117 protein-coding genes, 2 tRNA genes and 2 pseudogenes (2 of these 121 running past the window's edge) are annotated in these 109,269 nt (G+C 67.5%); 60 read left to right on the top strand and 61 right to left on the bottom strand.

What is annotated here, in order from left to right; translation table 11 throughout:
* Window positions 1–981, bottom strand: partial view of a class II 3-deoxy-7-phosphoheptulonate synthase gene (locus tag E5A74_RS00875; RefSeq protein ID WP_206365765.1) — the 5' portion only. 384 nt of this gene lie to the left of the window's left edge; only the first 981 of its 1,365 coding nucleotides appear in the window; its start codon is at window positions 979–981; its stop codon lies off the left edge, out of view.
* 335 nt (window positions 982–1,316) lie between these two features.
* Here E5A74_RS00875 and E5A74_RS00870 point away from each other — a divergent pair, with 335 nt between their 5' ends.
* A complete protein-coding gene (locus E5A74_RS00870) occupies window positions 1,317–1,646 on the top strand; it encodes a hypothetical protein (protein ID WP_135981904.1) in 330 nt (109 codons plus the stop codon).
* 88 nt (window positions 1,647–1,734) lie between these two features.
* Here E5A74_RS00870 and E5A74_RS00865 read toward each other — a convergent pair whose 3' ends face one another.
* The 6 genes from E5A74_RS00865 to E5A74_RS00840 form a co-directional block, all read right to left on the bottom strand.
* Window positions 1,735–2,670: an NAD(P)-dependent oxidoreductase gene (locus E5A74_RS00865; protein WP_135981902.1), complete on the bottom strand. Its 936-nt coding sequence runs from the start codon at window positions 2,668–2,670 to the stop codon at window positions 1,735–1,737.
* Entirely contained in the window at window positions 2,667–3,122 is a 456-nt protein-coding gene (locus tag E5A74_RS00860) for a TM2 domain-containing protein (RefSeq protein ID WP_135981900.1), read from the bottom strand. Before E5A74_RS00860 ends, E5A74_RS00865 begins: the two co-directional genes overlap by 4 nt.
* Window positions 3,123–3,227: 105 nt before the next feature.
* Window positions 3,228–4,358 (bottom strand): hypothetical protein, encoded by a 1,131-nt coding sequence (locus E5A74_RS00855; RefSeq protein ID WP_135981898.1) that lies wholly within the window; start codon window positions 4,356–4,358, stop codon window positions 3,228–3,230.
* A gap of 101 nt (window positions 4,359–4,459) precedes the next feature.
* Window positions 4,460–5,926 carry a cysteine--tRNA ligase gene (gene cysS, locus E5A74_RS00850; protein WP_135981895.1) on the bottom strand — a complete coding sequence of 489 codons (1,467 nt, stop codon included), beginning with the start codon at window positions 5,924–5,926 and terminating at the stop codon, window positions 4,460–4,462.
* A 219-nt stretch (window positions 5,927–6,145) separates the two neighbouring features.
* The gene (locus E5A74_RS00845) at window positions 6,146–6,421 is read right to left on the bottom strand and encodes a hypothetical protein (RefSeq protein ID WP_135981893.1); all 276 of its coding nucleotides are present in this window, start codon (window positions 6,419–6,421) and stop codon (window positions 6,146–6,148) included.
* Between the two features lie 73 nt (window positions 6,422–6,494).
* Entirely contained in the window at window positions 6,495–6,713 is a 219-nt protein-coding gene (locus E5A74_RS00840; RefSeq protein WP_135981891.1) for a hypothetical protein, read from the bottom strand.
* Between the two features lie 237 nt (window positions 6,714–6,950).
* Here E5A74_RS00840 and E5A74_RS00835 point away from each other — a divergent pair, with 237 nt between their 5' ends.
* On the top strand, window positions 6,951–7,337 hold the full coding sequence (locus E5A74_RS00835; protein WP_135981889.1) for a glycine zipper 2TM domain-containing protein: 387 nt from the start codon (window positions 6,951–6,953) through the stop codon (window positions 7,335–7,337).
* Between the two features lie 64 nt (window positions 7,338–7,401).
* Here the strand turns inward: E5A74_RS00835 and E5A74_RS00830 are convergent.
* Window positions 7,402–7,475 (bottom strand) — tRNA-Cys (locus tag E5A74_RS00830).
* 162 nt (window positions 7,476–7,637) lie between these two features.
* On the opposite strand from E5A74_RS00830, the gene E5A74_RS00825 reads away from it, so the two are divergent.
* The 12 genes from E5A74_RS00825 to E5A74_RS00770 all read left to right on the top strand — a co-directional run bounded on the left by E5A74_RS00825 (window position 7,638) and on the right by E5A74_RS00770 (window position 22,333).
* The gene (locus E5A74_RS00825; protein ID WP_135981887.1) at window positions 7,638–8,321 is read left to right on the top strand and encodes a protein-L-isoaspartate O-methyltransferase family protein; all 684 of its coding nucleotides are present in this window, start codon (window positions 7,638–7,640) and stop codon (window positions 8,319–8,321) included.
* A 17-nt stretch (window positions 8,322–8,338) separates the two neighbouring features.
* The gene (locus tag E5A74_RS00820) at window positions 8,339–9,925 is read left to right on the top strand and encodes a TolC family outer membrane protein (RefSeq protein ID WP_135981885.1); all 1,587 of its coding nucleotides are present in this window, start codon (window positions 8,339–8,341) and stop codon (window positions 9,923–9,925) included.
* A 35-nt stretch (window positions 9,926–9,960) separates the two neighbouring features.
* Window positions 9,961–10,434: a DUF2497 domain-containing protein gene (locus E5A74_RS00815; protein WP_166745555.1), complete on the top strand. Its 474-nt coding sequence runs from the start codon at window positions 9,961–9,963 to the stop codon at window positions 10,432–10,434.
* A 166-nt stretch (window positions 10,435–10,600) separates the two neighbouring features.
* A complete protein-coding gene (locus tag E5A74_RS00810) occupies window positions 10,601–12,649 on the top strand; it encodes an alpha/beta hydrolase family protein (RefSeq protein WP_135981883.1) in 2,049 nt (682 codons plus the stop codon).
* Window positions 12,650–12,698: 49 nt separating this feature from the next.
* Window positions 12,699–12,902 carry a hypothetical protein gene (locus tag E5A74_RS00805; RefSeq protein WP_135981881.1) on the top strand — a complete coding sequence of 68 codons (204 nt, stop codon included), beginning with the start codon at window positions 12,699–12,701 and terminating at the stop codon, window positions 12,900–12,902.
* Window positions 12,880–13,524 carry an ATPase gene (locus E5A74_RS00800; protein ID WP_135981879.1) on the top strand — a complete coding sequence of 215 codons (645 nt, stop codon included), beginning with the start codon at window positions 12,880–12,882 and terminating at the stop codon, window positions 13,522–13,524. Before E5A74_RS00805 ends, E5A74_RS00800 begins: the two co-directional genes overlap by 23 nt.
* A gap of 42 nt (window positions 13,525–13,566) precedes the next feature.
* Window positions 13,567–16,392 carry a valine--tRNA ligase gene (locus E5A74_RS00795; protein WP_135981877.1) on the top strand — a complete coding sequence of 942 codons (2,826 nt, stop codon included), beginning with the start codon at window positions 13,567–13,569 and terminating at the stop codon, window positions 16,390–16,392.
* Between the two features lie 153 nt (window positions 16,393–16,545).
* Window positions 16,546–17,985: an MATE family efflux transporter gene (locus E5A74_RS00790; protein ID WP_135981875.1), complete on the top strand. Its 1,440-nt coding sequence runs from the start codon at window positions 16,546–16,548 to the stop codon at window positions 17,983–17,985.
* Between the two features lie 18 nt (window positions 17,986–18,003).
* Window positions 18,004–18,990, top strand: a complete 987-nt coding sequence (hemB, locus tag E5A74_RS00785; protein ID WP_135981873.1) for a porphobilinogen synthase — start codon at window positions 18,004–18,006, stop codon at window positions 18,988–18,990.
* A complete protein-coding gene (locus tag E5A74_RS00780; RefSeq protein WP_135981871.1) occupies window positions 18,987–19,517 on the top strand; it encodes a GNAT family N-acetyltransferase in 531 nt (176 codons plus the stop codon). Before hemB ends, E5A74_RS00780 begins: the two co-directional genes overlap by 4 nt.
* Complete coding sequence (locus tag E5A74_RS00775) at window positions 19,514–20,053, top strand: GNAT family N-acetyltransferase (RefSeq protein ID WP_135981869.1); 540 nt, start codon at window positions 19,514–19,516, stop codon at window positions 20,051–20,053. The genes E5A74_RS00780 and E5A74_RS00775 overlap by 4 nt, the downstream gene beginning before the upstream one ends.
* A gap of 39 nt (window positions 20,054–20,092) precedes the next feature.
* The gene (locus E5A74_RS00770; protein ID WP_135981867.1) at window positions 20,093–22,333 is read left to right on the top strand and encodes a fused MFS transporter/spermidine synthase family protein; all 2,241 of its coding nucleotides are present in this window, start codon (window positions 20,093–20,095) and stop codon (window positions 22,331–22,333) included.
* Between the two features lie 69 nt (window positions 22,334–22,402).
* Here the strand turns inward: E5A74_RS00770 and E5A74_RS00765 are convergent, their stop codons facing one another.
* On the bottom strand, window positions 22,403–22,918 hold the full coding sequence (locus E5A74_RS00765; protein ID WP_135981865.1) for a hypothetical protein: 516 nt from the start codon (window positions 22,916–22,918) through the stop codon (window positions 22,403–22,405).
* An 84-nt stretch (window positions 22,919–23,002) separates the two neighbouring features.
* On the opposite strand from E5A74_RS00765, the gene E5A74_RS00760 reads away from it, so the two are divergent.
* Both E5A74_RS00760 and E5A74_RS00755 read left to right on the top strand, forming a co-directional pair.
* A tRNA-Arg gene (locus E5A74_RS00760) sits at window positions 23,003–23,079 on the top strand.
* A 112-nt stretch (window positions 23,080–23,191) separates the two neighbouring features.
* Entirely contained in the window at window positions 23,192–23,893 is a 702-nt protein-coding gene (locus E5A74_RS00755; protein ID WP_135981863.1) for a hypothetical protein, read from the top strand.
* A 10-nt stretch (window positions 23,894–23,903) separates the two neighbouring features.
* Here the strand turns inward: E5A74_RS00755 and E5A74_RS00750 are convergent, their stop codons facing one another.
* From E5A74_RS00750 to E5A74_RS00740, 4 genes are all read right to left on the bottom strand, one after another.
* Window positions 23,904–25,493: a pectate lyase gene (locus tag E5A74_RS00750; RefSeq protein ID WP_135981861.1), complete on the bottom strand. Its 1,590-nt coding sequence runs from the start codon at window positions 25,491–25,493 to the stop codon at window positions 23,904–23,906.
* An 84-nt stretch (window positions 25,494–25,577) separates the two neighbouring features.
* Entirely contained in the window at window positions 25,578–25,790 is a 213-nt protein-coding gene (locus E5A74_RS00745; protein WP_135981859.1) for a hypothetical protein, read from the bottom strand.
* 321 nt (window positions 25,791–26,111) lie between these two features.
* A complete protein-coding gene (locus E5A74_RS20740; protein WP_166745554.1) occupies window positions 26,112–26,282 on the bottom strand; it encodes a hypothetical protein in 171 nt (56 codons plus the stop codon).
* Window positions 26,279–27,085, bottom strand: coding sequence for a phosphoadenosine phosphosulfate reductase family protein (locus tag E5A74_RS00740; protein WP_166745553.1), 807 nt, complete (start codon window positions 27,083–27,085; stop codon window positions 26,279–26,281). The genes E5A74_RS20740 and E5A74_RS00740 overlap by 4 nt, the downstream gene beginning before the upstream one ends.
* A 121-nt stretch (window positions 27,086–27,206) precedes the next feature.
* On the opposite strand from E5A74_RS00740, the gene E5A74_RS20735 reads away from it, so the two are divergent.
* Complete coding sequence (locus E5A74_RS20735) at window positions 27,207–27,368, top strand: hypothetical protein (protein WP_166745552.1); 162 nt, start codon at window positions 27,207–27,209, stop codon at window positions 27,366–27,368.
* Entirely contained in the window at window positions 27,365–28,726 is a 1,362-nt protein-coding gene (locus E5A74_RS00735) for an ISL3 family transposase (RefSeq protein WP_135981854.1), read from the top strand. Before E5A74_RS20735 ends, E5A74_RS00735 begins: the two co-directional genes overlap by 4 nt.
* 129 nt (window positions 28,727–28,855) lie before the next feature.
* Here E5A74_RS00735 and E5A74_RS00730 read toward each other — a convergent pair whose 3' ends face one another.
* The 3 genes from E5A74_RS00730 to E5A74_RS00720 are packed head-to-tail and all read right to left on the bottom strand — an operon-like array spanning window position 28,856 to window position 29,999.
* The gene (locus tag E5A74_RS00730; protein WP_135981852.1) at window positions 28,856–29,125 is read right to left on the bottom strand and encodes a hypothetical protein; all 270 of its coding nucleotides are present in this window, start codon (window positions 29,123–29,125) and stop codon (window positions 28,856–28,858) included.
* The gene (locus E5A74_RS00725) at window positions 29,122–29,595 is read right to left on the bottom strand and encodes a lysozyme (protein ID WP_135981850.1); all 474 of its coding nucleotides are present in this window, start codon (window positions 29,593–29,595) and stop codon (window positions 29,122–29,124) included. Before E5A74_RS00725 ends, E5A74_RS00730 begins: the two co-directional genes overlap by 4 nt.
* On the bottom strand, window positions 29,592–29,999 hold the full coding sequence (locus E5A74_RS00720) for a hypothetical protein (protein ID WP_135981848.1): 408 nt from the start codon (window positions 29,997–29,999) through the stop codon (window positions 29,592–29,594). The genes E5A74_RS00725 and E5A74_RS00720 overlap by 4 nt, the downstream gene beginning before the upstream one ends.
* A 41-nt stretch (window positions 30,000–30,040) precedes the next feature.
* Between E5A74_RS00720 and E5A74_RS21395 the strand changes: the two are divergent.
* A pseudogene (locus E5A74_RS21395) lies at window positions 30,041–31,756 on the top strand (glycosyltransferase); the annotation flags it as partial.
* A gap of 96 nt (window positions 31,757–31,852) precedes the next feature.
* Here E5A74_RS21395 and E5A74_RS21170 read toward each other — a convergent pair.
* The 17 genes and pseudogenes from E5A74_RS21170 to E5A74_RS00635 all read right to left on the bottom strand — a co-directional run bounded on the left by E5A74_RS21170 (window position 31,853) and on the right by E5A74_RS00635 (window position 46,153).
* Window positions 31,853–33,694, bottom strand: a complete 1,842-nt coding sequence (locus E5A74_RS21170) for a right-handed parallel beta-helix repeat-containing protein (RefSeq protein ID WP_240699585.1) — start codon at window positions 33,692–33,694, stop codon at window positions 31,853–31,855.
* Window positions 33,695–33,797: 103 nt separating this feature from the next.
* Window positions 33,798–34,784, bottom strand: coding sequence for a ubiquitin-activating E1 FCCH domain-containing protein (locus E5A74_RS00705; RefSeq protein WP_166745551.1), 987 nt, complete (start codon window positions 34,782–34,784; stop codon window positions 33,798–33,800).
* Window positions 34,784–35,392 carry a phage connector family protein gene (locus tag E5A74_RS20725; protein WP_166745550.1) on the bottom strand — a complete coding sequence of 203 codons (609 nt, stop codon included), beginning with the start codon at window positions 35,390–35,392 and terminating at the stop codon, window positions 34,784–34,786. Before E5A74_RS20725 ends, E5A74_RS00705 begins: the two co-directional genes overlap by 1 nt.
* A gap of 81 nt (window positions 35,393–35,473) precedes the next feature.
* On the bottom strand, window positions 35,474–36,664 hold the full coding sequence (locus E5A74_RS00700; RefSeq protein ID WP_135981840.1) for a hypothetical protein: 1,191 nt from the start codon (window positions 36,662–36,664) through the stop codon (window positions 35,474–35,476).
* A 108-nt stretch (window positions 36,665–36,772) separates the two neighbouring features.
* Window positions 36,773–37,360 (bottom strand): hypothetical protein, encoded by a 588-nt coding sequence (locus tag E5A74_RS00695; protein ID WP_135981839.1) that lies wholly within the window; start codon window positions 37,358–37,360, stop codon window positions 36,773–36,775.
* A 12-nt stretch (window positions 37,361–37,372) separates the two neighbouring features.
* A complete protein-coding gene (locus tag E5A74_RS00690) occupies window positions 37,373–37,825 on the bottom strand; it encodes a Bbp16 family capsid cement protein (RefSeq protein WP_135981837.1) in 453 nt (150 codons plus the stop codon).
* Between the two features lie 14 nt (window positions 37,826–37,839).
* Window positions 37,840–38,874: a major capsid protein gene (locus E5A74_RS00685; protein WP_135981835.1), complete on the bottom strand. Its 1,035-nt coding sequence runs from the start codon at window positions 38,872–38,874 to the stop codon at window positions 37,840–37,842.
* Between the two features lie 15 nt (window positions 38,875–38,889).
* Window positions 38,890–39,681 (bottom strand): hypothetical protein, encoded by a 792-nt coding sequence (locus E5A74_RS00680; protein WP_135981833.1) that lies wholly within the window; start codon window positions 39,679–39,681, stop codon window positions 38,890–38,892.
* Complete coding sequence (locus E5A74_RS00675) at window positions 39,647–39,946, bottom strand: Bbp19 family protein (protein ID WP_135981831.1); 300 nt, start codon at window positions 39,944–39,946, stop codon at window positions 39,647–39,649. Before E5A74_RS00675 ends, E5A74_RS00680 begins: the two co-directional genes overlap by 35 nt.
* Window positions 39,943–41,555 (bottom strand): annotated as a pseudogene (locus tag E5A74_RS00665) (portal protein). Before E5A74_RS00665 ends, E5A74_RS00675 begins: the two are co-directional and overlap by 4 nt.
* A gap of 135 nt (window positions 41,556–41,690) precedes the next feature.
* Window positions 41,691–41,855, bottom strand: a complete 165-nt coding sequence (locus E5A74_RS20720) for a hypothetical protein (protein WP_166745549.1) — start codon at window positions 41,853–41,855, stop codon at window positions 41,691–41,693.
* Between the two features lie 92 nt (window positions 41,856–41,947).
* Entirely contained in the window at window positions 41,948–42,175 is a 228-nt protein-coding gene (locus E5A74_RS00660; RefSeq protein WP_135981827.1) for a hypothetical protein, read from the bottom strand.
* Window positions 42,175–43,692, bottom strand: a complete 1,518-nt coding sequence (locus E5A74_RS00655) for a terminase (RefSeq protein ID WP_135981825.1) — start codon at window positions 43,690–43,692, stop codon at window positions 42,175–42,177. The genes E5A74_RS00660 and E5A74_RS00655 overlap by 1 nt, the downstream gene beginning before the upstream one ends.
* A 1-nt stretch (window position 43,693) precedes the next feature.
* Entirely contained in the window at window positions 43,694–44,191 is a 498-nt protein-coding gene (locus tag E5A74_RS00650) for a terminase small subunit (protein WP_135981823.1), read from the bottom strand.
* Window positions 44,188–44,619 carry a helix-turn-helix domain-containing protein gene (locus E5A74_RS20715; RefSeq protein WP_166745548.1) on the bottom strand — a complete coding sequence of 144 codons (432 nt, stop codon included), beginning with the start codon at window positions 44,617–44,619 and terminating at the stop codon, window positions 44,188–44,190. Before E5A74_RS20715 ends, E5A74_RS00650 begins: the two co-directional genes overlap by 4 nt.
* Window positions 44,620–44,624: 5 nt before the next feature.
* A complete protein-coding gene (locus E5A74_RS00640; protein WP_135981819.1) occupies window positions 44,625–45,368 on the bottom strand; it encodes a DUF1376 domain-containing protein in 744 nt (247 codons plus the stop codon).
* Entirely contained in the window at window positions 45,368–46,153 is a 786-nt protein-coding gene (locus E5A74_RS00635) for a replicative DNA helicase (RefSeq protein WP_240699653.1), read from the bottom strand. Before E5A74_RS00635 ends, E5A74_RS00640 begins: the two co-directional genes overlap by 1 nt.
* Between E5A74_RS00635 and E5A74_RS21165 the strand changes: the two genes are divergently transcribed.
* The 14 genes from E5A74_RS21165 to E5A74_RS00575 all read left to right on the top strand — a co-directional run bounded on the left by E5A74_RS21165 (window position 46,130) and on the right by E5A74_RS00575 (window position 53,352).
* Entirely contained in the window at window positions 46,130–46,522 is a 393-nt protein-coding gene (locus tag E5A74_RS21165) for a hypothetical protein (RefSeq protein WP_240699666.1), read from the top strand. The two genes, E5A74_RS00635 and E5A74_RS21165, sit on opposite strands and share 24 nt — an antisense overlap.
* Window positions 46,523–46,532: 10 nt before the next feature.
* Window positions 46,533–46,934, top strand: coding sequence for a hypothetical protein (locus E5A74_RS00630; RefSeq protein ID WP_135981815.1), 402 nt, complete (start codon window positions 46,533–46,535; stop codon window positions 46,932–46,934).
* Window positions 46,934–47,728, top strand: coding sequence for a hypothetical protein (locus tag E5A74_RS00625; RefSeq protein ID WP_135981812.1), 795 nt, complete (start codon window positions 46,934–46,936; stop codon window positions 47,726–47,728). Before E5A74_RS00630 ends, E5A74_RS00625 begins: the two co-directional genes overlap by 1 nt.
* A complete protein-coding gene (locus E5A74_RS00620; protein ID WP_135981810.1) occupies window positions 47,728–47,940 on the top strand; it encodes a hypothetical protein in 213 nt (70 codons plus the stop codon). The genes E5A74_RS00625 and E5A74_RS00620 overlap by 1 nt, the downstream gene beginning before the upstream one ends.
* Before the next feature lie 11 nt (window positions 47,941–47,951).
* Window positions 47,952–48,254: a hypothetical protein gene (locus E5A74_RS00615; RefSeq protein ID WP_135981808.1), complete on the top strand. Its 303-nt coding sequence runs from the start codon at window positions 47,952–47,954 to the stop codon at window positions 48,252–48,254.
* 12 nt (window positions 48,255–48,266) lie between these two features.
* Window positions 48,267–49,442, top strand: a complete 1,176-nt coding sequence (locus E5A74_RS00610) for a recombinase RecT (RefSeq protein WP_135981806.1) — start codon at window positions 48,267–48,269, stop codon at window positions 49,440–49,442.
* Between the two features lie 71 nt (window positions 49,443–49,513).
* Window positions 49,514–49,771 carry a hypothetical protein gene (locus E5A74_RS20705; protein ID WP_166745545.1) on the top strand — a complete coding sequence of 86 codons (258 nt, stop codon included), beginning with the start codon at window positions 49,514–49,516 and terminating at the stop codon, window positions 49,769–49,771.
* Window positions 49,768–50,274: a DUF5131 family protein gene (locus tag E5A74_RS00605; RefSeq protein ID WP_166745544.1), complete on the top strand. Its 507-nt coding sequence runs from the start codon at window positions 49,768–49,770 to the stop codon at window positions 50,272–50,274. Before E5A74_RS20705 ends, E5A74_RS00605 begins: the two co-directional genes overlap by 4 nt.
* Window positions 50,271–50,477 carry a hypothetical protein gene (locus tag E5A74_RS00600; RefSeq protein ID WP_135981802.1) on the top strand — a complete coding sequence of 69 codons (207 nt, stop codon included), beginning with the start codon at window positions 50,271–50,273 and terminating at the stop codon, window positions 50,475–50,477. The genes E5A74_RS00605 and E5A74_RS00600 overlap by 4 nt, the downstream gene beginning before the upstream one ends.
* Window positions 50,474–51,079, top strand: a complete 606-nt coding sequence (locus E5A74_RS00595; RefSeq protein WP_135981800.1) for a hypothetical protein — start codon at window positions 50,474–50,476, stop codon at window positions 51,077–51,079. Before E5A74_RS00600 ends, E5A74_RS00595 begins: the two co-directional genes overlap by 4 nt.
* Complete coding sequence (locus E5A74_RS00590) at window positions 51,079–51,504, top strand: hypothetical protein (protein ID WP_135981798.1); 426 nt, start codon at window positions 51,079–51,081, stop codon at window positions 51,502–51,504. The genes E5A74_RS00595 and E5A74_RS00590 overlap by 1 nt, the downstream gene beginning before the upstream one ends.
* Complete coding sequence (locus tag E5A74_RS00585; RefSeq protein WP_135981796.1) at window positions 51,501–52,019, top strand: hypothetical protein; 519 nt, start codon at window positions 51,501–51,503, stop codon at window positions 52,017–52,019. Before E5A74_RS00590 ends, E5A74_RS00585 begins: the two co-directional genes overlap by 4 nt.
* A 141-nt stretch (window positions 52,020–52,160) precedes the next feature.
* The gene (locus E5A74_RS00580) at window positions 52,161–52,367 is read left to right on the top strand and encodes a hypothetical protein (RefSeq protein ID WP_135981794.1); all 207 of its coding nucleotides are present in this window, start codon (window positions 52,161–52,163) and stop codon (window positions 52,365–52,367) included.
* Entirely contained in the window at window positions 52,354–53,352 is a 999-nt protein-coding gene (locus tag E5A74_RS00575; protein ID WP_135981792.1) for a tyrosine-type recombinase/integrase, read from the top strand. The genes E5A74_RS00580 and E5A74_RS00575 overlap by 14 nt, the downstream gene beginning before the upstream one ends.
* Before the next feature lie 68 nt (window positions 53,353–53,420).
* Here the strand turns inward: E5A74_RS00575 and E5A74_RS00570 are convergent, their stop codons facing one another.
* From E5A74_RS00570 to E5A74_RS00550, 5 genes are all read right to left on the bottom strand, one after another.
* Window positions 53,421–54,674: an N-succinylarginine dihydrolase gene (locus E5A74_RS00570; RefSeq protein ID WP_135981790.1), complete on the bottom strand. Its 1,254-nt coding sequence runs from the start codon at window positions 54,672–54,674 to the stop codon at window positions 53,421–53,423.
* A gap of 117 nt (window positions 54,675–54,791) precedes the next feature.
* Entirely contained in the window at window positions 54,792–55,802 is a 1,011-nt protein-coding gene (locus tag E5A74_RS00565) for an arginine N-succinyltransferase (protein WP_135981788.1), read from the bottom strand.
* Entirely contained in the window at window positions 55,799–57,007 is a 1,209-nt protein-coding gene (locus tag E5A74_RS00560) for a hydrolase (RefSeq protein WP_135981786.1), read from the bottom strand. Before E5A74_RS00560 ends, E5A74_RS00565 begins: the two co-directional genes overlap by 4 nt.
* Before the next feature lie 180 nt (window positions 57,008–57,187).
* Window positions 57,188–58,081 carry a DUF481 domain-containing protein gene (locus E5A74_RS00555; protein ID WP_135981784.1) on the bottom strand — a complete coding sequence of 298 codons (894 nt, stop codon included), beginning with the start codon at window positions 58,079–58,081 and terminating at the stop codon, window positions 57,188–57,190.
* A 59-nt stretch (window positions 58,082–58,140) separates the two neighbouring features.
* Window positions 58,141–58,635 carry an RNA pyrophosphohydrolase gene (locus tag E5A74_RS00550; RefSeq protein ID WP_135981782.1) on the bottom strand — a complete coding sequence of 165 codons (495 nt, stop codon included), beginning with the start codon at window positions 58,633–58,635 and terminating at the stop codon, window positions 58,141–58,143.
* Between the two features lie 240 nt (window positions 58,636–58,875).
* Between E5A74_RS00550 and E5A74_RS00545 the strand changes: the two genes are divergently transcribed.
* The 5 genes from E5A74_RS00545 to E5A74_RS00525 all read left to right on the top strand — a co-directional run bounded on the left by E5A74_RS00545 (window position 58,876) and on the right by E5A74_RS00525 (window position 65,054).
* Window positions 58,876–60,828, top strand: a complete 1,953-nt coding sequence (locus E5A74_RS00545; protein WP_135981780.1) for a 2-oxoacid:acceptor oxidoreductase subunit alpha — start codon at window positions 58,876–58,878, stop codon at window positions 60,826–60,828.
* A complete protein-coding gene (locus E5A74_RS00540; RefSeq protein ID WP_135981778.1) occupies window positions 60,825–61,373 on the top strand; it encodes a hypothetical protein in 549 nt (182 codons plus the stop codon). Before E5A74_RS00545 ends, E5A74_RS00540 begins: the two co-directional genes overlap by 4 nt.
* A 10-nt stretch (window positions 61,374–61,383) precedes the next feature.
* Complete coding sequence (locus E5A74_RS00535; protein ID WP_135981776.1) at window positions 61,384–62,418, top strand: 2-oxoacid:ferredoxin oxidoreductase subunit beta; 1,035 nt, start codon at window positions 61,384–61,386, stop codon at window positions 62,416–62,418.
* Between the two features lie 234 nt (window positions 62,419–62,652).
* Window positions 62,653–63,891 (top strand): SAM-dependent methyltransferase, encoded by a 1,239-nt coding sequence (locus E5A74_RS00530; RefSeq protein WP_135981774.1) that lies wholly within the window; start codon window positions 62,653–62,655, stop codon window positions 63,889–63,891.
* Complete coding sequence (locus E5A74_RS00525; protein ID WP_135981772.1) at window positions 63,891–65,054, top strand: serine hydrolase domain-containing protein; 1,164 nt, start codon at window positions 63,891–63,893, stop codon at window positions 65,052–65,054. Before E5A74_RS00530 ends, E5A74_RS00525 begins: the two co-directional genes overlap by 1 nt.
* A gap of 46 nt (window positions 65,055–65,100) precedes the next feature.
* On the opposite strand, the gene E5A74_RS00520 is transcribed toward E5A74_RS00525, so the two are convergent.
* On the bottom strand, window positions 65,101–65,811 hold the full coding sequence (locus E5A74_RS00520; RefSeq protein ID WP_135981770.1) for an SDR family NAD(P)-dependent oxidoreductase: 711 nt from the start codon (window positions 65,809–65,811) through the stop codon (window positions 65,101–65,103).
* 21 nt (window positions 65,812–65,832) lie between these two features.
* Entirely contained in the window at window positions 65,833–67,293 is a 1,461-nt protein-coding gene (gene purF / locus E5A74_RS00515) for an amidophosphoribosyltransferase (protein ID WP_135981768.1), read from the bottom strand.
* Window positions 67,294–67,422: 129 nt separating this feature from the next.
* Here purF and E5A74_RS00510 point away from each other — a divergent pair, with 129 nt between their 5' ends.
* The 7 genes from E5A74_RS00510 (at window position 67,423) to E5A74_RS00480 (ending at window position 72,796) form a co-directional block, all read left to right on the top strand.
* A complete protein-coding gene (locus E5A74_RS00510; protein ID WP_135981766.1) occupies window positions 67,423–67,671 on the top strand; it encodes a Rho termination factor N-terminal domain-containing protein in 249 nt (82 codons plus the stop codon).
* A 152-nt stretch (window positions 67,672–67,823) separates the two neighbouring features.
* A complete protein-coding gene (hisI, locus tag E5A74_RS00505; protein WP_135981764.1) occupies window positions 67,824–68,186 on the top strand; it encodes a phosphoribosyl-AMP cyclohydrolase in 363 nt (120 codons plus the stop codon).
* The gene (locus tag E5A74_RS00500) at window positions 68,183–68,680 is read left to right on the top strand and encodes a hypothetical protein (RefSeq protein ID WP_135981762.1); all 498 of its coding nucleotides are present in this window, start codon (window positions 68,183–68,185) and stop codon (window positions 68,678–68,680) included. The genes hisI and E5A74_RS00500 overlap by 4 nt, the downstream gene beginning before the upstream one ends.
* 248 nt (window positions 68,681–68,928) lie before the next feature.
* Window positions 68,929–70,434, top strand: a complete 1,506-nt coding sequence (gene metG, locus E5A74_RS00495) for a methionine--tRNA ligase (RefSeq protein WP_135981760.1) — start codon at window positions 68,929–68,931, stop codon at window positions 70,432–70,434.
* On the top strand, window positions 70,431–71,210 hold the full coding sequence (locus E5A74_RS00490) for a TatD family hydrolase (RefSeq protein WP_135981758.1): 780 nt from the start codon (window positions 70,431–70,433) through the stop codon (window positions 71,208–71,210). The genes metG and E5A74_RS00490 overlap by 4 nt, the downstream gene beginning before the upstream one ends.
* A 138-nt stretch (window positions 71,211–71,348) precedes the next feature.
* Window positions 71,349–72,116, top strand: a complete 768-nt coding sequence (locus E5A74_RS00485; protein ID WP_135981756.1) for an MBL fold metallo-hydrolase — start codon at window positions 71,349–71,351, stop codon at window positions 72,114–72,116.
* A complete protein-coding gene (locus E5A74_RS00480) occupies window positions 72,113–72,796 on the top strand; it encodes a retropepsin-like aspartic protease family protein (RefSeq protein WP_240699584.1) in 684 nt (227 codons plus the stop codon). The genes E5A74_RS00485 and E5A74_RS00480 overlap by 4 nt, the downstream gene beginning before the upstream one ends.
* 5 nt (window positions 72,797–72,801) lie before the next feature.
* On the opposite strand, the gene pncB is transcribed toward E5A74_RS00480, so the two are convergent.
* Together pncB and E5A74_RS00470 are read right to left on the bottom strand one after the other, a co-directional pair.
* Window positions 72,802–74,106 carry a nicotinate phosphoribosyltransferase gene (gene pncB, locus E5A74_RS00475; protein WP_135981754.1) on the bottom strand — a complete coding sequence of 435 codons (1,305 nt, stop codon included), beginning with the start codon at window positions 74,104–74,106 and terminating at the stop codon, window positions 72,802–72,804.
* Window positions 74,107–74,136: 30 nt separating this feature from the next.
* A complete protein-coding gene (locus E5A74_RS00470) occupies window positions 74,137–74,838 on the bottom strand; it encodes an NUDIX hydrolase (protein ID WP_135981752.1) in 702 nt (233 codons plus the stop codon).
* A gap of 76 nt (window positions 74,839–74,914) precedes the next feature.
* On the opposite strand from E5A74_RS00470, the gene E5A74_RS00465 reads away from it, so the two are divergent.
* The 5 genes from E5A74_RS00465 (at window position 74,915) to E5A74_RS00445 (ending at window position 80,478) form a co-directional block, all read left to right on the top strand.
* Window positions 74,915–75,508: an isochorismatase family protein gene (locus E5A74_RS00465; RefSeq protein ID WP_135981750.1), complete on the top strand. Its 594-nt coding sequence runs from the start codon at window positions 74,915–74,917 to the stop codon at window positions 75,506–75,508.
* The gene (locus E5A74_RS00460) at window positions 75,505–76,479 is read left to right on the top strand and encodes a radical SAM protein (protein WP_135981748.1); all 975 of its coding nucleotides are present in this window, start codon (window positions 75,505–75,507) and stop codon (window positions 76,477–76,479) included. The genes E5A74_RS00465 and E5A74_RS00460 overlap by 4 nt, the downstream gene beginning before the upstream one ends.
* A 296-nt stretch (window positions 76,480–76,775) precedes the next feature.
* Window positions 76,776–77,330 carry an RNA polymerase sigma factor gene (locus E5A74_RS00455; RefSeq protein WP_240699583.1) on the top strand — a complete coding sequence of 185 codons (555 nt, stop codon included), beginning with the start codon at window positions 76,776–76,778 and terminating at the stop codon, window positions 77,328–77,330.
* Between the two features lie 105 nt (window positions 77,331–77,435).
* Window positions 77,436–79,190, top strand: a complete 1,755-nt coding sequence (locus E5A74_RS00450; protein WP_135981744.1) for a vWA domain-containing protein — start codon at window positions 77,436–77,438, stop codon at window positions 79,188–79,190.
* 160 nt (window positions 79,191–79,350) lie between these two features.
* Window positions 79,351–80,478 (top strand): tetratricopeptide repeat protein, encoded by a 1,128-nt coding sequence (locus E5A74_RS00445; protein WP_166745543.1) that lies wholly within the window; start codon window positions 79,351–79,353, stop codon window positions 80,476–80,478.
* A gap of 14 nt (window positions 80,479–80,492) precedes the next feature.
* Here the strand turns inward: E5A74_RS00445 and E5A74_RS00440 are convergent, their stop codons facing one another.
* Window positions 80,493–81,320 carry an outer membrane beta-barrel protein gene (locus tag E5A74_RS00440; protein ID WP_240699582.1) on the bottom strand — a complete coding sequence of 276 codons (828 nt, stop codon included), beginning with the start codon at window positions 81,318–81,320 and terminating at the stop codon, window positions 80,493–80,495.
* 148 nt (window positions 81,321–81,468) lie between these two features.
* On the opposite strand from E5A74_RS00440, the gene mazG reads away from it, so the two are divergent.
* Window positions 81,469–82,221 (top strand): nucleoside triphosphate pyrophosphohydrolase, encoded by a 753-nt coding sequence (gene mazG / locus E5A74_RS00435; RefSeq protein WP_135981738.1) that lies wholly within the window; start codon window positions 81,469–81,471, stop codon window positions 82,219–82,221.
* A gap of 66 nt (window positions 82,222–82,287) precedes the next feature.
* The gene (locus tag E5A74_RS00430) at window positions 82,288–83,271 is read left to right on the top strand and encodes a serine hydrolase domain-containing protein (RefSeq protein ID WP_206365731.1); all 984 of its coding nucleotides are present in this window, start codon (window positions 82,288–82,290) and stop codon (window positions 83,269–83,271) included.
* A 4-nt stretch (window positions 83,272–83,275) separates the two neighbouring features.
* On the opposite strand, the gene E5A74_RS00425 is transcribed toward E5A74_RS00430, so the two are convergent.
* From E5A74_RS00425 to E5A74_RS00385, 9 genes are all read right to left on the bottom strand, one after another.
* Window positions 83,276–83,986 carry a hypothetical protein gene (locus tag E5A74_RS00425; protein ID WP_135981736.1) on the bottom strand — a complete coding sequence of 237 codons (711 nt, stop codon included), beginning with the start codon at window positions 83,984–83,986 and terminating at the stop codon, window positions 83,276–83,278.
* A 121-nt stretch (window positions 83,987–84,107) separates the two neighbouring features.
* Complete coding sequence (hflX, locus tag E5A74_RS00420) at window positions 84,108–85,397, bottom strand: GTPase HflX (RefSeq protein WP_135981734.1); 1,290 nt, start codon at window positions 85,395–85,397, stop codon at window positions 84,108–84,110.
* Window positions 85,398–85,403: 6 nt separating this feature from the next.
* Complete coding sequence (gene hfq, locus E5A74_RS00415; protein ID WP_135981732.1) at window positions 85,404–85,895, bottom strand: RNA chaperone Hfq; 492 nt, start codon at window positions 85,893–85,895, stop codon at window positions 85,404–85,406.
* 231 nt (window positions 85,896–86,126) lie between these two features.
* The gene (ntrX, locus tag E5A74_RS00410; RefSeq protein ID WP_135981730.1) at window positions 86,127–87,506 is read right to left on the bottom strand and encodes a nitrogen assimilation response regulator NtrX; all 1,380 of its coding nucleotides are present in this window, start codon (window positions 87,504–87,506) and stop codon (window positions 86,127–86,129) included.
* The gene (locus E5A74_RS00405) at window positions 87,506–89,761 is read right to left on the bottom strand and encodes a sensor histidine kinase NtrY-like (protein WP_135981728.1); all 2,256 of its coding nucleotides are present in this window, start codon (window positions 89,759–89,761) and stop codon (window positions 87,506–87,508) included. The genes ntrX and E5A74_RS00405 overlap by 1 nt, the downstream gene beginning before the upstream one ends.
* A gap of 70 nt (window positions 89,762–89,831) precedes the next feature.
* Window positions 89,832–91,274, bottom strand: coding sequence for a nitrogen regulation protein NR(I) (ntrC, locus tag E5A74_RS00400; protein WP_135981726.1), 1,443 nt, complete (start codon window positions 91,272–91,274; stop codon window positions 89,832–89,834).
* Window positions 91,271–92,371 carry a two-component system sensor histidine kinase NtrB gene (locus E5A74_RS00395; RefSeq protein WP_135981724.1) on the bottom strand — a complete coding sequence of 367 codons (1,101 nt, stop codon included), beginning with the start codon at window positions 92,369–92,371 and terminating at the stop codon, window positions 91,271–91,273. Before E5A74_RS00395 ends, ntrC begins: the two co-directional genes overlap by 4 nt.
* Window positions 92,347–93,345, bottom strand: coding sequence for a tRNA dihydrouridine synthase DusB (gene dusB, locus E5A74_RS00390; RefSeq protein ID WP_135981722.1), 999 nt, complete (start codon window positions 93,343–93,345; stop codon window positions 92,347–92,349). The genes E5A74_RS00395 and dusB overlap by 25 nt, the downstream gene beginning before the upstream one ends.
* Before the next feature lie 64 nt (window positions 93,346–93,409).
* On the bottom strand, window positions 93,410–93,736 hold the full coding sequence (locus E5A74_RS00385; protein WP_168355587.1) for an energy transducer TonB: 327 nt from the start codon (window positions 93,734–93,736) through the stop codon (window positions 93,410–93,412).
* On the opposite strand from E5A74_RS00385, the gene E5A74_RS00380 reads away from it, so the two are divergent.
* The 4 genes from E5A74_RS00380 (at window position 93,735) to E5A74_RS00365 (ending at window position 96,692) form a co-directional block, all read left to right on the top strand.
* Window positions 93,735–94,241, top strand: a complete 507-nt coding sequence (locus E5A74_RS00380) for an energy transducer TonB (RefSeq protein WP_135981719.1) — start codon at window positions 93,735–93,737, stop codon at window positions 94,239–94,241. The genes E5A74_RS00385 and E5A74_RS00380 overlap by 2 nt on opposite strands.
* Before the next feature lie 66 nt (window positions 94,242–94,307).
* Window positions 94,308–95,447, top strand: a complete 1,140-nt coding sequence (locus E5A74_RS00375) for a bifunctional 2-C-methyl-D-erythritol 4-phosphate cytidylyltransferase/2-C-methyl-D-erythritol 2,4-cyclodiphosphate synthase (RefSeq protein ID WP_135981717.1) — start codon at window positions 94,308–94,310, stop codon at window positions 95,445–95,447.
* Window positions 95,448–95,485: 38 nt separating this feature from the next.
* Window positions 95,486–96,022 (top strand): CinA family protein, encoded by a 537-nt coding sequence (locus tag E5A74_RS00370; RefSeq protein ID WP_135981715.1) that lies wholly within the window; start codon window positions 95,486–95,488, stop codon window positions 96,020–96,022.
* An 82-nt stretch (window positions 96,023–96,104) separates the two neighbouring features.
* Complete coding sequence (locus tag E5A74_RS00365; RefSeq protein ID WP_135981713.1) at window positions 96,105–96,692, top strand: hypothetical protein; 588 nt, start codon at window positions 96,105–96,107, stop codon at window positions 96,690–96,692.
* Between the two features lie 46 nt (window positions 96,693–96,738).
* Here the strand turns inward: E5A74_RS00365 and E5A74_RS00360 are convergent, their stop codons facing one another.
* Both E5A74_RS00360 and lipA read right to left on the bottom strand, forming a co-directional pair.
* Window positions 96,739–97,194 carry a type II toxin-antitoxin system RatA family toxin gene (locus tag E5A74_RS00360; RefSeq protein ID WP_135981711.1) on the bottom strand — a complete coding sequence of 152 codons (456 nt, stop codon included), beginning with the start codon at window positions 97,192–97,194 and terminating at the stop codon, window positions 96,739–96,741.
* Window positions 97,194–98,126, bottom strand: a complete 933-nt coding sequence (lipA, locus tag E5A74_RS00355; RefSeq protein ID WP_135981709.1) for a lipoyl synthase — start codon at window positions 98,124–98,126, stop codon at window positions 97,194–97,196. The genes E5A74_RS00360 and lipA overlap by 1 nt, the downstream gene beginning before the upstream one ends.
* A gap of 116 nt (window positions 98,127–98,242) precedes the next feature.
* Between lipA and E5A74_RS00350 the strand changes: the two genes are divergently transcribed.
* Together E5A74_RS00350 and E5A74_RS00345 are read left to right on the top strand one after the other, a co-directional pair.
* A complete protein-coding gene (locus E5A74_RS00350; protein WP_135981706.1) occupies window positions 98,243–98,872 on the top strand; it encodes a carbonic anhydrase in 630 nt (209 codons plus the stop codon).
* Between the two features lie 27 nt (window positions 98,873–98,899).
* The gene (locus E5A74_RS00345; RefSeq protein WP_135981704.1) at window positions 98,900–99,643 is read left to right on the top strand and encodes a hypothetical protein; all 744 of its coding nucleotides are present in this window, start codon (window positions 98,900–98,902) and stop codon (window positions 99,641–99,643) included.
* Here E5A74_RS00345 and E5A74_RS00340 read toward each other — a convergent pair.
* From E5A74_RS00340 to aspS, 5 genes are all read right to left on the bottom strand, one after another.
* A complete protein-coding gene (locus tag E5A74_RS00340) occupies window positions 99,633–100,406 on the bottom strand; it encodes a polyphosphate kinase 2 family protein (RefSeq protein WP_135981701.1) in 774 nt (257 codons plus the stop codon). The two genes, E5A74_RS00345 and E5A74_RS00340, sit on opposite strands and share 11 nt — an antisense overlap.
* A 46-nt stretch (window positions 100,407–100,452) precedes the next feature.
* Window positions 100,453–101,046, bottom strand: coding sequence for a hypothetical protein (locus tag E5A74_RS00335; protein ID WP_135981699.1), 594 nt, complete (start codon window positions 101,044–101,046; stop codon window positions 100,453–100,455).
* 78 nt (window positions 101,047–101,124) lie between these two features.
* Window positions 101,125–102,495: a serine hydrolase domain-containing protein gene (locus E5A74_RS00330; protein WP_135981696.1), complete on the bottom strand. Its 1,371-nt coding sequence runs from the start codon at window positions 102,493–102,495 to the stop codon at window positions 101,125–101,127.
* 92 nt (window positions 102,496–102,587) lie between these two features.
* Complete coding sequence (locus tag E5A74_RS00325; protein WP_135981694.1) at window positions 102,588–103,604, bottom strand: 2-hydroxyacid dehydrogenase; 1,017 nt, start codon at window positions 103,602–103,604, stop codon at window positions 102,588–102,590.
* A 101-nt stretch (window positions 103,605–103,705) separates the two neighbouring features.
* Window positions 103,706–105,544, bottom strand: coding sequence for an aspartate--tRNA ligase (gene aspS, locus E5A74_RS00320; protein WP_135981692.1), 1,839 nt, complete (start codon window positions 105,542–105,544; stop codon window positions 103,706–103,708).
* Window positions 105,545–105,714: 170 nt separating this feature from the next.
* On the opposite strand from aspS, the gene rnd reads away from it, so the two are divergent.
* Window positions 105,715–106,890: a ribonuclease D gene (gene rnd / locus E5A74_RS00315; RefSeq protein WP_135981690.1), complete on the top strand. Its 1,176-nt coding sequence runs from the start codon at window positions 105,715–105,717 to the stop codon at window positions 106,888–106,890.
* Window positions 106,887–107,177: an I78 family peptidase inhibitor gene (locus E5A74_RS00310; RefSeq protein ID WP_135981688.1), complete on the top strand. Its 291-nt coding sequence runs from the start codon at window positions 106,887–106,889 to the stop codon at window positions 107,175–107,177. The genes rnd and E5A74_RS00310 overlap by 4 nt, the downstream gene beginning before the upstream one ends.
* A 51-nt stretch (window positions 107,178–107,228) precedes the next feature.
* Here E5A74_RS00310 and E5A74_RS00305 read toward each other — a convergent pair whose 3' ends face one another.
* Window positions 107,229–108,722, bottom strand: coding sequence for a Ppx/GppA phosphatase family protein (locus E5A74_RS00305; protein ID WP_135981686.1), 1,494 nt, complete (start codon window positions 108,720–108,722; stop codon window positions 107,229–107,231).
* Window positions 108,723–108,726: 4 nt separating this feature from the next.
* On the bottom strand, window positions 108,727–109,269 hold the 3' end of the coding sequence (locus E5A74_RS00300; RefSeq protein WP_240699581.1) for an RNA degradosome polyphosphate kinase. The gene runs 1,599 nt beyond the window's last position; the window shows 543 of its 2,142 coding nt (coding positions 1,600–2,142); its start codon lies off the right edge, out of view; its stop codon occupies window positions 108,727–108,729.

Genomic DNA, 109,269 nt, shown 5'->3' with positions numbered 1-109,269 from the left:
CTCGATCTTGTCGTGGCCGTAGCGGGTGATCAGCGTCATCCGGCCGGGGACGCGCGACGGGTTGAGCGTGTCGAGCAGGCGCAGCAGCGCGTCGGGCTCGAGGCTGGGGCCGCACTTCATCCCGATCGGATTGCCGATGCCGCGCAGGAACTCGACATGCGCGCTGCCCTCGAAGCGGGTGCGATCGCCGATCCACAGGAAATGCGCGCTGGTATCGTACCAGTCGCCGGTGAGGCTGTCCTGCCGGGTGAGCGCCTGCTCATAGGGGAGGAGCAGGGCCTCGTGGCTGGTGTAGAACTGGGTGCCCTTCAGCTGGGGGACGGTGTCGGGGTTGATCCCGCACGCCTCCATGAAATCGAGCGATTCGCCGATGCGGTCGGCGACGTCGGCGAACTTCTTCGACCAGGGGCTGCGGCCCATGAAGTCGAGCGTCCATTTGTGGACCTGATGGAGATTGGCATAGCCGCCCGTCGCGAAGGCGCGCAGCAGGTTGAGCGTCGCGGCGGACTGGCTGTAGCCCTGCACCATGCGCTGCGGATCGGGGATGCGCGCCTCGGGGGTGAAGGCGATGTCGTTGACATTGTCGCCGCGGTAGCTGGGCAGCTCGACGCCGTTGATCGTCTCGGTATCGGCCGAGCGCGGCTTGGCGAACTGGCCGGCCATGCGGCCGAGCTTCACCGTGGGCAGCTTCGACGCGAAGGTGAGGACGACTGCCATCTGGAGGATGACGCGGAAGGTGTCGCGGATGTTGTTGGGGTGGAACTCGGCGAAGCTCTCGGCGCAGTCGCCGCCCTGGAGCAGGAACGCCTCGCCGCGCGAGACCTTGCCGAGCTCGGTGGTGAGCTCGCGCGCCTCGCCGGCGAAGACGAGCGGGGGGAAGCTCGACAGCTGGGTGGTGGCGGCATCGAGCGCTTGGCTGTCGGGGTAAGTCGGGAGCTGGCGCGCCTCGGCATGGGTCCAGCTGTCAGGGGTCCAGCCCATATCCTGCTCCAGATTGCGGACATGGACGTACCAGTCCTGATGATGCGCGATGCCGTTGGCGGCGATCTGGTTGACCACGGCGGGGGAGGCGCGCTTGCCGTCCTCCTCCCAGCCCTGCACGGTCGAGCCGGGCGTGTCGAACCAGGCGCCGAAAGCGGCGCGGGAAAGGGCGCGTTCCTCGCGGAAGCGGCGGATCTTGGAACCTGCGAGCGTTGTCATGATGTGCGCGCCTTACCCTCGCGGGGTAAATCTTGGCAAGCGGTAAAATTACCCCGGACGGGTAAAGGAGCGAAATGCCGGGGCTTCGCGTTGGTGCGCCAAGCAAGGAGACGGCCATGGACGGCGTTCACGCCATCGTCGACGACGAGTTCGACCCCGATTATCTGACCGAGGAAGAGGCGGCGCTCGAGGAGGAGGAAGCGGGCGAATCCGACTATACTCCGGATCCGCGCGCGCTGTTCGGATCGGAGGCGGCACGGGCGATGCTGGTGGTGCTGACCCGGCGGCTCGGCCCCGACTTCGCGCGCGAGGTGAGCGACGAGATGGCGGCGCGGACCTTCTCCTACCAGGCCGGCTGCCCCGACGATCGCAGCGACGGCGCGACGATGGAATATCTGCTCAACGACGAGTTCTGGGACCGGCTGTTCGCGGTCGCGAAGCCCTGACCGTCACCCCGGCAGGCCGGGATCGCATGCCGCAGCGGTGCGCGCCGTCGCCCGAGGTCCCGGCGTTCGCCGGGACGACGCCAGCCCCTCAATAGCCCGCTTCGAGGTCGACTTCGTTCTCGAGCGGGTCGCCGGCGATGAAGGCGTGGAGGTTGCGCACGAACAATTCGGCGGCGCGGACGAACATGCGCGTCTGGCTTCGGCCCGAGAGATGCATCGAATGGAGGATGTTGGGGGTCGACCAGAGCGGGTGCTCGGGCGGCAGCGGCTCGGGCGTGACGGTGTCGAGGAACGCACCGGCGATGCGGCGTTTGGTGACTGCCTCGATCAGCGCGTCCTGATCGACCAGCTCGCCGCGGCCGACATTGATCAGCCATGCCGAGGGCTTCATCGCGCGGAGCTCGGCCTCGCCGATCATCGCGCGGCTCTCCCCGGTGGCGGGGGCGGAGAGGAAGACCCAGTCGAACGCGGCGAGGCGTGTCCGCCATGCGTCGGGGAGGATCGTGCCGGGCGCGCCGGTGCGGGTGACGCCGGTGACGGTGACTCCGAAGCCGGCGAGGCGCTCGCCGATCAGCCGGCCGATCGTGCCATAGCCGATGACGAGGGCGCTGGTCTCGAACAGCTCGAGCTTGCCGGGGGCGTCGAACGGCCATTCGTGGCGATCGGCGATGCGGACGACCTGATCATAGCGCTTGGCGGCGACCAGCGCGCCCATCACCGCATATTCGGCGACGGTATGCGCGTTGACCCCGCTGCCGTTGGTGACGCGGGTGCCGCGCGCGCGGAGCTGTTCGGTGTCGAGCCGGTCGAGCCCGGCATAGATGGTCGACAGCCATTGCAGCTTCTCGCCGGCGGCGACCGCGCGGGCCCATTCGGGCGGGCGGTTGATGTCGACCCAGCCGATATCGGCGTCGGCGACCATCGCCTCGGCCTCTTCGGCCGAGGTGAACCAGCGTACCTCGAGCCCCGCGGGCAGATGCGGCTCGACCAGCGGCCGCGCCAGCGCGGGGAGGACGGCCTTCATGCCGACCAGGTGCGCGCGTAGCGGTGGTCGAACTCGGCGTCGGACATGATCAGGTAGCGCACCGCGTCGATGAACGACCACAGCCCGGTGACGATCAGCCCGACCACCGTCGCCGAGATCACGATCATCAGCACCCCGCTGCCGTTGCGGCCGAGATAGAAGCGATGGATGCCGAGCGTGCCGAGGAAGAAGGCGAGGATCGCGGCGACATATTTGTTGCGATCATTGGCCGGGGGCTGGCGCCGCTCGGGCGTCGAAACGGCCTGCGCCTCGGGCAGCCGGAAGATGCGGATCGCGCGCGTGCCCTCGGTGGCGAAATCGACGCGCAGCCCGACCGCCGGCCCCTTCTCGTCGCTCCAGTCGCCCGGGCGGAAGGTATAGCGCTGCCCGTCCTCGCCCGAAATCTGCCCGTCGCCGCTGGTGCGATCGACGCCCAGTACCTGTCCCCGCATTGCAATCGTCCCCGTGTTGATGGGCTGCTTTTGGCGAAATCGGGGGTGGGGACGCAAGAGGGAGACGCAGTCGAAGCCCGACAAAATATGTCGGCGCAGCGCCGGCTATTCGCGGATCACATAGGTCGCGAAAATCGTGTCCAGCTCGCGTCTCTGGCGGTCGTTGGTGGTGCGGATCAGCTGCGCGCAGGCGCCGAGCGAGCTGCCGTTGCATTTGGCATCGAGCGCCTCCTGCTCGTCCTGGTGGCGGGCATAGGCGGCCTTGTAGGCCTGTTTGTAGCCGGGCTTCATGTCGCGGAACGGCTGGTACCAGTGCAGCAGCGGATCGATCTTGTTGCGGACCTGCTTTGCGGCGAATTCGGCGCGGGATAGCTCGGCTTCGGCCCTCAGATAGCGCTGTTTCGCTTCTTCAAATCTGCGTTCGATGGCGGTCGGAGCAAGCGGCGCGAGGAAATTACCCTCGCGTTCCAGACGGTCGTCCTTCGCCTGCTGCGCTTTCTTACGGGCGGTCGCAAGACGCCAACGCTGCTTTTCCCGTTCGAGTGCTCTGCACCGCGCGTCGAGTCGCCGGAACGCGTCCTCCAGCTTGGCGTGGAGAGCATCGACATCGTCATTGACGAGGACGTCGTCTTCCATCTGATCGATGATCACTACGACGTCCTCGACGGCCTTGTCCACCGCGGCCACTGCGGCGGGCTGCGGGTCCATGTTCTCGGCGACAGCGTGGACGGCGAGCCGGTAGGCCTTGAACGCCTCGCCATAGGCGGCGACGGCGCGAGCGTCCTCGACATCCTGCACCGCTGCGCGCTCGAGACGCTCGCGGCGCGATCCGGCGGCTTCGTCGCGCGCGGCCCGCTCGACCCTCGGCGCGGGGCCGGGGTTCGGACGGTCGCTCGCGCGGTTCGGCGCCGGTGCGGTGGGTCCCGCGGTGCCGCGGCCGCCGGCGCTGCCGGGGGTGCGATAGCGGCGCACGACCTCGTTCATCCGCCGAACGACGGCCATGCACGCGGCGGGATCGGAATCGGCGAGCGCGGAGGCCTCGTCGTAATCAGTCTGGAGCCGATCGGTCACTTCGGAGGGCGTCGCGCCGGGCAGGGCGGAGACTTCATCTGCTGTCTGCTGCAGAGCGGCGGTGCAATCGGCAGCGGCGGCCAGCGCACTGCCGATGTGGAGCGCCGCGGCATATGCGAACAGCTTGACGAGGCAGGCGAGGCGGGAGCGGGGCGTACGCGGCATGACGGGCCTTGCGGGGGAAATTCCCCGGCGCGTGCGATGCGATGCGACCGGCGGCAATCCCGGCGCGACGAAAGCCGCCGCCGCTGCTGCGCAGGTCGCGGCTAGAGCGCCGGCTTCCAGTCCCAGCCGAGCGGATCGCCGTCCATGACCTCGACCCCCGCGGCGGCGAGCTCGTCGCGGATGCTGTCGGAGCGCTGGAAGTCCTTGACCACGCGCGCCTGCTGACGCTCGACGAGGCGGTCGGCGATCGCCTCGGGGGTGAGCGTGGCGTTCGCCGGACGGACGCGCAGCTCCTCGCGGGTGAGCGCGAGCAGGTTGAGCCCGAGGACGTCGTCGAACGCGGCGAGCGCATCGCGCTTGTCCTCGGCGGAGAGGCGCTTGTCGGCGAGCAACTCGTCGAGGATCGGCAGCGCCTTCGGGGTATTGAGGTCGTCGGATACCGCTTCGTCGAGACGCTGGAGCCAGGGAGCAACCGCGTCCGCGCTGCGCGCCGCCCCTCCACCGGCTTCGCCGGTCCCCCTCCCCGAGGCGAGCTCGGGGAGGATTTTGCGCACCGTCATCACCAGCCGCTTGAGGCGGGTGAGCGCGGCGGCGAGGTTCTCTGCGCTGAACTCGAGCTCGCTGCGATACTGCGCCTGCAGGCAGAGCAGGCGATAGGCGAGCGGATGGACCCCCGCGTCGATCAGCGACTGGAGCGTGGTGAACCCGCCCTTCGACTTCGACATCTTGCCCTGGCGATCGACGAGGAAGTTGTTGTGCATCCAGAAATGCGCGCCGGTATCCGAGCAGCCGCAAAAGGCCTGGTTCTGGGCGATCTCGTTGGGGTGATGAATTTCGCGGTGATCGATCCCGCCGGTGTGGATGTCGAACGGCGCGCCGAGATATTTGAGGCTCATCACCGAGCATTCGAGATGCCAGCCGGGCGCGCCCTTGCCCCAGGGCGAGTCCCATTCCATCTGGCGCTGCTCGCCGGGGGGCGATTTGCGCCAGATCGCGAAATCCTGCGGATGGCGCTTGCCCTCGACCGCCTCGATCCGGGCTTCGCGCGTATCGTCCTGGCTGCCGGCGAGGCGGCCGTAATCGGCGACGGTGCTCGTATCGAAATAGAGGCCGCTATCGAGCTCGTAGCAATGTTCGGGCGCGATCTTCGCGGCGAAGTCGATCATCTCGGCGATGTGATCGGTGGCGACCGACCAGCGCGAGGGCTGGCGGATGTTAAGATCGGCGATGTTCGCCTTGAACGCGGCGGTATAGTGCGCGGCGATGTCCCAGATGCTCTTCGCCTGGGCGCGCGCGGCGGCCTCCATCTTGTCGTCGCCGGCATCGGCGTCCGAGGTCAGGTGGCCGACATCGGTGATGTTGATGACGTGGGTGAGCGCATAGCCCTTCCACGTCAGCACGCGGCTCAGCGTGTCGGTGAAGACATAGGCGCGCAGATTGCCGAGATGGGCATAGTTGTAGACCGTCGGCCCGCACGAATAGACGCGAACGCCCTTTTCCGGGTCGAGCGGCGCGAAGGGCGCGAGGCTGCGGGTGAGCGAATTGTAGAGCGTGAGGGGCGCGGACATGGCGAGGGGCCATAGCGGCTGAACGACCGGCCGTCATCCCGACCTTTGGTCATCCCGCGCCCTTTAACGTCATCCCCGCGAAAGCGGGGACCCATCTCGTACGGAGGCCGCGCGAACCGACAGCGGTGTGGTGCGGCGAGGGTGCAGGAGATGGGCCCCGCTTTCGCGGGGGTGACGAATTGGCAAGGCGTGCGCTCCCGCGCTCCGCTTGCGAGAGGGCTATACCGTCTCCTGCTGACCGATCGCGGCGCGGACCATGGCGTTCCAGATCTCGGCGGGGTCGCTGCCGGCGGCGCGGCCGGCCTCGACCATCTCGGGGGTGGCTTCGCGCAGGGTGCGCAGTACCGCCATCGCGCGGTTCACTTCATTGTTCCAGCCGATGTCGACGTCTTCTCCCGCGCTCGACTCGTCACCTTCGGCATTGATGCTGCGCGACGCGGCGGCGAGCACGCGGGCGATGCGCTCGACGGGCGAGGTCACGGAGATGTCGGTCATGCTGGCGGCTCCTGTCGCGGGGTTCGCGACATGCAACGCCGCGCGCGCCGGCGGCGTTCCGCTGGCGCGCCCCTCAGGCGGCGAGCGCGGGCAGGGTGCGCGGGCGCATCACCCCATTGCCCGAGGCGCCGCCAGCGATCAGCGGCAGCGCGGTGGCGCAAAAAGCGCATTCCGCGGTGAGCCGCCCGATCATCCAGTGCGTTCCGCCGCAACCGGGGCAGTGATTCGTTTCCTGCGGGCGATAGGCGATGCGATAGCCCGAAAGCGCCTGACGGAGGCCGAAATCGTACATGCGTCGTCTCCCAATGGACGCGGCTGAAACGTTAACGAATCGCGACTTGTTCCGCACCCGGCTCGATACGCTTGCGGTTAACCGTGTTTTCCCGGCGACAAGTTGCAGATCGGCAACAGCCCCTTCCGAGAGGGCGATGAACGGCGCCTAACGGCCGCGTTCAGGCTCGTTCCAGCCGCGGCGTGGCAAAAGGCTCGGCATGTTGGAGGCAATCAAGGCCCCCCGAAGGAGGACAAGATGATCAAATCAATGCTCACCGCCGCGCTTGCCGCCACCGTGACGATCGGCGGCATGGCCGCGACCCCCGCCGCCGCGCAGGATTATGGCCGCGGCTATTATCAGCGCGACTATCGCGACGGCTATCGGGGCGACCGCGGCTATCGCGGCGACCGTGGTTATCGCCGCGACTATCGCGGCTATCGCAACCGGGATTATCGCCGCTGCTCGAGCGGCACCACCGGCACGATCCTCGGCGCGGTCGCCGGCGGTCTGCTCGGCGGCGAGATCGGCCGCGGCAGCTCCTATCGGGGCCGCAGCACCACGGGCACCATCATCGGTGCGGGTGCCGGCGCGCTGCTCGGCCGCGAAGTCGATGGCGGCGATTGCCGCAGCCGTCGCCGCTAACCGGCGCTGAACGACAAAAGGGCGTCCGCTGCGAGGCGGGCGCCCTTTTCGTTCGTTTGGAGGCTGGAGGCCCGACCGGGAATCGAACCCGGGTGCAAGGATTTGCAGTCCTCTGCGTCACCACTCCGCCATCGGGCCCCGAAAGCGAGGCGGCGAGATGCGCGAGGGGTGGCGCCATGTCAACATAGTTTCAAAATGATCCCGGCCTCGCTTGGCGGCGACGCTGCAGCGCGATAGAGAGGCAGCAACGTCAACAAGTGTATTGCACACCTAACACGGTTGTGCGACAAAGCCGGAGTGATGATGACCCTTCAGGTCGATCCCGCGCCCGTCGAAGCGAACCGCTTCGAAGCGATGCGCCATGCGATGGTTGCGAGCCAGCTGCGGACCAACGCGGTCAACGACCCGCGCGTGGTCGAGGCGATGGCCCGGGTGCCGCGCGAGCGATTCCTTCCCGCCGGGCAGCGCGGGGTCGCCTATCGCGACACGCTGCTGCCGCTGGTCGGCGGCCGACGCCACAATTCGCCGCTCGCCACCGGGCGGCTGCTCACCGAGGCGCAGCTGCGCCCGACCGATCATGTGCTGCTGATCGGCGCCGCGGGCGGCTATGCCGCCGCGGTGCTGGCGCTGCTCGCCGGATCGGTGGTCGCGGTCGAGGAAGAAGCGAGCCTCGTCGATCTCGCCCGCACGGCGCTGGCCGGCGAGGACAAGGTCACGCTGGTCGAGGGCCCGCTCAACGCCGGCTCGGCGGCGGGCGCGCCCTATGATCTGCTGATCGTCGACGGCGCCGTCGAGGCGCTTCCCGAGGCGCTGGTCGCGCAGGTCAAGCCCGGCGGGCGCGTGCTCGCCGGGGTTATCGACCGCGGCGTGACCCGGCTCGCCGCCGGCCGGCGCACCGAGGGGGGCTTCGGCCTGATCGATTTTCAGGATATCGAATGCGCCGAATTGCCTGGTTTCCGACGCCTACGGACCTTCACATTCTGAAAAAAGAAGAGAACTGAATGCGACTGACTCCTCTGCTCCTGGGCGTGAGCCTGACCGCGCTCGCCGTGCCTGCCGCCGCGCAGACCACGACCACGCGCGCCGGCACCTCGACTCCGGTTACCGTCCAGACCGCGCCGCAAACCACCGCTCCGGCGCTGGCCCCGGCCGCGCAGCCGACCACGACGCTGCGCGACGCGCTGGTCCAGGCCTATAACACCAACCCCGATCTCGCCGGCGAGCGCGCCAACCAGCGTGCCAATGACGAGAATGTGCCGATCGCGAAATCGCAGGGGCGGTTTGGCGTGAGCTCGACCGGATCGGTCAGCCAGAGCATCCACAACAGCGACGCGACCTTCGACCCGACCCGGCGCGGCGCGCTCGGGCTCGACCTCACCGTCCCCGTGTTCAGCGGCGGCGCGGTGCGCAATTCGGTGCGCGCGGCCGAGACTCGCGTCGAGGCGGGACAGGCCAATCTGCGCGGCGCCGAATCGGATACCTTCACTCAGGCGGTGACCGCCTATGTCGACGTGCTGCGCGACGAGGCGATCGTGCGGCTCAACCAGCAGAACACCCGCGTGCTGCAGGTCAATCTGCAGGCGACGCGCGACCGGTTCGAAGTGGGCGACCTGACCCGCACCGACGTTGCCCAGTCCGAGGCGCGGCTCGCGCTGGCCGAGAGCCAGCTGCGCAGCGCCGAGGCGCGGCTGATCGGCAGCCGCGAGAACTACATCCGGGTGATCGGCGCCCCCCCGGGGGTGCTCGCCGCGCCGCCGGCGCTGCCCAATTTGCCCGACGACGTTGCCACCGCCGAGCAGACCGCGCTGGGCAACAACCCCTTCCTCGAGGCCGCCAAGCTGGCGCGCGACGCGACGCGCTACGACGTCAACGTCGCCAAGGCGGGGCGGCTGCCGCAAGTGAGCGTCGGCGTCGGCGGGGACTATTACAATTATCTCGGATCGCTCGGCACCCAGGCGCGCGCCGCGGGAGCGAACAGCGACGGCTTCTCGACCTCGATCGGCGCGCAGGTGTCGCTGCCGATCTTCCAGGGCGGCCGGCCGGCGGCGCAGGTCCGCCAGGCGCGGGCACGCGAATCGGCGGCGATCGAGCAGGTCACGCTCACCGAGCGCGGCGTGATCGCGCAGGCACGCTCGGCCTTCGCTTCCTATGACAGCGCGCTCAAGGTGATCGCCTCGTCGCGGGTCGCGGTCGAGGCCAACCGGCTCAGCCTCGAGGGCGTTCGCGCCGAGAACAGCGTCGGCACGCGCACGATCCTCGACATCCTCAACGCCGAGCAGGAACTGCTCAACGCGCAGGTCAACTATGTCACCGCCGAGCGCGACGCCTATGTCGCGGGCTTCACCCTGCTCGCGTCGATGGGCCGTGCCGAGGCGAAGGATCTCGGGCTCGACGGCGGTCCGCTCTACGATCCGGAGGTCAACTACAAGCACGTCCGCGGCCAGTGGAGCGACTGGGCCGACGGCCCGAAGGCTGCGGGCACGAGCACCTCGACCGCGGGCACGCCGGCGCAGGGCGCGGTGGTGACCACGACCCCGCTGGATCCTTTGTTGCAGCGATCGGTTGACACCACACCCGGAAATCCCTGATTTAACCACGTCAGCCACAGGAGACGTGTCGGCTTATGGGGGATATCAGTACCGAGCCGTCGATGGAGGAGATCCTCTCCTCGATCAAACGCATCATCGCCGAAGAAGGCGATGCGGCGACGGCAACGCGTACCCGCCGTGGCCGCTCGGGCTCCGCGACCACCGCGGCGGCGCGCGCCCCGCGAATCGACGAGGACGAGGATCCCGAGGACGAGGCGGTGCTCGAGCTGCGCGAGCCGGTGGACGAGGCGCGCGCGCCTGACGCCGCCGCGCCCGCCGCACGCGCCGAGCCGATTCTCTCCGAACGCGCGGTGGAGGCGACCCGCGGGCCGCTCGAGGCGCTGTCACGGATGGTGGTCAAGCCCGAGGTGGCCGGATCGGACACGCTCGAGGGACTGGTCCGCGAGATGCTCAAGCCGATGCTGCGCGACTGGCTCGACGCCAATCTGCCGCAGATCGTCGAGGCGATGGTCGCGCGCGAGATCACCCGGATCACCGGACGGAATTGAGTCCGTTCCCCTCCCTGCAAGGGAGGGGGCAGGAGTGGGTTAGAAAAGGTCGGGCTCGATGCCCGGCCTTTTCTTTTATTCGGCCGGCCCGAAGGGCTCGCTACGCTCGCACCCACCCCCGGCCCCTCCCTTGCAGGGAGGGGAGTTCAGTGCTGTAGATGCCTCCATGAAGCATCTCCTGCTCGCGGGCATCGCGCTCGCTTTCGCTGCCGTGCCGGCTCTGGCGCGGGACCTCACCATCCAGGATGTCGCGACGCTCTCGCGGGTCGGCGCACCGACAGTGTCGCCCGACGGCCGATGGCTCGTCTGGCAGCAGCGCGAGACCAGTATCGCTCTCAACAAGGGGCGCTACGACCTGTGGCGACTCGATTTGAGCAAGAAGGGCGCCGTGCCCGAGAAGCTGGTGGCGGATGGCAAAGCCAACGAGACCAGTCCGCAAATCTCCGGTGACGGCAAAACCGTGTGGTTCCAGTCCGATGCGGACGGCTCGGACCAGGTCTGGACCGTCGCGATCGACGGCGGCAAGCCGATCACACGCACTGTCATCCCCGGCGGGATCAGCGGCTTCAAGCTGTCGCCAGATGGTACTCGCCTGCTGATATGGACGGATCGCGACCCTGGCGCGCGGGACCTGCACGATCCTGCGCTGGTGCGCGTGCCGGGAGGCGAGAACGGCTCGGGTCGCGTCTATGACAAATTGTTCGTGCGGCACTGGGACAGCTGGTCGGACGGACGGCGATCGCAGCTTTTCGTGGTGCCGGTCGAAAAAGAGGGGAGACTGGCGCTCCAGGGCGTCGGAATCACCGGCGAGCTGGTCGGCGACACACCGTCCAGGCCGTTCGGCGGCGGCGAGGAACTGGCGTGGAGCCCCGACGGCAAGACGGTCTATTTCGCGCTGCGCGAGGCCGGGCGGATCGAGGCGACCTCGACCAATCTCGACATCTTCGCGGCACCGGCGGACGGTTCGGCCCCGCCGATCAATCTCACTGCCGACAATGACGGGATGGACAATCTCCCGACCGTCTCGCCCGACGGCAAATGGCTGGCATATTTCTCGATGAAGCGGCCGACCTACGAAGCGGACCGGCAGGTGTTGATGCTGCGCGATCTCGCCACCGGCCAGACCCGCGCGCTGACGCAGGACTGGGACCGTTCGGTCGCCTCGATCGCCTGGGCGCCCGACAGCAAGTCGCTCTACGTCACTGCGCAAGACACCCAGGAAGAGCCGATCTTCAGAGTCGATACGAAGAGCGGCAAGGTGACGCGGCTGACGCAGGAAGGCGTGGTCTCGGCGGTGGTGCCGACGAAGACGGGCGTGGTGTTCAGCATGAACAGCCTGACCGCGCCCGACGATTTCTACCGGCTGAGCGGCACGAAGACCGAGCGGCTGACCTCGGTCAACGCCGCGAAGCTGGCCGGCATCGACTTGCCGAAGGTCGAGCGGTTCAGCTTCGCCGGGGCGAACAACGACAAGGTCTGGGGCTATGCGGTGCGCCCGGCGAGCCTTGCCGAGGGCAAGAAGGCGCCGATCGCGTTCATCGTCCATGGCGGGCCGCAGGGTTCGAGCAACAACAGCTGGTCGTATCGCTGGAACCCCGCGGTGTTCGCCGGCGCGGGCTATGCCGTGGTCGCGGTCGATTTCCACGGCAGCACCGGCTACGGCCAGGCCTTTACCGACGCGATCCGCAACAATTGGGGCGGCTGGCCGCTCGAGGACCTGCAAAAGGGCCTCAAGGCGGCGACCGACAAGTTCGCGTATCTCGATGCCGACAATGCCTGCGCGCTCGGCGCGTCGTACGGCGGCTACATGATGAACTGGATCGAAGGCCAGTGGCCCGATCGCTTCAAGTGCATCGTCCAGCATGACGGCGTGTTCGATGCGCGCGCGATGGCGTACGAGACCGAGGAATTGTGGTTCGACGAATGGGAACATGGCGGCAAGGCCTATTTCGAGGACCCCGCGGCGTTCGAGAAATGGAACCCGGTCAACCATGTGACCAAGTGGAAGACGCCGCAGCTGGTGATCACCAGCGAGAAGGACTTCCGCATTCCCTATACGCAGGGGCTGGCGGCGTTCACCGCGCTCCAGCGGCGCGAGATCCCGTCGAAGCTGCTGGTGTTCCCCGACGAGAACCATTGGGTGCTCAAGCCGAAGAACTCGATGCAATGGTATGGCGAGGTGCTCGGCTGGCTGGGGAAATATACCGGCAAGTGAGGCTTTCACGGGCGCGTGAGCAGGCTTATATTCCGCTCTGGAGATATCGATGGCAACGCAGCTGAAGACCGTCCGCCCGAGCGACCTGCCGACGAAGCGCGTCCGTGCGCCCGACGGCACAGTCGTGCAGATGAAGGTGGTGCAGTCCGACAGCGAGACGTTGGCCGAGGATCTGCTCGCCGCCTTCCGTTCGAACGTACGCCGCATCAAGGCTGAACAGCGGAAGCGGCGTGCCGAGCAAGACGCCTCGTAAGCCCGAACGGCCCATCTTCTGGATCGTCGCCGGCCCGAACGGCTGCGGCAAAAGCACCTTTTACAACCGCACCGACATCGAAGGATGGGGCGGTTCGGTGTGGATCATCAATCCGGACCTGCTGACGGCGAAGATCGTCGAAAGCGAGCGATCCGATCTCGAAGCAGCGAATCTTGCCGCTGTGCAACGGATCGAGAAATGGCTCGATGCTTCCATCGACGCTTATCAGACGATCGGCGTGGAAACGGTGCTTTCGTCCAGTAAATACCGGCGTCTCGTCGAACGCGCGCAGGATCGCGGGTTCGAGGTTCGCATGATCTATGTCGTGCTCGCATCGCTCAAACTGCAGCTCGAACGCGTTCGTCGGCGTGTCGCGGAGGGCGGTCACGACGTACCCGCTGACAAGATTGCCGCGCGCCGCACGCGTTCGTTCGAACAACTCGCGTGGTTCGCCCGGCAGGTCGACCAATGCTGGCTGTTCGACAATTCGACGGGCGATCCCGAGGTGCTTGCCGCAAAGACTAGGCGGGATGGCTCGTTATGGCAATTCCACGCCCTGCCGTTCGATCTTGAGATGATTCTGCTGCAGTCCGGAACCCGTTTGACACCGGTAGGACGATAAGCTTTTGCCAATCGAGGGTTTGGCTCGCTAAAGCGCCGCACCATGAGCGAGCTCCCCAAGACCTTCGACCCCGCCGAAATCGAAACCCGCTGGTACGGCCATTGGGAGGAAAAGGGCCTGTTCGCGCCCGAGCGGCCCGGTGCCGATCCGTGGACTCTGGTCAATCCGCCGCCCAACGTCACCGGCAGCCTGCATATCGGCCATGCGCTCGACAACACGCTGCAGGACATTCTCGTCCGCCACGCCCGGCTGAAGGGCAAGGACGCGCGCTGGGTGGTCGGCACCGATCACGCCGGCATCGCGACGCAGATGGTGGTCGAGCGCCAGCTCAACGCGCAGCAGCAGAAGCGCACCGATTTCACCCGCGAGGAGTTCGTCGCCAAGGTCTGGCAGTGGAAGGAAGAGAGCGGGGGCGAGATCACCCGGCAGCTCCGCCGGCTCGGCTGCTCGATGGATTGGGCGAACGAGCGCTTCACGATGGACGAGGGCTTCTCCAGGGCAGTCCTCAAGGTGTTCGTCGAGCTGCACAAGCAGGGGCTGATCTATCGCGACAAAAGGCTGGTGAACTGGGATCCGGGCCTCGGCACCGCGATCTCGGACCTCGAGGTCGAGACGCGCGAGATCAAGGGCAATTTCTGGCATCTGCGCTACCCGCTCGAGGATGGCAGCGGCTTCATTCAGGTCGCGACGACGCGCCCCGAGACGATGCTCGCCGACATGGCGGTGGCGGTGCATCCAACCGACGAACGCTATGCGGCGCTGGTCGGCAAGAAGGTGCGGCTGCCGATCACCGGGCGGCTGATCCCGATCATCACCGACGAGCATGCCGATCCCGAGCTGGGCTCGGGTGCGGTCAAGATCACGCCGGGGCATGACTTCAACGACTTCGAGGTCGGCCGGCGCGCCGGGATCGAGGCGCGCGACATGCTCAATATGCTCGACGCCAGGGCGCAGATCACCCAGACCAGCGACGGGCTGATCCCGGCCGAGCTGCTCGGGCTCGACCGGTTCGAGGCGCGCAAGCTGGTGGTCGCGCGGCTGAAGGACGAGGGTTTCCTCGTCCCGCACCTCGACAAGGATGGCGAGGCGCATGATTCCGAGCCGCGCACGATCCAGACCCCCTATGGCGACCGCTCGGGCGTGGTGATCGAGCCGTGGCTGACCGACCAATGGTATGTCGATGCCGCGACGCTCGCCAAGCCGGCGATCGAGGCGGTGCGCTCGGGCGCGACCAGGATCGTCCCGAAGAGCTGGGAAAAGACCTATTTCAACTGGATGGAGAACATCCAGCCATGGTGCGTCTCGCGGCAATTGTGGTGGGGCCACCGGATCCCGGCGTGGTTTGGTCCGATTGCCACTAGCGATGCCGAAATCAGCCTACAGTTAGGCAAAAAGGCTGAGCACAAAGTCTTCGTCGCTGAGACGCTTGAAGAAGCGCTAACTCAGATGGAGGAATATTACGGCGCCGACCGATCGAGCCTGTATGAGGTGGAACCAACCTTTAGTGGCATCGCGGGTGCTGAGCTGGAGAAGGACGGTTATCTCCAGGTTCCATACTGGCGAGAAACTGACGTCCTCGACACCTGGTTCTCCTCGGCGCTGTGGCCGTTCGCGACGATGGGATGGCCCGATGCGGACGTGAAGGCGCTGGGCCGCTATCCCAATGACGTGCTGATCTCGGGCTTCGACATCCTGTTCTTCTGGGATGCCCGGATGATGATGCAGGGTTTACACTTCATGAAGGAAGTGCCGTTCAAGACCTTGTATCTACACGGTTTGGTGCGCGCCGCGGACGGGCAGAAAATGTCCAAGTCCAAGGGCAATGTGGTCAATCCGCTCGGGCTGATCGAGCAATATGGCGCCGACGCTTTGCGCTTCTTTATGGCGGCGATGGAAAGCCAGGGCCGCGACATCAAGATGGATGAGCGCCGGATCGAGGGCTATCGCAACTTCGCGACCAAGCTGTGGAACGCCGCGCGCTTCTGCCAGTCGAACGGGATCGGCGCGAGCGCGACGCTCGAGCCGCCGGTCGCGGAGCTGGCGGTCAATCGCTGGATCATCGCCGAGACTGTGGCGACGGTGCAGGCGCTCGACCTCGCGCTCGCCGATCTGCGCTTCGACGAGGCGGCGAACGCGATCTACCAGTTCAGCTGGAGCCGCTTCTGCGACTGGTATCTCGAGCTGATCAAGCCCGTGCTGCAGACCGAGGGCGCGCCCGCGACCGGCGCGGGCGCCGACGAGACGCGCGCAGTGGCGGGCTGGGTGCTCGACCAGATCCTCGTGCTGCTCCACCCGTTCATGCCCTTCATCACCGAGGAGCTATGGTCGAAGATGGGCGCGCGCGAGCACGAGATCATCGTGGCGCAGTGGCCGATGGCCGATGCGCGGGCGCTCGATCCCGAGGCGGCGAAGGAAGTCGACTGGCTGATCCGGCTGGTGGGCGAGATCCGCGCGGCGCGGACCGAGCTCAACGTGCCGCCGGGGGCGCGGCTGCCGTTGCATGTGCGCGACGCTTCGGGCGAGACCGCGGCACGGCTCGAGCGCCAGTCGGCGGCGCTGGCGCGGCTCGCGCGGGTCGATCAGGCCGGCGGCGAGGCACCCGAGGGCGGATCCCTGCAGATCGTCGTCGACGAGGCGACCTTCGTGCTGCCGATCGGCGGGGTGGTCGATCTCGACGCCGAGCGTACGCGCCTGACCAAGGCGATTGGCGCGGCCGAGAAGGAACGCGACGGGCTGGCGGGACGGCTGAACAATCCGAGCTTCGTCGAGCGGGCCAAGCCCGAGGCGGTCGAGAAGGCGCGTGCCGATCACGCCGAGAAGGCGGCCGAGGCCGAGCGGCTATCGGCGGCGCTGGCGCGGCTGGGGTAATTCACGCCCCCCTGCAAGGGAGGGGACGGGGGCGACCGGAGGGAGCTTTTGCCCACGCCCGGCATTGAGCGACGACAAGGGCATCGAGCCCCCGTCGCCGCAAACCCACCCCTGGCCCCCTCCCTTGCAGGGAGGGGAATATGAAGGGAAAAGATGCCCGCTCCCCGCCGCGATTTGACCCAAGGCAATATCAGCCGGGCTCTGCTGCTGTTCGCGTTGCCGACGCTCGGGTCGAACATCCTCCAGTCGTTGAACGGCTCGATCAACGCGGTGTGGGTGGGGCGCTTCCTCGGCGAGGACGCGCTCGCCGCCACCTCCAACGCCAACATCATCATGTTCCTGCTGTTCGGCATCGTGTTCGGCTTCGGCATGGCGGCGACGGTGCTGGTCGGGCAGGCGATGGGGCGGCGCGACCTCGACAGCGCCCGGCGTGCCTTCGGCTCGGCGATCGGGCTGGTCGCGATCGGCGCGGCGCTGGTCGCCGGCCTCGGCTGGGTGTTCGCGCCGCGCATCCTCGATCTGCTCGCCACCCCCGCCGGGGCGATGCCGCTGGCGCTCGCCTATATGCGGGTGATCTTCCTCGCCGCGCCCGCGGGCATGCTGATGACGCTGATTATGATGGGGCTGCGCGGCGTGGGCGACGCCATGACGCCGCTCTGGTTCATGGTGGTCAACGTCGTGCTCGACGCGGGGCTCAACCCGGTGTTCATCCTCGGGCTGGGTGGGGCGCCGCGGATGGGCATCGCCGGCTCGGCGATGGCGACGGTGATCGCCAACTACGCCACGGTGATCGGGCTGGTCGCGATCGTCTATCTGCGCGACCTGCCGGTGCGGCTGCGCGGGCGCGAGCTCGGCTATCTGATCCCGGCGCGCGCGCTGATGCGGACGATCGTCGCCAAGGGGCTGCCGATGGGCGCGCAGATGTTCGTCCTGTCCTTTGCCGGGCTGACCATGGTCGGGCTGGTCAACCGCCTCGGAGTCGAGACCGCCGCGGCCTATGGTGTGTCGCAGCAGCTATGGACCTATATCCAGATGCCCGCGATGGCAGTGGGTGCCGCGGTGAGCGCGATGGCGGCGCAGAATATCGGCGCCGGCGCGTGGGACCGGGTTGCCGGCATCACCCGCGCCGGCATCCTCTATACGCTGCTGCTCACCGGGACGATGGTTGCCGCGGTGCTGCTGTTCGACCGGCCGGTGATGGAGTTGTTCCTCGGCGGCGACAGCCCGGCGCTGCCGATCGCACGGCACATCCAGCTGATCTCGAGCTGGAACTTCATGCTGTTCGGGCTGACGATGGTGCTGTTCGCCACGGTGCGCGCCAATGGCGCGGTGCTGATGCCGCTCGCGATCCTCGGGTTCGCGCTCTATCCGGTCCGGATCGGCTTCGCGCTGGCGCTGCAGCCGGCGCTCGGCGCCGACGCCCTGTGGTGGAGCTTCCCGGTGAGCTCGGCGGTCGCCTTGCTGCTCGCCGCGGCCTATTACCGCAGCGGCCACTGGAAGAAGGCCGCGATGGCACCGATCGCGCCCGAGCAGGCCGAGGAGGAAGCGCTGGCCGGCGGCGAGCCCGCCGGACGCTTGCAACCGACCGGCTGAACGCGCATCAGCGCGGGGATGAGTCAGTATCCCGCGCTCCGCCTTCGTCGCACGCGTGCCGCCGGCTGGAGCCGGCGGATGCACGCCGAGACCGTGCTCACCCCCGCCGACCTGATCTGGCCGCTGTTCGTCACAGAAGGCAGCGCGGAGGAGCCAATCGCCGCGCTCCCCGGCGTGTCGCGCTGGTCGATCAAGGGTGTGGCCGAGCGCGCGAAGGAAGCAGCGGCGCTGGGCATTCCGTGCGTCGCGCTGTTTCCCAACACGCCGGCGGGGCTGCGCAGCGACGATGGGCGCGAGGCGCTCAATCCCGACAATCTGATGTGCAGGGCGATTCGGGCGATCAAGGATGCAGTGCCCGATATCGGGGTGCTGACCGACGTCGCGCTCGATCCCTATACCAGCCACGGCCATGACGGGATCGTCGATGCGCGCGGCTATGTGCTCAACGACGCGACATCGGCGGTGCTCACCGACCAGGCTTTGGTTCAGGCCGAGGCGGGGGCGGACATCGTCGCGCCGTCGGACATGATGGACGGGCGCGTCGGGCTGATCCGCGCCGCGCTCGAGGCCCATGGCCATATCAACGTCCAGATCATGGCCTATGCCGCCAAGTATGCGAGCGGCTTTTATGGCCCGTTCCGCGACGCGGTCGGCTCGCGCGGGCTGCTCAAGGGCGACAAGAAGACCTATCAGATGGACCCGGCCAATGCCGAGGAGGCGCTGCGCGAAGTCGCGCTCGACATCGCCGAGGGCGCCGACAGCGTGATGGTCAAGCCGGGTCTGCCCTATCTCGACATCATAGTCCGTGTGAAGAATGCCTTCGAAGTACCGGTGTTCGCATATCAGGTGTCCGGCGAATATGCGATGATCGAGGCGGCGGCGGCGGCCGGGGCGGGCGACCGCGAGGCGCTGGTGATGGAGACGCTGATGGCGTTCAAGCGCGCCGGCTGCACCGGGATGCTGACCTATCACGCGCCGCTGGCCGCGCGGCTGCTGGGCGCGTGATCGAGACCGAGAGGCTGATCCTGCGCCTGCCCGCGCCGCGCGACCGCGATGCGCTGGTTGGGATGTTCACCAACCAGCAGGTGATGGCGCAGCTGTTTCCCGGGATGGACGCGGCGGCGGCCGACGCGGTGATCGCCAAGCATGACCGGCTGCGCGGCGAGGGGCTGGGCTTCCACGTCGTCGCGCGGCGCGCCGATGGCGCGGTGGTCGGCTTTTGCGGGCTCAAGCGCGGCGAGCCGCATATGCCGATCGCCGGTGCGATCGAGGCGGGCTGGATCATCGACCTGCCGTGGTGGCGGCAAGGCTATGCCCGCGAGGCGATGGCGGCGATCCTCGATCGGGCATGGCGCGCCATCGCCGAGGACCGGATCTACGCGGTCACCTCGGCAGTGAACGCGAAGAGCCAGGCGCTGATGGCGCGGCTCGGCATGACGCGGCTCGCCGATGGCGACTATCTCAGCGCGAGCTTTCCCGAAGGCCATGCCCTGCGCCCGAGCGTTACCTTCGCCATTGACCGGCCGGCATGATCGAGACCGACCGCCTGATCCTGCGCGGCTGGCACGACGGCGATCGCGCGCCGTTCCATGCGATGGGCCAGGACGCACGGGTGATGGCGACGCTCGGCCCCTTGCTGTGGCGCGACGAGAGCGATGCGCTGATCGACCGGCTACAGGCCATATTCGACACGCACGGCTTCACCTTCTGGGCGATCGAGCGGAGGGCCGATGGCGCGTTTCTGGGCTTTTGCGGGCTCAAGCCCGGCGCCGAGGACACTCCGATCGAAGGCGAGATCGAGATCGGCTGGCGGCTGGCGCACGAACATTGGGGGCAGGGCTATGCGCGCGAGGCGGCGCAGGCGAGCCTCGACTGGGGCTGGGCGAATCTCGACGCGCCCGCGATCGCGGCGATCACCAGCACCGACAATGCCCGCAGCTGGGGGTTGATGGAGCGGCTCGGCATGGCGCGCGCGCCCGAGGACGATTTCGATCACCCCAACGCGATCGATCGGCTGCGGCGCCACATCACCTATCGCATCGCCCGCGGCGGGGTTAATCCCGCCTAAACCGGACGCGGCGCAAGGCGGCCCGCAGGGGAGACGAGCATGGCGGACGGTGTGGAACAGGCGACGGGGCAGCGGACGCGATTCCGCTGGCTGTTCGTCCTCGCCATCCTGACCGGCTCCTTCCTGCTGTTCCTCGTCCAGCCGATGGTCGCGCGGATGGCGCTGCCGCGGCTCGGCGGCGCGCCGGCGGTGTGGAACAGCGCGATGCTGGTCTACCAGGCGCTGCTGCTCGGCGGCTATGCCTATGCCCATTGGCTCGGACGCGTGCCCGTCCGCGCGCAGGCGGGAATCCACCTCGCGGTGCTCGCCGTCGCCGCGATCTGGCTGCCGATCGGGCTCACCGCGATGGAATTGCCGGCCGATGCCGAGCCGGCCTTGTGGGTGCCGTGGCTGTTCGGCGCCTCGATCGGGCCGCTGTTCTTCGCGATCTCGGCGCAGGCGCCGCTGCTCCAGCGCTGGTACAGCGTCGCGAGCGGCGGGCGCGATCCCTATGCGCTCTACGCTGCGTCGAACATCGGCAGCTTCGGCGGGCTGATCGCCTATCCGCTGATCGTCGAGCCGGCGCTGGCGCTCAGGGCGCAGAGCTGGCTGTGGACGATCGGCTATGGCCTCGTCTTCGTGCTCGTCGCGGCCTGCGCGACCTTGCTGCCGCGCAAGGCGCCCGAGGAGCCGCACGTCGCGCATCACAGCCCGGCGCCGGACGCGCGGCGCGTGCTCCACTGGATCGTCCTCGCCTTCGTCCCCTCGGGGCTGATGCTCGCGACCACGACCTTCCTCACCACCGACATCGTCGCGATGCCGATGCTCTGGGTGTTGCCGCTCGGCCTTTATCTGCTGAGCTTCTCGGTCGCGTTCCGCGAAGGCGAGACGATCCCCGCCCTGCTCGCCAAATTCACGCCGATCATCGTGTTGCTGTTCGGCGCGACGCTGATCGCCGGGCACCAGAAGCTCGCCTATTTCAACGCGCTGATCGGGCTGGTCCTGCTCTTCGTCGTCGCGGTGTCGCTGCATTCGTGCATGTACCGGCTGCGGCCGGCACCCGACCGGCTGACCGGCTTCTACCTCGCCATGTCGGTGGGCGGCGCGCTGGGCGGCGTCTTTTCCGGCCTGATCGCGCCGGTGCTGTGCGACTGGACCTATGAATATCCGCTGCTGATCCTCGCCGCGGGCGCGCTGGCGCCGCAGACCTTCCTGTTCCCCGCGCTGGCGCGGCTGTGGCAGGGGGAGGGGCAGATCCTGCGCATCAAGATCCTGCTCGCCACCTTGCTCGTGGCGATCTTCGTCTGGCTCGGCCTCGCCAATCCCGGCGGCGTGCTCGGCGGGATGCACGAGCAGATCGCCTTCCTCGCGGTCGCCGCGATCGGCTTGCTCGCGACCGGCCTGCGCGTGCCGTGGCTGGTCGCGCTGGCGGGCGCGCTGTTCCTGTTCGGGGGCTATCGCGCGATCGACATCTCGTTGAGCGGCGACCGCACGCGCAGCTATTTCGGCGTCTACACGGTGAGCGACCTGCCCGACGAGCGCCGGCTGGCGCATGGCACGACGCTCCACGGCATCCAGCTCAAGGGAGCGCGCGCGCGCATCCCGACGACCTATTATGTCCCCGGCTCGGGCGTCGGCCGCGCGATGCTCGCCGCGCCCGCGCTCTACGGTCCGGCGGCGCGGATCGCGGTGGTCGGGCTCGGGACGGGCACGCTCGCCTGCTATGCCCGGCCGGGCCAGCAATGGCGTTTCTACGAGATCGATCCGGCGGTGATCGGGCTGTCGAGCGGGGCGGGCAAGTTCAGTTTCGTGCGGCAATGCGCGCCGCAGGCGGCGATGGTGGTCGGCGATGCGCGGCTGCGGCTCGCCGAGGCGCCGCCGGCCAGCATCGACCTGCTCGCGCTCGACGCCTTCTCGTCGGACGCGGTGCCGATGCACCTGATGACCACCGAGGCGTTCGACTCCTATGCCCACGCGCTCGCCCCCAATGGCTTGCTGCTCGTCCATATCTCGAACCGCTTCCTCGCGCTCTCGCCCGTGGTTGCCGGCGCTGCGGCGCAGGGCGGCTGGCACGCGGCGCGGCGCGTCTATCAGCCGAACGCGTCCGAGCTGCTCGACGAGGCGGCGGTGTCCGACTGGATCGCACTCTCCCGCGATCCCGCGACGCTGGCACGGCTGACCGATGGCGATCCGCGCTGGGAGACGCTCCGGCCGCGGCCGGGGTTCGTGCCGTGGACCGACGACTATGCCTCGGTGGTGCCGGTGATGCGCGCCTTCCATCCGTCGCTGGCCGACGAATAACCCAAACTCCCCCTTTTCAGTGTGGGGGCAAGGGGTGGATTCTCCTGGAAGGGACGGGCGACAGGGAAGCTATTCGCCGCCGAGCGCCGCCTTGAGCGCGGCGATCCGCATGTCCTGGGCTTTGGCCATGCCGTCGGCCTCGGCGATCACCGCGTCGAGCGCGGGATAGGGCGGCTCGCCGGCCTTGCCGCGTTCGATCGCGATCTCCTCGAGCTGGGCGAGGGCGTTGAGCGTCGGCGCGCGCAGCGATTCGATCGTGCTCAGCGCCGTCTGGGCATCGAGCCACGCGTCCGAGCCCTCGGCAACGCCGCGCGCCACGGCGATTTTGGCTTCGGCATCCTGCGCGGCGGCGGCGAATTTCTGGCTGTTGGCCGCGAGCGGGGTGCTGAGCGCGGCGATTCGGGAATCGAGCGCGGGATCGGGCACCGGCACCGCGGCGACGCGCTCGGGCTCGGCGAGGCTCTGCTTCTCGATCGGCCGCGGCAGCAGCGACGGATAGGCGTCGGGACTCTGCGTGCAGCCCGCCAGCGCGATCAGGACGAGGGGCGCGAGGGCGGGAAGGGCGGCGAAAAGCGAGCTGCGCATGGGCGGCTGCTTAAGCCTGTGGAAAACTGCACGCAACGGGGTTGCGCGATTGGAAAACCGCTTCTAAAGGCACCCCTCCACTGCGCGCCCGTAGCTCAGCTGGATAGAGCATCAGACTACGAATCTGAGGGTCGGACGTTCGAATCGTTCCGGGCGCGCCATTAAAAGCCCCGGCAAGCCATGCGCTTGCCGGGGCTTTTATGTTTCCGGGCGCCGGGTATCGGCGATAGGATCACCACAGGGCGGCATCGGCCTGGCGGCGATCGGAGCGACATGCGACATCCCCTGTTCCCGCGCGGATTGCGTGACGGTCTCGGCCGGATCGTGGCGCTCGCTTGCTTCGCGCTACCGGCGCAGGCACAGGAGGTGCCGCGCGCGCCCGCCGCGCCCGCGCTCGCGTCGCCGGCCGGCGAATACAGGCTTTCGGAGATGGAGCTGGTGGCGGGCATCCGCCTGAACGCCGACGGCAGCTTCCAGTACGGGCTGACCGTGGGGGCGCTCGACGAGAGCGCGCAAGGGCGGTGGGAGGCCGCAGGCAACCGGATCAGGCTGACCAGCGTGCCGCGCCCGGTGGCGCCGACGATCGCGCCCGCGAGGATCGAGACCGCGGCGCCGGGCACTCCGTTCGCGATCCGCCTGGTCTGGCCCAACGGCCGCGACGTGCCGGGCGTCGACCTCAGGATCGCGTTCGACAGCGGCGAGCCGCTCGATTCCTATCTGGCGGGCGGGCCGTGGTCGCTTCCCGAGGGCGAACGGCGGGTCCCGCGCTTCGTGACGTTCAGCTTGGCGCCGTACCGCCTGCAATCGGCGCGCCTGCCGCTCGACGCGGCGACGGGGCGCGTGGCGATGTTCACGCTCACCCCGAACGATTTCGGCGTGATCGATCTGAGCGACGTTCCGGCCGAGATCGTTGGCGACACGCTGGTGCTGCATCGGCCCGAGGGCACGATGCGGTTCAAACGGGTAGCGCGTTGAGCGCGCGGAGCTAGCGCCCCAGCGCGCCGATCAGCACCTTCATGTTCTCGATATAGGTGCCGGTGGAGATGCCGGTGACCGGATGGTCGGTCTCGTAGGGCGAGGTGTCGGTCTTGTCGCCGACCTTGGTGCGGCTGAAGTCGCCCGGGGCGGGCGTGGTGCCGCCGTCGCCGGCATAGGGGTTGCTCGTCGCCCTGAGCTCGGTCGGCCACCAGCCCGCGGCGTTGAGCGACTTGATCAGCGCCTCGGGCGAGCGGCTGCCACTCGAGGTGTTGAGGTCCGAAGTCTCGGTCTCGCTGACGAGGAAGTAGCGCGGCAGCGGCTGGGCGGTGCGCAGCGGCGAATCCTTCGTCACCTCGGCAGGATCCGAGGCGATCAACTCGTCATATTCGCGGCGCAGCGCCGGCAAATTGACCGCGCGGGTCGCGCTGTAATGGGTGATCGTGTTGGCGGGGTCGTAATCGACATAATATTCGCCGCTGACCACGTTCGAGCCGCGGCGGTGGACGTAGAGCGGGCGATTGCTGCCGATCTCGACAAAGGTCGGGAAGCCGCGGCCGTTCTTGACCTGATCGGCGGGCAGGCGGACCGATTCGAGCCAGTCGAGCGCATCGGGGACGCGCGCGAGGAACTTCTTGTCGCCGGTCAGCCGATAGAAGCGGAACAGCTGGCGGACATTCGCGGCAGTGGTGTGGGTGACGAGCGCGTCGGGCTCATAGGTGCGTGCGCCGACCGGCTTGAGATCGAGTGTGTATTGCAGCCCCCAGCCGGCCTGCGGCTTCGCCTGCTGGGTGACCAGATAGACGTTCATCGCGCGGATGATGGCGTCATGGATGCGCGCATCGGCGCCGAGCGTCTGATACGCATAGAGCAGGAACTGGATGTTCTCGCCCGCGACATCGTCGTTGAAGGTGATGAAGCTGGTGTAATCGGGCTTGCCGTGGTGGCTGAACTCGCTCTTGAGCGGATAGCGCTGCGGCCAGCCGCCGATCGGATATTGGCTGTCGAGGACGAAGCCCAGCGCCTTCTTGAGCGCGGGGAGATATTTCGGATCGTGCTTCTCGGCATAGAGGCGCAGCAGGAACTGCATCGATTCCGAGGTGCCGGCATCGTCGAAGGTGGCGTTGCCCCAATAATGCTGGAATTCCTCGAGCCGCCACGCGTTCTTGCCGATCGTGTCGTACCAGCGCCGGGTCGAGGCCTCGCCGCCGAAATCGCCGAAATAATGCCAGCCGCCGCTCTCGTGCTGGACCGCGATCAGCGCGTTGGCGACCTTCTCGGCGGCTTCGTAATAATAGGCGTCGCCGGTGGCGTGAAAGGCGTCGAGATAGACATGCCCCATCGTCGCGGTGCCGGGCGGCTGGATCCAGATCATCGTCGGCGCGGCTTCCATCTCGCCCCAGCGGCGCGACATGTCGGGGAGATAGGACCAGACATAGCCGCCATTGGTGGCGACCTTCTCGACCATGAAGCGGGTGGCGCGCTTCATCGTCGCCTCGACCTTCGCCCGATCCGGCGCGGCCGCGGCCGGCAGCGACAGGCTCGCCGCCGCGATTCCCGCAAATGCCCATCCCACTGCCTTTGACAGCAACGCCCGCATCCACCCGCTCCTCGACTCTATCGTTGCGCCCGGCTTAGCAAAGCGCGGATGACACCGGTAGCATTTATCGCGCGCGGGGACGGATCATTGCGGGATGTCGAACGTGTCGAGGATCTTGGCACCCGCCATGAACACCGCGACCGGGCAGAGCAGGAACAGCATCTTGCCGCCGAGCCCGGGGAAGCGATCGAGATAGTGCATGCCGCGCTCGACCGCGCCGGTGCCGAGCCCGTAGATGACGAGATAGGCCTCGAACTTGGTCTTGATCGTGAAGAGGCGGCGGACACGGTCGAACATGCCGAAAGTTAAGCAAGGCCCGGGCCAGCCGCGGAAATCCGCGCTTTGCGGATTAACGAAGATGGTTACCTGTCAATTATCCCGACACCACGGGTTTCCGCCGTTTTCGGGCTGGCGGGCTGGAAAACTTGCGTGATTTTGCCCTCAGGGGCGGAGGAAAGTGGAAAACCGGTGAGCGCGGATTCGCGCGGGCGGGGGCGGCGTGATTGCCGCTCTCTTCGTCGAAACCAACGGCTGCTATTTCGGTTCTCTGGAAAATATGGTTGCTGCGGACATCGCACGCTGACCTCCTGAAGTCGGAAAATGTGGTTGCCGGGTTGCTCACGGGGTCACCTGCGGCAGACGATAATGGTAGTAGTCATCGAACCAGGACGACCCCCAGTATTGGCGCTCGACATGCTCCAACCAGACCCGCTGGCCGTCGATCGTCGTGACCGGCCACCAGGCGAACACGCGGTGCCACTCCGTCTGATCGCGCAGCTGGCGCCTCATGCCGCTTCCTCCATGAGGCCGTTGCGCTGATTGCAGGACGAGCAGAGCATGCCGCCCTTTGTGGCCTTGCCGCGCTTTCCGGGAGGGCGCGTGCCCCATTTGGCGTGAACGCCGGCAGCTGCCGCCTCCTCCTGCAAGGCGAGAATGACCGCAGCGGTCTCCGGGAATGCCTCGCCCAGTTCGAACAGCTCTTCCTTCTTGGCGAAGGCGCCACACAGGCACTCGCCGGACATGCAGATCGTATCGACGACGGAGTTCCGCTTCAGGCCCTCGCGCGCGATGTATTCGAGCTTGTCGTCGTCATCCCAGTGCAGGATCGGCGCCACCCAAAGCTGACAGCCGTCGCGCTTGACGGGCTCAACGTGTCCCATCCTGCGCACGCTCTCCGAGAGGCGGACGCCCGTAATGAGCGCGATGCGATCATTCCACTTCGTCTTGTGCTCCCGCACCAGCCGATCAACGCAACGCTCTTTCAGGCGGGTGTACATGAACCGATGGCCGCCAGGTCCTGGGAAGCCGTGCTCCAGTACGATGTCGCGGTAGCTGACCGGCGGCGTGTATTCGAGAAGCCGCCATTGGCGATCACGCGATGTGTCGCGGACGAACTGGCGGGTCTGCTCAATGCCGATGGTAGTATTGATGTGGACCGCCCGGGTGAAGGCCGGGTGCTTCGACGCGAGATGTGTCGCCACGAGGCTGTCATGGCCGCCGCTGAATAGCCCGAAAAGGTGACTGGGCCGGTGCTCCGCGATCGCGCCATTCAGGATCTCCATCGACTGCGCGATCTTGTCGTCTAACGCCATCATTGCCTCCGTATCTGATATGAGATATCCGGAGTATCTCATATGACTTACGGGAGCAATATCTGATATGCGAAATCTTGGAGCTTGCGACTCAAAAGTCATATCAGCTAACCCCGCCCGCGTGGGACGGAAGAAGCGCTGGGCGGAAGACATGGTCGCGCGATTCGCGGAGGGCACCTTCGCGCGCATCAACGGCGTGTTAACCGAGGGCGAGGATAGGACCGACCTTGTGCGCGAGGCGGTGGACCGCGAGCTGCGCCGCAGGGAGCGTCTGGGTAAGTGAACCGTGAGGGCCTGGTCGCCGACGACCTGAATATCGACAACATCGAGACGCTGCGGCACGTCTTCAGCAACGGCCAGCACACCTTCGAATCGAAGACAGTTGCGCCCCGAGGCGACCCGTGTTGCGCGCATTGGGCGAAGCGCTGGCCGAACGGGTTTCGGAGCCAGCAGTTCATTGACGAGCCGCGCGGCACGTTCCCTGCCATCATCCACCACAAGCGCCGCCGCTGGGGCTGCGACCACTGCGGCGGCACGACGTACGAGGAGTTGCCTTGGGCGTTCGCCGGCCGCGGCATGACGTGGCGTCTGTCCGACTGGATCTTGAAGGAGGGCGCCGGAACGTCCTTCACCCGTGTCGCGGATCGCTGCGGCCTCGACGCGCGCACCGTCGCCGATGTGTTTCAGGAGCGCGCCATCCCGGTCGTCAAGGAGATCAAGGCGCACATGCCGCGCGTCCTCGGGCTGGACGAGAAGCACATCTTCCAGGGCTTCCGCGCGGTCATGGGTAACGTCGAGCAGCGGACCATGTTCTGGATGCTGCCGTCGCGTAGCAACGAGGCGCTGTCCGAGTTCTTCGCGAAGCGTGACGACCTCGATCGCGTCGAGGTGGTGACCGTCGATATGTACGCCGGCTACCGCAAGCTGCTGAAGGACTGGTTCCCGCGCGCAACCGTCGTGATCGACAAATTCCACATCACCCGATACGCGACCATGGCCATGGACCGCGCACGAGCTGCGCTTCGGCCGGGTCAGACCCAGCGCGAGCGGGTCAAGATGCTCCACCAGCGCTGGTGCCTGCTGAAGCACCGCCAGGACTGGGAGCCCAAGCACGTCGCGGCGTTCCACCGCATGACGGAGATGCACCCCGAGCTCGCCGAGATCTACGAGTGGAAGGAGCGCGCCTGCGCTATCTGGGACCTGTCCGATCGCCGGGAAGCCGAGCAGGCCTATATCGCCTGGCGCCGCGACCTGCCCACCAAGTACGCCCGGTTCTTCAAGCGCTTCACCAGCGCCATGACGAACTGGGGCGACTGGATCTTCAACTACTTCGAGCACCGGTACACGAACGCCTATGTCGAGCGCCTCAACGGCATGATCGACGACGCGAACCGGATCGGTCGCGGCTACAGCTATCGCGTCCTGTTCCTGAAGACGATGCTCCAGCATGGCGTGCCCAAGCCGCGGAAGAAGAAGGTCAACCGCAGCCGCGACATTCTCGACGGCGTGGTCTACGACTTCATGACCGCCGACGTGGACATCTTCGGCGCCTTCGGCGACATCTTCGAGGAGGAGCCGGTCAATCACGGCATCCCCCTGGCAACCTTGAGCGAGGCTTTTCGCGACAGGTCGCGCTGGTAGGCTGGCAACCGAATATTCCGGAGAACCCAGAATATCGGGTGAGTCGCTAGGCCCTTCGCCGATTGATCCACCACCAGCCAAGCAGGATCAGGATCGCGCCCAACCCGCAGAGCAGGCGCGCGAAGCGGGTCATTCCTCAGCCTTCGCGGTCTCGCCGGGCTTGAGCACGACGTCGGGCGGCGGCGGAGCCGAATTGGCCGCGGCGATGTCCAGCGCCTTGCCGACCTGCTCGCGGACCGTGTTGCTGCTCGAGCTCGACCCGAGATAATATCCCCACGCGCCCGCGAAGGCTGCGATAAGCGCGCCCTTCATCGTGTCGTCGGGGCTGTGCACATAAGCTGCTGCGAACCCGAGGATCACCGTATAGGCGATGACGAAGCGGGGATCGCGGAACGTCATGCCGGCAGCTCGTACAGCGCGCGCTCGGCCGCCCGGCGCTTCGTCAGCCCCGGCAGCACGCGACCCGCGGCCTTGTTCCATCTTGCGAACTGCGCCGCGGCCCCCTCGAAGTTCCCGGCCCGGTGCAGCCGCAGCAACGTCGAGCTCGCGAAGTTGCCGAGCCCGATATTGTAGGCGAGGCTGACCATCGCGTCGAACTGGCCCGGTTTCGTCGGATCGTCACCGAGCAGTGCGTCGACCTTCGCCGCGAACCGGTGCACGTCAGCCTCGAATCGCTCGTCGGCCTGCGCCTGCGTCCAGACAGTGCCGCGCCTGATGTCCGGGCCGGTGCTGCCCCAACCGATCGTCCAGGGATCGCCACCGGTGCCGGGATCGGGATAGGCGTCGAGCCGGCCGTCGGCGCGCCGCTTCGCGCATCCCTCGAATTGCTGGATCAGGGCGCGGCCCTTGGGTCCGATGCGGCGGGTCATACGCGCCTCTCGAGTTCGTCACGTGCCAACGCAATCTCGGCGCGGTCCGTCATCAGCCGAAGGTCGAGAGGGAACGCGGCCGAGAGCATCTGCTCGGCTTGCGCCAGCGCAGGGTTCGTCGGGTCGACCTTGATCAGCGCCGCGGCGACGTGGTGGAAGGCGAAGCGCAACGCCTCGTTCTGAAGCTCGACCTTGTCCAGTCGAGCCTCAACCTTCTCGCGAATTTTTTGCCATTCGCGATCTACCCGCTCGTCTTGCGCGTCGAGCAGCGCCTGCCGCTTGTCCAGCCGGCCGGTCAGCCATTGGACCAACCACCGCAGCGCGAAGAAGCCGCCCCCGACGCCTGAGCCGGTGGCGGCTGCGGTGACCGCTTCGTCGAGGATGCCGGGGTCGCTCACCGGCATTTTCTCTTGGTCGCGAGTCCGGGGGATGATAGCTTGCGCGAGTGAACGCCCATTCGCCCCAGCAGCGAATACTTGCCGGCTCGCAGCTGGCAGCCTTTTCGCACCGTGCCTTCGTAAGTGAGCAGGTGGCCGACTTCCTCGCCATCTGTCCCGTTTCGGGCGGCGTTGTTGTCGATCTCGGTGGCGGCTGCGGGCATTTCGGCTCGGCACTTGCCGGCCAGCGCCCCGATATTACTCCGCGCGTGGTTGATCTCGATCAGGATGCTATCGCGTGTTGCGCCGCTGCTGGGGTCGAGGCCGAGCATGCGGATGCCATCACTTACCGGCCGCGAGGAGACGAGACGGCGGCTTGCTTCAACCTCGTCCTGCACCACCTTGTGGGAGCGGATGAGGCCGCGACCCGTCAGCTTCAGCTGTCTGCGCTGCGAAACTGGGCGCCGACACATACCCCGGTGTTCGTCAACGAGTACGCCTACGATTCGTGGTTCGGAGACACCTCTGCGCGGCTGATCTACGCCATTACCAGCAGCCCGAAACTGTCCAGCCTGTGCGCCTTCATCGGCAAGTTCTGCCCGTCGCTTCGCGCGAATACGCTCGGCGTCGGCGTGCGCTTCCGATCGCGCAAGGGGTGGGAGGAGCTTTTCCGCGAGGCCGGGTTCCGCGTTCAGTCGGTTCGCAAGGGATACCGCGAGGAAGTGAGCCTCCTGCGCCGGCTGCTGCTGATCCGATCGGTGCGCCGGGTGAGTTTTACCTTGGTGGGTAAGAAGCAGCGGCTGCTGCTGGTCAACGAGAGCCTCGGAGGCGGCGGCGCGGAGCGGCAACTGTGCCACCTTGCCAACGAACTGACGGAGCGCGGTCATGCCGTGGCGGTCGCCACATGGGCGTCCCCGGAAGTCGCTGACTGTTACGAATTGCTTCCGGGTATCGCCCGCTTCCATCTGCGCCGGCACGAACTGCACGGGGGCAAGATCCGTCGGGCGCTGACCATGGGTCGATCCTGGCTCCGGCTCCTGTCGTTGATCCGTCGCGAGAAACCCGAGACGATCATCAGCTTTTCGGATGTATCCAACATCATGTGCGTGGCGGCGGCCAAGCTTATGGGCTTGCCGGCGATCGTCTCGATCCGAAACAACCCTGACGCGTGGATGAAGCCGCATTGGCACTCTCCGGCGATTTGGGCTTACCGTCGAGCGGCTGTCGTGGTGCAGACAGGGGCGGTCGCCGATTGGTGCCGGGCGCGGGACATCAACGTCGTGTCCGTCATTCCGAACATGATCCACCGCGTTCCCGAGTTGACCAAGCCACGCGAGCGCCTGATCGTGGCTGTCGGCTCGCTCCAGCACCGCAAGGGGCATGATCTGCTCATCCGTGCCTTTGCCAAGGCTGATGCACTCAACCCCGGTTGGCGCCTTGCCCTCCTCGGGCAGGGCCCAGAACTCGACCCCCTTCGGCAACTCGCGAACGAGCTTGGCGTCGGCGATCGCGTCGAGTTCCGCGGCTTCGTGGTCAACGTGCATGAGGCGATGGCTCGCGCCTCCATCTTCGCACTTCCGTCCCGCTTCGAGGGACTCCCGAATGCGTTGCTCGAGGCGATGGCGCTCGGCCTGCCGTGTGTTGCTGCCGATTGTGACTATGGCCCCCGCAGCGTGATCACTGACGGCCATGACGGCATGCTTGTCCCGGTGGGAGATATTGGAGCGCTCGGCGACGCTTTGGCGCAGCTGATGGGCGATCCTGCCAAGCGCGCGCATCTCGCCGGCAATGCGCCCAACGTGCGTTGCCGCTTTCATGCAAACCGCATCACAGCGAGGTGGCGGGAGGCTATCGCGGGTCAACGGGGCGGCCTGACGCACTCAAGCGATCCTCTGCATGATCACGGAGCCGTTGCGGTACTTGCTACCAATGGTGACGCCGGCGGCCGCCGCCGCCGCGTCGTCAACGGCGTTGGTGAGCGCAATGCCGGAGTTCTCGCCAACCACTAGATTCGTTGCGCTCGTCGTGACCAATTTGGACGTGAATGTCGCATTCAGCTTGTTTTTCTCCACCGTCGCCTTGTCGGTGCTGGTGAGATTGATGCCCGCGGCGATGGTCGGGGAGGTCGTCAGGTTCTCGATCGTGTTGCCAACGACCTGAATGTTGGTCGAGCCTGTCAGGTCGAACCCGTATTTGGTTTCGTGAACCTCGTTGTCCTTGATGCAGAGCCCTACGACGTAATTCGCAAAGATCGGGTTGTTCAGGAAAACGGTAGATGACCCGTCTCCGGCAATCACGTTGTTCTTGATCGTGACCCTGCCGGTATAGCTGCTGCCGCCGGAGAAACCGAAGACCTCGATCCCGAAGCCGATCGGGTTACGGATGCGGTTGGACTGAATTACCAGATCAGTGACGTTGTTCGCATTGAAGCGCCGGGCAAAGATTGCGGCGCCACCGTTGCCGCCATAGGTGTACGCGGTGTCGCATTCGATCGAGTTGCCAGTGACCACAGCGCCCGTCGAGCCAAAGAGATAGGCAAGCAGGATCGTGCTGTAGAGCGGGCTCGATCCCTCACCGCAATTCTTGATCCGATTGGCGTTGATCGTGGGAGTAGCGGCGCCGTCAGCATAGACGCCCCCGCCGCGGAAATTCTCGACAAGATTGCCTTCGACAAGGATGCCGGTCGTCCCCGGGACCGAAATACCGACATCGCTCGTGAGGGCGCCGGTGGTGCGCCCTTTGCACACGCAACCGATGATCGCCGAGCTCTCGTTGAGCAGATTGATCGTCACCCCGCCTTGGGCAACGGCATCGCCCTGGGTCTGCTCGACAGTGCAGCCGATAATCAAATTGTGGTGATAGGTGCCGGTATAGTACCCACCCTCGAAATCGAAGGCGAAGCCGGCCGTGCGATAATTGGTGTTCCGCGCCGTGCAGCCGGTGATGATGTTCAGGGAAATATCCGAAGTTTCATCAGCCATCGGGGAGAAGGCTGCGGCCGTGTCGCCCATGTCCTCGAAGGTGCAATTGCTGACGATGCAGTGCCGCACCGGGGCGAGGTTCTGGAACAGGGCGCCGCTGAGCCCGATACGGTAGAAATCGCAGCCCGAGACAACCCACCGCGACCCGCCGCGCATCTGGATTCCATAGCCCTTGATGTTCTTGAAGCGCGACTGCACGACGCGCACGCCGTCTGCAGTCCGTGCGAAGACGCCGAAGGTAGACGAGCCGGCAGGCCATGCGCCGGTCATGGATCCCGGGAACTCGTCTCCATCCACGTTAACCTGCAGCGTGTTGTTGCCGTCGCAGGTGAAAAAGATGACGTCGTTCGCGGCCGGCGCTCGCTTCGCCCAAGCTCCCCCTTCCATGAAGATGTTCACACCGTCAGGCAGAGGCCGGAGCGAGGTGTCCCCGTGGCTGGAGACGATGATCTCGGAGTTGTCGACGAGATAGATCCCCGGCGGGAAATACAGGGTGTCCCCGCTAGAGCAGGCAGCGATCGCCCGGTTGATCGCCTGCGTGTCGACCGTCGTCCCATCGCCGGTCGCGCCGAACTGGCTGGTCGGGCTCTCCGGGCGGAAGGTCACCGCGCAGTCCAGATAGCAGCTGTCCTCGACCTGATCCCATGTGGCGCTCGAAAGGCGCTCGAGGAATCGCCGCTCGACCCCGTTGATCGTGCGCAGGACGAGCAGATAGACGCGGGTCTCGCCGCCCTCTTTCACGGCACAGACGTCCTCGACCGTTCCATCGGTCTCGCATAGTCGATCTCGCGGAGCTCGACGGCGTTGTAGGGCGAGCCGACCTTGTAGATGCGTGCAACGCTCATCAGGGCGCTTCCGGCTTGAGGTTGTGGGAAAGGACGCCGTTCGAAACATAGGTCTGGGCGCCAGCGATGCTGATCCTGACCACCTCGTCGACGCCGTCGCGGGCGCCAAGCGTCTCGATCTTCCGCCACGCGCCGTCGATCCAGAGCCGGTGACCCTTCGACGCGCGGATAACCCGGCCGTCGATTTCGGCGCTCCAGACGGCTCGCTTTACCCGTGCGGCCGCAACGACCCGGTAATCTCCCCATTCGAGCGTCACTGCATGTCGGGTGCGGACGAGCTCGCCGACAACGACGCGCCGCGCGGACTTCTCCGTGCCGTCCGCCATCAGGATCATCGTGTCCGCAGCGACGCAATAAAGACCACCCCCAAGGCCGCCATCGCCAACGCCGCCGACATCCGGATCGGGCGGGGGGGCGACCGGATCGGGCACCACGGGGGGCGGTGCAGGGGGCTCGGGTGCCTCGGTACGGATGATGCCGCCGGCATCCCCGGTGAACACGCCGAATTGCCTCCCGTCCACCGCAACGGAGAAGTGATCGTCGTCGATCACAGTCACCGTCAGGACGCGCCCGTTCAACTCGATCATGCCGGCGACGTCGCGGAAAAACACCTCGTCACCGTCGGACAGGCCGTGGAAGCTGGCGGTGATCACCACCGGGTTGGCGTTGGTCGCCGCCTCGACGGTCAAAGCCTGCTCGAGCACCATGCCGCCAAGAGCCGCGAGCCGCATGTTCCCCTGACCAAGCAGCATCGCATAGGACGCTTCATAGGCCCCCTCGAACGGGATGATCCGCTTCGCCCCGTCGCGGACCTCATAGACGAGCCGCGAGCCCGGGCGCTTGGTCAGGCCGCCATATTTGAGGATCAGGACATTCTTCGCCTCGCGGACGCCAGCGCTGTACGGCGCGATGTCGTGGCGGCCCCAGAGTTCCTTCGACAGGATGCCCTTGGAGAAGTTGAACTGCCCCGCGCGCGGCCCGGACATCAGATCAGCCCCAGACGCGCCAGCTGAACCTCGGGGACGAAATCGCGCACCGTCTCGCGGTCGCGGTTCATGTCGTCGGCCTTGGCGCGTTCGCGGGCGATCTCCGCCATGCGGATCAACTCGAGCTGGCGGGCGCGATCCTTCTTCACCGGCATGACGATGCGGGTGGCGAGCTCCAGCGCGAGGGCGCGGGCGAACTTCGGCGTGAAGCTCGCCTCCGACGGGGTAGTCGTGGTGTGGTCGAGGATCGCGCCGTCCTGGTTGGTGTAAAGGCGGCCGCCCTCGATACGGTAGGGCACCATCGTCTCGAAGCCGCGCATCGCCCCGAACCAGCTGAACGCGCGGAAGGTGGACACGTCCGCCGCAGATACGGGCAGAATATGGCTCGGCTTCGCCAGATTGGTCGGCAGGTCGTAGGCGTAATCCCATTCCTGCGCGCGGTCGTTGGTGACCAAGGCAAGGGTGGTGCGCACATTCGCGAAATCGTAGGCGTGATCGTCGAGGAGGAGTTCGAGCGCGGGCTGGTATTGATCCCGGCACGCCTCGGCCTCGATGCTCGTCTCGTCGATCGTATCGATGCGGGCCGACGGAAGCTCACCGATCGCCATGTTCCAGATCTGAAGGCGGGAGAGGGCCATGGCGTCCGGTCTAACGATGCCGCCGCGATGAGGGGCGATGATGCACAGGCACTACACCGCGACCGCGACCCGATAGTTCGTGCCGTTTAAGTTGATCGTTGCTGTGTGGGTCGGCGTGAACGTCCCGGCGACCGGCGTCTGATCGATGCGGAGGGAGTCGCAGCGCAGCGAGCCCTGAACGTCGACCGCGGCACCAAAGGTTGCGCCGCCGGTAGTGTCGAAAACCAACGCTGTGGTCAGCGCGGGCACGCCGAGGCGCAGCGTGTTGGAACCGAGCGACTGGATCGCGGCGTAGCCGGCGCCCCAGGTGATACGGCCATTCGAGAAGGTCGAGCCCCAATCGCAAACATTGCCGGCGGTGAAATTGAACGCCCCCACCGACCCCGAGGTGAGCCCGGAAAAAGTGCCCCCGGTGATCGCAACGCCATTCGCATTCTGCGTTGCCATCGTGCCGAGACCGAGATTACCGCGCGCCGTCGCGGCGCTGGTGACATCGGATAGGTTGTTGGCCGATAGCAGCGCCCCGGCGAGATTATGCTCCTGCGCCCACCACGACGTCCCCACGGCCGCCTGCGTTCCGCCGACGTTGTCGGCCTTGGCGATCACGGTATCGCCGACATCGACGCTGATTCCCGACGCGCCACCGATCTTCCCGGCGACCGACACCACATAGGCGTCACCCTTCGACGCCGCGGGATAGTTGGGGTTGGCCGAGCAATCGATGTCGCCCTTGAGATCGATCAGCCCGGTCGTGGCGAGCGAGACCAGCGCGGCGACGAAAGCCGTTGTCGCGAGCTGCGTCGAGTTCGTGCCCGGCGCGGCCGTTGGCGCTGTGGGCGTGCCGGTCAGCGCCGGAGACGCGAGCGGCGCCTTGAGGGCGAGCGCCGCAGCCAAGCCGCTGATGTCGGATATTCCAGCATTGAGCGAGACGGTGAGCGTCCCCGCGCCATCGTTGTAGCTGACCGAAATGCCGGCGCCGGCGGCGACCATTGCGCCGACCAGATCCTGCACGGCTTCCGCCAGGTCCGAAATGGTGGCGGAAAGCTGCGCCCCGGTGTGATTGCCGCGTGACCGGTAGAAAGTCCCGTCCTGCCCCTGCAAGGTCGCAGCGTCGTCGGCGGTGCCGCCACTCGGCGCGCCGTTCACGTCATAGGGGATGGTCTGGCCGCGCCTCTCCGCGCCGCGCGCCTCCGCCGTTTGATATCGGCTGTTGCCCTGACCTCTGGTTAGCGGACCGCCCATCGCTTCGAACTAGCGCGGCCGCAGCGATGGAGTGCGCCGACGCACAGGGTGCCCAAACGAAACGGGGCGACCGAAGCCGCCCCGTCCAACAATCGTCGATAGCAGCGATCAGGCGTCGTTGCGCTTCGCCTCGATCGCTTCGCGGATCTCGTCGTTGGTGGCGCCTTCGGCCACCTCGACCTTCTCCGCTGCGGCGATCTCGAGCAGCTGCGCCTTGTTCTTGCCGCCCAGCGCGACCGGCTCCTGTGGCATCGAGCCGCCCGGTTTGCCGTCGCCGTCGCCGTCGAACAGGCTCACGTCCCCGACCTCGGCTGCCGGACCGACAACCACCTCGACCGCCGCGGGTGCATCGGCGGGGGCGGGGCGGATGAAAGTGTTGTTGTGCTCGACCGTGCCGGGCGGAAGCGTCTGGGGACGCAGCCCGTTGCCCGGCGCGACCGGCGCCATGGCGGCCTGCTGGGCACCGGTGTTGGCCTCGGTCGCATCGGCGACGTTCGCACCGAAACGCGGCTCGCCGTCCCCGGCTTCTTCGGCTTCCCGATTGGCGAGAGCGGCGCGCAGCTGCTCGACGGTCATCTGACCGATGGGCGTGGATGCTGCGGGCAGCGCCTCGCCCTTGGCGTCGACATCGACGGTCTCGCCCGGATAGACGAGCCGGCCGCCGATGAACGACTTCTTGGTGACGATCTTTTCCATGTCAGCGTTCCCTTAGAAGCCGTGGCTCTCGGCGTTCGGGCGCGACGCCTGCGGCGTCTCGGTCCCGACGACGAGGCCGGCGGTGATCGCACCGGCGCCGTAAGCACCGGTCGCCGAGGTGTAGCGGAAGCCAAGATAGGCCTGCGTCACCTCGGGCAGCGGAATGTCGAGCAGGCGCCTGCCGGCAGCGACGTTGACGTTCGACGAGCCGTTGGCGATCGCCCCCGACGTGCCGATGACGGTCACGTTGGTGGTGAGCGCGGCGTTGTCGGCCTGGATCAGGTCGACGGTCAGCGCCGTGCCGGTGCCGCCGGTAAAGCTGGTCTCGACCTGCGCGAAGGCGCGAAGGTTGCGCGACCGGCTCTGCCCGCTGAGCCCGCTCATGAGGATCGAATCCGTCGACACCAGTGGCGTCGAAGTGACGGTCTGCTTCTCGGATGCGAGAAGTTCCTTGTCGGTGTTCATCGTTCCTGTCTCCCTTAGACGACGCGGGCTTCGTCGACGTTCAGGGCGTCGACTGCGCGGATGGGGATGCCGTCGAACGTGGTGACCTTGCGGCCCCCGATCGTGTCGAAGCCGAGCATTGAGCGGCCGGTGCGGGCATCGCTGAGCGCTTGCTGGCGAAGCATGGCCGTGATGGTGCGCGGGAAGTAGAAGGCCGCGTTCGGGCCGATCGCCTGAATGCGCTCGACCATTTGGACCATCAGCATCTCGAGGTCGGCGCCTGTCGAGCGGTTCGCCTTGAGATCCGAGAAGTCGATGTTCGCCGCGCGGACCGCGTGACGGTGATCCTTCACGGAGAGCCCGCTGTCCCACTGGAAATAGTCCGAGAAGGCGAGATAGTTGTTGCCGTTCTCGTCGGCGACCAGATCGCCAATCGGGTAGCCGTCCGGGCCTTCGCGCAGGTTGGTCGTCGCATCCATGTGGAGCAGGCCGGCCTTGCTGCCCTTGGGATAGATTCCGGTGATCGTCTCCGGATCCCAATTGATCAGCCAGCCCGAGCGGTTGTCGGTGCCCGAGCCGCCGGCGTCGAGGATATAGTCCTGCGTCGGGCCGCTCAGGCTGTTGTAGCGCGGCGCGAGTCCGGTGAACTCCTTCGATTCATAGAAGGAATTGCCGTAGAACAGCGTTTCGGCGAACTCCTCGTTCATCGCATCGAAGAACGGCTTGGCGAAGTTCATGCGGGCCTTGGCAGGGTTACCGCCGAGGATCGCGAGGCTGCGGTCCATCTGCGACGTCGCCGCCAGCTGCGCCGCGGCCTCGTCGAACGAGCCGACGGTGCCCTTCGAACGCGGCACGCCCTGGTTGTACCGACGCCATGCAACGCCCGGCTTACCGGTGCGAACCCACGTGCGGTCGCCGGTCAGAAGGTTGCCTTCCTTCCAGCTGATATCATCGAGGATCGGGTTATCCTTGGTGAGGATCTCCGCGACCGTGCCCTGCGCCTCGCCCGCCTCGCCATAGGTGGCGGTGACGTCGATCAGCGTGGCGAGGGCTCCATTGCGTGCTGCCATTTGCTGCTCCCTTCGTTACGTCTTCGGCTGAAATTCTTGCCCGTAGAGCTTCTGCTCGGGGGCCTTCGGGACGACAGCCACGTCGCCGCGTTCGAAGCTTCCTTCCGCCAGATCGCGGCCCACGCCGGCGACGAAGCGGATCAAATCGGGATGGTTGCCGAGGCCGGACTCGTCGAGAAACAGGCGGAGGCCCTCGCCCTTCTTGAGCCCGTAGTGGTCGAATGCGCGCGCCGCGGCCGCGACCGTCGCGTCCTTGTTCGCACCGCCGATATCGCGATCCGCAGCGAACGCGTCGGCCCATTCGCGACGCTGGTTTGCTGCCTGCTGCTGCAGGCCGACCTGCTGCTGGGCGACAATCCGCTCGGCGAACTTCGCCGCGGCCGGCATCAGCTTTTGCGCCTGATCGTTGGAGAGGTTGAGCTCGCGGAAGATCGGCTCGGCCTCGGCAAGGCTCTCCGCGTCGAGCGTGAAGCCCTCGGGCGCGGTCAGCTCATATTTCTCAGGCGGTCCCGGATCAGCGCCTTTATCGCTGCTCTCTCCGCCTTCGCCCTTGTCCGCCTCGCCTTTTTCCCCTTCACCGCCCTCGCCAGCGCCGCCGAGAACGGAAGCGTCGTCATCCCCTGCGCCCACCGCGTTGCCATCGGTCTTGCCCTCCGCCGCGCTGTCGGTGGCATCGGCGTCGCCCGCAGCATTGCCGGCGCCGGCGTCGTGACCTTCGGGCGAACGCATGAAGCGGCCCATGGCGCGCTCAAGCGGCGTCATGCGCAGGCGGTCAGCGTTCAACGGATTCGTCCTGGGGATCTGCATCGGGGGTCTCCTTGGGGGTGGCTTCGCTGAGAATGGCGACGAGCACGTGCTCGATCGTGGCGCCACGCGGCAGACCGGCTGCCGCTTCGCGAAGGATGTCCAACCCCAGAGACCTGCGCCCTTCACGAGAGAGAAGGGTTTGTTCGGCTCCGGCAGTTGGTATCCAAATACCTGCAGCATTGGCGAGGCGCAACAGAAATCTGCGAAACGGCGCAGATGCCATCAGCACCCGCATGTCGAGTTCGTGTTGAGAGGCACGGCTCATCCGACGAGCCTTTCGAGCAGCGAGCCCGAGCCGGTGTCCGCCTCGGACAGCAGGCGCGCCGCATCGGCCCCGTCTTTCGCGGCCGGCATCATCGCCGCCATCTGCTCGGCCTGTTGCTGCTGCGCACGGGACTGGCGGATCGCGTCCCGGACCTTGGGGTCGCGCAGACCGGTCGCGGGTGCGCCGCTGCGATCCCAATAGTCCTTGACGATCGCGTCGGTATCGAGGTTGTCCGCCGCCTCGGGGAACGACGCTGCGAGATTGCCGACGAACGACACCGCGCGCTCGGTCTGGCCGATGCCGAGCATGCGCTGGGCCTGCGTCAGTACCGACACGAAGTCGGTCTTGATCTCTGCCCCTGCAACTCCTCGGGCGGCTCGGGCAGGAGGTTGAGCAAGTCGCCGCGCGCCGCGAGGATGCCGCCGACCCGATCGTTCGCGACCTCGAGCAGTTCGCCGTTGGCGCGGTCGGTCACCGGGCCAAGCTGGGTCAATTGCTCCTCGTGCCTCCGCGCAAGCTCCTCGATGTTGCGCGGCTGGACCCCTTCCATGGTGGTGATCGCCATGAACAGGTCGACATAGGCCATGCGGTCGACGGCCTGCTGGCGGCGCAAAAGCTTGGCCTCGACCGCGCTCACCGCTTGATAGCCGATCTCGTAGACCGGTTTGATGCCCACGCTCATGTCGGCGGCTGCGACGGTGGTGTGGTTGCCGGGCAGCATGCCGACGCGATCGATCGCGGGAGGCCCCCAGGTCGGCGGCTTGACCAGCATGTCCTCGGCCTCGCCGCTGCGCTTGCCCGAGAGCTGGAGCGCGCGGAGGTCGGGAAGGGCGACCTTGCCGCGGCCCGTACCCCATATCTCGCCTGCGATCGTCTCCCAGCGCGGCGCCATGAACGGCTGATCGCGATAGCCCTCGATGCAGAGGAACTTCTTCTTGTCCTCCTCGGATTCGAGCCATTTGATCGATCGAAACGGCATGCCGACCTTGCCGAGCTTCCCCGGCACATAGGCCGGGTTCGGCTCGATCAAGTGCCGGACGACGAAGCGATGATCGTAATTGCCCTTGTCCCATGCCTCCTTGACGCGGAACGGCACGCGCTCCCAGTGCAGCACCGCGCTGTCGAAGCGATCGGCGACATAGTTCTCGACGATCTGGCGAGTGTCGAAGCTGAAGCTCCGGCACAGGGAGTCGGGGCGCAGGTCGCGGCCGACGGCGATGCCGTATTCACCGACGGTCAGCGGGTGGCAAACGAACTTTGGCGATGCTGCGTCGTGTTGCTGGATCACCACCGCGCCGGTGCCGAAGCCGCTCATCTCGCGATAGCAGGAGAGCATGGCCTCGTAGAAGTTCGACGAGCCGAGCGCCGAATTGACGAGCTGGTCGTAGGCATCTAGCCAGACCTGCACCGGATGGTATTCCATCAGGTCCTCGTCCTCGAGCTTCGACTTGCGCCACGGCCGCGACCGGGAGGACAGTCCCGAGAGCATGCCGTTGGCGAGGATATCGAACGAGCGGATTGCGTGGCCGTCGTGAAGCCGCGTGTTGGCGGTGGCGTTGCGCTGTTTCTGCTTATGCAGCTCGACCAGCTGGCGCGAGCGTTGTGGCATGCAGAGCCCGGCGATCTCGTACCATTCGGCAGCGAGATCGCTCGCCGGCATCATCGACTTGTACCGCCGCTCACTATGCTCGCGCAGCTTGTCGTCGTCGGTGCGCCGCAGGGTCAGGGTGCCGGCTGTCGCCACTCAGACGCCCGTGACGTTCGTCGTGGTGGCAGCGCCGGCGTTCGGCGCGAACATCGCAGCGGCATAGCCACGGCGCCGGCGGTCCTTGTCCACCATGCGCAGCGTCGGGTCAGTCGAGGGCTGTTTCGCCGCCTGCCGCTCCGGGATCGGGGCGGGGTCTGGCATCTTTGGAGCGCCGAGGCACATGCGGATCACCTGCTGTTTGCAGGTGCGGGCTTAAGGCGCGCGCGCGGGATCAGGCGGCGCGGTGCACAGGGTCATCGGAACTCGGCGTAGCGGTCCCGGTCCGGCGGCTGGTAGCGGTGACCGCGGGCCTGCGCGGTGCAAGCATCGGCGAGTTGCTGCAGCACGACCTCGCCGTGCGCCTGATACTCCGCGATCGGGACGCAGACGCAGCCCTCGCGGCCGTCCGGGATGCGAAAGTCGGCGCACACAACGGGCTCGCCAGCGTCGATCGTCTCGCGGATGTTGGTGAGGCGGGGCATTACTGGATCTCCGCGAACCGGTCATAGTGGGTGTGCGTGTCGATATAGCTCGCCGGGTCGCGCGCCGCGATCACACGCGGCGCAACGGGGGCGGCGAAGGTCAGGCCGAGCGCGTCGAGGTTGTCGGGCGAAGGCAGGCCGCGCGCCTTCATGTGGGCCTTTTTCTCGAGCAAGATCGATGTCTCGCCATCGCTGTAGCTGTATTCCGGGCCGGTCAGATCGTCCTCGATCTCCTGCTCGTCGGGGATGCAGCCGCCGCGCTTCAGCCAGGCACGGACGCTCACCGCCATCTCCGAGCGCTTGTTGGCCGTCTTGACGTGGACACCGTTCTCCCACTCGACCGTGCCGCCGGGGCCACCGAAGTTAACCTCGATCACTGGTATGCGGCCCTTGAGCAGCTGGCGCAGGCGATCGACGACGGCCCCACCGATATTGCCGACGTCGACGAAGATCACGTCGGGCTTCCACCTCTCGGCTTCGAGGACGATGTCGCCGGCGACGGTCATGCTGTCCATGTGGTGCCAGCGCTTCCATGGGATGGTGCGCGCGTCACGGCCGCGGCGGATCGCGAGCACGGAACTGTCATCGCCGAAGCGCGCGCAGTCGACACCGAAGATGATCGGATCGCTCACCAGCCCGGGCGGGACAGGGCGGGTTCGGGCCTCCTGCGCGAGATCGGTGCCGATGAACTGCATCGACGAGGCGCTCGGGAACATGCCGCGGACGCGGACCTTCACGATGTCGCTGTTCTCGCCATAGGTGCTGACGAGCTCGTCCAGATAGGCCTTGTTGGTGCCTTCAACGGTGCGGCTGTCGATCTGCTTGGTCGACCAGATATGCCGATGCTTGCCGAACGCGCCGCGGAACGCGCCGGTGTTCTTGGTGGGGTTGCCGAACGCGAGCCAGATGATCTCGGTGTCCTCGTCGGTGAGCGCGCCTTGGGCAACCTCCCAGACCATGTCGTCGATGCCGCTGGCCTCGTCGAAAATCAGGATGATCCTGCGGTGGAGATTGTGCAGGCCCGCGAACGCCTCGGTGTTGTTCGCCGACCACGTGACGGCATCGGCGCGCCACGCACGGTCATGCCCCGGTTGGGTGCTGATCAGCGCTGTCGCCGTCGGCCTGAACCAGTCCCGCGTGATGGCGAGATCGTTCCATTTCGTCACCTCGGGCCACGTCTTGTTGCGCAGCTGGGTCTCGGTGTTGGCAGTCGTGACGACGCGCGTGTCGGCGCAGGTATCGAGCCCCCATTTCGTGATAATCGACACGAGGCCGGATTTACCGATGCCGTGGCCCGAGGCTCGCGCGATGCGAAGCGGCTGGAACCGTGTCGCCGGGTTTTGCAGATGCTCGCCGATCTCCTGCAGCGTCTCGGCCTGCCACGTTCTCGGGCCGATGGAATTGACCAGCGACGTGCCGTCCCGACCCCACGGGAATACACGCTGCGCATAGCCCAGCGGGTCATGCCGAAAGGTCGCGATCTTGCGCACCAGCGCCAGTTCCTGCTCGGGCAGCATCTCAGGCCTTGAGGAACGCGTCGAGCTCGGCGGCCCGGTCGACGCTCAGGTTAACCTCGACGCGGTCCTTGAACGCCTGCACGTCGACGTGGCGGCCGATCAACTCGAGACGACGCGAGCGATCGACCAGGCGCAACTTCGTGACCTTCACCTTCCCTTTGGCGTCGGTCGTGGTTTCGATCCCCGCAACCAGCCCCTGCCGCCAGATGAGCGGCCATTCCCTGATCGGGCGGATATTGCCCTTCGCGTCGTAGAGTTCGGCGGCGTCGGCACCGGTCTCGTCAGCGAGCCGCGCGAGCAGCCAGTCGGCATCGATCCTTGTGCGCTCGGCCCGTTCACGCCGCGCGGTGGAGATGGCGAGGGCCACCGGAGTTTTCCGGAGGAGTTGCCTTCCGATGTCCTCGGCGGTGCGCTCGCTGTACCCGGCGCGGATCGCGGCCTGCGTGGCGTTCAGGTCGATCAGGTATTCGTCGACGAACCTTTCCTGCTTCGGCGTCAAAGCTCCATCTCCGCTTGGTCGTGCCGCGTGACAGGCGCCGGCGCTCCGGTCCTGCCGCGGATCCTTTCGCACAAGGCGCGGAATTCCATGTCCGCAAGCCAGATCACTTTCGTCTCCTCGATGCTGCGCTGGACCACCGAATGATCGCGGTTGATCGCCCGCCCGATCTCGGGAAGGCTGGCGTTGGTGTGCAGCTTCGCGACCCAGATGACGGCGCGGCGCAGGCGCAGCGTCTCCTCGTCGAACGCCTCGCTGCGGATCAGCCGGATCGTCTCGAAGTCGTTCTCGGCGACGGCGAAGAGCAGCTTGCACACCGCGAGGACCTGTGCGCGCCGCTCCCCGGAGCAATCGCCGGCGGCATGCCGGGCGAGCGCCTCGGGGGACGTGTAGGGCTGCATCAGCGCGGAGAGGCGGGGCGCGTCGGCCATGGCGATCAATGCTCGCTTCCCACGGCGCGGAGCCGTTGGTTCTCGCGCTGCCACTCCGCCGCGTAATCCCGAACTCCACCGTCGAGATATCGGAAACCGGACACGGTGCGGCCTCGAGCCTGCTCTCGGGCCGCGATCTGCTTTGCCCCCTCGACGATGTGCCAGTCGAAATGCAGCCCGTCGGCGATCCAGGTGCGCATCTGGTCGCGGTCTGCCGGACCAATCGGCCTGGTCAGGCTGATGATCTCGGCGATTTGGCGGCATCGTTGCTCAAGTTCGGATGGTGGATCGCTCGGGCGCGCGCGCGCTACTTCTCTCTTATCTGGTATCTGGTATCTGGTATGGCTTGAGCCCGGCTTAAGCCCGGCTTGCTCGCTTTCGTTGTTTTCATTGGCATTTTTCGTATTGTCGGCGCGAGTTCGTCCGCCGCTCGATCCGTTTTCAGCGTGTTTTCGGCTCGTTTTCAGCTGATTTTCGATCTCTTTTTCGGCTCGGGAATTGGTGATTTCGCCTGCTTCGGTCAGGCGGATTTTGCCCTTTGCAATGAGGTCGTCGCGCAGCGTGCGCCACTTCCGGACCGAGCAACCCATATAGCCGGCAAGCAGGCGCTCGTTATCCTGAACAGGCCCGCCACGATCATAGATCAGGTCGAGGATGGTCTGGTAGGCGCCGCGCTCCTCCAGAGTCAGCGACATGAAGCCGGCGAGAGCGTCGCTGTGATATCGCTTATGATAATGCTGGGCGCCCATCAGCGTCCCCAATCGCTGGAACGGACCGCCTGATACGGCGCGAGGAATTGGCACGAGGCATCGCCGGTCGCGCCGTTGCGGCGCTTGGCGCAGATTAGGGTGAGGCGCCCCGCCGCGGCCGATTTCGCCGCGTCGTGCGCGTCTTCCTGCCCGGGCTTGGGCTTGACCTTCTGGAGATAATACTCCTCGCGATACAGGAAGAGCACCGCATCGGCGTCCTGCTCGATCTGGCCACTGTCGCGAAGGTCGGAGAGTTGCGGCCGCTTGTCTTCGCGGGACTCGACCGCGCGGCTGAGCTGGGCGAGCGCGATCACGCACACTTCCAGATCCTTCGCCAGCGCCTTCAGGCCCTTGCTGATCTGCGACACGGATTCGTATGCCGACATGCGCGGGTCGTCCGGGTGGAGCAGCTGCAGATAATCGACCACCACCGCCTTGAGGGTCTGGCCCTTGGCGGCCATGCGGCGCTTGGTCCGGCGAATGGCGAGCGTCAGTCTGGCCAGTGTCGCAGAAGCAAAATCCTCGATCTCGAGCGGCCAGGACGACACGGCCTTCTCGGCAGCACGCATGGTCTCGAACTCGTCGTCGGTCACCGTCCCTTCGACGATCGACCGGAACGGAATCCACCGTCCCCGACCCCGACATGCAAGGTCCGAGACCATGCGCATTCCGAGTTCCTCGCTGCGCATTTCAAGGCTGGCGAACATGACGCCTTCGCCGTTGCGCGCGAGACCAAGCGCAGTGGAGCAGGGGAGGGGCGAGTGACCCGCTCCGGCCTGATCTATTCCGAGCGCCGCGCACCGGTGCAGGCGGAGGGCTTCGACCCGGACACGCCGGTCGCGGGCTTCTACCGCACGAAGCTCCGCAGCGGCGGGGTCTATGTCGGCGTCCGCGTCTGGCATGGTGCGCCCCTCGATCCGGTGACCGGCGAGGAAATGGACCGGTCGCCGCGCTGGCAGGCCCACGTCAACGGCTCCTACGTCGATCTGCCGCGTGTCTGGCCCGGCTGTGCCGACGAACCGATCAGCGAGGCGGATTACCGCCACTACTGCCGCCTCCAGCAATGGGGCGAGCAGCACGCGCCGGAGAGCGCGCTCGCGGACCCGACGCGCCGGATCGACCTGCTTTCCCCCAATCATCCGATGCCTTTTTGAGGAGAATGTCATGTTGAAGGTCAGGCAAATTGATCTCGGCACCGAGCGCTATGGCGACGGGTACGAATGCACCGTCACCTTTCAGGTTGGCGACCACGTCTACAACACCGTCAAGGTGAAGCTCATCCCGGAGGCAACCCGCGAGATCGTCGACAACATCGTCGAGCACGCCGTCGAGATGCTGAAGATCACCACCGATAGCGTTCCGGTAGCTGGTGAGCAGGTGATCCTGCCGTTGATCGACGAATCTCCGGCGCCCGAATTCGCCGAGGTCGACGAGCCCACCGGGTTGGGCCCCGACGTCGACACGCTCGCCCCGACCGAGGCCGACTTCATCCCCGCCGACGTGCTGCGCGAGAGCGGCTCCGATCTCGGCGACCCCGATGAATTCAAGCCCGAGGAGACATTCTAATGGCCACCGCCAGCATCTTCCACGACGTCGCGCCTTGGCCCGAAGCCAAGGCCGATCCGAACCCGCGCGCCGTGATCGGAGGCAACGTGCCGCCGCTTGAGGAGCGCATCCACGCCGAGTTCCGGGATGCGCTGCTCAGCGAGCGCGCCGACTTCATGACGCTGCTCGACCAGTTGCTCGGCAAGGCGAACCCGGACCCGGAGAAGCCCGAGGATTTCGGGTCGGTGCACCGCGCCAAGTGCGACAACGACGAGACGCTCGGCCGCTGTGGCGAGCTGGTGAAGCGGCTGCGCGCCTGCGAGGGGCTGGTCAGCGCCGTGCACGTCACGGTGAAGAAGCCGTACCTCGATGCCGGCCGCGCAGTCGACGCCGAGAAGAACGCGCTCACGGCTCGCATCGGCGCCGGCCGGGCGCGGGTGCAAGGCCTGATGGACGACTACGCCAACGAGCAGTTGCGGCTGCGGCGCGAGCGCGAAGCCGAGGAAGCGGCGCAGCGGGCGAAGCTGGAGCAGCTGGCGCGCGAGAACAACGTCGAGGCCGCGCTGCCGCCTGCAGCCCCCGCGCCGGTCCGCTCGGCGCCGGTTCGCTCCGATGGCGGCGCCACCGTCTCGCTCGGCACCGAGCATGTCGCGACCGTCACCGACTACGCCAAGGCGTTCAAGAAGGTGAAGGACGACGCGAAGGTCCGGGAGGCGATCGACGCCGCGATCCAGCGCGTGGTCAAGGCCGCGAAGGGCAAGATCGAGATCCCCGGCGTCGATATCGCCGAGCGCGCCAAGACGAGTGCGCGGTGATGGAAGACCCGCCCTTCTGGCTCGTCTGGTGCCCGAGCGGCGACCACGCGCCGCGCTTCAAGCACGGCAGCGTATCGTCTGCCGAGCGTGAGGCAGAGCGCCTCGCCGACCTGCATCCCGGCCGCGAATTCTACGTGGTGCAGCCGACCTACCACGTCGTTTCGCAGCGCCGTCTTACCCAGCGCTTTTCAACCGACGGGATTCCCTTCTGATGGAGACGATCATGACCAATCCGACCCTGTTCGTGGCCTGCAAGTTCCGGCCCGAGGATTCCCGCTCCTACACCTACGAATGGACCGGCGAGCCGCTCGCGCCCGGCGACATGGTCAAGGTGCCCGACAAGAGCGGGGACGGCTGGAAGGCTGTGACCGTCGCGTCCGTAACCGACGAAGCGCCGCCCTTCGCCTGCAAGCCGATCCTCGGGCGGTACAACCCCGACGAGGTGCCCGAGCCCGCTGGTGAGCTGCGCGATGTCTTCGATGCGCTCAACGTCGAGGTCCCCCTCGAAGACCGCCACCCCTTCTAAGGAGCCAATACCATGGCAACCCAAGCACTCGCGACCCGCGAGAACACCGCCGTCACCGAATATGACCGCCTGCGCAACGGCCTCGAGCGCCGCGCCAACGACTTCAAGATGGCGCTGCCGGCGCATATCACGCCGGAGAAGTTTCAGCGCACCGTCATGACCGCGGCGCAGAGCAACCCGGACTTGCTGCGTGCCGACCGGGGCAGCCTGATCACCTCGTGCATGAAGGCGGCGCAGGACGGCTTGCTCCCCGACGGGCGCGAGGCTGCGATCGTCACCTTCAACACGAAGAAGCAGATCGACGGCCAATGGCAGACCGTCACGCTGGCGCAGTACATGCCGATGGTGTTCGGCCTGCGGAAGAAGATCCTGCAGTCCGGTGAGATCAGCGCGATCGAAACGAACGTCGTGTATCGGCGCGAGGTCGAGGAGGGCTTCTTCGTATTCGAGGCCGGCACCGAGGCGATGCTGCGTCACAAGCCGATGCTCGACCTGACCGACGAGGACCTTCACGACGACAATATCGTCGCGGCCTACTCAGTCGCCAGCATGAAGGACGGCACCAAGTCGTTCGAGGTGATGCGCCGCGCCGAGATCAACAAAGTCCGGCAGGCAAGCCAGACGGGCAAGATCGGCGGGAAGTATCCTCCCAAGGGCCCGTGGGTCGACTGGTTCGCCGAGATGGCGCGCAAGACCGTGATGCGCCGGCACAGCAAGACCCTGCCGATGTCGGGCGATTTGCTCGACGTCGAGGCGCGCGACGAAGAGATCGCGGCCCGCTCGACCGCGGCGCTGCTCGGCTCCACCGCGGCGGACGCGCCCCGTCTGGTGCCGCCGAGCCGCGAGGAGCAGGCAATCGCCGAGGGCGCAGACCCCGCGACCGGCGAACTGCCCGACGAGGAGGACGAGGACGTCGCCAGGGCCGCCGATAATGAAGCGCTCGCACACCGCGAGGGCCGCGACGACTCCGACATGGGCGAGGCCCACAACGGGACCGACCCCGACCACCCGTTCCGCGCCACCGCCGACGACCTGATCGCGCGCGCCGGCAAGGTCGAGCTGCTCGCGGATCTGAACAAGATCATCGGCGAGATGCACCCGCACCGCGAGGCGGCGCCGGAGGAGATGGTCGGCGAGGTCGATACCGCGATCGAGGCTGCGCGCACGCGGCTGACCGCGAAGAAATGACCTTCCCCCGGGCGGCGACCGGCACCCTCGGGTCCGCAGCCGGCGCCGACCACCCATTCAAGGATTTCGTGATGGCAACCCGCCCCGACAACACATGGTTCGACCTCGCCCGCCCGGTGCTCAACCGCCTCGATGGCGACTGGCGCGACGAAGCCGAGACGATCCGCGGTATCGCGTTCCCCGGCGTGCGCGTCTGCGGCGCCGAACGCCTCGGCTTTGTCGAGCGGCGCCGGCACTGGCTGACGCGGCGGACGCAGATCCGGTTGACCCCGGCGGCGCTGGGTTCGGCGCGGGTGAATGCCGAGCGCGGGCAGGGAGCCGCACGATGACCGAGAGCAAAATCGAATGGACCGATCGCAGCGACTGGAATCCGGTGCGCGGCTGCACGCGCGTCTCGCCAGGCTGCGGAGGACCCGGACCGCACGGCGGCTGCTACGCCGAGGTGATCGCGGGACGCTTCTCTGATCCCGGGCAAGCGTTCCATGGGTTCGCGCAGCGGACCAGCGCAGGCGGTCGCTGGACCGGACGCGTCGAGCTGATGCACGAACGTCTGACGCTGCCGCTTGGCTGGCGCAAGCCGTCGGTCATTTTCGCGAACAGCACCAGTGACTTCTTTCACGAGAACCTAAGCCTGCTCGACGTTGCGCAGATTTTCGGCGTCGCGATCGCGGCGCATCATCTGCGCGGCCAGCCGACGCACTGGTTCAACGAGTTCGGGCGCCTCTACGCGATCGGCGACCCTGCGGCTACCGGTGCCGGCGTGAAGCGGTACGGCAAGTCCGCCGCCGGCCGGCTCCTCGACGGCGTCCAGCACGACGGAGTTCCGGCATGACCGAGATCCACCGGCAATATGACGCCGACGGCTTCCGTCGCATCCGCCCCTCCGAACGCAGCCCCGGCCTGGTCGAGCTCCGGCTCCCGAACGGCCGCTGTGTCGCCTGCGTCGGGTTCGGCGCCCGGGTCGAGCGCGCGGTCGCCGCGAAGGCGAAGGCCCTGCCGCCGCTTCCTGTAGTCGAAGAGGAGACCGCAGCATGACGGCCCCGCAGACCCCCTCCGGGGCGTTGGATGGGCAGGTTACCAAGCCGGCCTGCGATATCGTGGCTGAACTTCGCACGTTCGCCATGAACATGCGGAGGGACGATAGCGACGCCCGGTCCGATGATCTGCGCTTCTATTATGAGGGCATCGAAGGATTTGCTGACCTTCTCGACGCCGCCCTCGCCGAGCGCCCCGCCATGCAGATGCCGGAGAGGGAGGATGCAGCCGAGATTTGGCGGCAGGCGTATATCGCGGTCTATGGTTGCGAGCCGACCCACCCCAAAGAGGCATATCAGGCCGCTTACGATGTAATAGCCGCCGCCCTTCATCCGCCGGCAAGCGTTGCGGAAGTGGAGGGGTGGCAGACGGCGGTGCGTGAGGCAATGGAGCGCGCCTTGTTGATGGTCGCGCCCAGTAAGCAGGGCGGCCACAGCGAGGAGGGCATGGCGATCGCCGAAGCGCTCGGCGTCCCGTTCCCGCTGTCGATGGACACCTTGCGCCCAGAGGCGATCAAGCGCGGCTTCATGCCCTACGATCTGTGGCCGTGGCTCAAGGTGTCCGATGAAGCCACCCCCATGCCTTCCGGGGAGAAAGGGTGATGGACAACTTTCGTTTCGACATGATCTGCGAGGGCGACAAGACGCTCGCCGCAGCGCTCACGCTCGCATTCCACGGACATTCAAAAGGCGCGGTGGGATACGTAATCCGACCGGCGCACGAGAAGTTCGTCCACGAGCAATACGAGCACCTGAATAAGCCAAAGCGGCCTGATCGCCTGATCTTCCTCTGGTCGAACTATGAGAAGGTGGACGGCTTCGTTGCCTTCCCGTTCGACATGGACCCCGCTGGCTGCGCCGACTTCGCCGCTCGCTGGCTGGCGAAGGTCGATTATGGCCGGGAGCCGGATCACGACGGCGACAACGAAAAAGGTTGGCGCGTCTACAACGAGGCATGGGGCCACGTTGAGGACATACGATCGGCGATCATCGCTATCGCGCCCGCGTGGGCGATGTACGGGAAATGACGGCCATGACCAATCCCGAAGCGGTCGAAGCGCTGGTGGAGCGGCTGGGCGAGTTGCTGGCGAAGGCGACGCCGGGGCCTTGGTATCATCGTCAAGCCGGCCTCATCGACGGTCAGGGCTATCCGCGCGATTGGGTTGCCGACGCGCCTTTAGGGGAGGCGCACTCCAAGATCATCGTGCAGAAGCATTCGTTTTATGGGGGTGCAGACGATTATGCCCTCATCACCGAAGCCGTCAACGCGCTCCCCACGCTCCTCGCCGCGCTGTCCTCTGCGCCCGTGGTGGGGAAGCTTGATCCTGCGACGATCGAGGCGTGCGCGATGGTGGCAGCCGACTTCTATCGCGGCCACGGCAAGACCTTTCGCACTCCGCGTGCCTATGCCTACGAACACGCCGGCAAGGCGATAGCAAGCGCAATTCGCAGGGAGCTCGCAGCCTCCACACCCAAAGATACCGGAGAGAGGGGTGCAGCATCCCTGCCTTCTCCCCGGAATGAGGGGGAGGGGCCGCCCTGAGTTTCCAGCCGGCGATCAGGCTCCCGCCGGCGGAGAGCCCAACCTCAGAAGGGCGCGACCCGACCAGTCGCAACGGAGGTGGCAGCGCGGAGAGACGGCGCGGATTTGAGAAGGACGATGACGAAGCCCTATTGGCCCCGCATGATGAAGCTCCGGACGGCGGCGCAGTATTGCGACCTTGCGCCGGCCAACTTCATGCGTGAGGTTGCGGCCGGTCGTCTCTCGCTGCCGGTGCAGCTGGGCGGCGACGATCATTGGGATCGCGAGGCGCTGGATCTGGACCTCTCCCGCCTGTCCGGCGCGGTCGACGATTGGCGAAAGGATCAACCGGGCCTTGCTGCTGCCTAAGTACGTCAAGCGCGTCCGGGCGAAGGGCCGGACCTATTATTACTTCGACACCGGCAAGGTGGCGGACGGCAAGAAGGTCTATGCCAGATTGCCGGACCTGCGCTCGCGCGAGTTCGGCGGAAGCTACGCGGCGCTGCTCGGCCATCGGAACCGCGGCCACTCGACCGAGCTGGTCCGCACGCCGAGGCTGATCGATCTCTACCAGCGCAGCCCCGCCTATCGGGGACTCTCCGACGCGTCGAAGAAGCTCTACGACATCTATCTTCGCAAGCTTGAGAAGCTGTTGCCGACGGCCCCGGTCGCCGAGATCACTCGCGCCGACATGCGCAAGCTGTTCGATGGCATGGCCGAGAAGGCCGGTGCGGCGAACGGTTTCCTCTCGACCTCGAGCGCGCTGTTCGCCTGGGCGGTCGCGCGGGAATATATGCCGGCGAATCCCTGCGACGGCATCGACCAGTTACCCGGCGGAGAGCACGAACCCTGGCCGCAGCATATCCTTGATGCTGCCCTGTCGGCCGATGACGGCACGGTCCGGCTCCTGACCCACCTGTTGCTCTACACCGGGCAGCGGCTTGGCGACGTGCTTGCCATGGCATGGTCCGACATCAGCGGCGACCATATCACCGTTCGGCAGCGCAAGACCGGCAAGGTGCTGGTGATCCGGATGCACAAGGATCTTCGCGCCGAGCTCGACAAGCGGAAGCGCGCCGGCGTTGTCATCTGCACCGACGAGAACGGCCGCGCGATTCGAGACCAATCCGCGCGCTACCGGCTGCAGAAGTTCGCCGCCGACCTCGGGCAAAAGGTTGTCCCGCACGGGCTGCGAAAGAATGCGGTGATCGCGCTGCTCGAGGCAGACTGCTCGATCGCCGAGACCGCTGCGATATCGGGCCAGACCCTCCGCATGGTCGAGCATTACGCGAAGGCGCGGAACCAGCAAAAGCTCGGCGATTCCGCGATCCTGAGGTGGGAGGCGAAGGCGTGAAACAAAACCGGACCCTACAAACTCTGGAAAACCATCGGGGAATTATCGTGCAAAATCAACGCATCAAATTACCTGTCAACTAATTCGACAGTTCCGAGCGCTTCGAGCAGCGCGACGCGGGCGGATTCGATGCGCCTGACCAACGCGGGATCGGCGATGTCGCCGGCGCCGATCGCCTCGGGCCAATGCGTTTCCACCACCCGGGCGATCAGATCGAGCCTCGCCGCGTCGACGAGGAAGCGCGGGTCGATCGTCGCGGGATCGGCGACGACGCGCAGACGCAGGCAGGCGGGGCCGCCGCCATTGGCCATCGACTCGCGGACATCGACCACCTCGACGCGGCGGATCGGGCCGTTGCCGGCGAGATGCGCCTGCAACCACGCCCAGACCGAGGGGGTCTCGCGCGCTTCCTCGGGGACGATCAGCGCGGTCTCGCCCGAGGGCAGCGTGACCAGCTGGGCGTTGAAGAGGTACGAGGCGATCGCATCCTCGAGGCTGACCTGCGCCGCGGGGACCTCGACGATCTCGACTTCGGGAAAGGCGGCGCGGAGATCGGCGTAGAAGCGCAGCTTGTCGGCAAAGGCCTGCTCGTGCGCGAACAGGACCCGGCCATTGGCGACCGCGACGACGTCGTTGTGAAAGGCACCGGCGGCGATCGCCGCGTCGGACTGCTGGACGAACAAGGTCCGCGCCGGCGCGAGGCCATGACGTCGCGCGATCGCGGCGCTGGCATCGGGGTGCTGCCGCGCCGGGAAGCGCCCGCCGGGCTTGCCATAGACGAAGATCTCGACGCCCGGCGCATCGTGCGCGGTGGTGAGGCGCATGTGGTTGGCCGCGCCTTCGTCACCGAATGGGGCGGGGACGGGGGCGTGGACCGCGAAGGCGGGGTCGGCGAAGGCGAGGCGGAGCTGGGCGAGCGTCTCCGGCCATTCATGGCTGCGGTGCGGCATCGTGGCGAGATTGGCGACGGTGAGGTGGCAGCGGCCGTCGGCGCTGTCGGGCGCGGGCGAGATGGTGGCGGCGTTGGCGGCCCACATCGCCGAGGCCGAGAGCGCCTGTGCCCTGAGATGGCCCGGGGCGTCGTCATAGCCGGTGGCGAGGCTGGCCAGCCAGCGATGATCGGGCCGGGCGTGCGGCAGGAGAATGCCCTGGCGCAGCCCCAGCCGCAGATTGGCACGCATCTTGGCGATGCCCTGCAGCGCGGCCGCGCGCGGCTGCGAGGTCAGGCCTTCGTTGCGGGTCGCGGCGAGATTGCCGGGGCTGAGCCCGGCATAATTATGGCTGGGGCCGATGATCCCGTCGAAGTTGATTTCCTGAAGCACTAGCCCCTCCCGTGCAGGGGCGGGGTTGGGGTGGGGCAGTGCCGCCGGCGTCGGTCTCGACGAGACGGCCAGGCCCGACCCCCAACCCCTCCCTTGAACGGAAGGGGCTCAAGAAGATCACCGGCCCGCATAGAGCACCTCGTCCCCGACCTGCACGCCGAGCGCGGCGGCGCCGGCGGGGTCTAGCGTGATGCCGCCCTCGACTTCGCCCACGCGGCCAAAGGCCGAGCGGAAATCGGCGAGGCGGCCGGCGGCGAGCATCGCGGGAGTGCCGCCCGCGACGATCTCGACCAGCGTGGCCGGCTTCGCGTCGCGGATCGTGCGGACATTGTCGGTGCGCGCGGTCATCGTCGGGCCGCCGTCGAAGATGTCGATATAGTTCTCGAAGGCGAAATTCTCATTCTCGAGCATCCGCATCGCGGCGCGGCCCGAGGGATGAGGAAGGCCGATCACCGCGCGGGCGCTCTCCTGGAGCATCGCGGTGTAGATCGGATGCTTGGGCATCAGATCGGCGATGAACTGGTTGCCATGGGTGGCGTTGAATTCGTCGGCCTGCTGGAAGTTCATCCCGAAGAAGCGCCCCGCGACGCCGTCCCAGAAGGGCGAGCCGCCGGCCTCGTCGATCACCCCGCGCAGCTCGGCGAGGATGCGCTCGGCAAAGCGCGCGCGGTGCTTCGCGATGAACAGATAGCGGCTGCGGGCGAGCAGCATGCCGAGCCCGCCGGCGCGCTCGCCGGGGTGGAGGAACAGCCCGCCGACTTCAGACGAACCCTCAAGATCGTTGACCAAGCTGAGGATTTCGGCACGGAAAGTCCTGTTCAGCTCTTGGCTGTGTTTGGTCACCGTGCCGATGCGGTAGCTGTAAAAGGGCCAGTGCTGGCCGACATGGGTGAAAATCTGGCAGGTGCCGCGCACCTCGCCGGTGTCGACATTCTCGAGCACCAGCACGAACAGATCGTCGAACAGCCCCTCCTCGTCGCGCGCGAAGGCGGCATAGCTGCGCAGCAGCTTGGCGCGGAGCGCGTCCTTCTCCGGCGGCAGATTGGTGAAGCCGCCACCGGTGAGCTTTGCCATCTCGTAGAGCGGCTGGAGATCCTCGTCGCGCGCGGCGCGGATGCGGAAGCTCATGGCCGGCCTCGCTCGGCGATGCGCAGGATGGTCAGCGCCGAGAGGGCGGCGCGCTCGGGCAGGCTTTCGGGAATCAGAAATTCCTCCGCAGAATGAATGGCGCCCCCGCGCGCGCCCATCGTGTCGACCACGGGGACGCCGCAGGCGGCGATGTTGTTGCCGTCGCAAACCCCGCCCGTCGCCTGCCATGCGACGGGGATACCGAGATCCGCGCCGGCCGACCGGACGAGCTCGAACAGCCGCTCGGCGCCGGGATCGAGCGGCTTGGGCGGGCGATTGAAGCTGCCATGGACCTCGACCCGGACGTCGTGCGACGCCATGACGTCATGCGCCGCGCGCTCGATCGCCGCCTTGGCGATCGAAATGCTCCATTCGTCGCGCGGCCGGAAATTGACACGCAGGATCGCCAGATCGGGGACGACGTTGTTGGGGCCGCCGCCGTCGATCCGCGCCGGATTGACCGCCAGCCCGGGGGCCCGCGCCTCGGCGAGCCGCACCGCGAGCGCGGCCGCCGCGACGAGCGCGTTGCGGCCCTCTTCGGGGTTGCGCCCGGCATGCGCGCTGCGCCCGCGCACGATCAGCGAGAAATTGCCGGTGCCGCCGCGCGCGCCGGCGAGCGTGCCGTCGGGCAGCGCAGGCTCATAGGTGAGCGCCGCGGCCTTGCCGCGCGCCGCGCCCTCGATCAGCCCGCGCGAGGCGAAGGAGCCAGTCTCCTCGTCCGAATTGATCACCACTTCATAGCCGAGCCGGCCGGCGAGCGGGCTCGCCTCGACTGCCTCGAGCGCGGCGAGCATCAGCGCGAGCCCGCCCTTCATGTCTGCGGCGCCGGGGGCGTTGAGCGCGCCATCGTCGCGCCAGCTGCCGGTCTGGAAGGGGTGATCGGCGGCGAAGACCGTGTCCATATGGCCGGTGAGCAGCATCTGGACGGGTGCCTCGGGGCGCACCGCGAGATGGAGATGACGGCCATGCGCGATCTGCTCGACGCGGCCGTCCGGCGTGACGCTCTCGACCGGCGCGGGATCGACGAGCGCGAGGTGGCCGGGAAGGATCGCGAAGGCCTGGGCGAGCGCATCGGCCATGGCGGCGAGACCGGCGAGGTTGCGCGTGCCGCTGTTGATCGCGGTCCAGGCTTCGGTGCGCGCGAGCATCGGCGCGTGCGCGACATGTTCGATCGCTGCCTGCTCGATGCTGGAAAGCCCGCTCATTCAAGGCTGGTAGCGCGAAATATTATTGCCGTCATCCCGGCGAATGCGGGGAGGGCATGCAGCGAGGGTATGGCGCAACCTGACGGAGGGGGCCGATCGACGAGCGGGTCGCCTGCGGAGATGCCCCTCGGTCGCCCTTCGGCGCCACCTCCCCCGCCAAAACGAGGGAGGATTGTGACGTCAGAAATCGACGACCAGCGCCGCGCGGCTGGTGGTGTCGGTGGTCTCGCGGCCGATCGGCGGGGTGCTTTCGTACTGGAGCGTGTACGAGAATTGCGCCGAGAAGGGGCCGAACAGCTTGGCGAGCAGCGCCGAGCGGCTCGACACTGTGCTGTTGGCGTCCTGGAGATAGGCCGAGGCGTTCTGGGTCACCGAGATGCCGGGCGAGAGCTTCCAGCCGAAATCGAGGCTGCCGCGCGCGGCGAGATTGCTCTCGCGCTTGTCGTCGATGAAGCGCGTGAGACGATAGGCGGGGCCCAATTCGACGTCGAGCTTGACCGCAGGCGACTTGATCGCGCTGTAGCCCGCCCCGGTCGACAGCGAGACGCGATCGTAAAAGCCCGAGAAGCGATCGCTCTCATATTGCGCGGCGCCGTACATATAGGCGCGATCGTCGAACTTCCAGTTGGGCTCGTAGGCGGCGAGATAGCGCTCGCGGGTGACGACGCTCAGGCTTTCCTGATAATCGGCCTGGAGCCGCAATTTGTGACGCCATTCGAGCGCCTCGCGGCGGAGCTCGACTCCGGCGGTGAGCCCGATATTCTGCGTGTTGCCGGTGCTGGCATAGGCGCCGAGCTCGGCGCGGCCCTTCACCAGATCGAAGAAATCGGCCTCGCGGATGCGGCGATTCGCCTTGGCGATGCGATCGTTGCGCCAGTCGCTGGCGATCTTGACCACGCGGTCCGCGCTCGCCGGATCGGCGGCCTTGGCATATTTGACGATGACCGCGACGTCACCCTCGCTGCCCGAGGCGATCGCGGCGTCGAGCATCGTCTTGATCGTCGGGGGAATCGGGGGATCTTCGGCTGCGGTGTTGGCCAGCAGCAGCGGCAGGGCGAGGAGCAGGGCGCGCATGGGCGTCCTCTAGTCATATTAATAGGGCACCAAAAGGGCAGCGTGCGACCGGCTGATGTCTAGGATCGACGAACCGTTGCCAGCGCGTCGGTGAAAATGTCGAGGAGCTGCCGGTAAAGCACGCGTTTGAAAGGGACGATGATGTCGGGGAGCTCCTCGGGCTCGGCCCAGCGCCACGCGCGGAACTCGGGCTCGGCGGTGGCGATGTTGACGTCGCTGTCCTCGCCTAGGAAGCGGAACAGGAACCAGCGCTGGCGCTGGCCGCGCCACTTGCCCTTCCACACCTTTCCGATCAGGTCCTCGGGGAGATCATAGGTCAGCTCGTCGGGGGCGGTGGCGACCAGCTCGGCATGGTCGCGCGCGACGCCGGTCTCTTCCCACAGCTCGCGCCATGCCGCCTCGAGCGGATCCTCGCCCGGATCGATCCCGCCCTGCGGCATCTGCCAGGCCTCGAGCACAGAATCGAGCCGCTGGCCGACAAAGACCTGGCCCGCGCGGTTGACCAGCATCACGCCGGCACAGGGGCGATAGGGAAGGGAGGCGATATCGGTCATGCGCTTCTCTGCTCCCCTCCTTGCAAGGGAGGGCTGGGGGTGGGTGCCGACGCGGCAGCGTCGGCGCAGCGGGCTGCGTGAGACGCTCGCTACGCTCGCAACCCACCCCTAACCCCTCGCTTGCAGGGAGGGGAATAGGAAAGGCGCGGCTTTGGACGGTGGTTTGGCATTTTCGGGCTTGGGCGTATCGCATGTGAGGCGTAGAGCATTCGCAACGAAAGAAAACCGCAGGACGAGGCCATGGCAACTGCCGCGCATCAGCTGACGCCCGAAGAGGCATCGGCCAACCCTGTACCCGAGGCGATCGTCGTTCGCTTCGCCGGGGATTCGGGCGACGGCATGCAGCTGACCGGCGGCCAGTTCACGCTCTCGACCGCGCTCGCCGGCAACGACCTCGCCACTTTCCCCGACTTCCCCGCCGAGATCCGCGCGCCGCAGGGGACCTTGTTCGGGGTATCCGCCTTCCAGATCAATTTCGGCTCGGCGCGGATCGACACCGCGGGCGACCAGCCCGACGTGCTCGTCGCGATGAACCCCGCGGCGCTCAAGACCAATGTCGAGGCATTGAAGCCCGGCGGGCTGATCATCGCCGACACCGGCGAGTTCGGCCAGCGCAACCTCGACAAGGCCAAATACGCCGCCAATCCGCTCGACGACGGCAGCCTCGACAAATGGCAGCTGCTCAAGCTCGACATCTCGGCGCTCACCGTCGAGGCGGTCAAGCCGTTCGGGCTGGGCAACAAGGAAGCGCTGCGCTGCAAGAACATGTGGACGCTGGGGCTGGCGCTGTGGATGTTCGATCGCGACCGCGCGCCGCTGGTCGAATGGCTGCGCGCCAAATTCGCCAAGGCGCCCAGCCTCGCCGAGGCCAATATCGCCGCGCTCAACGCCGGGCATGCCTATGGCGAGACCGCCGAGCTCGGCGCGATGGGGATCGCACAGCGCCAGGTCGCCGCGGCACCATCCGAGCCGGGGCTCTACCGCACCGTCACCGGCGCCGATTCGATCGCGCTCGGGCTGGTCGCGGGGGTCCAGCTCGCCGGGCTCAAGATGTTCTATGGCGGCTATCCGATCACCCCGGCCTCGGCGATCCTGCACAGCCTCGCGCGCCTGAAGGAATATGGCGTCACCACCTTCCAGGCCGAGGACGAGATCGCCGCGGTCGCCTCGGCGCTGGGCGCTTCCTATGCCGGCAGCCTTGGCGTCACCTGCTCGTCGGGGCCGGGCATCGCGCTCAAGACCGAGGCGATCGGGCTGGCGATCATGACCGAGCTACCGTTGGTGGTCGTCAACGCCCAGCGCGGCGGCCCCTCGACCGGCCTGCCGACCAAGACCGAGCAATCGGACCTCTACCAGGCGGTCTATGGCCGCAACGGCGATGCGCCGCTGCCGGTGATCGCGACGCGTTCGGCCGCCGATTGCTTCGACTGCGCGATCGAGGCGGTGCGGATCGCGACGCAATATATGACCCCGGTGATGCTGCTCACCGACGGCTATCTGCAGAATGCCGCCGAGCCGTGGAAGGTGCCCGACATGCGCAGCTACACGCCGTTCCCGGCGACGCACCACACCGAGCTGCCGCCCGAGGGCGAGAAGTTCCAGCCCTATGCCCGCGACGCGAAGCTCAAGCGCCCCTGGGTCAAGCCGGGCACGCCGGGCCTGCTCCATCGCATCGGCGGGATCGAGAAGGCGCTCGGCACGGGCAATATCGACTATTCGCCGTCGAACCATCAGGCGATGACCGACATCCGCCGCGACAAGGTGATGGGCATCGACGTGCCCGATCAGGCGGTCGCGCAGGGCAGCACGAGCGGCGCGCTGGTCGTGGTCGGCTGGGGATCGACCTATGGTCCGATCGCCAGCGCGGTCCGGCGGGCGCGGGCGCGGGGCGTCGACGTCAGCCATGTCCATATCCGCCACATCTGGCCGCTGCCGAAAAATCTCGGCGATCTGCTGGGGAGTTACGAGAATATTCTCGTACCAGAAATGAACACCGGTCAGCTCAAGACGCTGCTGCGCGACCAGTTCCTCGTCGACGCGAAATCGCTCACCAAGGTCTCGGGCCAGCCCTTCCGCATCGCCGAGATCGAGACCGCGATCGCGGCGTTCTTCGACAATATCCCCGACAATGAAGGCGGCGAGCTGCCGCCCGACAACAGCCAGCTGCCGAGCCAGGAGGCGATCAACCCGTGAACCGGCTTTCAGCAAGCTCATGGGCGATTCCCCTGCTGCTGCTCACCCCGGTCGCCGCGGCGCGCGAGGACAATCCGGGCACGGTTTCGGCAGCGGTCGAAGCGCGGCTGAGCGGCCTGCCCGACACGCTCGCGGGCCTGCCGCGCGTCGACGGAGGCTATGACAAGCCGATGGCAGCCTATCGCGGGCGCGGGGTGCTCGGTCCGGTGATCGCCATTGCGTTCAGCGATGCCGCGGGGCGTGCGGACTGGCGTCGCCTCGCCGATCTGGGGCGATCCAGCGCAAGCCAGGCCGAGTTGCTCGATACGTTGTTCGAAGGCCGTTTCGACATGGCTTCGCACGCCGATGCGCGCACCTATTTCGGCGACTATCTTACCCGGCAGGGCATCAAGCAGAGCTGGATCGCCGAATATGGCGGCGTCCGCATGACCATCCTCGCCACGATCTACCGGGCCGAGGACCGAAGCAGGATATTCGACGCCATCCGCAGGGATCTGCTGGGTGGCATCACCATGGAGAAAGTCGCTCCGGCGGACGCGAATTGAGAGAAGATCGATGAACGAGATCAGCACGATCAAGCCGAGCACGCCGAAGGATTGGGAAACCGATCAGGAGGTCCGCTGGTGCCCGGGATGCGGCGACTATGCGATCCTCAAGGCGGTGCAGCGCACCATGCCCGAGATCGGCGCCACGCCCGAGAACACCGTGTTCGTCAGCGGCATCGGCTGCTCGTCGCGCTTTCCCTATTACATGGAGACCTATGGCTTCCACACGATCCATGGCCGCGCGCCGGCGGTGGCGACGGGGATCAAGCTGGCCAACCCCGATCTCGACGTGTGGATCATCACCGGCGACGGCGACGCGCTGTCTATCGGCGGCAACCACACGATGCATCTGCTCAGACGCAATCTGAACTGCCAGATCCTGCTGTTCAACAACGAGATCTACGGCCTGACCAAGGGGCAATATTCGCCGACCAGCCGCGAGGGGACGCGCTCGCCCTCGACGCCGTTCGGATCGGTCGATCATCCCGCCAAGCCGTGCGCCTTCGCGCTGGGCAGCGGCGCGCGCTTCGTCGCGCGCGGGATCGACGTGCACAAGAACCTGCCATCGGTTCTGAAGGCGGCGCACGCGCACCAGGGCGCGGCGTTCATCGAGATCTTCCAGAACTGCATCGTCTACAATGACGAGGTGTTCGAGCCGTTCGCCGCCAAGCCCAATGCCGCGCAGGGTCAGCTGTGGTGCGAGGACGGCAAGCCGCTGCTCTTCGCCGGCGGCACCAAAGGGCTCGCGCTCGACATGGAGCGGCTGACGCTCAAGGTGGTCGACGTCGCCGAGGGCGACTGGGAGGCCGCGGGGGTGATCGTCCACAACGTCCACAACCGCGCGATCGCGCACATGCTGGTCGAGATGCCGTTCGGGCCGTTCCCGATGGCGCTGGGCGTGCTCTACGACGATCCCGCGCCGACCTTCGAGAGCGCGGTGGTCGCGCAGAATGCCGCGGCGAGCGAGGGCAAGATCGCCGATCTCCAGAAGCTCGTCGCCAGGGGCCAGACCTGGATGGTCGACAAGGCGCCGCATCCGCTGTGAGCGACGGGCCCTTTCGCGTGGACCCGAGATAGCCTCGCGCAGAGGCGCAGAGGACGCAGCGAATGGTTTCCCGCGTCGGCGGCGTGCTTCCTGATCGGTGATGCGGCGCGGCCGGGCGACCGCCTCTGCGCCTCTGCGCGAAAGAATCGCCGCGTCATGCCTTTGTGGCTTCCTGTGCTCCCGCTTCTTCCAAACCCCCTTGTCCGGGCCGCGGCCTCGTGCATGTAGGGCGCGATGAACGCGCCAACGCGGGAACAGGGTCGCCTCGAGAAACAAGGACGCGCGCGCGGCCTGTGGGGGCTGTTTGCGCCCGTCTTCCAACGCCGGCTCGACCGGCTCGACCGCGGGATCGCCGAAGGCAGCCTCGAGCTGCTGCTGCCCAGCGGGCGCGCACGGCTGCTCGGCGGGCGCGCGGACGGACCCGCCGCGGTGGTCGATCTGCGCAGCTGGCGCGCGCTGCTGCGGCTCGCGCTCGAGGGATCGAGCGGCTGGTATGAAGCCTGGGCGGCGGGCGAATGGGCGAGCCCTGATCCGGTGCAGCTGTTCGCGCTGTTCAGCCGCAACCGCGCCGGGCTGGCCGGGCCCGCGCGGGCGACCGGGCCGTGGCGGATCGCCAAGCGGCTGTGGCACTGGGCGCGGCGCAACGACCGCGACGGTTCGCGGCGCAACATCCATTTCCACTACGACCTCGGCAATGATTTCTACCGGCCGTGGCTCGACGCGAGCATGACCTATTCGAGCGCGCTGTTCGCCGAGCCGGGGCTGTCGCTCGAGGCGGCGCAGCAGGCCAAGCTGCAGGCGATGCTCGACCGCACCGCGACCGCGCCGGGCGAGGCGATCCTCGAGATCGGCTGCGGCTGGGGCTCGTTCGCCGAGCTTGCGGCGCGGGCAGGGCGGCGCGTGCACGGGATCACGCTGTCGACCGAGCAAAAGGCCTGGGCCGAAGCGCGGACCGCGGGTCTCGACGGGGCGGCCTTCGCGCTGACCGATTATCGTGACGTCACCGGCAGTTTCGACGCGGTGGTGAGCATCGAGATGGCCGAGGCGGTCGGCCGGCAATATTGGCCCGCCTATCTCGCCGCGATCGCGCGGGCGCTGAGGCCCGGCGGGCGCGCGGCGCTGCAGGTGATCAGCTTCGACGACGCGTTGTTCGAGGGCTATGCCAACAATGTCGACTTCATCCAGCGCTACATCTTCCCCGGCGGGCTGCTGATCCGCGAGAGCGAGTTCCGACGTCTTGCCGCCACCAACGGCCTCGCCTGGCGCGACGAGGCGCGGTTCGGGCGCGATTATGCCGAGACGCTCAAGCGCTGGCGCGAGAATTTCGAGAGCGCCGTGGCGGCGGGGCAGCTGCCGAGGCAGTTCGACGCGCGCTTCGTGGCGCTGTGGCGCTATTATCTGATGTATTGCGAGGGCGGGTTCCGCGGCGGCGGGATCGACGTGCTGCAGGCGACCTTGGTCAAGGAGGGGTGATGAAGGGATGGATGCTGGCGGGCGCGCTCGCGCTCGGGATCGGCGCGGGGCCGGCGCTGGGGCAGGTGGCGCTCGACAAGGCCGACACCAGCGGGCTGCGCAAGGTCGGCGCCGAGGTGCTGTTCTGGAGCCAGGCGCAGCGCGACGCCAATTTTCCGCACATGGAGAAGATCTTTCCCGGCCACGTCGTCAAGGCGGGCGGCAAGGTGCATGCGCTGCCCGCGGGCGAGCCGCTGGGGCTGAGCGACGCCGAGATCGACGCGTTCATCGCCAGCCAGAACATCTCGGGGCTGATCGTGCTGCAGGACGGCAAGGTCCGGCTCGAACGCTATGCGCGGGGCTATACCCCGCAAGGGCGCTGGACGAGCTTCTCGGTCGCCAAGTCGTTCACGTCGTCGCTGGTCGGCGCGGCGATCCGGGACGGATACATCAAATCGGTCGACGAGCCGGTTACCCGATACATCCCCGAGCTTGCCGGCAGCGGCTATGACGGGGTGACCATCGCCCAGCTGCTCACCATGACGTCGGGCGTACGCTGGAACGAGGACTATACCGACGCGAAGTCCGACGTCGCGCGGATGTTCCTCGAGCCGGTGCCGGCGGGCGAGGACCCGACGATCTTCTACATGAAGAAGCTGCCGCGCGAGAGCGCGCCGGGCAGCAAATGGGTCTACAAGACCGGCGAGACCAATCTGATCGGCGTGCTGGTGATGCGCGCAACGAAGAAATCGCTCGCCGACTATCTGAGCGAGAAGATCTGGCGCCCGTACGGCATGGAGCAGGACGCGTTCTGGATGATCGACCCCTCGGGCCACGAGGTCAGCGGCTGCTGCCTGTCGGTGTCGCTCCGCGACTATGCCCGGCTCGGCCAGTTCGTGCTCGAGGGCGGCAAGGGCGTGGTGCCCGCCAACTGGTACGCCGAATCGACCCGCAGCCATGCCGAGATAGGCCGCCCGGGCTTCGGCTATGGCTATCAATGGTGGAGCTACCCGCAGGGCCGCTTCGGCGCGCAGGGGATTTTCGGCCAATCGATCCGGATCGATCCGAAGAGCCGCACGGTGATCGCGATCTCGGCCGCCGCGGCCAAGGCGACCGACGGCGGCTATGGCGAAGCGCGGACGGCGTTCATGGACAAGCTGTTCGCGGCGGCGGCCGGCAAGTAACCGTCAAAATCCCCCTGCCGCGCGGCGGAGGGCGCTCGCCCGTCGGTTACTCCACCCGCTCGAAATGCCCGGTCTCGAACCCTGAGGTCGCGAGCTGGAGAATGCGATCGGCCACTGCCTCGGGCGCCTTGACCGTCTCCGGATTTTCGCCCGGATAGGCCCGCGCGCGCATCTTGGTGCGGGTCGCGCCGGGATCGATCACGCCGACGCGGACGCCGCTGATGTGGCGCACTTCCTCGCCATAGCTGAGCAGGAGGTTCTCGAACGCCGCCTTGGAGGCGCCATAGCTGCCCCAATAGGCGCGCGGGGTCCGCCCGACGCTGGAGGTCAGGCCGATCACGCGGGCCTGCTTCGCCGCCTTGAGCAGCGGATCGAACGCAGCGAGCATCGCCGCCTGGGCAGTGACGTTGAGCGTCAGCACCTTGGCGAATTCCTTGAAGTCGATCGCCGGCACCGCGCTGAGGCTGCCGAGCGAGGCGCCGTTGAGCACGAGCAGGTCGAGCGCCGGCCAGCGCTCGCTCACCGCGGCGGCGAGCCGCGACACGCTCTCATTCTCGGTGAGATCCATCGGCGCGATCGTCGCGCTGCCGCCGGCCGCGTAGATCGCCTCCTCGACTTCCTCGAGCCCGCCGGCGGTGCGCGCCGTGAGCACGACATGCGCGCCGGCCGCGCCGAGCGCCCTGGCGGTGGCCGCGCCGATGCCGCGGCTCGCGCCGGTGACGAGGGCGATCTGGTCGGCGAGGGGCTTGTCGGTCATTCGAACTCCGGAAAGGTCAGGTCAGCCGACCCGTTCCTCCAGAAGCGCGAACTGGTCAAGCGGCGGCGCCAGCTCGTCCTGATCGGTGAGCGTGGTCGGATAGTCGCCGGTGAAGCAGGCATCGCAATATTTGGGGCGGATGTCGGGCCGGCCCTGCTCGCCGAGCGCCTTGTACAGCCCGTCGATCGTGATGAAGGCGAGGCTGTCGGCATGGATGAAATCGGTCATCCCGTCGACGTCGAGCTTGGCGGCGAGCAGCTTGGCGCGCTCGGGCGTGTCGACGCCGTAGAAGCAGCTGTGCCGGGTCGGTGGCGACGCGATGCGCATATGCACCTCGGCGGCGCCGGCCTCGCGCATCATCTGGACGATCTTGAGGCTGGTGGTGCCGCGCACGATCGAATCGTCGACCAGCACGACCCGCTTGCCCTTGATCAGATCGCGATTGGCGTTGTGCTTGAGCTTGACGCCGAGGTGACGAACCTTGTCGCCCGGCTGGATGAAGGTGCGGCCGACATAATGCGAGCGGATGATGCCGAGCTCGAACGGGATGCCGCTCTGCTGGGCATAGCCGATCGCGGCGGGGACGCCCGAATCGGGGACGGGGACGACGAGATCGGCCTCGACCGGCGATTCGATCGCGAGCTGCGCGCCGATCGCCTTGCGCACCGAATAGACCGAGCGATTGTCGCTGATCGAATCGGGGCGCGAGAAATAGACATATTCGAAGATGCACGGCCGCGCCGCCTGCGGGGCGAACGGCTTGTGCGAATGGAGCTCGTTGCCCTTGACGATGACCAGCTCGCCGGGCTCGACGTCGCGGACATATTCGGCGCCGACCACGTCGAGCGCCACCGTCTCCGAGGCGAAGACGATCGTCTCGTCGAGCTTGCCCATCACCAGCGGGCGGATACCGAGCGGATCGCGGCAGGCGATCATGCCCTCGGGCGTCATGCAGATCAGCGAATAGGCGCCCTCGACCTGCTTGAGCGCGTCGATGAAGCGATCGAGCAGCGTGCGGTAATGCGAGGTCGCGACGAGGTGGATGATCACCTCGGTGTCGCTGGTCGACTGGAAGATCGCGCCGCGGCGGACGAGATCGCGCCGCAGCCGCATCGCGTTCGAGATGTTGCCGTTGTGCGCGACCGCGAAGCCGCCGGTGGCGAGCTCGGCATAGAGCGGCTGGACGTTGCGGATCGCGGTGTCGCCGGTCGTCGCATAGCGGACATGGCCCGCCGCGGTGGTGCCCGAGAGGCTGCGAATCACGTCGTCGCGGTCGAAATTGCCCGCGACATGCCCCATCGCGCGATGGGTGTGGAACTGGTGACCGTCCCAGCTGGTGATGCCGGCGGCCTCCTGGCCGCGGTGCTGGAGCGCGTGGAGGCCCAGCGCGACCAGCGCGGCTGCGCCCTCGGCATTGGACACACCGAAGATGCCGCACTCCTCGCGCAGCTTGTCGTCGTCATACGGGTTCGTGGTAAGCATCAGCCCTCGAGGGGGTTGGACCTCTTTCCCGGCCATATAGGCACTCCGTCCGCTTTTGTCGCCGGTTTGTCACAAGGAAATGAACCGCCAGGCCATTTCGCCGGTTTTTCAAGGCGAAAGGAGCCGAACATGGCCAAGGATCACGGACCCGGGATCAAGAATGACGAACTCTACGAGAAGCTGCGCGACGACGGCGCCTCGAAAGAGAAGGCGGCGCGAATCGCCAATGCCGAGGCGGCGGGGACGCTCGACCGTGAAAGCACGCATCTCGAGAACCGCTCGAAGGACGAACTCTATGCCGAGGCGAAGGAAATCGGGATCGAGGGGCGCTCGAAGATGGACAAGGACGATCTGATCGACGCGATTCGCGAGCATTGAGGCGACCAGTCTTCGCCGTCACCCCGGCCTCGTGCCGGGGGCCACGCGGCAACCAGGGTTGCCGTTGAACCTCCAGTCTTTCCCTCGCCGCATGGTGGACCCCGGCACAAGGCCGGGGTGACGAACAGGGGGCCAGGCGCTAAGCAGCCAGCGTGACCGACGACCGCGACACCAGCCTCACCCTCGACCCCAAATATGACGCCGCCGGGCTGATCATCGCGGTGGCGACCGATGCCGCGACCGGCGAGCTGCTGATGCTCGCGCATATGAACGCCGAGGCGCTCGCCGCGACGCTTGCCAGTGGCGAGGCGCATTTCTGGTCGCGCAGCCGCGGACGGCTGTGGAAGAAGGGCGAAAGCTCGGGCCATGTGCTGCGCGTGATCGAGGCGCGGATCGATTGCGACCAGGACGCGCTGTGGCTCAAGGTCGAACCCGCCGGCCCCGCCTGCCACACCGGCGCGCGCAGCTGCTTCTTCCGCCGCATCGAGGACGGCCGGCTGGTCCGCGACGCATGAGGGCGGCGGCGCTGCTGCTCCTGCTCGCGCTCGGCGGCTGCTCGGGCGGGCAAAGCGGCGGCAACGGCCAGGCGCCGCAGGACCTCGAGAGCGCGGCGATCGCGCGCGGGCTGGTCCGCGACCCCGACGACAGCGACCTCACCGGCCTCTATGCCCGCGACACCGACCGGATCTGCATCGTCCGCACCGGCTCGACCTACCGGATCGGCGCCTATGTCGATTATGGCGACCGCATCACCTGCAGCGGCTCGGGAACGGTAGAGCGCGACGGCGGGAGGCTGCGGATCGCGCTCGGGAAGGACGGCGGCTGCCGGTTCGACGCGCAATATGACGGCGATCACATCAAATTCCCCGGCGTGCTGCCCGACGCCTGCAAGCCGCTCTGCGCGCGCCGCGCCTCGTTCACCGGGCTCGAGGTGACGCGGCTGAGCGAGTCGGGGGCTGAAGCCGCCGCGATGCGCGATGCCGCCGGGCGGCGGCTTTGTGGGGAGTAAGGAAGGCACCAAGATAAGTTTGTTCGCGCAGAGGCGCAGAGGACGCAGAGAAGGGGAGCGCGCCGCAGCGCGCTTCTCATCTTCGAGGATTTGATGGGGGCTGCTGGCGCAGCCGGGCCAAGTCCCTCTGCGCTCTCTGCGCCTCTGCGCGAATCTCCTTCCTTCTCTTCGTGCCTTTGCGTGAAACCCTTCTTCCCCTCACGCGCCACGAGGTTGCCCCCATGCGTCGCCGCTCCTAAAGCCCCGGCATGGCCGATCCCTTCTACATCACCACTGCGATCCACTATCCCAATGGCCGGCCGCATATCGGCCACGCTTATGAGATGATCGCCGCCGACGCGATCGCGCGTTTTCAGCGCCAGCACGGCCGCGACGTGTTCTTCCAGACCGGCACCGACGAGCACGGCCTCAAAATGGTCAAGACCGCGCGCGACCGCGGCATCGAAGCGCGCGAGCTTGCGGATGAAATGTCAGGTTATTTCCGTGAGATGGCGGAGAGACTCGACATTTCGTGCGATCGTTTCATCCGCACCTCCGAGCCGGAGCACTATGCCGCGAGCCAGGCGATCTGGAATGCGATGGCCGAGGCCGGCGACCTGTATCTCGATCGCTACGAGGGCTGGTATTCGGTCCGCGACGAGGCGTTCTACGAGGAGAAGGAGCTGCGCGAGGGGGAAGGGGGCGTCAAGCTCTCGCCGCAGGGCACCCCGGTCGAATGGACCGCCGAGGAGACGTGGTTCTTCAAGCTTTCCGCCTATCAGCAGCCGCTGCTCGACTTCTACGCCGCCAATCCCGACTTCATCCGTCCGGAATCGCGCCGCAACGAGATATTGCGCTTCGTCGAGGGCGGGCTGGTCGATCTCTCGGTGAGCCGCACCAGCTTCGACTGGGGCGTGCCGGTGCCCGGTTCGCCCGATCACGTGATGTATGTCTGGGTCGATGCGCTGACCAACTACATCACCGGCGCGGGCTATCCCGGCGACGCGCAGCGCTTCGCAAAATATTGGCCCGCCGACCTCCACCTGATCGGCAAGGACATCGTCCGCTTCCACACGGTCTATTGGCCCGCCTTCCTGATGTCGGCCGGGCTTCCGCTGCCCAAACAGGTGTTCGGCCATGGCTTCCTGCTCAACCGCGGCGAGAAGATGTCGAAATCGGTGGGCAATGTCGTCGATCCGATGCAGCTCGCCGAGCTATACGGCGTCGACGCGCTGCGCTATTTCCTGCTGCGTGACGTCAGCTTCGGCAATGACGGGACGTTCAGCGACGAGGCGATCGTCACGCGCGCCAATGCCGATCTGTCGAACAGTTTCGGCAACCTCGCCCAGCGCGTCCTCGCCTTCATCGCCAAGAATTGCGAAGGCCATGTGCCCGAGGGCAGGGCAGAGGCGGCCGACGCCGCGCTGCTCGCCGAAGTCGATGTCGCCTGCGCCGCGTTCCGCTCGGCCTTCGATGATCTCGCGCTCAGCCAGGGCGTCGAGGCGTGGATGACCGGCGTGTTCGCCTGCAACCAATATATCGACGCGCAGGCGCCCTGGGCGCTGCGCAAGACCGATCCCGAACGGATGAACGCGGTGCTGCGCACGTTGCTGCGCGCGATCCGCCAGCTCGCCACGACGATCGTCCCGGTGATCCCGACCTCGGCGGGCAAGTTGCTGATCCAGCTGCCCTCGATCGACGACGAGGACTTCCGCATCGCCGCGCCGACCCCCATCTTCCCGCGACTGGAATTGCAGGCGAGCGAGGACGCGTGAGACTGGCCGACAGCCATTGCCACCTGATCTACAAGGGGCTCGGCGAGCAGCAGCCCGAGGTGCTGGCGCGCGCGCGCGACGCCGGGGTGGTGGCGATGCTCAACATCTCGACGCGCGAGAATGAATGGGATGACGTCATCGCGGTGGCGGAGCGCGAGGCGGACGTCTGGGCGAGCGTCGGCATCCATCCACACGAGGCCGATCAGCACCCCGACGTCGACACCGCCAAGCTGGTCGCGCGCGCGGCGCATCCCCGCGTCGTCGGGATCGGCGAGAGCGGGCTCGATTATTATTACGACCATAGCGACCGCGACCGCCAGCGCGACAGCTTCCGCGCGCATCTCGCCGCGTCGCGCGAGACGCAGCTGCCGATCATCGTCCATACCCGCGACGCCGAGGCCGACACCGCCGAGATCCTGCGCGACGAAATGGGGAAGGGCGCCTTTCCGGGGGTGATCCATTGCTTCACCGCGAGCGGCGCATTCGCCGACGTCGCGCTCGACCTCGGCTTCTACATCTCGATCTCGGGAATCGTGACCTTCAAGAACGCGAAGGAGCTGCAGGAGACTGCGGCGCGGCTGCCGCTCGATCGGCTGCTGATCGAGACCGATGCGCCGTTCCTCGCCCCGGTGCCGCATCGCGGAAAGACCGGCGAGCCGGCGTTCGTGGCGGACACGTGCAAGTTCCTCGCCCAGCTGCGCGGCGAAGACCCCGAGCAACTCGCCGAGGTCACCCGGCAGAACTTCCACACGCTGTTCGCCAAGACGCTGGTGTGAAGCCTGCTGCGCCATCCGCATGCCAAAGCCCTCTCCCGCCTGCGGGTGAGGGTTGGGTGAGGGTGAATCGCGGATGATGGCGCGCGCATTGCGCCTAACCCTCACCCCGACCCTCTCCCGCAAGTGGGAGAGGGGGCAATGAAGATCCGCATTCTCGGGTCGGGCACATCCTCCGGCGTGCCGCGGATCGGCAACGACTGGGGGCAATGCGATCCGGAGGAGCCGCGCAATCGCCGCACCCGCGCCTCGGTGATCGTCTCCACCGACACGACCACGATCCTGATCGACACGAGCCCCGACATGCGCGCGCAATTGCTCGCCGCCGAGGTCAGCAACGTCGATGCGGTGATCTGGACGCACGATCATGCCGACCACACCCATGGCATCGACGATCTCCGCCAGCTCATGCACATCCGCAACGGCGAGCCGGTGCGCGGGCTGGCGCGGCCGTTCACGCTCGAGCAGCTCCAGATCAAGTTCCCCTATGCCTTTTTCGGCCGCAAACTCTATCGCCCCTCGATCGCGATCGCGCCGCTGCCCGACGAGCTGACGATCGGTGATATCCGCATCTCGGTGGCCGATCAGCCGCATGGCGGGATCACCTCGGCCGGGCTGCGCTTCGAGAACGCGGGCAAGGCGATCGGCTATGCCACCGATTTCCACGAAATGACCGACGCGATGCGCGCGCTCTACACCGGGCTCGACATCTGGGTGGTCGACGCGCTGCGTCGCGCGCCGCACCCGACGCATCCCCATCTCGCCAGCGTCCTCCAATGGATCGGCGAGCTCGCCCCGCGGCGTTCCGCGCTGGTTCATATGGACCAGTCGATGGACTATATGCGTCTGGCCGCAGAGCTGCCCGCCGGGGTCGAGCCGGGCTATGACGGCCTGGAGATGCCGGCGTGAACGACTGGGACAGCATGGACCTGATCTGGCTGGTGGGCGTGCTGGTGCTCGCGCTCAGCGCGCTTTCGGTGCGGCGGCTGTCGTTCGGCCTCGTGCTGCGCTCGCTGATCAGCTGGGCGCTGATCATCGTGCTGACCGTGCTGGCGGTGGCGCATCGCCACGAGATCGGCGCGATGTTCGCCGCGGCATCGGCGAAGCTCGGGATCGACGACCAGCAAGTCGAGGGCGAGACGGTGCGCATCCGCATGGCGCCCGACGGGCATTTCTGGGCGCGGGTGAAGCTCAACGGTGTCGAGCGGCGGATGCTGATCGACAGTGGCGCGACGATCACCGCGATTTCGAGCGAGACCGCCGCGGCCGCCGGCATCGACCCCGATAACGGCTTGCCGGCGTTGATCGAGACTGCCAACGGCACCGTCCAGGCGAAGCGCGGCACCATCCAGCGGCTCGGCATCGGTCCGCTCGAGACCGCGGATCTCGGCGTGGTGGTGTCCCAGAGCTTCGGCGATCTCGACGTGCTGGGGATGAACTTCCTCTCGCGGCTGCACAGCTGGCGGGTCGAGAACCGCACGCTGATCCTCGAGCCGCGCAAGGACTCGGCCGACAAGGGCGGCGACGCCACCACCGACCCGAAGGACTCCGAGCCGAAGCACCGCCGGCGCGACGATTCCGGCGGCTGAGCCGGCTAGACCGTCACCGGCTGGGCATCGCGATCGGCATTGCCGAAGACCCGCAGATAGCGCGCGATCTCGGCCGGCTCGCCGGTGGCCTTTTCCAGATTGTCGGAGAGCTTGACCGCCGGGCGGCCATTGGCGCTGATCACCTTGCAGACCAGCGAGATCGGGGCGAGCCCCGCGTCGCCATCGGGATCGCAGCCGCGGAAGTCGTTGGTCAGGTTGGTGCCCCAGCCGAAGCTGGTGCGCACGCGACCGTCGAAATGACGATAGGTTTGCTCGATCGAATCGACGTCCATGCCGTCGGAGAAGATCAGCAGCTTTGTGCGCGGATCGCGGCCATGCGCGCGCCACCACGCCATGATTTGCTCGCCGCCGGCGATCGGCGGCGCGCTGTCGGGACGGAAGCCGGTCCAGTCGGCGACCCAGTCGGGCGCGTCGCGCAGAAAGGCGGTGGTGCCGAACGCATCGGGCAGCGCGATCAGCAAATTGCCGGCATAGGTGTGCCGCCATTCGTCGAGCACGCGATAGGGGGCGGTGGCTAGCGCGGCATCATTCTCGGCGAGCGCGGCGCTGACCATCGGCAGCTCGTGCGCGTTGGTGCCGATCGCCTCGAGATCGCCGTCCATCGCCAGCAGCACGTTCGAGGTGCCGATGAAGCGGCCGCCCAGACCTTCCTTCACTGCCTCGACGCACCAGCGCTGCCACAGAAAGCCGTGCCGCCGACGGGTGCCGAAATCGGAGAGGATGAGATCGGGGAGCGCCCGCAGCCGCTCGACCTTCTCCCAAAGTTTCGCCTTGGCGCGGGCATAGAGGACGTCGAGCGCGAAGCGGCCCTTGTCGCGCATCGCGGCGCGCGCGCGGAGCTCGTTGATGATCGACAGCGCCGGGATCTCCCACATGGTGGTGTGCGTCCAGGGGCCGGCGAAGCGCAGCTCGAACTGCCCGTCGACGGTGCGCAGCTCATATTCGGGCAGCTGGAAATCCTTGAGCCAGGCGAGGAAATCGGGCTCGAACATCCGCGCCTCACCGTAGAAGCTGTTGCCGGCGAGCCAGATCAGCTCCTTCTTGGCGAAACGCACGGTGCGGGCGTGATCAAGCTGGGCGCGCAGCTCGGCCTCCTCGATCACCTCGGCGAGGCGCACCGTGCGGGTGCGATTGATCAACCCGAAGGTCACCTGGACATCGGCATGGCGCCGCCAGATCAGCTGGAGCATCAGCAGCTTGTAGAAATCGGTGTCGAGCAGGCTCCGCACCACCGGATCGAGGCGCCAGCCATGATTATAGGTGCGGGTGGCGATGTCGGTATAGACCATCAGAGGCTCCAGAGGGGAGGAGAGGGCGGCTCAATCGCCGTCGTTAAGGCGAAACAGCTCGGCGGGGCGATGCGAGGCATCCGCTTCGCGTGTGCCGGTCGCGATCAATCGGCCGCGATCGAGCATCCGGCGGCGAAAGCCGGGCTTGTTGAGCGGAACGCCCAGCACCGCCTCGTGCACGTCCTGCAGCGCGCGCAGCGTGAAGCGCGCGGGCAGCAGCGCGAATGCGATGTCCGAATAGTCGATCTTGCCGCGCAGCCGATCGCGCGCGCGGGTGAGGATTTGGGCATGGTCGAACGCGAGGGGGAGCGAAGCCCCGTCCGGGCTGCGCGCCGAGACCGGGTCTCCGGCTAGCGCAGCGGCGGTGACGCGCCCGCTGCGGATCGCCGCCGCCATCTGATCCGCGCGCAGCAACGCGAGATAGGCGATGGTGATCACGCGCATCCGCGGATCGCGATCGACCGCGCCGAAGCTGTAGAGCTGTTCGAGATGGGCGTCGTCCATCCCCGCCTTGTCGCGCAGCAACCGCAGCGCGGCGGCGTCGAGGCTCTCGTCGATCCCGACAAAGCCGCCGGGCAGCGCCCAGCATCCCGCCTGCGGCGGTTGATCGCGCCGCATCAGCAACGCGGCGAGCTGGCCATCGTGCATCCCCAGCAACACGAGATCGACGGTGACCGAGGGCCGTGCGAACGCGGACGGATCATAGTCGCGGAGAAAGGCTTCGTCGGTCATAGCGCTTATATCCATTTCGCGCTTTACTTATATCCGTTATGCGCATATGTCAATCGGCAACGAATGGAGGTACGCGATGCAACGCTTCGTGATCGTGGTGGATACGCAGGCCGATTTCATGCTGCCCGAAGGGGCGCTTCCGGTCGCGGGGGCGGATCGCCTGATCGGCGCGATGGACGCGTGGCTGGCAAAGCTGTCGCCCCACGATACGGCTGGTATCTTGTTTACCTTCGACACGCATCGCACCGAGCTCTATCCGGCATCGCCCGAGGCGGAAGAGTTTCCGATCCACTGCGTCCAGCGCACGCCCGGCTGGGAGAATGTGCTCGACATCGCCGCGATCGCGCCGGGGATCCCGGTCTACCGGCTCGAAAAGGGCGTGTTCGACATGTGGGTCGAGCCCGATCTCGTGATCGTGGCGGACGCGAACGGCGAGACGATCGCGCGCGACGCATTCTTCGCGCGGTTGCGCGCCAGCGGGGTGGCCAGCGTCACGGTGATCGGCGTGGCCGCGGACTATTGCGTGCGCTGGGCGATCGACGGGCTGCTCGCGCGGGGCTTCGCCGTCGACGTGCCCGTGGCGCTGACGCGCGGCATCGCGCGCTCGATCGAGCAGGTAGTCGAGAGCGATTTCACCGGCACGCCGGTCCGGCTCGAGGCGGCGGCATGATCGTCCTCTGGCGCGTCTCGAACCATTGCAACCTCGCTTGCCCGTTCTGCGCCTATGACAAGCGCCTCGCGATTCCACGCGAGCAGGCCGATCCGGCGCAGGTCGCGCGGATGATCGACTTGCTTGGCGCGTGGCGGCGGGAGCGGGGCCGGCCGGTGCTGCTGAGCTGGCTCGGCGGCGAGCCGCTGCTCTGGGCGCCGCGCGAGGCGCTCGACGCGCGTGCGGTGGAGAATGGCATCGGTCTCAGCCTGACCACCAACGGCACGCGGCTCGGCGCCGCGCGCGTGCGCGACGAACTGGTACGGCGCTACCGCGAAGTGACGATCAGCATCGACGGGCCGGCGGCGTTCCACGACGCGATGCGCGGCTGGCGCGGCGCCAATGACAAGCTCGCCGTCTCGGTACCCGCGCTGGTCGCCGCGCGCGACGCCGCGGGCAGCGCGCTCAAGGTGCGCGCCAATGTCGTGCTGATGCGCGACAATATCGGCGCGTTCGCGGCGCTGTGCCGTGCGCTCGCGGGCTGGGGAATCGACGAGATCAGCTTCAACCAGCTGGGCGGACGCGACCGGCCCGAATTCTATCCGGCGCATCGCCTGCGCGCGGAGGATGTCGCGCTGCTCGCCGGGTTGGTGCCGCGGCTGCGCGCCGAGCTCGCCACGTCGGGCACCGCGTTGGTCGGCGGTCCAGCCTATCTCGACCGCATCGCCGACACCGTGGCGGGGCGTCCGCTGCCGATCGCCGATTGCCGGGTGGCCGAGAGCTTCCTGTTCATCGACGAGGCGGGCCGGATCGCGCCGTGCAGCTTCGCGCCCGAGCATTTCGACCTGTCGGTCGATGCGCTGCGGACACCGGCCGATCTCGACGCGCTGCCGCAGCGATTGCAGGCGCATCAGCGCGCGCGTCCTGCGCGCGACTGCGCCGATTGCCCGAGCACCCAGCAATTCGCCAAATTCGCTTCGCTGGCGGCCTGATTCCGCGGTCGACATCGCGGAAGGGCGGCAGGAACAGGCCGCAAACCCACCGGTCTGTCAGAACGATAATATACATTATGTAAAATGTGGATCTGCGCCAATGGAGGTTTCTTCGGCGGCGTCGGCATGCTCCGCAATGCCCCTTTCGCCCTGATGCGCGCAGGGCGGTGGCAAGCTGGCCGGGAATGAGGCAAATAGCCCGCTATGGGGGAAGCTGGCGTCGCGCTGTTTCGGGAAACGATGCGCCCTGCCGCTGCGGGCGCCGTCCGCCTTTCTGCCGGGACGGCCCTGATCCCGTGACCGTGCCCCCCACCGATCCCGACACCGATCCCGACGCCGGGCTCGTCGCCGGCGCGCAGGCCGGCGATCGCGACGCCTTCGCTGCGCTGCTCGCGCGCCATTATGACCGGATCCACGCGCTCGCTTGGCAATTGACCGGATCGCGCGCCGATGCCGACGATGTCGCGCAGGACGTGTGCTGCACGCTGGTCACGCGGATCGGCAGCTTTCGCCGCGAGGCGCGGTTCACGACATGGCTGTGCGGCATCGTATACAATGCATGCCGCGACCTGCATCGCCGCCGGCGCTCGTTCAGCGGCGTCGCGGCGCGGCTCGCGGTGCTCGCCGGGCTCGCGCGCGGCCCCGATGGCCGCGACCTGCACGACGCGCTGTGGGTGAAGAGCGCGATCGCCGGGCTGCCGCCCGCCTATCGCGACGCCGCGGTGCTCGTCGCCGGCCAGCAGCTGACCCATGGCGAGGCGGCAACGATCCTGGGCGTGGCCGAGGCGACGGTGTCGTGGCGGATGCACGAGGTGCGCCGCAGGCTCGCGGGGCATGGCGAAGACGCGTGACGGCGCCCCGATAAAAAATTTCAGCGGCGGCCCAAGGATCTCCCGCGGCGGCGCGTCGAAGGAAGACGCGGACGAATTCGCCCGCCGTCACCAAGGGAGAAAGACATGCCCCGCTTTTCCGAGAGTATCGCCACCGGGCTGATCGTCGCGCTGCTCGCGTCGTGCGCCGGTCCGGGCAAGCCGGGATCGCCGGCCGCCGACGCCGCGCTGCCCGAAGCCAGCCCGACCGAGACCGCATCCGAGGTCGTCGTGACCGGCACGCGCCCCGTGGCGATGGAGCAGCGGAGCGTAAACGCGGTCACCAGCATCACCAGCGAGGATATCGGCCGCTTCGCCTCGCCGCCCCCGCCCCCTGCGCCGCTCGTCGTCACGAGCAGGGCCCGGATCGCCAGCCCCGATCGGATGGGCGGCAATCTCTATTATCAGGACGTCGGCCGCGACAAGTTCACCGCCACGCCGCAAAACGTCTTCAAGGTGGTGCGCGAGGAGCCGGTGTCGACCTTCTCGCTCGACGTCGACACGGCGTCCTATTCGTTCGTGCGCGGTTCGCTCAATCGCAATCTCCTGCCGCAGCCCGCCGCGGTGCGCACCGAGGAGTTGGTCAATTATTTCCCCTACGACTATGCCGCGGCGCGCTCGGCGCAGCAGCCGTTCAGCACCAATGTCGCGGTGATGCCGAGCCCGTGGTCGCCGGGACGCCAGCTCGTCCGGATCGGCGTAAAGGGCTATGCGATCGAGCATGCGACGCGGCCGCGCGCCAATCTCGTGTTCCTGATCGACACCTCGGGCTCGATGAACGCGCCGAACAAGCTGCCGCTGGTCAAGCAATCGCTGGCGATGCTGCTCGACCAGCTCGACGCCAACGACAGCGTTTCGATCGTCACCTATGCGGGGAGCGCGGGTACCGCGCTCGAGCCGACCCCGGCGCGCGAGAAGGCGCGGATCCGCGCGGTGATCGACCGGCTCGGCGCGGGCGGCAGCACCGCGGGCGCCGAGGGCATCCGCCAAGCCTATGCGCTCGCCGGACAGAATCTCGATCCGAGGGGCGTCAACCGGGTGATCCTCGCCACCGACGGCGACTTCAACGTCGGCATCACCGATCGGGAGGAGCTGAAGGGCTATGTCGAGCGCGAGCGCGGCAAGGGCGTGTTCCTCTCGGTGCTCGGCTTCGGCATGGGCAATTACAACGACGCGCTGATGCAGACGCTCGCCCAGAACGGCAACGGCGCCGCGGCCTATATCGACACGATCAACGAGGCGCGGAAGACGCTGGTCGACGAGGCGAGCTCGACTCTGTTCCCGATCGCCAAGGACGTGAAGATCCAGGTCGAGTTCAATCCGCGCACCGTGGCCGAATATCGGCTGATCGGCTACGAGACGCGGATGCTCAACCGCGACGATTTCGACAATGACAAGGTCGATGCCGGCGATGTCGGATCGGGGCAGACGGTGACGGCGATCTACGAGGTGACTCCGGTCGGCGGGCCGCGCACGATCGGCGATCTTCGCTATGCGCCGCCCACGGCGACCGGCGGGCCGGTCGGCGAGCTCGGCTTCGTCAAGATCCGCTACAAGCTGCCCAAATCCGACACGAGCCGGCTGCTGACCACGCCGATCGACCGGCGCGTCCAGTATGGCCGGTTCGAGGACGCGCCGCGCGATGCGCGCTTCGCGGTGGCGGTCGCGGGCTTTGCCGAGCTGCTGCGCGGCGGGCGTTACAATGGCGCGCTGAGCTATGACGATGTGTTGCGCATCGGCGGGGCGGCGCGCGGCGAAGACGATTTCGGCTATCGCGCCGAATTCCTCCAGCTGGTCCGTGCCGCCAAGACGGCACAATCGATGGCGGCACTGGGGCAGTGACGCCGGCGGAGTGCCGGCGCCCGAGGGTGACGGCACTCCCCTCCCCGCACATGCCCTTCGACGCGGCGTGGATTGCCGCTATAGGTCAGCCGATGTTCGCACGCCGTCTCCACTGCAACCGGAACTCCCGACATCGGCCGGAAGCGCGCGGAGAATGTGTGTGAACGGCGACGACGAACTCGCCCGGCTGCTCCCCGAGCCGCCACCCCCGCGCCCTGCCCGCCGCGACGCGACGATCGCGCTCGCGATGCGGCGGTTCGACGGCGATGCGTCGCCTGCTCCTGCAGCAGCAGCTGAACCGGCGCGTCCGGGCTGGCGCATGGCCTGGGGACCGACCGGTGCGCTCGCGTCGATCTTGCTGGTGGCGCTGATCGGGGTACCGATCGCCTTGCGCAACCCGGGCGGCGATCTGGCGAGGCCCGTGCCGGAACACGCCGCTCCCGCGCCGAAACCCCCGACGGACAATCTCCCGAAAGCGGCGGAGGCCGCCCAGCCGTCTGACCGGCCCGCCGGCACCTCGCCATCCCCGTCGCCTGCGAGACCCGAGGCGAACGCCAGCGGGCCACCGGGCGTCGCGGGGGCCCCCGTCGTCGCCGGAGCGGCGGAGCCGGCGCGCGAAGTCGCCGCCGCGCCGCCTCCCCCACCGCCTCCGCCTCCCCCGCCTGCGCCCGCGAGCAAAGCGGTGGACAGGGTGATCGCGGAGGACATCGGCGAACTGGTGGTCAGCGGCCGGCGGGCTCCGCCGCCGCAGGCGATGGCGTCGGCATCGGCGATCACGGCCGTGACCGAGGAGGCACTGCCGGCGGACAACAGCATCGTGGTGACCGGCACCCGCGTTAGTCGTGCGCGCACGGGATCGGGCCGGGGCGACTGGAACGCCTGCACGGTCGAAGATCCCGGCCGGGCGTTGGGCGGGTGCAGCCGTGCGATCGACGCCGACGGCAAGGGCGCGCGCGGCGCGGCGGGCGTGCAGCTTGCCGAAGGCCTGCAACGCGGCTGGCAGCGCGATTGGCCGGGCGCGATCGCGGCATTCGACGCGGCGATCGCGCTGCAGCCGCGGCTGGCGCTGGCTTGGCTCAACCGCGGGCTGGCACACCACCAGGCGGGCGACCTCGAAGCCGCCGAGGCCGATCTCGACCGCGCGATCCGCTATGCGCCGCGGGCCGCGCGGGGCTATTATCACCGCAGCCTCGTACGCGCGGCACGGGGCAATGCGCGCGGTGCCCGCGCCGATGCCGCGCAGGCGCTTCGCCTCGATCCCGCCTATGAAGGCGTGATCGAGGACTGAGCGGGTCGGTCCGCTCAGCGAAACCCGATCTGGAGGAACGCGGCGGGACCGTGGAAGCGGTAACGCAGCCGGCCCTCCCAGCGCGCCTTGTCGGCATCGACGCGGTAATCGACATAGCGATACATCACCCCGATCCCGACATTCTCGACGAAGCGATACGAAAGCGCCGCCTGGCTGTTGATCAGCCGCCCGCGATAATCGTCGATGCCGAGCGCCATATAGTCGACTCGCGCCGTGGCGCTGACCCGAGGAAGCAGGCGGGCGTGGGCGAACAGGCCGACCGTGGGCATCGGCGCGAAGATGCGTCGGCGCCGGACCTGCGTGCCGGCGCTGACGTTGCCGATCCGCCCGGCGCCCGAGATCGACACTTCGAACCGGGTGGCGTGGAGGCCGATCGCCGCGCCGATCTCGGCCTTGTCCGAGCGAACGAAATCATAGCCGACGGTCAGCCGGTAAATGTCCGAGTCGAAGCCGCTCGTCACGCTCACTCCGACCGGGTAGCGGACATCGTCGAACACGATCTCGCGCTCGATCGATCGCGTCGCGTTGCGCTTGAGCGCGTAATAGTCCGCAGCGACGACGAGCCGCGGGCCGATCCGGATGCCGCCGCTGACCGAGGCGAGCGTCTGGCGGTCCTCGAGCGCGAGATCGCCCTCGAGGTCGATCTCGGCGGCGGGCAGCGGGATCACCTTCGACTGGACGCGAACATGCGAATCGACATCGGGCCAATAGGCACCGGCTTCGAGCCAGACCTTGTCGCCGACGGCCTGCGCGGAAGCCGGGGTCGCGGCCGATACCAGCGCGGCGGCTCCACAGCAAAACAGGCGAGACCGGCGCCGCATCATGGGAAACCCTCATGCCGAGACCGGCCATGCTGAAGGGCGCGTCCGCACTCGGCCATCGGCAGAACTACCGATTTGGCGCGTCCTCACCCCTGGCGCAGGGCGAGCGGCATTGCGCGGACGGCGCGATCCGGAATAAGCCGATCCGGTGACTTCGACCGATATCGACCGCCTCGTCGCGATCATGGCTCGCCTGCGCGATCCCAAAACGGGTTGCGAATGGGATACCGTCCAGACCTTCGCGACGATCGCGCCCTATACGATCGAGGAGGCCTATGAAGTCGCCGACGCGATCGCGCGCGACGACATGGCCGAGCTCAAGGACGAGCTTGGCGATTTGCTCTTCCAGGTCATCTTCCACAGCCGCATGGCCGAGGAAGCCGGGCAGTTCGCGCTCCAGGACGTGATCGACTCGATCAGCGACAAGATGGAGCGCCGCCACCCGCACATCTTTCTCGGCCAGACCGAGGGCGGGCATCATCTCTGGGAGCAGATCAAGGCGGCCGAGCGCGGCGCCAAGGGGCAGGAAAGCGCGCTCGACGGCGTCGCGCTGGGGCTACCCGCCCTGCTCCGCGCCGAGAAGCTCCAGAAGCGCGCCGCGCGGACCGGCTTCGACTGGCCCGACCCCGACGGCGCGCGCGCCAAGATCGACGAGGAACTCGCCGAGGTCGAAGCCGCGACATCGCCCGGGGAGCGCGAGGAAGAGATTGGCGACCTGCTGTTCGCGGTGGTCAACTGGGCGCGCAAGCACGGCATCGATCCCGAGGCGGCACTGCGCGGCGCCAACACAAAATTCGAGCGTCGTTTCAAGATGATGGAAGCTGAAGCTGGCGATACGTTCGAGGCTTTGACGCTCGACGCCAAGGAAGCGCTCTGGGTCAAGGCCAAGACGCGGGGTTGAGGCAGCGACCGTTCCGGAAAGGGGATCCCTGTGCGTGTGATGCTTTGCGCCCTGTTTCTCGCGTGCGTGCCGGCCGCCCTCCCCGCCCAGGCGCAGGCCGATCGCGGGCTCGAGCGCGTGCTGGCGCAGTCCGATGGCGATCCGCATCCCGATCTGCGCGCGGTGATTGTGCTGCGCGACGGCAAGGTGGTCGCCGAGCGCTATTATAATGGCGAGACCCCGGATGCGCTCCACGACATCCGTTCGGCCGGAAAGAGCGTCACCGCGCTGCTCGTCGGGATCGCGCACGATCGCGGGCTGATCCGCAGCATCGACGACAGCGTCGCCGACTACTGGCCCGAGGCGCGCGGCAGCGCGATCGGCGCGGCGCGGCTGGCGGACGTGCTGACGATGCGCTCGGGGCTTGCCGCGTTCGACGAGGATCCCGCATCGCCGGGCAACGAGGACAAGCTCGATGCGGCGCCCGATCCGCTCGCCTTCGCCCTCGCGGTGCCGCGCGCGGACGCGCCGGGCGGTGTCTATCGCTATAATTCGCTGACCAGCTATGTCGCGGGGATCGTGGTGGCCCGGGCGGCGCGCCAGTCGATGGTCGATTTCGCCGATATCGCGCTGTTCCGCCCGCTCGGCATCACGCGCTGGCGCTGGGCCGCGGACAGCGCGGGGATCACCAAGGGCCAAGGCAATCTCTGGCTCACCGCGCGCGGCTTCGCGACGATCGGCGAGATGGTGCGCGCCGGCGGGGACTGGCGCGGCCGCCGCATTATCAGCGCCGGCTGGCTGCGCGACGCGCTGGCGCCGAAGGTGACGATCTCGGCCAGCGATCCCTATGCCGATGGCTATGGCTATTTCTGGTACGCGAAGACGCACGACATCGCGGGCAGGCGCGTGCCGGTCTCGTTCGCGTCGGGCAATGGCGGCAACAAAATCTATGTGATCCCGAGCCGCCGCATGGTCGTCGCGATCACGTCGAGCGCCTATGGCCGCGGCTATGGCCAGCGCCGCTCCGAAGCGATCCTCAAGGCATTGCTCGCCGCCGATCGCGCGCGCTGAACCCCTATTCGTCCGACGCGTCCTGCCCGGTCGAGGCGGCGGCGCGTGCCATCGCGACATAGGCGGTGAGCCGCGGCTGCTCGTGGAAAGCAGCGAACGCGGTATCGATCTGGGTGCGCAACAGGCTGCACAGATCGGCATAGTCGCGCACGGCATGGCTATAGATGATCAGCCCGCTGCCGAGGCGCAGCCGGCGGCGTTCCTCGGGGATGCCGTCTGCCTCCTCGCTTTCGTAGATCTCGGTGATCCGCGCGTTGACGGCGTGGAGATTGCTGCGGATGCTCGAAAAGGGCACGACGATCTCGGGCGGCAGATCGCCGACGCTGATCTGGCGCAACGCCTCGATCAGCTCGTTGGTGCGATGCTCGCGGAGCGCCATGCCGTGGCTCGCCTCGTTGCTGGGATCGCAGGCGACCATCAGCCGATCGGCGACCAGCTCGAGCGTCTTGTGGGCGAGCGCGATCGCGGCGCGCGCGTCCTCGCATTTCTCGAGCCGGGCATCGGCGCCGGCCTGGCGGACCTCCGAATTGGCCACCGAGAGCGCGATCAGGATCGCGAGGATCGAGCCGACCGCCTGCAGCCACGCTGCGGTGGTCTGGCCCCAGATGCCTTCGCTGTCGTGCCTGGCCGCGGCGACCATGATCACGATCGACGCGAGAAGCGCGAGCGCGATCGCGATCGTCCAGCGTATCGTCGATCCCTCGGGCTTGCGCATCGCATCCTCGCATCGCGAGTCCCGGGTATCGCGCGCCGGCCTGCGCCCTTCCTATTCGGATTTGTCCCGATCCTGGCGCGGGTCGAGCACGCGCCGACGACGCGGCGTTACCGCGCCGAGGTCAGCCCCGCGTCAGGAACCGCTCGTGATCGCGCGGCGCCATGCGCACCTCGTAGACCGATCGGTCGCCCTCGACGCGCTGATCGAGCACTTCGCCATGCTGGTGCAGCCATGCCGCGCCGGCGCCGTCGGCGGGGTCGAGCGTGATCGTGTAGCGACGATGGCCGGCGGTGAGCCGCGCGGCGACCGTCTCGATCAGCGTGTCGACCCCTTCCCCGGTAACCGCCGAGATCGGCATCACGTCGTCGCGCTTGCCGGCGTCCTCGATCAATTGCTCGCGGTCTTCCTCGTCGAGCAGGTCGAGCTTGTTCCATGCCTCGAAGCGCGGCGTGGCCTCGGCGACGCCGATCTCGCTCAGCACCTTCTCGACATCGGCGCGCTGCGCCTCGCTGTCGGGATGCGCGATGTCGCGGACATGGATCAGCAGATCGGCCGAAACCACTTCCTCGAGCGTGGCCTTGAACGCCGCGACGAGCTGGGTCGGCAGCTCGGAGACGAAGCCCACCGTGTCCGAGAGGATCGCCTTGTCGATGCCGGGCAGCGAGATCTGGCGCAGCGTCGGGTCGAGCGTGGCGAAGAGGAGGTTCTCCGCCATGACGTAAGCGCCGGTCAACCGATTGAAAAGCGTGGACTTTCCGGCGTTGGTATAGCCGACCAGCGCGATCACCGGCCAGGGCGCGCGCTGGCGCCGGTCACGGTGGAGCGTGCGGGTGCGGCTGACCTGGTCGAGCTCTTTCTTGAGCCGCGCCATGCGGTCGCGGATCAGGCGGCGGTCGGCCTCGATCTGGGTCTCGCCCGGGCCGCCGAGAAAACCGAAGCCGCCGCGCTGGCGCTCGAGGTGAGTCCAGCTGCGCACCAGCCGGCCCGCCTGATAGTCGAGATGCGCGAGTTCGACCTGCAACCGGCCCTCGGCGGTGCGCGCGCGCTCGCCGAAGATCTCGAGGATCAGCCCGGTGCGGTCGATCACCTTGCAGCCGAGTGCCGTCTCGAGGTTGCGCTGCTGCACCGGCGTCAGGCCGGCGTCGAACACCGCAAGCTGAAGCTCTTCGTCGCGCACCGTCTCGGCGATCGCCTCGACCTGACCCGAGCCGATCAGCGTGCCCGGCTTGGGCTGGCGCAGCTTGACCGACATTTTCTCGCGCACCTCGACGCCGATCGCGGCGGCGAGCCCCGCGGTCTCCTCGAGGCGCGCCTCCGCATCGCGCGAGCTGCCGCCCATATCGGGATAGACGACGATGGCCCGCGCGCCGCGGGCGAACTCGTCGGCGTCACGTTCGAAACCGGTAGTCATGCGTCCTCAATCGCCGTCGGGGGCGGTGGTTTCCTCGGCGAGGTTGAGCGGGTGCGCCGGCTGGATCGTCGAGACGGCGTGCTTGTACACCAATTGCGCCATGCCCTCGCGCTGGAGCAGCATGCAGAACAGGTCGAACGCGGCGATCTGGCCCTGCAGCATCACCCCGTTCACCAGGAACATCGTGACGTTTTCCTGCTGCTTGCGCACGGCATTGAGAAAAATTTCCTGCAAAACCGGGTTCTTGTGCTGGAATTCTCCGGCCGCTTCGAGGAGCGCGGCGAGATCGACCGGACCGGCCGGCATGATCGTCGAGATGGCGTGCTTGTAGATCAGCTGCGACTGGCCGTCGCGGCGGAGCAGCACCGAGAAATTGTCGAACCAGGTGACGATCCCCTGGAGCTTGACGCCCTTCACGAGGAACATCGTCACCGGCACCTTGGAGCGCCGAAGCGAGTTGAGGAAAAGATCCTGAAGCGAGGTCTGCTTCTCGGCCATCACGGTTTCCTTCTATTCTTGGCGGGGTCTGTCCCGCTTCGCGCCGGTTTCCGGCGTCGGAATGCCGCGCCACCTCGGCGCGCAGCGCCAATCTAGGCGGTGCGGCGGCGCGCGTCCACCGATATGCTCGGGAGGGTCCCGTCATCCCGGCAAAGGCCGGGATCCACAGGCGTGGACGACATCGCCCCGAACGCCGGGCCCCGGCCTTCGTCGGGGTGACGGTTGTCGATGCTAGTCCTCGCGGGTCTCGGTGATGCCGAGCAGCTTCAGCTTGCGGTGGAGCGCCGAGCGCTCCATCCCGATGAAGCTCGCGGTGCGCGAGATATTGCCCGAGAAGCGGCGGATCTGGACGCGCAGATATTCGCGCTCGAAGGTCTCGCGCGCCTCCTTGAGCGGCGCCCCCATGATCGCGTTGGCGCCGCTGCCATTGCCGATGTCGCCGGGCTTGCCGAGGACTTCGGGGGGCAGCAGATCGAGATCGATCCGGCCGATCCGGTCGCCGGGGGCGAGGATCACCGTCCGCTCGACGACGTTGCGCAGCTGGCGGACATTGCCCGGCCATTCATAGCTCTGCAACGCGACCACCGCGTCGGCGGCGACCTCGGGGGTCGGCACGCGGCGCTCGCCGGCATAGTGCGCGACGAAATGCTCGACGAGCACCGGAATGTCCTCGCGGCGCTCGGTGAGCGGCGGAATCACCACCGGCACCACGTTCAATCGGTAATAGAGATCCTCGCGGAAGCGGCCCGCGGCGATCTCGGCCATCAGGTCGCGCGCGGTCGCCGAGACGACGCGGACGTCGACCTTGACGATGCGCGTTCCCCCCACCCGGCTGAAGCTCTGATCGGTGAGCACGCGCAGAATCCGCGCCTGCGTCGCGACCGGCATGTCGGCGATCTCGTCGAGGAACAGCGTGCCACCATGCGCCTGCTCGAGCAGCCCGGGGCGGACGAGATCGCCGCCCTCCTCGACGCCGAACAATTCCTCCTCGACGCGCTCGGGCGTCATCCGCGCCGCGCTGACGATCACGAAGGGCGCCGAGGCGCGCTGGCTCCAGCCATGGAGCAGCCGCGCCGCGACTTCCTTGCCGACGCCGGGGCCGCCGGTGATCAGCACGCGGCTGCCGGTCGAGGCGACCCGCTTCAGCGTGGCGCGCACCGTGTTGATCGCCGCCGAGGTGCCGGTGAGGTCGTTCTCGCGGCCCACCGACGCGCGCAGCGACACGACTTCGCGGCGCAGCCGCTCGGTCTCGGTCGCGCGCTCGACGAGCAGCAGCAGCCGCTCGGCCTCGAAAGGCTTCTCGATGAAATCGGCGGCGCCGCGGCGGATCGCGGCGACCGCGGTGTCGATATTGCCGTGCCCCGAGATCACCAGCACCGGGATCGAGGGATCGCGCCGCTTGATCTCGTCGAGCAGCTCGAGCCCGTCGAGCCGCGAGCCCTGCAGCCAGACGTCGAGCAGCACGAGGCTGGGACGGCGTTCCGCAATGGCTTCGAGCGCGGAATCGCTGTCGGCGGCGCCGCGCGTGGCATAGCCCTCGTCCTCGAGGACGCCAGCGACCAGCTCGCGGATGTCGCGTTCGTCGTCGACGACTAGGATATCGAGGCTCATCAGGATTTTCCGCTTCTGGTAAGTGCCGGGGCCTTGGGTTCGGCCGGTTCGGCGTCACTATGCTGCTGGGCGAGTCGTTCGAGCGCTTCGGTGTCGAAGGCGATGGAAACCACCGTGCCGCCGCCCTCGCGGTCGGTGAAGCTGATCGTGCCGCAATGCTCCTCGACGATCTTCTTGACGATCGCGAGGCCGAGCCCGGTGCCGCGGCTGCGCGTGGTCATATAGGGCTCGACGATGCGGTCGCGCTCGACCGGCAGTCCCACGCCATTGTCGGAGACAGTGAGCAGGATGCGCGTCGCGTCGCCCGCCGTGATGGTGAGCCCGACCTCGCCCTGCGGTAGCGCCTCGCCCTCGCCGCGTCCCTCGATCGCCTCGACGGCATTCTTGATCACGTTGGTGAGCGCCTGGCCCATCTGGCGGCGATCGCAGACGAGGCTCGGCGGCTCGTCGGGCGCGCTGAGCTCGAAGCGGATCGTCGGATGCGCGACTTCGTGGAGGAACATCGACTGGCGCGCGATGTCGAGCAGCGATTCGCGCCGGAACAGCGGCTTGGGCATGCGCGCGAAGGACGAAAATTCGTCGACCATGCGCCGCAGATCGCCGACCTGGCGGACGATCGTGTCGGTGAGCTGGCTGAACACCCCGTCCCCACCCTCGATCTGCTTGCCGTAGCGGCGCTTGAGCCGTTCGGCGGCGAGCTGGATCGGCGTGAGCGGGTTCTTGATCTCGTGCGCGATCCGGCGCGCGACGTCGGACCAGGCGGCGCGGCGCTGGTCGAGCAATTGCTGGGTGATGTCGTCGAAGGTGAGCACCTGCCCGGCTTCGTCGGACGTGATCTTGACCGCCAGCGTGCGCGCCTCGCCGCCGACGGTGACCTGCACCACCGCCTCGCGCTCCGCGCCGTCGAGCAGCGCGTCGAGCTCGGGCGCGATGGCCGCGAGCGGCTTGCCGACCGATTCTTCCTCGCTGCGCCGAAGCAGCGCCATCGCCGAGGCGTTGGTCAGCCGCACGACGCGGTCGGCGCCGATCGAGATGACGCCGGCGGAAACGCCCGACATCACCGCCTCGATCAGCGCGCGGCGGCTCTCGAGCTGGGCGTTGGCCGAGACGAGCTCGGAGGTCTGCTCCTGCAGCCGCTCGGTCATTCCGTTGAACGCGACGCCGAGCGTGCCGATCTCATCCTGCGTCTTGGTGATCGAGACGCGCGCGGTGAAATCGCCGCCGGCAACCCGGCGTGCCGCGCCGACGAGCTGGTTGATCGGCCGCACCAGCCGGTCGGCGAAGGCCAGCGCCGCGAACATCGTCAGCCCGACGATGAGCAGCGCCACGACGAACAGCGCGATGTTGAACTTGAGCTGGAGCGACAGCGCGCGCTGCTGGATCGAGGCATATTCGCGGTTGATCGCGTCCGCCGAGGTCACCTGGCGGTTGAGGAACTCGACGTTCACGCTGGTCGCCGCGTAGAGGTAGAGATTGTCGGTGCCGGCGACCTGGGTGATCACCCAGATCGCCTGGCTGTCGCGATCGACGTAGGGAAAGCGGCCGGGCTTGAGCGCATCGAGCAGCTTGGGATTGACGCGGCGGGTGAGCGTCGCCTCGGGCGGCGGATTGAAGCTGTACAGGACCTGGATCTGCTGGCCGGGCTCATAGATGAACAGCGCCGACTGCTCGAGATTGCGGTAATAGGTCTGCTGATCGAGAAAGGCCTGGAACTCGGGCGATCGCGCCGGGATCCGCGGATATTCGCGCGCCAGATCGACGGTGATCGCATTCGCTTCGCCCGCCCAGCGCTGGGCGACGAGGTTCTGCCCTTCCTGCGCGAGCTTGAGCGAGGCGTTGAACGCGGTCTGGGCGCGGTCCGACAGCCAGAACTGGGTGCCCGACTGGAACATCACCGACGCCGCGATCACGGTGAGCACGATCGGCACGCTCGCGATCAGCGAGAACATCGCGACGAGGCGGACATGGAGCCGCCCGCCCCCGCCCGCGGCCGAGCGTGCGGCGCGGCGGCGCGCGATGCGGCGTCCGGCGAGCACGATCAGCGCCACCAGCGGAACGAGATTGGCGAACAGCAGCAGCACCCCGGCGACCGGGCTCAGAAGCCGCCCCATCGCATCGGTGCGCTGGACGATCAGCCAGGTCACGACGGCGGCGCAGATCGCGACGATGAGGACGGCGGCCTCGACGGCGGGCGTGACCCCGAACCGCCGCTTGCGCGGTGCGGCTTCGGCAATCTGCTCGGTCACGGCATCCATCGTTGCAGGGATACAACCAGATTGTGGCCGAAAGAACACATAATTTTGCACTAACGCGCGCCGACCGTCGCTAATCGGCACCGTTCGGTCGATCCGACCCCATTTCGATGCCCAGAGTATCGAGCCGTTTGCGCAGCGTATTGCGGTTGATGCCGAGCGCGCGCGCTGCGCGGAGCTGGTTGTTCTGGTGACGCGCGAGCATCGCCTCGATCAGCGGCCGTTCGACCTCGCCGATGATCCGTTCGTAGAGGCTGCCGTCGTCGAGAGCGCGCGGCTCCTCGATCGCGATCCGCTCGAGCCGGGCGCGGACCGCTGCGTCGATCCCGGCGTCGCGCGTCGCTGGCTGCGCGCTCGCCGCCTCGCCCAGAGCGCGGCGAATCGCATCGGCGTCGATCCATTCGTCGCGGCTCAGCGCAGCGATGCGGCGCATCAAATTCTCGAGCTGGCGGACATTTCCTGGCCAGTCGAACCCTTCCAGCACGGCGACCGCACCGGGATCGAGCTGTTTGCGCGGCAGCCCCGCCTCGGCGGCGCGATCGAGGAAATGGCGCGCGAGCAGCGGCACGTCCTGGCGGCGCTCGCGCAAGGGCGGCAGGCTGACCGGGACGACGTTGAGCCGATAGAACAGATCCTCGCGGAACTGGCCGGTCTGGACGAGGGCGCCGAGATCCTTGTTGGTCGCGGCGACGATGCGGACATCGGCCTTGATCGTCCGCGCCCCGCCGACGGTGGTGAACTCGCCCGACTGGAGCACGCGGAGCAGGCGGGTCTGCGCGTCCATCGGCATGTCGCCGATCTCGTCGAGGAACAGCGTGCCTCCCGCCGCCTGCTCGAACTTGCCGGCCACGCGAGTCGCCGCGCCGGTGAAGGCGCCGCGCTCGTGCCCGAACAATTCGGCCTCGATCAGCTCGCGCGGGATCGCCGCCATGTTGAGCGCGACGAAGGGCGCGCGGCGGCGCGGGCCGAGATCGTGGATCGCCTGTGCGACCAACTCCTTGCCGGTGCCCGATTCGCCCGAGATCAGCACGGTCAGATCGTTGGCGACCACGCGCGCGATCACGCGATAGACTTCCTGCATCGCCGGCGAGCGGCCGATCAGCGAATGGCCGCCGCCCACTTCGGCCTCGGTGAGCTCGGCCGGGCCACGCCGGCGCCGTGCGATCGCGCCGCGCACCGCTTGGCCGAGCACGTCGAGATCGAAGGGCTTGGGAAGATAGTCGAACGCGCCGACTTCGGTCGCGCGCACCGCGGTCGCCAGCGTATTCTGCGCCGAGAAGACGATGATCGGCAGGTCGGGATGCGCGCTCGCCAGCCCGGCCGCCTCGTCGAGGCCGTTGCCGTCGGGCAGGACGACATCGGTGACCAGCACGTCGGGCACCCCGGCGGCGAGCGCACGGCGCAGCTCGGCGATGCTCGCCGCGGTCGTCACCCGGTGCCCCGCGCGCTTGAGCGCGGCGGCGACCACGGTGCGGATCGCGGCGTCGTCGTCGACGATGAGGACGCTGCCGGTCATGCCTTGGCCCTCGGTAGCAGGATGCGGAACAGCGTGACCTCGGGATCGCGCTCGCGGCCATATTGGACCACCCCGCCCATGTCGCGGACCAGCTTTTCGACCAACGGCAATCCCAGCCCCTTCCCTTCCGGCTTTCCCGAGACGAAGGGCTCGAACAGATGCTCGGCGATGTCGGCCGGCGCGCCCGGCCCATTGTCGATGACGAGGATCTCGATCGGCAGCGGCTGGCGCGGACGGCCCGCGCCGGTGCTCACCGACATGCCGTGGCGATAGGCGGTCGCCAGCGTGATCCGCGGCTGGGCCAGCCCGCCCAGCGCCTCGGCGGCGTTCTTGAGCAGGTTGAGCAGCACCTGGAGAAACGCGTCGGGATCGACCAGCACCGGCGGCAGCGACGGATCGAACCGCTCCTCGATCACGATCCCGCGCGCGAACCCGGCGAGCGCCACGCGCCGGGCATGGTCGAGCAGCGGATAGACATTGGTCGGCGCCAGCTTGAGCGGGCGCGTGTCGGTGAAATCCTGCATCCGGTCGATCAGCGCCGCGATGCGGTCGACCTCGGTGGTGATCAACTCGGTGAGCTCGCGCTCCTCGCCGGCGCTCTGGAGCAATTGCGCGGCGCCGCGAATGCCCGAGAGCGGGTTCTTGATCTCGTGCGCGAGCATCGCCGCCGCGCCCATCGCGGCGCGCGCGCCGGCGGTGCGGTCGGCGCCCTGCGCGACCGGGCGCGATTGCGGCGCGTGATGGAGCGTGACGATCCGCCAGCCGGGCTGGTCGGCGATCATCGTCTCGACGAAATCGACGCGGATGCGCGGCCCGCGGATCGCCTCGATCTCGATGTCGAACGCCGCGAAGCCATGGCCGTCGCGGCGGTCGGCATAGTCGGCGGGCGGCAGCAGCACCGCGTCATAGGGCTGGCCGACCATCGCGCGCTCGCTGTGGTTGAGCAGCAGCTCGCACGCCGAATTGGCATGGGCGATGCGGCCGTCGGGATCGATCACCAGCACCGCCACGGGCAGCGCCGCGAACAATTCGGCAAAGCCTGGCCCCTGTACCGGTTCCGGCTTTGCCCGCCTCAGGCCGCCGCGCGCGAAGACCATGGCGCGTAGAATTCGGCGAGCATGTCGAGAACGACCTTGGGGTCGGCCTGCTTGTTCACATTGTTTCGGAACTCGGCCGAGCCATGGATGCCCTTGGTGTACCAGCCGATATGCTTGCGCATCATGTTGACGCCGACCTCGTTGCCATAATGGCTCAGCGTGTCGACGTAATGCTCTACGATCACTTGATATTGTTCGTCGAGCGAAGGCTCGGGGCGGGCCGGCTGGCCGGTCAGCGCGTCCATCACCTCGCGCAGGATCCACGGGCGGCCATAGGCGCCGCGGCCGATCATCACCCCGTCGGCGCCCGACTGTGCCAGCGCCGTCCGCGCGTCTTCGACGGTGCAGATGTCGCCATTGGCGATCACGGGGATCGCCACTGCATCCTTCACGTTGCGGATGAAGCCCCAGTCGGCCGACCCCTTGTACATCTGATTGCGGGTGCGGCCATGGACGGTGATCATCTTCGCGCCGAGGTCCTCGGCGATGTGCGCAAGCTCGGGGGCGTTGAGGCTGTCATGGCACCAGCCCATCCGCATCTTGACGGTGACCGGTACCGAGACCGCCTTGACGCAGGCCTCGATCAGCGAGGCGGCGAGCTTGAGGTCGCGCATCAGCGCCGATCCCGCGTCGCCGCTGGTCACTTTCCGGACCGGGCAGCCCATGTTGATGTCGACGATCGCCGCACCGCGATCCTCGCTGAGCTTCGCCGCCTCGGCCATCTCATAGGGGGTGCAGCCGACCAGCTGCATCGACACCGGATCCTCGATCGGATCCCAGGCGAATTTCTGGACCGATTGGCGCGTCTCGCGGATCGCGGCCTGGCTGGCGACCATCTCGGTGACGTTGAGCCCCGAGCCATAGCGCCGCACGAGCCGGCGGAACGGCCGGTCGGTCACGCCGGTCATCGGCGCGAGCAGCACCGGGGCTTCGACCCGCACGGGGCCGATCTGGATAGGGGCGAGTTCGCGCATGATCTGCCTGAAAAATAGGCAGCGACGCCTAGCGGCACAAGCCCGGATTGGCAAGGCAGGGGTGCTACGAGGTGGGCGCAGCCCGGACATAGCGATGTTGCCAGACGCTGGGCACCGGCCGACCGGCGGCGTCGAGTGGTGCGTGGAAGCGCGCGCGGCGCCGCAGGATCGCGCAGATCTCCCTGTCCCACGCCGCTGAGCCGCTGGACGCGATCACCCGGCAAGCGGTGGTCAGCCCACTCGGCGCGATGCCGAGCGCGACGTCGACGCTGCTGCCGCGGGCGCGCAGCCGCGGTGGATAGTCGGCGGGCTGCAACCAGGTCTCGGGATCGCCGCGCGGCGTGGGCCCCTGCCGGGCGGATGCTGGCGCCGCATGGAGGCAGCAAAGCATGGCGATCAATGCCAGCGGTGCACGCAATCTTCCGAGCATGTCGTTCTCCCTTCCCTCCGGTGCATGCCCGAGCGGTATTGCAACGGCGCCCCCTCACCAGCCGCTCGTTGCCTTCCCTTCGCCGCTCATCTGGCAGCACGCCACCAATAGGGGGAGCATCATGGCGATCCTGTCTGCAGCCGCGCTGCTGATTTCCGCAATCGCAGGACAAGCTGAGTCCCAGCCCCAACCCAAAAATTCACCTTCCGGCTGGATCACGCAGGATGACTATCCTCCGGCGGCCCATTCGGCGGGACGGCAAGGTGATACGGGGTTCCGCCTCGACGTGGACACGCGCGGGCGTGTCGCTGCATGCACGATCACCGCATCGAGCGGCTCCTCGCTGCTCGACGAGACGACATGCACCCTGCTCAAGCGGCGTGCGCGCTTCAAACCTGCCCGCGACGCATCAGGAGCATATGTTGCCGGCCATTGGACGAGCGTGTTTCGCTGGCGGCTTGGCTAGACCCGCCGAATCGCGCCTGCGCGGCAGACCTATCTCTGCCCGCTGTCATTCGCTACGCCGCGCGCGATGAAGACAGCCGCGATCATCGTCGCCGCCGGGCAAGGCGTTCGCGCCGGAAGCGCCATCCCCAAGCAATTCGCGCCGCTCGCCGGCAAGCCGCTACTCGCGCACGGCCATGGCGCGCTCGCATCGCATCCCGCGATCGACGACGTGGTGGTGGTGATCGGCGCGGGGCAGGAAGCGGCGCTGGAAGCCGCGCTCGGTCCGGTCGGCTTCGTGATCGGCGGCGCCACACGGCGCGAATCGGTGGCGAACGGGTTGGCGGCAATCGACGCCGATCGCGTCCTGATCCACGATGCCGCGCGTCCCTTCCTCTCGCATGCGGTGATCGACGCCCTGCTCGCGGCGCTGGAGACCAGCGAAGGCGCCCTCCCTGCCCTCCCCGTCGCCGACACGCTGGCAAGGGCCGGCGAGACGCTGGGCGAGACGGTGCCGCGCGACGGCCTCGTCCGCGTCCAGACCCCGCAGGCCTTTCACACCGCCACGATCCGCGCGGCGCATGCCGCCTGGCCCGAAGACCGCGAGGCGACCGACGACGCGCAGATGGTCCGCGCGCTGGGCATCGAAGTCGCGCTCGTCCCCGGAGACATGAAGCTGGAAAAGATCACTCACCCCGCCGATTTCGCCGCCGCCGAGGCGCGCCATGCCGCGAGCATGCGGGTCCGCACCGCCCAGGGTTATGACGTCCATCGCTTCGCCGAGGGCGAGGCGCTTTGGCTGGGCGGGATCCAGATCCCCCACAGCAAGGGCCTGTCGGGGCATAGCGACGCCGATGTCGCGCTCCATGCGATCACCGATGCGTTGCTTGGGGTCATCGGCGCGGGCGATATCGGGATGCATTTCCCGCCGAGCGATCCGCAGTGGCGCGGCGCCGCCTCGGCGCGCTTTCTCGAGCACGCCGCCGGGCTGCTCGCGGCGCAGGGCGGCGTGATCGACTTCATCGACCTGACGATCATCTGCGAGGCGCCGAAGATCGGTCCGCACCGCGACGCGATCCGGGCGAGCATCGCCGCGATCCTGCGCCTCGCCGAGTCGCAGGTGAGCGTGAAGGCGACCACCACCGAGCGGCTCGGTTTCACCGGCCGCGGCGAAGGCATGGCCGCGCAGGCAATTGCGACGGTCCGCGTACCTTCGGACATCGCCTGACTCGCCATCGAAACATCTCGGTGGCACAGGGCGCCGCTATGGATACGATTCTCCCGGCCAAACTGGTCGAAGCCGCCCGGAAAGTGCTCGAGGCCAATCGCGCCGCCGGCCGTCGCATCGCCGTGGCGGAAAGCTGCACCGGCGGTCTCGTCAGCGCTGCGCTGACCGAGATCCCCGGCTCGTCGGACGTGTTCGACGCGGGCTTCATCACCTATTCGAACGACGCCAAGACCGAAGTGCTCAAGGTCAGCACCGACGTGCTCGAAACCTTCGGGTCGGTGTCGATCGCGGTGGCGTGGAGCATGGCGCAGGGCGCGCTCAAGCGCAGCACCGCCGATGTCGCGGTGGCGATCACCGGGATCGCCGGGCCCGATGGCGGCAGCGAGAAGAAGCCGGTGGGCACCGTGGTTTTCGCGCAAGCCGAGCGCGGCGCCGATCCGCAGCACATCGTCGCCGATGCCCGCCATTTCGAGGACAATGGCCGCGCCGGGGTGCGGCTCCAGGCGGCGCTATGCGCGCTTGAGCTGCTCATGCCCGATGCACCCGCGGCCGAGCCGCCCGAAGCGACGGCGTAAGCCAGCCGCAATCTTCGGCAGTTGCGCTTGCGCTGCCTGCGCCTCCAGTTAGTCTGTCGGCATGAGAGGCTGGCTACCGATCATGATCCTGTCCGCGTCGCTCTGCGGGTGCATGTCGCCCGCGCAGCAACGTGCGCGTAACTTCGTCCGATCGGACGCGCGATCGGATGGCGCGAACGCGGCGGCGGATCGATGCGGCGGCGCTGTCCTGATCGAAGGCCGAACGGGCTATTCACGCGACGACCATCGCTGCGCGCCGCAGGAAAATGCGCTGGTCGACGGCATCGATCGACTGGCCGGCGCGCCCTCGGGATCGCTTGAAGTCTCGGATGTCGCGCTGGCGCTCAACCGCAGTTTCGAGCATGTCGCCAGAACCGGTGGATTCGGCGAGCTGTACGTCGCCGGTACGGTCGGTCAGCCGCTTTACACCAAACTCTACGCCCTGCCCGATCTCGAGTTCAGGCTGGAGATCGATCGCCTCCAGAACGAGCATATCGCGGAATGGCGCAGCCGCCTGCTCGAAAAAGGCTGGAACGATGCCGGGATAATCCGGCACCCGTTCGTTCAGGACGCCTTTTACAAGAACGGAAAGCAAATCCGCCTGCAGCACAATATGGACACGATTCAGTCCGTCGTCGTCCTCGGGCTGAACGTATCGAAAGCCCTGTAACGCGTGTCGTGCGGCGAGGCAGGACCAGGCGACCGGCGGCAGCCGCTCAGGCCGCGCTCTGCGCGCCCGCATCGCCATAGAGCCGCGCCGCGCGTTCCTCGAAGGCGTTGATCATCTTCCTGAGCGCGCGGTCGAACACCTGGCCCGCGAGCATCTCGAACACGCGGTTCTTGAACGCGAAGTCGACGCAGAAATCGACGAGGCAGCCGCCCTGCCCGTCCGGGCGGAATTTCCAGTCATTGTGCAGGTGCTTGAGCGGTCCTTCGAGATAATCGACCAGGATATGTGCGGGACGCTGCTTCTCGACGCGCGAGGTGAAGCTTTCGCGCAGGCCCTTGAACCCGACGATCAGGTCCGCGACCATCTGGGTGTCGCTGTTCGAGCGCACCCGCACCGCCGAGACCCAGGGCAGGAACTCGCCATAGCGGCCGACATCGGCGACGAGGTCGAACATCTGCTCCGGCGAATAGGGCAGCGCGCGCGTCTCGCTATGCTTGGGCATCAGGCCTCGGCCGTCACCTTCGCCAGCTTTGCCGCGCGGGCATCGCGCATCTTCGCGAAATCGTCGCCGGCATGGTAGCTCGACCGGGTCAGCGGCGACGAGGCGACGAGCAGGAATCCCTTGGCGCGGGCGATCGCGCCGTACGAGCCGAACGCCTGCGGGGTGACGAACTCCTGCACCTTGGCATGCTTCGGGGTCGGCTGGAGATATTGGCCCATCGTCAGGAAATCGATGTCGGCGCTGCGCATGTCGTCCATCACCTGATGGACCTCGAGCCGCTCCTCGCCGAGGCCGAGCATGATGCCCGATTTGGTGAAGATCGACGGATCGAGCTTCTTGACCGTCTCGAGCAGCCGGATCGAGGCGTAGTAACGCGCGCCGGGACGGATCGTCGGATAGAGCCGCGGGACGGTCTCGAGGTTGTGGTTGTAGACGTCGGGCCGCGCCGCGACGATCATCTCGATCGCCGCCTCGTGCTTGTTGCGGAAATCGGGGGTGAGGATCTCGATCGTCGTGGTCGGGTTCGACTTGCGGATCGCCTCGATCACTTTGACGAACTGCTTCGCGCCGCCATCGGGCAGATCGTCGCGGTCGACCGAGGTGATCACGATATGCTCGAGCCCCATCTGCGCCGCGGCATCGGCGACGTTCTGCGGCTCCATCGGATCGACGGCGCGCGGCATGCCGGTCTTGACGTTGCAGAAGGCGCAGGCACGGGTGCAGGTGTCGCCGAGGATCATCACCGTCGCGTGCTTCTTCGACCAGCATTCGCCGATATTCGGGCAGGCGGCTTCCTCGCACACCGTGGTGAGGCTCTTCGAGCGCATCAGCGCGCGGGTCGCGGCGAAGCCCGCCGAGGTCGGTGCCTTGACGCGGATCCAGTCGGGCTTGCGGACGCGCTCGGGCCGCGGCAGCGGGGACATCTCGTTCATGACGCGCCAGATAGCGATGCGCGCGCGCAGGCACAACAACCGCGCGCGCATGCAGGCTTGCACGCCGCGAACGCAGATGGGGTTCGCAAACGCGAAGGACGCGCTATGGAGCCGGAATGACCGACTTCACCGATCTGCTCGACGGCTATCAGCGTTTCCGGACCAGCGAATATCGGCGCCATCGCGATCGATGGTCGGGCCTCAGCGAAGGCCAGAGCCCGCGCGTGATGGTGATCGCCTGTTCGGACAGCCGGGTCGATCCCGCGCAGATCTTCGATACCGTTCCCGGCGAGATCTTCGTCGTCCGCAACGTCGCCAATCTCGTGCCGCCGTTCGAGGACGATGCGAGCCGCCACGGCGTCTCGGCCGCCCTCGAATTCGCCGTCAACCAGCTCGAGGTGCCCGAGATCGTGGTGCTCGGCCATGGCGCCTGCGGCGGCGTTGCCGCGTCGCTGTCGCAACGCTTCAAGGGCGCGCCCAACGGCCAGGGCGGCTTCATCGCGCACTGGGTCGACATGCTCGACACGGCACGCGAGCGGATCGTCGCCGAGCACGGCACCGGTCCCGAGGCGGTCTATGCGCTCGAGCTCGAGACGGTGCGCGTCTCGCTGGTCAATCTGATGACCTTCCCCTTCGTCGCCGAACGGGTGGCGGCGGGCACCCTCACCCTCCACGGCGCCTATTTCGCGATTCGCGATGGCGTGCTGCACGTGATGGACGAAGACGGGGCGTTCGCGCCGGCGTGAACCCCGGTTGACGCGCGCGGAACCGGCATGCAGCTTCCCCTCGAAGGGGATGGCGTGATCGGGTTCATCGCGGCGCAGCTGGCCGAACTCTATCGCCGCGGCTTCGGGCTGTTCGTCCGCGCGCCGCTGATCCTCGCGATCGTCGCGATCCCCGAACTGCTCCAGCACGGCTTCGAGATCCATCTCGGCATGTTCGAGAGCGCAGCGCGCGCACGCGCGCTCGCCGCTGATTCGGGACGTTGGGCATTCGGCTATGCCAAGCTGGCCGCACTGCTGATCGCGATGGCCGCGGCGGCGCGCTTCTGGCACGCGCAGGATGGCCGCTGGTGGGACGTGCGCGGAGTCGCTTGGCTGCGGCTGATCGCCGCCGTGGCGATGTTCGTTGGATTGTCGGCGGCCGCCGCCAGCCTCGAAGGGCGCGTATCCGATGCGATTTATCGGACGATCTATGTTGCGGCGAGCTTCGCCGTGCTTCCCTTGCTGTTCGCGATGATTGCCGCGCTGTTCGGCGAGGAACGCCCGACTCCGCTGGCGAGCCTGCGGAGCGGATGGCGCGGTCTGCCGCTACTCGCGCTGTTGCTGGTCGCCGCCTATCTGCCGACGATGGCGGCGCATCATGCGCTGCATCGCCTCGCGTTGGGGCGCGCGACGACATTGATCGCGGGGCTGATGACGCTCGATACGTTGGTCGTCGGGTTGATCGCTTCGTGCACGGGCGCGGCGTTCGCACTGGCCTATGCGGCGGCCTATCCCGGCATGGCTAGAGATTGAGCGCCTTGCGCGCCACCTTCTCCACCTCGGGATCGAGCGCCGGCGGCTCCATCGGGACATGCGCCTCCAGCGCATCGGCGATCGCGGTGAGCGCGGCGATGCGCGCCGCCTTCTTGTCGTTGCCGTCGATCACGATCCACGGCGCGTGCTTGGTGTCGGTGCGCTTGAACATCTCGGCCATCGCCGCGAGATAGTCCTCCCGCTTGGCGCGATTGCGATAGTCGTCGAGCCCGGTCTTCCAGCGCTTCCACGGATGCTCGAGCCGCGCCTTGAGCCTCTTGTCCTGGGTCTTCTGCGTCACATGGACGAAGACCTTGACCAGCGTCGCGCCGGTATCGGCCTGCTGCGCCTCGAAATCGTTGATCTCGGCATAGCCGCGCTTCCAATCGGCCTTGCCGGCAAAGCCCTCGACCCGCTCGACCAGCACGCGCCCGTACCAGCTGCGGTCGAAGATCGCGATGTTGTGCTGCGCCGGCAGTCGCCGCCAGAAGCGCCAGAGGAAATGATGCGCCAGCTCCTCGGACGTTGGCGCCGAGATCGGCCAGACCTCGAAATAGCGCGGATCCCATTCGGCGGTGAGGCGCTGGATGATCCCGCCCTTCCCCGCTGCGTCCCAACCCTCGAACACGATGATCGCGCGGCGCTTGTGGACGATATGCGCGTAGTGAATGTGGCTCAGCCGCTTCTGCACCTTGGCGAGCGCCTTGTCGTAATCGCCGTCGAAAGCCTCGCCCGCCTCATAGTCGGAAAGATCGATCGCCATCCATTGTCCCTCGTCCGATGGACGAGCGATAACGGATCGGGCCCGGCTAGTCTCCCCCGCGGGGCGCCGGCCGGCCCGAATCGACCGCGCGGGCCGCCGCGCCCGGATCGTCGGGCATTGCCATCGCGCCATAGGGCGTCGCGGTCGCGGGGCAGCGATGGGCGATCAGCCCGTTCGACAGCTGGAGCATCTGCTCGCTGATCGCGACCTGCTCGTCGATACGCTTGTCCATCCCCGGATCGAGCCTTGGCGACGCGAGCCCGCCGCCCAGCAACGACGAGCCCATTCCGGCGAACGCGCCCGCACCCGGGATCAACCCGGCGAAACGCGAGACCATCCCGGCGGCCCGCGCGCGCTTGGCCTGGCGTCGCATGTTCTTCTGCATGGCGAGCGCGAGGCGGCTGGTCTCGTTGCTCGCCTCGATCATCTGGCGCTGGAGCGTGTCGAGCTCCGCCTGAAGCTGCGCGCATCGCGAAACGGGCTCGGCCGCGACCGGCCCGGGCGCCGCGCTTTCGAGGGGCGCCGGCGTGGCGCCGGGCTCGGCCGGCACGGCCGGTGGCGCGCTCTGCGTGGCCATCGCGGCGGCGGCAGAACTCACGAAGGCTGCGGCAACCACCGCCCGGACCGACGATCGCAACATGGGAGACTCCGGATAAGGACCCTCCGAGCTTCTGGCCGCGACCTTCGAAAAGCCATGTCGCGCCTTGCGAAATTGGCGCTAGTCCTCACCCACCGGATGCAGGTCGGCGATCTTGCCCGCGGCATCGGTGGCGAAGAGCCAGAACATGCGCTTGCGCTCGAAATCGATGGCATAGCGCCGCGCCCGCCCGCCCTTGTCGGCGCGATCCTCGATCAGCGCCACGCGCTGCACCGGCCCGACGGCGACGAGCAGCGCCTGACCGAAATCCTCGAGGAACGGCACCAGACCATCCATCGCCGCGGCGGCATAGCGTGTGCGATCGAGCTTGCCCGCCGCCGCCTCGGCGAGCGCGGAACGCATCTGCCCGGTGAGCGCGGGCATGCGATCGGCCATCGCCTTTGGCGCGGGTGCCGGCGGCAGATAGAAATCGGCCACGCCCTGCGCGAGCAACGGATAGAAACGCTGCTGGTTGGTCAGCGCGATCACTGTCAGCCCCTCGCTGTCCGCGTGAAGGATGTCGGCCAGCGCCGGCCCGCCGCTGTGCCCGACCGTCTTGACGCCATGATAGCTGCCCGCCGACCACCCGACGGCGAACCCGGCGGGCTTGCCGCTCTTGAGCAGCGGCGGAGTCTGGAGCAGCCTGAGGCTCCCGGGCTCGAGCAGCTCGCCGCGATCGAGCGCCGCGAACAGCGCGGCAAAGTCGCGCGCCGAGGAATAGAGCCCGCCCGCCGAATAGCCCGTCTCGCCATAGAGGAAGCTGCTGACGCGCTGCTCGCCATCCTTCCACGCATGGATGCTCGCGCGGTTGGCCAGCGGCAGCGCCGAGCGGAACGGGCCATATTGGCGCTCGAAGGCGAAGCCGGTGTCCCTGAGGCCGAGCGGCGCGCAAATCTCGTCGCGGAAGATCGCCGCGATGTCCTTGCCGGTCACCTTCTCCATCACCGCGCGCAGCACGACGAAGTCGGTGAAGCCGTAGCGCGTCTCGGTTCCCGGCGGATAGGCGAGCGGCGCCTTCATCGCTGCGACGACCGTCGCCGCGACGTTGTCGTCATGCTCACCCAGCTGGTCCGACAGCCCCGAGCTGTGGCTGGCGAGCTGGAGCACAGTGATCTCGCGCCATGATGGCGGTGCGTCGGGGAAGAACTGATCGAGCGTCGCATCGAGGCGGAGCTTGGCCGCCTCGACCAGCCGCATCAGCGCGAGCCCGGTGAAGATCTTGGTCGCCGACGCGGTCTGGAAGCGCGTGTCGGGGCCGACCGGCGCGTTCCATTCGAGATTGGCGAGGCCGTAGCCGCGCACCGTCTCGATCCTGCCCCGGCGCACGACCGCGATCGCCACGCCCGGAATATGGCTCACCGCCATCTGGTGCCGGACATAGTCGTCGATCGCGTCGGCGCGCGCCGGTGCGGCGGCAGCCAGAGCGAGCGCCGCCACGAGTATCACGCGCATGAATCCCTCCCGAATGTAAGCAGGCGCGCCGGCGGTGCGGCTAGGCGGGCGCCTGGCGGCGCAGCAACGCTATGCGACGAAAGCCGCCCTTCTCACGACGGAGACGCGATCCGCCCGGTATCGACGCGATTGACGAGCGGGCGCCCCGCCTCGGCATCGGCGACGCTCTGCAGCGTCGTCTCGGCGATCGCCGCGAGCGCTTCCTCGGTGAGGAAGGCCTGGTGTCCGGTGATCAGCACATTGGGAAAGGTCAGCAGCCGCTGGAACAGGTCGTCGGAGATGATCTCGTTCGACAGATCCTCAAAGAACAGATCGGCTTCCTGCTCATAGACGTCGAGCGCGACTGCGCCGATCTTGCGGCATTTGAGCCCGCCGATCAGCGCGCCGGTGTCGATCAGCGCGCCGCGGCTGGTGTTGACGATCATCAGCCCGTCGCGTGCCGCGCCGATCGCGCGGGCATCGATCAGATGGTGCGTCTCGGGGGTGAGCGGGCAATGCAGCGTGACGATATCCGCGTCGCGCAGCAGCGCCGCGCGGTCGACATAGCGCACGCCGATCGCCTCCAGCGCGGGATCGGCGGCGAGATCGCTCGCCAGCACCGTGCAGTCGAAGCCCAGCCTGAGGCTGCGCGCGACGAGCGCGCCGATCTTGCCGGTGCCGACCACGCCGACGGTGCGGCCATGGAGGTTGCGCCCGATCAGCCCGTCGAGCGCGAAATTATTCTCGCGCACCCGCGCCCACGCCTTGGGGATCTTGCGATCGACCGCGAGCATCAACGCGATGGTGAACTCGGCGACGGCGTGCGGCGAATAGGCCGGCACCCGCACCACATCGATGCCGAGCCGCGCGGCGGCGTCGAGATCGACATTGTTGAACCCCGCGCAGCGCAGCGCGACCAGCCGCGTCCCGCCGCGCGCGAGCGCTTCGAGCACTTCGCGGTCGAGCACGTCGTTGACGAAGACGCACACCGCCTGATGCCCCGCCGCGAGCGGCACGGTGGCGGGTTCGAGCCGGGGCTCGAGGAAACGCAGATCATGCGCGAAGCCCCGGTTCGCCGCCTCCAGGAAGCGCCGGTCATAGCCCTTGGTGTTGAACACCGCGACGCGCATCGGACCACTCCCGCCGCTCGACGAGCGCCAAGGCTAGCGCCTTCGCCCGCGAACGCCATAGGGAGTTCCCCCGCCCCGCCATCGCAGGGCGGGCGCTTCGATCAGCCCGCGGCGGGATCGACCACGCCGTCGACGCTCTTCGCCTTGAGATCGGCGACGACTTGCGGGGCGATGCGGATGTTGAGCTCCTTGAGCTGCTTCTCGCTGACGAACGACGGCGCCTGCATCATCAGATCCTCGGCCTTCTGCGTCATCGGGAAGACGATCACCTCGCGGATGTTGGGCTCGTCGGCGAGCAGCATCACGATGCGGTCGACGCCCGGGGCCGAGCCGCCGTGCGGCGGCGCGCCGAACTTGAAGGCGTTGATCATGCCCGCGAAGTTGGTGTCGACGTCGTCCTGCGTGTAGCCGGCGATCTCGAACGCCTTGTACATGATCTCCGGGCGGTGGTTCCGGATCGCGCCCGAGCTCAGCTCCACACCGTTGCAGACGATGTCGTACTGATAGGCGAGGATATCGAGCGGGTCCCTGGTCTCCAGCGCCTCGAGCTCACCCTGCGGCATCGAGAAGGGATTGTGGCTGAAGTCGATCTTGCCGGTGTCCTCGTCGGCCTCGAACATCGGGAAGTCGACGATCCAGCAGAATTCGAAGCGCTTCTTGTCGATCAGGTCGAGCTGCTCAGCGGCGCGCGTCCGCGCGAGCCCTGCGAGCTTGGCGGCCTGGGCTTCCTTGCCGGCGGCGAAGAAGATGCCGTCGTTCGGGCCGAGGCCCATCGCCTCGGCGATCGCCTTCATGCCTTCCTGGCCGTGGTTGTTGGCGATCGGGCCGCCGAACACGCCGTCCTTCTGCGTGGCATAACCGAGGCCGGGGAAGCCTTCGGACTGGGCCCAGCTGTTCATGTCGTCGAAGAACTTGCGGCTCTTCTCGTGCGTGCCCGGTGCCGGGATCGCGCGGACGACATCGCCGCCCTCGACGATCGAGGCGAAGCGGCCGAAGCCCGAGCCCTTGAAGAAGTCCGAGACGTCGGTGATCAGCAGCGGGTTGCGCAGATCGGGCTTGTCGTTGCCGTATTTCAGCATCGATTCGCGGTACGGGATGCGCTGGAACGGCAGCGACGAGACGCTGCGGCCCTTGCCCTCCCAATCGGCGAATTCTTCGAACACCCCGTGCAGCACCGGCTCGATCGCGGCGAAGACATCGTCCTGGGTGACGTAGCTCATCTCGAAATCGAGCTGGTAGAACTCGCCGGGCGAGCGATCGGCGCGAGCATCCTCGTCGCGGAAACACGGCGCGATCTGGAAATAACGATCGAAGCCCGCGACCATCAGCAGCTGCTTGAACATCTGCGGCGCCTGCGGAAGCGCATAGAACTTGCCGGGATGGACGCGGCTGGGCACCAGATAGTCGCGCGCGCCCTCGGGGCTCGACGCAGTGAGGATCGGGGTCTGGAACTCGGTGAAGCCCTGATCGATCATCCGGCGGCGCAGCGACGCGATGACATGGCTGCGCAGCAGGATGTTCTTGTGCAGCCGCTCGCGGCGCAGATCGAGGAAGCGATAGCGCAGGCGGATATCCTCGGGATATTCTTGGTCGCCGAACACCGGCAGCGGCAGCTCCTGCGCCTGGCTCTGGATCGTCGCGCTGGCCACGCGCAGCTCGACCTCGCCGGTCGGCAGGTTCGGGTTCACCGCCTCGGGCGCACGGGCGACGACCTTGCCGGTCATCGTCACGACCGATTCGCTGCGCAGCGACTCGATCACCTGAAAGGCCGGGCCGTCGACCTCGGTGACGATCTGGGTGATGCCATAATGGTCGCGCAGGTCGATGAAGACGAGGTCGCCATGGTCGCGCTTGCGGTGCACCCAGCCCGAGAGGCGGACTTCCTGGCCGACATCGGCGGCGCGGAGCTGGGCGCAGTTGTGCGTGCGATAGGCGTGCATGGTTCTCTTCTCTAGGTCGTCATCCCGGCGAAAGCCGGGATCTCCGTCGAGGGAGTTCGCCGCTTGCCGCGCGAGATCCCCGCTTTCGCCGGGATGACGGTGATATGTGGGCGTGCGCTTTCCCCCCACACACTCTTTTGTCAACCCGAAGACCAGTATATGGGCCCCCGATGCATATCCATGGTCTGATCGAAGACAGCGCCGCCCTCGCCAATCTCTGCGCCCGGTTCGCCAACAAACCCTATATCTGCGTGGACACCGAGTTCATGCGGGAAAACAGCTATTGGCCCGAGCTCTGCCTCATCCAGATCGCCGATGACGAGGAGGCGGCGGCGATCGATCCGATGGGCGGAATCGACATGCAGCCGCTGCTCGATCTGCTCGTCGCCAACGAGGACGTCCTGAAGGTCTTCCACGCCGGCGGGCAGGATATCGAGATCGTCTACAACCTCACCGGCAAGACCCCGCACCCGCTGTTCGACACCCAGGTCGCGGCGATGGCGCTCGGCCAGGGCGAGCAGATCGGCTATTCGAACCTCGTCGACACCTATCTCGGCATCACCGTCGACAAGGGCGCGCGCTTCACCGACTGGAGCCGCCGGCCGCTCGACAAGCGCCAGATCGACTATGCGATCTGCGACGTCACCTATCTCTCCGAGATCTTCCCGCGGATGCTCGAGAAGCTGCGCAAGACCGGCCGCGGCGCGTGGCTGGATCAGGAGATGGAGCGGCTCGCCGATCCCGAGAACTACCGCAACGACCCCGATCAGGCGTGGCAGCGCGTCCGCGTCTCCAGCCGCAAGCCCGAGGTGCTCGGCCGCCTCAAGGCGCTGGCCCGCTGGCGCGAGCTCGAGGCGCAGGGCAAGGACCTGCCGCGCGGCCGCATCATCAAGGACGAGACGCTCGCCGATCTCGCCGGCAATCCGCCGCGCAAGCAGGGCGATCTCGCCAAGGTCCGCGGCCTCTCCCCCGCCTGGGGCGGCAACGATATCGGCGGGCGGCTGATGGCTGCGCTCGACGGCGCGACGGCGATGTCGTCGGCCGAGCTGCCGCCGCGCGACGATCGCAAGCCCGCGCTCGGCAAGGACGGCGCGCTCGTCGCCGATCTGCTCAAGCTGCTGCTCAAGATCCGCGCCAAGGAGATCAACGTCGCCGCGCGGCTGCTCGCGCGCTCGGACGATCTCGAGGCGCTCGCCGCCGGCGTGCGCAAGGATCTGCCGATCCTCGAGGGCTGGCGATTCGAGCAATTCGGCCGCGACGCGCTCGAGCTGGTCGAGGGTCAGTTGGGATTCACCGTGCGCAATGGTAAGCTCAAGATGACCCGTACCGAGGAGCCGTCGTCATGATCCGCCTCGTTTTGCCGCTTGCCCTGCTCGCCACCGGCGCGTGCCAACAGAATCCCGCGCCCGAGCCGACGCCGCCCCCGCCGGGCAAGTGCGTCGCCGATGGGCTCGGCGGCTTCACCGGCAAGACCCGCAGCGACGCGCTCGAGAAGGAGGCGCTGCGCCTGTCGGGTTCGACCTCGGCGCGCTGGATTTCGCCGGGCATGGCGGTGACGATGGATTTCCGCGAGGACCGTCTGAACTTCGAGCTCGACGCGCAGGGCAAGATCGTTCGCGCCTTTTGCGGGTGAGCTGACCCTCCCCTCGCTTGCGGGGAGGGGGGTCACGCCGCGGACCGCGGCTTAAACCTCGAGCACCGGCTCCCGGCCGAATGCGGCGGCGAGCGCCTTGTGGCGCTTCTCGACTGCCTCGCCGTAGAGCGCCTCGTCCCGCGCTTCGAGCGACAGCGCCAGCGTGCCGTCCTCGAGCGCGACATGAGAGCGCCGCAACGGTGCCGCGACGCCGCCGCTGAGCCGCTGGCCGAGCCGGATCGCCAGCCCCCAGCGCCGCGCCTGTTCGAGCGCCGCCGGATCGGCGAGCCGTGCGAGCGGATCGGGGCAGCCCAGCCCGCCGCCCAGCGCAGTGTAGAGCGCCTGCGCCAGCACCGCGCGCCCCGCCGAATCGATCGCCACCCAATTGCCGTGCAGCGCGATCTCCATCCCGCGCTCGGCGCGGAATTCGGGATTGGCGCGCCAGCCGACATCGGCGAGCAGGCACGCCGCGTGGCGCAACCGCGCGATCTCCGGCCCGTCGTCGAACAGCGGCGCGATCCACGCGTCGATGACGTCGCCATGCTCGGGGAAGCGCCCCGAGCGCTCGCCTTCGTCGCGCGCGGCGGCGATCAGCGGATCCTCGCGCCGCTGGGCCGGGGTGAGCCGCTGATAGAGCAGCCCCTCGCGCAGCCCATAGGCCGAGACCAGGCTGCCGCTGCTGCCGAGATGCCTGAGCACACTGAGCAGCAACGCGGTCGCGTCGGGCAGTGTCGGAATGCGCGCGCTCGAAATGTCGGGGATCGCCTTGAGCTCGTTCCTCGGGATCTCGGCGAGCACGCGCTGCAGCTCGCCGACGCGGGTCAGCCCGATCGGATATTGATGGACCACGGGCAGCGGATAGCCGGTCTGGTGCATGTCGAGCCGCGCCAGCGCGCGCCACGACCCTCCCACCAGATAGAAGGGCAGTCCCTTGCCGCGCCCTGCCCAACCCGCTTCGGTGAGCAGCTTGGCGACGCGCCGGTCGAGCGCCCCCTTGCCTTCGGCGCGGATCACGCCGAGCCGCAGCACGCCGAGCGGGAACGACACGCGGTCGGTCACCGTCCCGGCGACGACGCGGACCAGCTCGAGGCTGCCGCCGCCGAGATCGCCGACCACGCCATCGGCATCGGGGACGCCCGAGAGCACCCCCATGCCCGATGCGGTCGCCTCCTCGACGCCTGAGAGCAATTCGACTTCGAGCCCGAGCGCCTCGGCGGCGCGGATCAGCTCGCCGCCGTTCGACGCGTCGCGCACCGCCGCGGTCGCCACGGTGCGCAGTTCGCGCACCTGCATCTCGCGCGCCAGCGCGGCGAAACGCGCCAGCGCCCCGCGCGCGCGGCTGAGCCCGGCCTTGTCGATCGCGCCGGTCTCGCTCAGCGAGCGGCCGAGCCCGGCCATTACCTTCTCGTTGAACAGCACCGCGGGGAGCCGCGCCGCGCCTTCGTAGACGACGAGGCGCACCGAATTCGAGCCGATGTCGATGATCGCGGTCCGCGCCTTGGCCGGCGTCGTCCCGTGCTCCGGCTTGCGGAGGAGCGTGGCCATGCCGTCAGCTTTCCTTTTTCGGCGCGCGCCGCCGCTTGAGCGACAATTTGGGGACCGGCTTGCGCTTCTCGAGCGCCGCGCCGCGCCCCGACAGCGACGGATTGGTCATGAAATAGCGGTGCAGGTTGAAGGTCTCGGCCTCGGCGCCCGTGCGGACATAGCGTCCGTCGGGCTGGAGCTGCCAGCTCTGCTCGTTGTCGAGCAGGTTCGCCACCATGACCTGATCGAGCACCTGGTCGTGCACCGTCTTGTTGAGGATCGGTAGCATGAACTCGACGCGGCGGTCGAAGTTGCGCGGCATCCAGTCCGCCGACGAGATGAACAGCTTCGCGCCGTCGCCGGGTAGGCCCTTGCCGTTGCCGAACGCCCAGATCCGGCTGTGCTCGAGGAAGCGCCCGACGATCGACTTGACCCGGATATTCTCCGACATGCCCGGCACGCCCGGCCGCAGGCAGCAGATGCCCCGGATGATCAGATCGATCTCGACCCCGGCATTGCTCGCTTCGTAGAGCTTCTCGATCACCGCGGGATCGACCACCGAGTTCAT

Origin of the sequence: Sphingomonas naasensis, from assembly GCF_004792695.1 — a bacterium.
GTDB lineage: Bacteria > Pseudomonadota > Alphaproteobacteria > Sphingomonadales > Sphingomonadaceae > Sphingomonas > Sphingomonas naasensis.
The sequence above is the reverse complement of the archived record's forward strand: the minus strand, read 5'-3'. Positions and strand labels throughout refer to the sequence as shown.

Excerpts from the sequence above, each read along its gene's own strand:
- hemB (WP_135981873.1), top strand. The coding sequence starts at position 18,004 with ATGAGTCAGTATCCCGCGCTCCGCCTTCGTCGCACGCGTGCCGCCGGC.
- E5A74_RS00705 (WP_166745551.1), bottom strand. The coding sequence starts at position 34,784 with ATGTCCGGGCCGCGCGCGGGGCAGTTCAACTTCTCCAAGGGCATCCTG.
- E5A74_RS00465 (WP_135981750.1), top strand. The coding sequence starts at position 74,915 with ATGCAACGCTTCGTGATCGTGGTGGATACGCAGGCCGATTTCATGCTG.
- E5A74_RS00535 (WP_135981776.1), top strand. The coding sequence starts at position 61,384 with ATGAACGAGATCAGCACGATCAAGCCGAGCACGCCGAAGGATTGGGAA.
- E5A74_RS00700 (WP_135981840.1), bottom strand. The coding sequence starts at position 36,664 with ATGGGCGGTCCGCTAACCAGAGGTCAGGGCAACAGCCGATATCAAACG.
- E5A74_RS00675 (WP_135981831.1), bottom strand. The coding sequence starts at position 39,946 with ATGAGCCGTGCCTCTCAACACGAACTCGACATGCGGGTGCTGATGGCA.
- E5A74_RS00440 (WP_240699582.1), bottom strand. The coding sequence starts at position 81,320 with ATGCGGCGCCGGTCTCGCCTGTTTTGCTGTGGAGCCGCCGCGCTGGTA.
- E5A74_RS00470 (WP_135981752.1), bottom strand. The coding sequence starts at position 74,838 with ATGACCGACGAAGCCTTTCTCCGCGACTATGATCCGTCCGCGTTCGCA.
- E5A74_RS00860 (WP_135981900.1), bottom strand. The coding sequence starts at position 3,122 with ATGCGGGGACAGGTACTGGGCGTCGATCGCACCAGCGGCGACGGGCAG.
- E5A74_RS00820 (WP_135981885.1), top strand. The coding sequence starts at position 8,339 with ATGCGACTGACTCCTCTGCTCCTGGGCGTGAGCCTGACCGCGCTCGCC.
- E5A74_RS00510 (WP_135981766.1), top strand. The coding sequence starts at position 67,423 with ATGGCCAAGGATCACGGACCCGGGATCAAGAATGACGAACTCTACGAG.
- E5A74_RS00765 (WP_135981865.1), bottom strand. The coding sequence starts at position 22,918 with ATGCGCAGCTCGCTTTTCGCCGCCCTTCCCGCCCTCGCGCCCCTCGTC.
- E5A74_RS00325 (WP_135981694.1), bottom strand. The coding sequence starts at position 103,604 with ATGCGCGTCGCGGTGTTCAACACCAAGGGCTATGACCGGCGCTTCCTG.
- E5A74_RS00500 (WP_135981762.1), top strand. The coding sequence starts at position 68,183 with ATGAGGGCGGCGGCGCTGCTGCTCCTGCTCGCGCTCGGCGGCTGCTCG.
- E5A74_RS00340 (WP_135981701.1), bottom strand. The coding sequence starts at position 100,406 with ATGGCGATCGATCTTTCCGACTATGAGGCGGGCGAGGCTTTCGACGGC.
- E5A74_RS00590 (WP_135981798.1), top strand. The coding sequence starts at position 51,079 with ATGGACAACTTTCGTTTCGACATGATCTGCGAGGGCGACAAGACGCTC.
- E5A74_RS00520 (WP_135981770.1), bottom strand. The coding sequence starts at position 65,811 with ATGACCGACAAGCCCCTCGCCGACCAGATCGCCCTCGTCACCGGCGCG.
- ntrC (WP_135981726.1), bottom strand. The coding sequence starts at position 91,274 with ATGACCGGCAGCGTCCTCATCGTCGACGACGACGCCGCGATCCGCACC.
- E5A74_RS00770 (WP_135981867.1), top strand. The coding sequence starts at position 20,093 with ATGGCGGACGGTGTGGAACAGGCGACGGGGCAGCGGACGCGATTCCGC.
- pncB (WP_135981754.1), bottom strand. The coding sequence starts at position 74,106 with ATGGTCTATACCGACATCGCCACCCGCACCTATAATCATGGCTGGCGC.
- E5A74_RS00740 (WP_166745553.1), bottom strand. The coding sequence starts at position 27,085 with ATGGCGTTAGACGACAAGATCGCGCAGTCGATGGAGATCCTGAATGGC.
- E5A74_RS00345 (WP_135981704.1), top strand. The coding sequence starts at position 98,900 with ATGCAGCTTCCCCTCGAAGGGGATGGCGTGATCGGGTTCATCGCGGCG.
- aspS (WP_135981692.1), bottom strand. The coding sequence starts at position 105,544 with ATGCACGCCTATCGCACGCACAACTGCGCCCAGCTCCGCGCCGCCGAT.
- E5A74_RS00310 (WP_135981688.1), top strand. The coding sequence starts at position 106,887 with ATGATCCGCCTCGTTTTGCCGCTTGCCCTGCTCGCCACCGGCGCGTGC.
- E5A74_RS00605 (WP_166745544.1), top strand. The coding sequence starts at position 49,768 with ATGACCGAGAGCAAAATCGAATGGACCGATCGCAGCGACTGGAATCCG.
- E5A74_RS00795 (WP_135981877.1), top strand. The coding sequence starts at position 13,567 with ATGAGCGAGCTCCCCAAGACCTTCGACCCCGCCGAAATCGAAACCCGC.
- E5A74_RS00380 (WP_135981719.1), top strand. The coding sequence starts at position 93,735 with ATGGCGATCAATGCCAGCGGTGCACGCAATCTTCCGAGCATGTCGTTC.
- E5A74_RS20740 (WP_166745554.1), bottom strand. The coding sequence starts at position 26,282 with ATGAGGCGCCAGCTGCGCGATCAGACGGAGTGGCACCGCGTGTTCGCC.
- E5A74_RS00555 (WP_135981784.1), bottom strand. The coding sequence starts at position 58,081 with ATGCGCGCCCTGCTCCTCGCCCTGCCGCTGCTGCTGGCCAACACCGCA.
- E5A74_RS00450 (WP_135981744.1), top strand. The coding sequence starts at position 77,436 with ATGCCCCGCTTTTCCGAGAGTATCGCCACCGGGCTGATCGTCGCGCTG.
- E5A74_RS00825 (WP_135981887.1), top strand. The coding sequence starts at position 7,638 with ATGATGACCCTTCAGGTCGATCCCGCGCCCGTCGAAGCGAACCGCTTC.
- E5A74_RS00565 (WP_135981788.1), bottom strand. The coding sequence starts at position 55,802 with ATGAGCTTCCGCATCCGCGCCGCGCGCGACGAGGATCTCCAGCCGCTC.
- E5A74_RS00610 (WP_135981806.1), top strand. The coding sequence starts at position 48,267 with ATGGCAACCCAAGCACTCGCGACCCGCGAGAACACCGCCGTCACCGAA.
- E5A74_RS00560 (WP_135981786.1), bottom strand. The coding sequence starts at position 57,007 with ATGAGCGGGCTTTCCAGCATCGAGCAGGCAGCGATCGAACATGTCGCG.
- E5A74_RS20715 (WP_166745548.1), bottom strand. The coding sequence starts at position 44,619 with ATGGCCGACGCGCCCCGCCTCTCCGCGCTGATGCAGCCCTACACGTCC.
- E5A74_RS00750 (WP_135981861.1), bottom strand. The coding sequence starts at position 25,493 with ATGCGGGCGTTGCTGTCAAAGGCAGTGGGATGGGCATTTGCGGGAATC.
- E5A74_RS00845 (WP_135981893.1), bottom strand. The coding sequence starts at position 6,421 with ATGACCGACATCTCCGTGACCTCGCCCGTCGAGCGCATCGCCCGCGTG.
- purF (WP_135981768.1), bottom strand. The coding sequence starts at position 67,293 with ATGCTTACCACGAACCCGTATGACGACGACAAGCTGCGCGAGGAGTGC.
- E5A74_RS00815 (WP_166745555.1), top strand. The coding sequence starts at position 9,961 with ATGGGGGATATCAGTACCGAGCCGTCGATGGAGGAGATCCTCTCCTCG.
- E5A74_RS00790 (WP_135981875.1), top strand. The coding sequence starts at position 16,546 with ATGCCCGCTCCCCGCCGCGATTTGACCCAAGGCAATATCAGCCGGGCT.
- E5A74_RS00360 (WP_135981711.1), bottom strand. The coding sequence starts at position 97,194 with ATGCCCAAGCATAGCGAGACGCGCGCGCTGCCCTATTCGCCGGAGCAG.
- E5A74_RS00530 (WP_135981774.1), top strand. The coding sequence starts at position 62,653 with ATGAACGCGCCAACGCGGGAACAGGGTCGCCTCGAGAAACAAGGACGC.
- metG (WP_135981760.1), top strand. The coding sequence starts at position 68,929 with ATGGCCGATCCCTTCTACATCACCACTGCGATCCACTATCCCAATGGC.
- E5A74_RS00395 (WP_135981724.1), bottom strand. The coding sequence starts at position 92,371 with ATGGTCTTCGCGCGCGGCGGCCTGAGGCGGGCAAAGCCGGAACCGGTA.
- E5A74_RS00685 (WP_135981835.1), bottom strand. The coding sequence starts at position 38,874 with ATGGCAGCACGCAATGGAGCCCTCGCCACGCTGATCGACGTCACCGCC.
- E5A74_RS00725 (WP_135981850.1), bottom strand. The coding sequence starts at position 29,595 with ATGACCCGCCGCATCGGACCCAAGGGCCGCGCCCTGATCCAGCAATTC.
- E5A74_RS00615 (WP_135981808.1), top strand. The coding sequence starts at position 47,952 with ATGACCAATCCGACCCTGTTCGTGGCCTGCAAGTTCCGGCCCGAGGAT.
- E5A74_RS00695 (WP_135981839.1), bottom strand. The coding sequence starts at position 37,360 with ATGGAAAAGATCGTCACCAAGAAGTCGTTCATCGGCGGCCGGCTCGTC.
- E5A74_RS00655 (WP_135981825.1), bottom strand. The coding sequence starts at position 43,692 with ATGCTGCCCGAGCAGGAACTGGCGCTGGTGCGCAAGATCGCGACCTTT.
- E5A74_RS00835 (WP_135981889.1), top strand. The coding sequence starts at position 6,951 with ATGATCAAATCAATGCTCACCGCCGCGCTTGCCGCCACCGTGACGATC.
- E5A74_RS00680 (WP_135981833.1), bottom strand. The coding sequence starts at position 39,681 with ATGCAGATCCCCAGGACGAATCCGTTGAACGCTGACCGCCTGCGCATG.
- E5A74_RS00865 (WP_135981902.1), bottom strand. The coding sequence starts at position 2,670 with ATGAAGGCCGTCCTCCCCGCGCTGGCGCGGCCGCTGGTCGAGCCGCAT.
- E5A74_RS00585 (WP_135981796.1), top strand. The coding sequence starts at position 51,501 with ATGACGGCCATGACCAATCCCGAAGCGGTCGAAGCGCTGGTGGAGCGG.
- E5A74_RS00335 (WP_135981699.1), bottom strand. The coding sequence starts at position 101,046 with ATGTTGCGATCGTCGGTCCGGGCGGTGGTTGCCGCAGCCTTCGTGAGT.
- E5A74_RS00720 (WP_135981848.1), bottom strand. The coding sequence starts at position 29,999 with ATGCCGGTGAGCGACCCCGGCATCCTCGACGAAGCGGTCACCGCAGCC.
- hflX (WP_135981734.1), bottom strand. The coding sequence starts at position 85,397 with ATGACTACCGGTTTCGAACGTGACGCCGACGAGTTCGCCCGCGGCGCG.
- E5A74_RS00460 (WP_135981748.1), top strand. The coding sequence starts at position 75,505 with ATGATCGTCCTCTGGCGCGTCTCGAACCATTGCAACCTCGCTTGCCCG.
- E5A74_RS00690 (WP_135981837.1), bottom strand. The coding sequence starts at position 37,825 with ATGAACACCGACAAGGAACTTCTCGCATCCGAGAAGCAGACCGTCACT.
- E5A74_RS00550 (WP_135981782.1), bottom strand. The coding sequence starts at position 58,635 with ATGACCGATATCGCCTCCCTTCCCTATCGCCCCTGTGCCGGCGTGATG.
- E5A74_RS00365 (WP_135981713.1), top strand. The coding sequence starts at position 96,105 with ATGATCCTGTCCGCGTCGCTCTGCGGGTGCATGTCGCCCGCGCAGCAA.
- E5A74_RS00370 (WP_135981715.1), top strand. The coding sequence starts at position 95,486 with ATGGATACGATTCTCCCGGCCAAACTGGTCGAAGCCGCCCGGAAAGTG.
- E5A74_RS20725 (WP_166745550.1), bottom strand. The coding sequence starts at position 35,392 with ATGGCGATCGGTGAGCTTCCGTCGGCCCGCATCGATACGATCGACGAG.
- E5A74_RS00870 (WP_135981904.1), top strand. The coding sequence starts at position 1,317 with ATGGACGGCGTTCACGCCATCGTCGACGACGAGTTCGACCCCGATTAT.
- E5A74_RS20705 (WP_166745545.1), top strand. The coding sequence starts at position 49,514 with ATGGCAACCCGCCCCGACAACACATGGTTCGACCTCGCCCGCCCGGTG.
- E5A74_RS00350 (WP_135981706.1), top strand. The coding sequence starts at position 98,243 with ATGACCGACTTCACCGATCTGCTCGACGGCTATCAGCGTTTCCGGACC.
- E5A74_RS00525 (WP_135981772.1), top strand. The coding sequence starts at position 63,891 with ATGAAGGGATGGATGCTGGCGGGCGCGCTCGCGCTCGGGATCGGCGCG.
- E5A74_RS00640 (WP_135981819.1), bottom strand. The coding sequence starts at position 45,368 with ATGGGCGCCCAGCATTATCATAAGCGATATCACAGCGACGCTCTCGCC.
- E5A74_RS00305 (WP_135981686.1), bottom strand. The coding sequence starts at position 108,722 with ATGGCCACGCTCCTCCGCAAGCCGGAGCACGGGACGACGCCGGCCAAG.
- E5A74_RS00840 (WP_135981891.1), bottom strand. The coding sequence starts at position 6,713 with ATGTACGATTTCGGCCTCCGTCAGGCGCTTTCGGGCTATCGCATCGCC.
- E5A74_RS00330 (WP_135981696.1), bottom strand. The coding sequence starts at position 102,495 with ATGCGCGTGATACTCGTGGCGGCGCTCGCTCTGGCTGCCGCCGCACCG.
- E5A74_RS00805 (WP_135981881.1), top strand. The coding sequence starts at position 12,699 with ATGGCAACGCAGCTGAAGACCGTCCGCCCGAGCGACCTGCCGACGAAG.
- E5A74_RS00545 (WP_135981780.1), top strand. The coding sequence starts at position 58,876 with ATGGCAACTGCCGCGCATCAGCTGACGCCCGAAGAGGCATCGGCCAAC.
- hfq (WP_135981732.1), bottom strand. The coding sequence starts at position 85,895 with ATGGCCGAGAAGCAGACCTCGCTTCAGGATCTTTTCCTCAACTCGCTT.
- E5A74_RS00730 (WP_135981852.1), bottom strand. The coding sequence starts at position 29,125 with ATGACGTTCCGCGATCCCCGCTTCGTCATCGCCTATACGGTGATCCTC.
- E5A74_RS00745 (WP_135981859.1), bottom strand. The coding sequence starts at position 25,790 with ATGTTCGACCGTGTCCGCCGCCTCTTCACGATCAAGACCAAGTTCGAG.
- E5A74_RS00600 (WP_135981802.1), top strand. The coding sequence starts at position 50,271 with ATGACCGAGATCCACCGGCAATATGACGCCGACGGCTTCCGTCGCATC.
- cysS (WP_135981895.1), bottom strand. The coding sequence starts at position 5,926 with ATGTCCGCGCCCCTCACGCTCTACAATTCGCTCACCCGCAGCCTCGCG.
- E5A74_RS00755 (WP_135981863.1), top strand. The coding sequence starts at position 23,192 with ATGCGACATCCCCTGTTCCCGCGCGGATTGCGTGACGGTCTCGGCCGG.
- rnd (WP_135981690.1), top strand. The coding sequence starts at position 105,715 with ATGCATATCCATGGTCTGATCGAAGACAGCGCCGCCCTCGCCAATCTC.
- E5A74_RS00385 (WP_168355587.1), bottom strand. The coding sequence starts at position 93,736 with ATGCTTTGCTGCCTCCATGCGGCGCCAGCATCCGCCCGGCAGGGGCCC.
- ntrX (WP_135981730.1), bottom strand. The coding sequence starts at position 87,506 with ATGAGCCTCGATATCCTAGTCGTCGACGACGAACGCGACATCCGCGAG.
- lipA (WP_135981709.1), bottom strand. The coding sequence starts at position 98,126 with ATGAACGAGATGTCCCCGCTGCCGCGGCCCGAGCGCGTCCGCAAGCCC.
- E5A74_RS00425 (WP_135981736.1), bottom strand. The coding sequence starts at position 83,986 with ATGCGCAAGCCCGAGGGATCGACGATACGCTGGACGATCGCGATCGCG.
- E5A74_RS00620 (WP_135981810.1), top strand. The coding sequence starts at position 47,728 with ATGGAAGACCCGCCCTTCTGGCTCGTCTGGTGCCCGAGCGGCGACCAC.
- E5A74_RS00405 (WP_135981728.1), bottom strand. The coding sequence starts at position 89,761 with ATGGATGCCGTGACCGAGCAGATTGCCGAAGCCGCACCGCGCAAGCGG.
- E5A74_RS00375 (WP_135981717.1), top strand. The coding sequence starts at position 94,308 with ATGAAGACAGCCGCGATCATCGTCGCCGCCGGGCAAGGCGTTCGCGCC.
- E5A74_RS00775 (WP_135981869.1), top strand. The coding sequence starts at position 19,514 with ATGATCGAGACCGACCGCCTGATCCTGCGCGGCTGGCACGACGGCGAT.
- E5A74_RS00580 (WP_135981794.1), top strand. The coding sequence starts at position 52,161 with ATGATGAAGCTCCGGACGGCGGCGCAGTATTGCGACCTTGCGCCGGCC.
- E5A74_RS00855 (WP_135981898.1), bottom strand. The coding sequence starts at position 4,358 with ATGCCGCGTACGCCCCGCTCCCGCCTCGCCTGCCTCGTCAAGCTGTTC.
- E5A74_RS00660 (WP_135981827.1), bottom strand. The coding sequence starts at position 42,175 with ATGCCCCGCCTCACCAACATCCGCGAGACGATCGACGCTGGCGAGCCC.
- E5A74_RS20720 (WP_166745549.1), bottom strand. The coding sequence starts at position 41,855 with ATGCCAGACCCCGCCCCGATCCCGGAGCGGCAGGCGGCGAAACAGCCC.
- dusB (WP_135981722.1), bottom strand. The coding sequence starts at position 93,345 with ATGCGCGAACTCGCCCCTATCCAGATCGGCCCCGTGCGGGTCGAAGCC.
- E5A74_RS00625 (WP_135981812.1), top strand. The coding sequence starts at position 46,934 with ATGGCCACCGCCAGCATCTTCCACGACGTCGCGCCTTGGCCCGAAGCC.
- E5A74_RS00630 (WP_135981815.1), top strand. The coding sequence starts at position 46,533 with ATGTTGAAGGTCAGGCAAATTGATCTCGGCACCGAGCGCTATGGCGAC.
- E5A74_RS00595 (WP_135981800.1), top strand. The coding sequence starts at position 50,474 with ATGACGGCCCCGCAGACCCCCTCCGGGGCGTTGGATGGGCAGGTTACC.
- E5A74_RS00810 (WP_135981883.1), top strand. The coding sequence starts at position 10,601 with ATGAAGCATCTCCTGCTCGCGGGCATCGCGCTCGCTTTCGCTGCCGTG.
- E5A74_RS00485 (WP_135981756.1), top strand. The coding sequence starts at position 71,349 with ATGAAGATCCGCATTCTCGGGTCGGGCACATCCTCCGGCGTGCCGCGG.